Annotated in this window: 99 protein-coding genes and 1 tRNA gene (2 of these 100 cut by a window edge); 43 read left to right on the top strand and 57 right to left on the bottom strand. The window is 61.0% G+C overall.

Annotated features, from left to right (window positions below):
* Positions 1–646, top strand: the 3' portion of a protein-coding gene (locus tag KUA23_RS27930; protein WP_214497236.1) for a substrate-binding periplasmic protein. Its footprint begins 92 nt before the window's first position; the window shows 646 of its 738 coding nt (coding positions 93–738); its start codon lies beyond the left edge, outside the window; its stop codon occupies positions 644–646.
* Between the two features lie 22 nt (positions 647–668).
* Here the strand turns inward: KUA23_RS27930 and yccS are convergent, their stop codons facing one another.
* The 10 genes from yccS to betI all read right to left on the bottom strand — a co-directional run bounded on the left by yccS (position 669) and on the right by betI (position 15,429).
* Entirely contained in the window at positions 669–2,852 is a 2,184-nt protein-coding gene (yccS, locus tag KUA23_RS27925; protein ID WP_252993162.1) for a YccS family putative transporter, read from the bottom strand.
* A 206-nt stretch (positions 2,853–3,058) separates the two neighbouring features.
* Positions 3,059–4,237: a BaiN/RdsA family NAD(P)/FAD-dependent oxidoreductase gene (locus KUA23_RS27920; RefSeq protein ID WP_252993161.1), complete on the bottom strand. Its 1,179-nt coding sequence runs from the start codon at positions 4,235–4,237 to the stop codon at positions 3,059–3,061.
* Between the two features lie 159 nt (positions 4,238–4,396).
* Positions 4,397–5,734, bottom strand: a complete 1,338-nt coding sequence (gene dbpA, locus KUA23_RS27915; protein ID WP_231501119.1) for an ATP-dependent RNA helicase DbpA — start codon at positions 5,732–5,734, stop codon at positions 4,397–4,399.
* A 130-nt stretch (positions 5,735–5,864) separates the two neighbouring features.
* Complete coding sequence (mdtD, locus tag KUA23_RS27910) at positions 5,865–7,292, bottom strand: multidrug transporter subunit MdtD (RefSeq protein WP_252993160.1); 1,428 nt, start codon at positions 7,290–7,292, stop codon at positions 5,865–5,867.
* A gap of 37 nt (positions 7,293–7,329) precedes the next feature.
* Positions 7,330–8,178 (bottom strand): alpha/beta fold hydrolase, encoded by an 849-nt coding sequence (locus KUA23_RS27905; protein WP_028618248.1) that lies wholly within the window; start codon positions 8,176–8,178, stop codon positions 7,330–7,332.
* A gap of 286 nt (positions 8,179–8,464) precedes the next feature.
* Positions 8,465–9,781: a TldD/PmbA family protein gene (locus KUA23_RS27900; RefSeq protein WP_252993159.1), complete on the bottom strand. Its 1,317-nt coding sequence runs from the start codon at positions 9,779–9,781 to the stop codon at positions 8,465–8,467.
* Entirely contained in the window at positions 9,781–11,223 is a 1,443-nt protein-coding gene (locus tag KUA23_RS27895) for a TldD/PmbA family protein (RefSeq protein ID WP_078050505.1), read from the bottom strand. The genes KUA23_RS27900 and KUA23_RS27895 overlap by 1 nt, the downstream gene beginning before the upstream one ends.
* A gap of 189 nt (positions 11,224–11,412) precedes the next feature.
* Entirely contained in the window at positions 11,413–13,107 is a 1,695-nt protein-coding gene (betA, locus tag KUA23_RS27890; RefSeq protein ID WP_078050504.1) for a choline dehydrogenase, read from the bottom strand.
* A gap of 145 nt (positions 13,108–13,252) precedes the next feature.
* The gene (betB, locus tag KUA23_RS27885; RefSeq protein ID WP_078050503.1) at positions 13,253–14,725 is read right to left on the bottom strand and encodes a betaine-aldehyde dehydrogenase; all 1,473 of its coding nucleotides are present in this window, start codon (positions 14,723–14,725) and stop codon (positions 13,253–13,255) included.
* 110 nt (positions 14,726–14,835) lie between these two features.
* Entirely contained in the window at positions 14,836–15,429 is a 594-nt protein-coding gene (betI, locus tag KUA23_RS27880) for a transcriptional regulator BetI (RefSeq protein ID WP_028618243.1), read from the bottom strand.
* Between the two features lie 379 nt (positions 15,430–15,808).
* On the opposite strand from betI, the gene KUA23_RS27875 reads away from it, so the two are divergent.
* Positions 15,809–17,743 carry a BCCT family transporter gene (locus KUA23_RS27875; RefSeq protein ID WP_223204552.1) on the top strand — a complete coding sequence of 645 codons (1,935 nt, stop codon included), beginning with the start codon at positions 15,809–15,811 and terminating at the stop codon, positions 17,741–17,743.
* Between the two features lie 162 nt (positions 17,744–17,905).
* Here KUA23_RS27875 and choV read toward each other — a convergent pair whose 3' ends face one another.
* The 3 genes from choV to KUA23_RS27860 all read right to left on the bottom strand — a co-directional run bounded on the left by choV (position 17,906) and on the right by KUA23_RS27860 (position 20,943).
* Positions 17,906–19,084, bottom strand: coding sequence for a choline ABC transporter ATP-binding protein (gene choV / locus KUA23_RS27870; RefSeq protein WP_252993158.1), 1,179 nt, complete (start codon positions 19,082–19,084; stop codon positions 17,906–17,908).
* Positions 19,081–19,926, bottom strand: coding sequence for a choline ABC transporter permease subunit (gene choW, locus KUA23_RS27865; protein WP_016972877.1), 846 nt, complete (start codon positions 19,924–19,926; stop codon positions 19,081–19,083). Before choW ends, choV begins: the two co-directional genes overlap by 4 nt.
* A 69-nt stretch (positions 19,927–19,995) precedes the next feature.
* Positions 19,996–20,943 carry a choline ABC transporter substrate-binding protein gene (locus KUA23_RS27860; protein ID WP_078050501.1) on the bottom strand — a complete coding sequence of 316 codons (948 nt, stop codon included), beginning with the start codon at positions 20,941–20,943 and terminating at the stop codon, positions 19,996–19,998.
* A 415-nt stretch (positions 20,944–21,358) separates the two neighbouring features.
* On the opposite strand from KUA23_RS27860, the gene KUA23_RS27855 reads away from it, so the two are divergent.
* Positions 21,359–22,735 carry an L-serine ammonia-lyase gene (locus KUA23_RS27855; RefSeq protein WP_078050499.1) on the top strand — a complete coding sequence of 459 codons (1,377 nt, stop codon included), beginning with the start codon at positions 21,359–21,361 and terminating at the stop codon, positions 22,733–22,735.
* A gap of 546 nt (positions 22,736–23,281) precedes the next feature.
* Positions 23,282–24,385 carry a choline metabolism transcriptional regulator GbdR gene (gbdR, locus tag KUA23_RS27850; RefSeq protein ID WP_005792167.1) on the top strand — a complete coding sequence of 368 codons (1,104 nt, stop codon included), beginning with the start codon at positions 23,282–23,284 and terminating at the stop codon, positions 24,383–24,385.
* A 96-nt stretch (positions 24,386–24,481) separates the two neighbouring features.
* Here the strand turns inward: gbdR and KUA23_RS27845 are convergent, their stop codons facing one another.
* From KUA23_RS27845 to KUA23_RS27820, 6 genes are all read right to left on the bottom strand, one after another.
* On the bottom strand, positions 24,482–24,745 hold the full coding sequence (locus tag KUA23_RS27845; RefSeq protein WP_028618238.1) for a hypothetical protein: 264 nt from the start codon (positions 24,743–24,745) through the stop codon (positions 24,482–24,484).
* Between the two features lie 294 nt (positions 24,746–25,039).
* The gene (locus KUA23_RS27840) at positions 25,040–26,200 is read right to left on the bottom strand and encodes a gamma-butyrobetaine dioxygenase (protein WP_099493085.1); all 1,161 of its coding nucleotides are present in this window, start codon (positions 26,198–26,200) and stop codon (positions 25,040–25,042) included.
* Positions 26,201–26,227: 27 nt separating this feature from the next.
* Positions 26,228–26,704, bottom strand: coding sequence for a thioesterase family protein (locus KUA23_RS27835; RefSeq protein ID WP_252993157.1), 477 nt, complete (start codon positions 26,702–26,704; stop codon positions 26,228–26,230).
* A gap of 13 nt (positions 26,705–26,717) precedes the next feature.
* Positions 26,718–27,683 (bottom strand): L-carnitine dehydrogenase, encoded by a 966-nt coding sequence (locus tag KUA23_RS27830; protein ID WP_078050496.1) that lies wholly within the window; start codon positions 27,681–27,683, stop codon positions 26,718–26,720.
* A gap of 125 nt (positions 27,684–27,808) precedes the next feature.
* On the bottom strand, positions 27,809–28,696 hold the full coding sequence (cdhC, locus tag KUA23_RS27825) for a 3-dehydrocarnitine:acetyl-CoA trimethylamine transferase CdhC (protein WP_100491979.1): 888 nt from the start codon (positions 28,694–28,696) through the stop codon (positions 27,809–27,811).
* Between the two features lie 73 nt (positions 28,697–28,769).
* On the bottom strand, positions 28,770–29,714 hold the full coding sequence (locus KUA23_RS27820) for a choline ABC transporter substrate-binding protein (RefSeq protein WP_099493084.1): 945 nt from the start codon (positions 29,712–29,714) through the stop codon (positions 28,770–28,772).
* A 193-nt stretch (positions 29,715–29,907) separates the two neighbouring features.
* Between KUA23_RS27820 and KUA23_RS27815 the strand changes: the two genes are divergently transcribed.
* Positions 29,908–30,852, top strand: coding sequence for a GlxA family transcriptional regulator (locus KUA23_RS27815; RefSeq protein WP_078050495.1), 945 nt, complete (start codon positions 29,908–29,910; stop codon positions 30,850–30,852).
* Between the two features lie 68 nt (positions 30,853–30,920).
* Positions 30,921–32,099: an AAA family ATPase gene (locus tag KUA23_RS27810; protein ID WP_078050494.1), complete on the top strand. Its 1,179-nt coding sequence runs from the start codon at positions 30,921–30,923 to the stop codon at positions 32,097–32,099.
* A 124-nt stretch (positions 32,100–32,223) separates the two neighbouring features.
* Here the strand turns inward: KUA23_RS27810 and KUA23_RS27805 are convergent, their stop codons facing one another.
* Both KUA23_RS27805 and KUA23_RS27800 read right to left on the bottom strand, forming a co-directional pair.
* A complete protein-coding gene (locus tag KUA23_RS27805; RefSeq protein ID WP_078050493.1) occupies positions 32,224–32,640 on the bottom strand; it encodes a DUF3010 family protein in 417 nt (138 codons plus the stop codon).
* 41 nt (positions 32,641–32,681) lie between these two features.
* Entirely contained in the window at positions 32,682–33,083 is a 402-nt protein-coding gene (locus tag KUA23_RS27800; RefSeq protein ID WP_078050492.1) for a lysozyme inhibitor LprI family protein, read from the bottom strand.
* Between the two features lie 219 nt (positions 33,084–33,302).
* On the opposite strand from KUA23_RS27800, the gene KUA23_RS27795 reads away from it, so the two are divergent.
* From KUA23_RS27795 to etfB, 6 genes are all read left to right on the top strand, one after another.
* Positions 33,303–34,280, top strand: a complete 978-nt coding sequence (locus KUA23_RS27795) for a dipeptidase (protein ID WP_078050491.1) — start codon at positions 33,303–33,305, stop codon at positions 34,278–34,280.
* A 69-nt stretch (positions 34,281–34,349) separates the two neighbouring features.
* Positions 34,350–34,880: a DUF5943 domain-containing protein gene (locus KUA23_RS27790; RefSeq protein WP_016977793.1), complete on the top strand. Its 531-nt coding sequence runs from the start codon at positions 34,350–34,352 to the stop codon at positions 34,878–34,880.
* Positions 34,881–34,895: 15 nt separating this feature from the next.
* A complete protein-coding gene (gene dgcA, locus KUA23_RS27785) occupies positions 34,896–36,956 on the top strand; it encodes a dimethylglycine demethylation protein DgcA (RefSeq protein ID WP_252993156.1) in 2,061 nt (686 codons plus the stop codon).
* A 184-nt stretch (positions 36,957–37,140) separates the two neighbouring features.
* Entirely contained in the window at positions 37,141–39,084 is a 1,944-nt protein-coding gene (gene dgcB / locus KUA23_RS27780; RefSeq protein ID WP_078050489.1) for a dimethylglycine demethylation protein DgcB, read from the top strand.
* Positions 39,084–40,304, top strand: a complete 1,221-nt coding sequence (gene etfA / locus KUA23_RS27775; RefSeq protein WP_099493078.1) for an electron transfer flavoprotein subunit alpha — start codon at positions 39,084–39,086, stop codon at positions 40,302–40,304. Before dgcB ends, etfA begins: the two co-directional genes overlap by 1 nt.
* A gap of 10 nt (positions 40,305–40,314) precedes the next feature.
* Positions 40,315–41,085: an electron transfer flavoprotein subunit beta gene (etfB, locus tag KUA23_RS27770; protein ID WP_078050487.1), complete on the top strand. Its 771-nt coding sequence runs from the start codon at positions 40,315–40,317 to the stop codon at positions 41,083–41,085.
* A 685-nt stretch (positions 41,086–41,770) separates the two neighbouring features.
* On the opposite strand, the gene gbcA is transcribed toward etfB, so the two are convergent.
* Positions 41,771–43,066 (bottom strand): glycine-betaine demethylase subunit GbcA, encoded by a 1,296-nt coding sequence (gene gbcA, locus KUA23_RS27765; RefSeq protein ID WP_078050486.1) that lies wholly within the window; start codon positions 43,064–43,066, stop codon positions 41,771–41,773.
* Positions 43,067–43,346: 280 nt separating this feature from the next.
* On the opposite strand from gbcA, the gene gbcB reads away from it, so the two are divergent.
* On the top strand, positions 43,347–44,447 hold the full coding sequence (gene gbcB / locus KUA23_RS27760; protein WP_078050485.1) for a glycine-betaine demethylase subunit GbcB: 1,101 nt from the start codon (positions 43,347–43,349) through the stop codon (positions 44,445–44,447).
* Positions 44,448–44,597: 150 nt separating this feature from the next.
* On the opposite strand, the gene KUA23_RS27755 is transcribed toward gbcB, so the two are convergent.
* Together KUA23_RS27755 and KUA23_RS27750 are read right to left on the bottom strand one after the other, a co-directional pair.
* Entirely contained in the window at positions 44,598–44,798 is a 201-nt protein-coding gene (locus KUA23_RS27755; protein ID WP_252993155.1) for a hypothetical protein, read from the bottom strand.
* Between the two features lie 176 nt (positions 44,799–44,974).
* Entirely contained in the window at positions 44,975–46,015 is a 1,041-nt protein-coding gene (locus KUA23_RS27750; protein WP_078050483.1) for a threonine aldolase family protein, read from the bottom strand.
* Between the two features lie 90 nt (positions 46,016–46,105).
* Here KUA23_RS27750 and KUA23_RS27745 point away from each other — a divergent pair, with 90 nt between their 5' ends.
* From KUA23_RS27745 to fdhA, 8 genes are all read left to right on the top strand, one after another.
* Complete coding sequence (locus KUA23_RS27745) at positions 46,106–46,834, top strand: TraX family protein (RefSeq protein ID WP_252993154.1); 729 nt, start codon at positions 46,106–46,108, stop codon at positions 46,832–46,834.
* Between the two features lie 137 nt (positions 46,835–46,971).
* Complete coding sequence (glyA, locus tag KUA23_RS27740; protein ID WP_078050481.1) at positions 46,972–48,225, top strand: serine hydroxymethyltransferase; 1,254 nt, start codon at positions 46,972–46,974, stop codon at positions 48,223–48,225.
* 22 nt (positions 48,226–48,247) lie between these two features.
* A complete protein-coding gene (locus KUA23_RS27735) occupies positions 48,248–49,498 on the top strand; it encodes a sarcosine oxidase subunit beta (protein WP_010207084.1) in 1,251 nt (416 codons plus the stop codon).
* 15 nt (positions 49,499–49,513) lie between these two features.
* Positions 49,514–49,816 (top strand): sarcosine oxidase subunit delta, encoded by a 303-nt coding sequence (locus KUA23_RS27730; protein WP_010207083.1) that lies wholly within the window; start codon positions 49,514–49,516, stop codon positions 49,814–49,816.
* Positions 49,813–52,830 carry a sarcosine oxidase subunit alpha gene (locus KUA23_RS27725; protein ID WP_078050479.1) on the top strand — a complete coding sequence of 1,006 codons (3,018 nt, stop codon included), beginning with the start codon at positions 49,813–49,815 and terminating at the stop codon, positions 52,828–52,830. The genes KUA23_RS27730 and KUA23_RS27725 overlap by 4 nt, the downstream gene beginning before the upstream one ends.
* A gap of 129 nt (positions 52,831–52,959) precedes the next feature.
* Positions 52,960–53,592 carry a sarcosine oxidase subunit gamma gene (locus tag KUA23_RS27720; RefSeq protein ID WP_078050478.1) on the top strand — a complete coding sequence of 211 codons (633 nt, stop codon included), beginning with the start codon at positions 52,960–52,962 and terminating at the stop codon, positions 53,590–53,592.
* A 10-nt stretch (positions 53,593–53,602) separates the two neighbouring features.
* Positions 53,603–54,460, top strand: a complete 858-nt coding sequence (purU, locus tag KUA23_RS27715) for a formyltetrahydrofolate deformylase (RefSeq protein WP_099493074.1) — start codon at positions 53,603–53,605, stop codon at positions 54,458–54,460.
* Positions 54,461–54,649: 189 nt separating this feature from the next.
* Positions 54,650–55,849: a formaldehyde dehydrogenase, glutathione-independent gene (gene fdhA / locus KUA23_RS27710; RefSeq protein ID WP_078050476.1), complete on the top strand. Its 1,200-nt coding sequence runs from the start codon at positions 54,650–54,652 to the stop codon at positions 55,847–55,849.
* 46 nt (positions 55,850–55,895) lie between these two features.
* Here fdhA and KUA23_RS27705 read toward each other — a convergent pair whose 3' ends face one another.
* The 5 genes from KUA23_RS27705 to KUA23_RS27685 form a co-directional block, all read right to left on the bottom strand.
* A complete protein-coding gene (locus KUA23_RS27705; RefSeq protein ID WP_078050475.1) occupies positions 55,896–56,279 on the bottom strand; it encodes a hypothetical protein in 384 nt (127 codons plus the stop codon).
* A 158-nt stretch (positions 56,280–56,437) separates the two neighbouring features.
* On the bottom strand, positions 56,438–56,842 hold the full coding sequence (locus KUA23_RS27700) for a DUF3757 domain-containing protein (protein WP_078050474.1): 405 nt from the start codon (positions 56,840–56,842) through the stop codon (positions 56,438–56,440).
* 53 nt (positions 56,843–56,895) lie between these two features.
* Complete coding sequence (locus tag KUA23_RS27695; RefSeq protein ID WP_252993153.1) at positions 56,896–57,249, bottom strand: hypothetical protein; 354 nt, start codon at positions 57,247–57,249, stop codon at positions 56,896–56,898.
* Between the two features lie 205 nt (positions 57,250–57,454).
* Complete coding sequence (locus KUA23_RS27690) at positions 57,455–57,610, bottom strand: hypothetical protein (protein ID WP_177409486.1); 156 nt, start codon at positions 57,608–57,610, stop codon at positions 57,455–57,457.
* A 396-nt stretch (positions 57,611–58,006) separates the two neighbouring features.
* Positions 58,007–58,465 (bottom strand): anti-sigma factor domain-containing protein, encoded by a 459-nt coding sequence (locus tag KUA23_RS27685; RefSeq protein ID WP_078050472.1) that lies wholly within the window; start codon positions 58,463–58,465, stop codon positions 58,007–58,009.
* Between the two features lie 136 nt (positions 58,466–58,601).
* On the opposite strand from KUA23_RS27685, the gene KUA23_RS27680 reads away from it, so the two are divergent.
* On the top strand, positions 58,602–59,174 hold the full coding sequence (locus KUA23_RS27680) for a DUF2780 domain-containing protein (protein ID WP_078050471.1): 573 nt from the start codon (positions 58,602–58,604) through the stop codon (positions 59,172–59,174).
* On the opposite strand, the gene yihG is transcribed toward KUA23_RS27680, so the two are convergent.
* Complete coding sequence (yihG, locus tag KUA23_RS27675) at positions 59,171–60,058, bottom strand: 1-acylglycerol-3-phosphate O-acyltransferase, YihG family (protein ID WP_078050470.1); 888 nt, start codon at positions 60,056–60,058, stop codon at positions 59,171–59,173. The genes KUA23_RS27680 and yihG overlap by 4 nt on opposite strands.
* Before the next feature lie 173 nt (positions 60,059–60,231).
* Here yihG and rloA2 point away from each other — a divergent pair, with 173 nt between their 5' ends.
* Genes rloA2 through creD form a run of 4 tightly spaced genes read left to right on the top strand, consistent with a single transcriptional unit; the run spans position 60,232 to position 64,274 of the window.
* The gene (rloA2, locus tag KUA23_RS27670) at positions 60,232–60,732 is read left to right on the top strand and encodes a retropepsin-like aspartic peptidase RloA2 (RefSeq protein ID WP_025858771.1); all 501 of its coding nucleotides are present in this window, start codon (positions 60,232–60,234) and stop codon (positions 60,730–60,732) included.
* A 9-nt stretch (positions 60,733–60,741) separates the two neighbouring features.
* Positions 60,742–61,410, top strand: a complete 669-nt coding sequence (gene creB / locus KUA23_RS27665; RefSeq protein ID WP_252993152.1) for a two-component system response regulator CreB — start codon at positions 60,742–60,744, stop codon at positions 61,408–61,410.
* On the top strand, positions 61,410–62,849 hold the full coding sequence (gene creC / locus KUA23_RS27660) for a two-component system sensor histidine kinase CreC (RefSeq protein ID WP_252993151.1): 1,440 nt from the start codon (positions 61,410–61,412) through the stop codon (positions 62,847–62,849). The genes creB and creC overlap by 1 nt, the downstream gene beginning before the upstream one ends.
* Before the next feature lie 51 nt (positions 62,850–62,900).
* Positions 62,901–64,274 (top strand): cell envelope integrity protein CreD, encoded by a 1,374-nt coding sequence (gene creD / locus KUA23_RS27655; RefSeq protein ID WP_099493067.1) that lies wholly within the window; start codon positions 62,901–62,903, stop codon positions 64,272–64,274.
* 186 nt (positions 64,275–64,460) lie between these two features.
* Here the strand turns inward: creD and KUA23_RS27650 are convergent, their stop codons facing one another.
* The 8 genes from KUA23_RS27650 to KUA23_RS27615 all read right to left on the bottom strand — a co-directional run bounded on the left by KUA23_RS27650 (position 64,461) and on the right by KUA23_RS27615 (position 73,341).
* Positions 64,461–65,090 carry a glutathione S-transferase family protein gene (locus KUA23_RS27650; RefSeq protein WP_078050466.1) on the bottom strand — a complete coding sequence of 210 codons (630 nt, stop codon included), beginning with the start codon at positions 65,088–65,090 and terminating at the stop codon, positions 64,461–64,463.
* A gap of 35 nt (positions 65,091–65,125) precedes the next feature.
* Complete coding sequence (locus KUA23_RS27645) at positions 65,126–65,302, bottom strand: hypothetical protein (RefSeq protein WP_099493066.1); 177 nt, start codon at positions 65,300–65,302, stop codon at positions 65,126–65,128.
* Positions 65,299–66,402, bottom strand: a complete 1,104-nt coding sequence (locus KUA23_RS27640; protein ID WP_078050465.1) for a PepSY-associated TM helix domain-containing protein — start codon at positions 66,400–66,402, stop codon at positions 65,299–65,301. Before KUA23_RS27640 ends, KUA23_RS27645 begins: the two co-directional genes overlap by 4 nt.
* A 62-nt stretch (positions 66,403–66,464) precedes the next feature.
* On the bottom strand, positions 66,465–68,903 hold the full coding sequence (locus KUA23_RS27635) for a TonB-dependent siderophore receptor (RefSeq protein WP_252993150.1): 2,439 nt from the start codon (positions 68,901–68,903) through the stop codon (positions 66,465–66,467).
* A gap of 227 nt (positions 68,904–69,130) precedes the next feature.
* On the bottom strand, positions 69,131–70,093 hold the full coding sequence (locus KUA23_RS27630; protein WP_252993149.1) for a FecR domain-containing protein: 963 nt from the start codon (positions 70,091–70,093) through the stop codon (positions 69,131–69,133).
* Positions 70,090–70,614, bottom strand: coding sequence for an RNA polymerase sigma factor (locus KUA23_RS27625; protein ID WP_252993148.1), 525 nt, complete (start codon positions 70,612–70,614; stop codon positions 70,090–70,092). The genes KUA23_RS27630 and KUA23_RS27625 overlap by 4 nt, the downstream gene beginning before the upstream one ends.
* A gap of 100 nt (positions 70,615–70,714) precedes the next feature.
* Positions 70,715–71,422: a 3'-5' exonuclease gene (locus KUA23_RS27620; RefSeq protein ID WP_099493063.1), complete on the bottom strand. Its 708-nt coding sequence runs from the start codon at positions 71,420–71,422 to the stop codon at positions 70,715–70,717.
* Entirely contained in the window at positions 71,419–73,341 is a 1,923-nt protein-coding gene (locus tag KUA23_RS27615; RefSeq protein ID WP_252993147.1) for a putative nucleotidyltransferase substrate binding domain-containing protein, read from the bottom strand. The genes KUA23_RS27620 and KUA23_RS27615 overlap by 4 nt, the downstream gene beginning before the upstream one ends.
* Before the next feature lie 246 nt (positions 73,342–73,587).
* Between KUA23_RS27615 and KUA23_RS27610 the strand changes: the two genes are divergently transcribed.
* The 3 genes from KUA23_RS27610 (at position 73,588) to KUA23_RS27600 (ending at position 75,562) form a co-directional block, all read left to right on the top strand.
* Positions 73,588–74,034 (top strand): response regulator, encoded by a 447-nt coding sequence (locus KUA23_RS27610; RefSeq protein ID WP_058426679.1) that lies wholly within the window; start codon positions 73,588–73,590, stop codon positions 74,032–74,034.
* Positions 74,035–74,451: 417 nt separating this feature from the next.
* Positions 74,452–74,862: a hypothetical protein gene (locus KUA23_RS27605; RefSeq protein ID WP_252993146.1), complete on the top strand. Its 411-nt coding sequence runs from the start codon at positions 74,452–74,454 to the stop codon at positions 74,860–74,862.
* A gap of 487 nt (positions 74,863–75,349) precedes the next feature.
* Positions 75,350–75,562, top strand: coding sequence for a hypothetical protein (locus KUA23_RS27600; RefSeq protein ID WP_252993145.1), 213 nt, complete (start codon positions 75,350–75,352; stop codon positions 75,560–75,562).
* 384 nt (positions 75,563–75,946) lie between these two features.
* On the opposite strand, the gene KUA23_RS27595 is transcribed toward KUA23_RS27600, so the two are convergent.
* Entirely contained in the window at positions 75,947–78,124 is a 2,178-nt protein-coding gene (locus KUA23_RS27595) for a malate synthase G (protein ID WP_078050459.1), read from the bottom strand.
* Between the two features lie 266 nt (positions 78,125–78,390).
* Between KUA23_RS27595 and KUA23_RS27590 the strand changes: the two genes are divergently transcribed.
* Positions 78,391–78,903, top strand: a complete 513-nt coding sequence (locus KUA23_RS27590) for a glycine cleavage system transcriptional repressor (RefSeq protein ID WP_078050458.1) — start codon at positions 78,391–78,393, stop codon at positions 78,901–78,903.
* A 223-nt stretch (positions 78,904–79,126) separates the two neighbouring features.
* Here the strand turns inward: KUA23_RS27590 and rarD are convergent, their stop codons facing one another.
* From rarD to KUA23_RS27565, 5 genes are all read right to left on the bottom strand, one after another.
* A complete protein-coding gene (rarD, locus tag KUA23_RS27585; protein WP_078050457.1) occupies positions 79,127–80,011 on the bottom strand; it encodes an EamA family transporter RarD in 885 nt (294 codons plus the stop codon).
* Between the two features lie 171 nt (positions 80,012–80,182).
* Complete coding sequence (locus tag KUA23_RS27580) at positions 80,183–81,157, bottom strand: serine/threonine protein kinase (protein ID WP_010207031.1); 975 nt, start codon at positions 81,155–81,157, stop codon at positions 80,183–80,185.
* Between the two features lie 168 nt (positions 81,158–81,325).
* Positions 81,326–83,224, bottom strand: coding sequence for a PhoX family protein (locus tag KUA23_RS27575; RefSeq protein WP_078050456.1), 1,899 nt, complete (start codon positions 83,222–83,224; stop codon positions 81,326–81,328).
* A gap of 79 nt (positions 83,225–83,303) precedes the next feature.
* A complete protein-coding gene (locus KUA23_RS27570) occupies positions 83,304–84,068 on the bottom strand; it encodes a TOBE domain-containing protein (protein WP_214497258.1) in 765 nt (254 codons plus the stop codon).
* A 58-nt stretch (positions 84,069–84,126) separates the two neighbouring features.
* Positions 84,127–84,864, bottom strand: coding sequence for a ComFC family protein (locus tag KUA23_RS27565; RefSeq protein WP_252993144.1), 738 nt, complete (start codon positions 84,862–84,864; stop codon positions 84,127–84,129).
* Between the two features lie 92 nt (positions 84,865–84,956).
* On the opposite strand from KUA23_RS27565, the gene bioB reads away from it, so the two are divergent.
* The 10 genes from bioB to KUA23_RS27515 all read left to right on the top strand — a co-directional run bounded on the left by bioB (position 84,957) and on the right by KUA23_RS27515 (position 97,290).
* Positions 84,957–86,012 carry a biotin synthase BioB gene (gene bioB, locus KUA23_RS27560; protein ID WP_016977842.1) on the top strand — a complete coding sequence of 352 codons (1,056 nt, stop codon included), beginning with the start codon at positions 84,957–84,959 and terminating at the stop codon, positions 86,010–86,012.
* Positions 86,013–86,126: 114 nt separating this feature from the next.
* Positions 86,127–87,308 (top strand): 8-amino-7-oxononanoate synthase, encoded by a 1,182-nt coding sequence (bioF, locus tag KUA23_RS27555; RefSeq protein WP_078050453.1) that lies wholly within the window; start codon positions 86,127–86,129, stop codon positions 87,306–87,308.
* Complete coding sequence (locus KUA23_RS27550; RefSeq protein ID WP_078050452.1) at positions 87,301–88,032, top strand: alpha/beta fold hydrolase; 732 nt, start codon at positions 87,301–87,303, stop codon at positions 88,030–88,032. Before bioF ends, KUA23_RS27550 begins: the two co-directional genes overlap by 8 nt.
* On the top strand, positions 88,025–88,837 hold the full coding sequence (bioC, locus tag KUA23_RS27545) for a malonyl-ACP O-methyltransferase BioC (protein ID WP_214497261.1): 813 nt from the start codon (positions 88,025–88,027) through the stop codon (positions 88,835–88,837). Before KUA23_RS27550 ends, bioC begins: the two co-directional genes overlap by 8 nt.
* On the top strand, positions 88,834–89,514 hold the full coding sequence (gene bioD, locus KUA23_RS27540) for a dethiobiotin synthase (RefSeq protein ID WP_078050450.1): 681 nt from the start codon (positions 88,834–88,836) through the stop codon (positions 89,512–89,514). Before bioC ends, bioD begins: the two co-directional genes overlap by 4 nt.
* Before the next feature lie 106 nt (positions 89,515–89,620).
* On the top strand, positions 89,621–89,902 hold the full coding sequence (locus KUA23_RS27535) for a hypothetical protein (protein WP_025857014.1): 282 nt from the start codon (positions 89,621–89,623) through the stop codon (positions 89,900–89,902).
* A gap of 324 nt (positions 89,903–90,226) precedes the next feature.
* Positions 90,227–92,032: a phenylacyl-CoA dehydrogenase gene (locus tag KUA23_RS27530; RefSeq protein ID WP_078050449.1), complete on the top strand. Its 1,806-nt coding sequence runs from the start codon at positions 90,227–90,229 to the stop codon at positions 92,030–92,032.
* 207 nt (positions 92,033–92,239) lie between these two features.
* Complete coding sequence (locus tag KUA23_RS27525) at positions 92,240–93,529, top strand: GGDEF domain-containing protein (RefSeq protein WP_252993143.1); 1,290 nt, start codon at positions 92,240–92,242, stop codon at positions 93,527–93,529.
* 90 nt (positions 93,530–93,619) lie between these two features.
* Entirely contained in the window at positions 93,620–95,389 is a 1,770-nt protein-coding gene (locus tag KUA23_RS27520; protein WP_100492004.1) for an acyl-CoA dehydrogenase C-terminal domain-containing protein, read from the top strand.
* Positions 95,390–95,511: 122 nt separating this feature from the next.
* On the top strand, positions 95,512–97,290 hold the full coding sequence (locus KUA23_RS27515) for an acyl-CoA dehydrogenase C-terminal domain-containing protein (RefSeq protein ID WP_078050446.1): 1,779 nt from the start codon (positions 95,512–95,514) through the stop codon (positions 97,288–97,290).
* Positions 97,291–97,516: 226 nt separating this feature from the next.
* Here the strand turns inward: KUA23_RS27515 and KUA23_RS27510 are convergent, their stop codons facing one another.
* The gene (locus KUA23_RS27510; protein WP_100492005.1) at positions 97,517–98,416 is read right to left on the bottom strand and encodes a LysR family transcriptional regulator; all 900 of its coding nucleotides are present in this window, start codon (positions 98,414–98,416) and stop codon (positions 97,517–97,519) included.
* A 209-nt stretch (positions 98,417–98,625) separates the two neighbouring features.
* Here KUA23_RS27510 and KUA23_RS27505 point away from each other — a divergent pair, with 209 nt between their 5' ends.
* Both KUA23_RS27505 and KUA23_RS27500 read left to right on the top strand, forming a co-directional pair.
* Positions 98,626–99,894: an aspartate aminotransferase family protein gene (locus KUA23_RS27505; protein ID WP_252993142.1), complete on the top strand. Its 1,269-nt coding sequence runs from the start codon at positions 98,626–98,628 to the stop codon at positions 99,892–99,894.
* Between the two features lie 185 nt (positions 99,895–100,079).
* Entirely contained in the window at positions 100,080–100,238 is a 159-nt protein-coding gene (locus tag KUA23_RS27500) for a YqaE/Pmp3 family membrane protein (RefSeq protein ID WP_003194776.1), read from the top strand.
* A gap of 5 nt (positions 100,239–100,243) precedes the next feature.
* Here KUA23_RS27500 and pqqE read toward each other — a convergent pair whose 3' ends face one another.
* The 10 genes from pqqE to KUA23_RS27450 all read right to left on the bottom strand — a co-directional run bounded on the left by pqqE (position 100,244) and on the right by KUA23_RS27450 (position 110,022).
* Positions 100,244–101,374 carry a pyrroloquinoline quinone biosynthesis protein PqqE gene (gene pqqE / locus KUA23_RS27495; protein ID WP_078050443.1) on the bottom strand — a complete coding sequence of 377 codons (1,131 nt, stop codon included), beginning with the start codon at positions 101,372–101,374 and terminating at the stop codon, positions 100,244–100,246.
* On the bottom strand, positions 101,367–101,642 hold the full coding sequence (pqqD, locus tag KUA23_RS27490; protein ID WP_015886196.1) for a pyrroloquinoline quinone biosynthesis peptide chaperone PqqD: 276 nt from the start codon (positions 101,640–101,642) through the stop codon (positions 101,367–101,369). The genes pqqE and pqqD overlap by 8 nt, the downstream gene beginning before the upstream one ends.
* Positions 101,639–102,391: a pyrroloquinoline-quinone synthase PqqC gene (pqqC, locus tag KUA23_RS27485; protein ID WP_252993141.1), complete on the bottom strand. Its 753-nt coding sequence runs from the start codon at positions 102,389–102,391 to the stop codon at positions 101,639–101,641. Before pqqC ends, pqqD begins: the two co-directional genes overlap by 4 nt.
* Before the next feature lie 11 nt (positions 102,392–102,402).
* Entirely contained in the window at positions 102,403–103,314 is a 912-nt protein-coding gene (gene pqqB, locus KUA23_RS27480) for a pyrroloquinoline quinone biosynthesis protein PqqB (protein WP_032883902.1), read from the bottom strand.
* Between the two features lie 66 nt (positions 103,315–103,380).
* Positions 103,381–103,455, bottom strand: coding sequence for a pyrroloquinoline quinone precursor peptide PqqA (gene pqqA / locus KUA23_RS27475; RefSeq protein WP_003194766.1), 75 nt, complete (start codon positions 103,453–103,455; stop codon positions 103,381–103,383).
* A 159-nt stretch (positions 103,456–103,614) separates the two neighbouring features.
* Complete coding sequence (gene pqqF / locus KUA23_RS27470; RefSeq protein ID WP_252993140.1) at positions 103,615–105,963, bottom strand: pyrroloquinoline quinone biosynthesis protein PqqF; 2,349 nt, start codon at positions 105,961–105,963, stop codon at positions 103,615–103,617.
* 48 nt (positions 105,964–106,011) lie between these two features.
* Positions 106,012–106,806, bottom strand: coding sequence for a carbon-nitrogen hydrolase family protein (locus KUA23_RS27465; protein WP_100492011.1), 795 nt, complete (start codon positions 106,804–106,806; stop codon positions 106,012–106,014).
* 10 nt (positions 106,807–106,816) lie between these two features.
* Positions 106,817–108,499, bottom strand: coding sequence for a flavin monoamine oxidase family protein (locus KUA23_RS27460; RefSeq protein WP_099493332.1), 1,683 nt, complete (start codon positions 108,497–108,499; stop codon positions 106,817–106,819).
* Between the two features lie 167 nt (positions 108,500–108,666).
* Positions 108,667–109,113, bottom strand: a complete 447-nt coding sequence (locus KUA23_RS27455; RefSeq protein ID WP_010206997.1) for an Lrp/AsnC family transcriptional regulator — start codon at positions 109,111–109,113, stop codon at positions 108,667–108,669.
* A 39-nt stretch (positions 109,114–109,152) separates the two neighbouring features.
* Positions 109,153–110,022, bottom strand: coding sequence for a LysR family transcriptional regulator (locus KUA23_RS27450; RefSeq protein WP_099493047.1), 870 nt, complete (start codon positions 110,020–110,022; stop codon positions 109,153–109,155).
* 113 nt (positions 110,023–110,135) lie between these two features.
* On the opposite strand from KUA23_RS27450, the gene KUA23_RS27445 reads away from it, so the two are divergent.
* On the top strand, positions 110,136–110,561 hold the full coding sequence (locus KUA23_RS27445) for a VOC family protein (RefSeq protein ID WP_252993139.1): 426 nt from the start codon (positions 110,136–110,138) through the stop codon (positions 110,559–110,561).
* Between the two features lie 45 nt (positions 110,562–110,606).
* Here the strand turns inward: KUA23_RS27445 and KUA23_RS27440 are convergent.
* Positions 110,607–110,683, bottom strand: a tRNA-Ile gene (locus KUA23_RS27440).
* A gap of 16 nt (positions 110,684–110,699) precedes the next feature.
* A protein-coding gene (locus tag KUA23_RS27435) for a bifunctional diguanylate cyclase/phosphodiesterase (RefSeq protein ID WP_252993138.1) crosses the window boundary here: on the bottom strand, positions 110,700–114,335 show its 3' portion. 108 nt of this gene lie beyond the right edge of the window; 3,636 of the gene's 3,744 nt are visible here — the last part of the coding sequence; its start codon lies beyond the right edge, outside the window — the gene reads right to left on this strand; the stop codon is at positions 110,700–110,702.

Raw genomic sequence — 114,335 nt, 5'->3', positions numbered from 1 at the left:
CTGGCCACCCTTTACCGATGCGACCCTGATCAACGGCGGGCTGGCCACCGACATCGTCAGTACAGCCCTGGCCCGCGCCGGTTACGCCAGTGATTTCGAACAGGTGCCCTGGGCCCGGGCACTGATGGGCGTGGGTGACGGACGTTATGACGTGCTGGTCAACGCCTGGTACGACGATGCCCGCACTCAGTTGGGGCAGTTCTCTGGCGAATACCTGCTCAACCGCGTGCGCTTTCTCAAGCGTCGCGACGATCCCATCGAGTACCAGAACCTCGGGCAACTGCACGACTACCCCATCGCCGTGGTGCGTGGGTATGCCTATTCGGCGGCGTTCGATGGGGATGCGCAGTTGCAGAAGGTGCCGGTGCATAACTTCGCCATGGCCGTGCGCATGCTGGCGGCGCAGCGCGTGCGGCTGACGGTGGAGGATGAGTATGTGGCGCGCTATTACCTGTCGCGCGAGTCGGCACGCGTGCGCAACTCGGTGGAGTTTTTACCCACGCCGTTAAGTGAAAACAGCCTGCATATCCTGGTAAGTCTGAAGAACCCCGAGCACGCGCAGATTGTTGCCAGCTTTGACCGGGAGATTGCGAAGATGAAGGCGGATGGCAGTTATGCGCGGTTGATGAAGCAGCATGGGATGTAGTGCGCTTACCGGCGATAACGGCCTAAGCCGCGCTGGTGTCCTTGATCAAGTGCGCCGCCAGCGTACGCAACGGCCCCAACTGCCGACAAATCAACGCCAACTGTGTCTGCACCAACCGTTGCCCCTCATCGATCTCGTCCGGCATCTGCTCCAGGTCCGCCGCCAGCGCTTCCTCGGCATCGCTCTGAATCGCAACCGGCTGCTTGTTGGCCAACCCCGTGGCGATTTCATCGATGCTCGCCGCTAGGGTATTGCCAGCGCCGTCGATCAGATGTTCGCGCACTTCGGCTGGCAATTGGGTCTCGCGGTGCGCGCCCAGCCCGGACAAATAACTGAGCAAGGTGTGCGACAGCACCAGGAAGCGGAAGCCCACGTCTGCTTCCTTACGGAAGTGCCCCGGCTCCATCAGCATGTTCGCCAGGGTGGTCGACAGCGCCGCATCGGCGTTGTGTGCGTTGCGTCGGGCCAGGCGGTAGGCCAGGTCGTCGCTTTTGCCGGCGGCGTACTGCTGCATGATCTGGCGCAGGTAAATGCTGTTGCAGCTCAGGGTATTGGCCAGCACTTTGTTCAGGCGACGGCCTTGCCAGTCGGGCAGGAACAGGAATACCGCCAGGCCTGCAATCAAGCTGCCGAGTAAGGTATCGAACAAGCGCGGCAGGAACAGCCCGTAGCCATCGCCGACCTGGTTGAAGCAGAACAGCACCATCAAGGTGATGGCGGCGGTGGCCAGGGTGTAGCGGGTGGTGCGGTTGATAAAGAACACCAGGCCGGCGGCGATAGCGAACATCGACTGCACCAAGGGGCTCGGGAACAGGTCGAACAGCGCCCAGGCCACGGTGAGGCCGATGGCGGTGCCGATGATCCGCTGGCCGAGCTTGCGTCGGGTGGCACCGTAGTTCGGTTGGCACACGAACAGCGTGGTGAGGATGATCCAATAGCCCTGGGACGCGTGGATCGCATGCAGCATGCCGTAGCCGACGGTCAACGCCAGGGACAGGCGCAGCGCATGGCGGAACAATAGCGACGTCGGCGTCATCTGCGTGCGCAGGCGCGTCCACATTTCCTTGAGGTTGCGCGGAGCGCGGTCCAGCAGGTTGCTGTCAGTGGCGTCCGCCAGGCTGTCGGGGTTGCTGGCGTCGCCGAGCAGGCGGTCCAGCGTGGACAGGTTGGCCGCCAGCGCGCGCAACGAACGCAGCAGGCCGCGCCAGGCCGGGTTGCTCTGGATGCGCAGGTGTTCCAGGGACGCGTTCAGGTCGCCCAGGGCTTCGGCGAAGCTGTCGTCATAGATGAATGGCTGGCGCATCTGGATCGATTCGGCCAGGGTCTGGCAGGCCTTGCCCTGCTGGCGCAGCAGCCGTTGGCAACGGAACAGCACGTCGCTGTGGAAGAAGGCCTCGGCCAGGGCGTTGTAGGGGTAGTGGGACGAGCTGGCGCGTTCGTGGATGTCCTGGGCCAGGAAGTACAGCTTCAGGTAGCGGCTGACTTTCGAACCGGGACGACCATTGCCTACACGGTGCAGGATGATTTCCTTCGCCGCATTCAGCGCTGCCACCACGCGGCCGTTCTGCTGGGCCAGTTCCAGGCGTCGCGCTTCCACATCCAGTTGGCGGATCGGTTCGAACAGCGACGACTTGAGCTTGAGGTAACGCCCCAGTTCGCGAAACAAGCGTGCCAGGCTCTGTTGCACCGGCTGGTTGGAAAACAGCGCCTGCCACAGCACCGACAGTGCGCCGTACCAGGCGGCACCGGCCACCAGCAGCAGCGGCTCGTGCCAGAAGTCGGAAACGGCGCCGCCACGCTGGTCCACGCCGATCATGGTGTACACCGACAGGATCAGCGTTGCCGATGCGATCGCGCCATAGCGCTCGCCCAAGGCGCCGAGCATGGTCAGGCAGAAGGTGGCGAGGGCCAGGGAGATCGCGAAGATCCACGGGTAAGGGAACAGCAGCTCCACCGACAGCGCGGCGATGCTGAAACACACCAGCGTCACCGCCAGGGCGTTGAGCCGGCCTTGCCAACTGTCATCGGTCTCGGCCAGGGCGCTGGCGATAATCCCCAGGAACAATGGGATCAGCAGCGTCATTTCATCCTGATACAAGCACAGCGCCATGCTGCCGGTGAGGGCGATGAATACCCGAATGCTGTAGCTGAATTTATCCAGCGCCCACAGGCGCCGCATGGACTGCTTGAACGAGGTCGATGACATGAAGTCTGGAGTCTTCCGGGACGATGCCGTTAAATTGAGCCATCAGTGACGTCACGGCAAGCGTGGCAATCACATCTCATTGCATATTTTTGAGTGCCACCCCAAAACGAAAGTGGGAGCTGGCTTGCCTGCGATGGCGGCGATGAATTCACCGCCGCTATCGCAGGCAAGCCAGCTCCCACATTTTGACCAAGTACAGCCTTTTGTCAGGCGTATTGCGCGGCGGCATAGCCGGACGCCCACGCCCACTGGAAGTTGAACCCACCCAGGTGACCGGTCACATCCAGCACTTCCCCAATAAAATACAACCCCGGGCTTTTCAGCGATTCCATGGTCTTGGAGGACACCTCCCGCGTGTCCACCCCACCCAGGGTCACCTCGGCGGTGCGATAGCCCTCGGTGCCCGCCGGCACCCATTGCCAACTGCCGAGTTTCTGCGCGATGTCGGCAATTTCAGCGTGGGTGTACTGCTTCATCGGCTTGGACACGAACCAGCTGTCTGCCAGCAGGTTGGCCATCTTCTTGGTGAAGATCTCGCCCAGCAGGGTTTTCAGCTCGCTGTTGGGGCGCTCGGCCTGTTGCTGTTGCAGCCAGCTGTGGGCGTCGTGGTCGGGCAGCAGGTTGATCTCCACCGTGTCGCCCGGTTCCCAGTACGAGGAAATCTGCAAAATCGCCGGCCCGCTCAGGCCGCGGTGGGTAAACAGGATGTTCTCGCGAAAGCTCTGGCCGTTGCAGCTGACCAGGCAATCCACCGACGTACCGGACAGCTCGCCACACAGGTCCTTGAGCTGGTCGGTGATGGTGAACGGCACCAGCCCGGCGCGGGTCGGCAGCAGTTCATGGCCGAACTGCTTGGCCACCTGGTAACCAAAACCGGTGGCGCCCAGGGTCGGAATCGACAGGCCGCCCGTGGCGATCACCAGGGATTCGCAGCGCAGTTCACCCAAGGTGGTTTGCAGCTGATACCCGGCTTCCAGCTTGGCAATCTCCTGGACTGACGTATCCAGGTGCAGGCTTACACCGACCTGAATGCACTCGTCGAGCAGCATGCCGAGGATGTCGCTGGACTTATTATCGCAGAACAACTGGCCGAGTTTTTTCTCGTGGTAGGGCACCCCGTGCTTGGCTACCAGGCCGATGAAATCCCACTGGGTGTAGCGCGCCAGGGCGGATTTGCAGAAGTGTTCGTTGTGCGAGAGGAAGTTGGCCGGCTCGGTGTACATATTGGTGAAGTTGCAGCGGCCACCGCCGGACATCAGGATCTTCTTGCCGGCCTTGTTGGCATGGTCGATCAACATCACCTTGCGCCCACGCCCGGCGGCGGTCAGTGCACACATCAAGCCTGCGGCGCCGGCGCCAATGATCACAACTTCGGTCGAGCGCAAAACGGTGTCCTCATACAAAATCTGATTTGGAATATAGTCAAATGTGGGAGCGGGCTTGCTCGCGAATGCGGTGTGTCAGCCACCGAATAACTTGACTGGTCCACCGCCTTCGCGAGCAAGCCCGCTCCCACATTTTGATCTCTGTAGAGCTTGAGTGCTTTACAGGATTCGCACGCGCAACGAGCGGCCTTTGATCTTGCCGTCGTTCAAGCGCTGCAATGCCTGCTTGGCGATCCCGCGCTCCACGGCCACGAAGGCCTGGAAATCAAAGATCGCAATCTTGCCGACCTGGGCACCCGGGATGCCCGCTTCACCGGTCAGTGCGCCAAGGATGTCGCCTGGACGAACCTTGTCTTTACGCCCGGCCGCAATGCACAGGGTGCTCATCTGTGGCAGCAACGGACCACCGCTTTGCGGCTTGAGGTTGTCCAGTTGATCCCAGTTCAGCGGCGACTTCTGCAGTTGCTCGATGGCCTGGGCGCGGTGCGCTTCGGACGGGGCGACCAGGCTGATGGCGATGCCGGTCTCACCGGCACGACCGGTACGACCGACGCGGTGGATGTGGATTTCCGAGTCGCGGGCCAATTCGACGTTGATCACCATGTCCAGCGAATCAATGTCCAAACCACGGGCGGCAACGTCGGTAGCGACCAGCACTGAGGTACTGCGGTTGGCGAACATCGCCAGCACCTGGTCACGGTCGCGCTGTTCCAGGTCGCCATGCAGGCCGACGGCGGAGATACCTTTGGACGTCAGGTGATCCACGGTTTCCTGCACTTGCTGCTTGGTAAAGCAGAAGGCCACGCAGGAGGCCGGGCGGAAATGCGCCAGGACCTTGGTCACCGCGTCCATGCGCTCTTCCGGCGAGATCTCGTAGAAACGCTGCTCGATCTGGTCATCGGAGTGGAAGGCTTCAGCCTTCACCTGCTGCGGCGCGCGCATGAATTTGGAAGCAAGCTGCTTGATGCTCACCGGGTAAGTGGCCGAGAACAGCAGGGTCTGGCGGCGTGGCGGGGTCTTGCTGATGATGTCTTCGATGGCGTCGTAGAAGCCCATGTCGAGCATGCGGTCGGCTTCGTCGAGGATCAGCGTGTTGAGGCCGTCCAGCACCAGCGAACCTTTGCGCAGGTGCTGCTGGATACGGCCCGGGGTGCCGACGATGACGTGGGCGCCGTGTTCCAGGGAGGCGATCTGCGGGCCGAGGGACACGCCACCGCACAGGGTCAGTACCTTGATGTTGTCTTCGGCACGGGCCAGGCGACGGATTTCCTTGGCGACCTGGTCGGCCAGCTCACGGGTCGGGCACATCACCAGGGCCTGGCAGCCAAAGTAGCGCGGGTTGATCGGGTTCAACAGGCCGATGCCGAATGCAGCTGTCTTGCCGCTGCCGGTCTTGGCCTGGGCAATCAGGTCCAGCCCTTTGAGGATCACCGGCAAGCTTTGCGCCTGGATCTGCGTCATCTCGACATAACCCAGCGAGTCGAGGTTAGCCAGCATGGCGGCGGACAGGGGCAAAGTATTAAAAGCGGTGGCGATGGTAGTCACGGGACTGGCTCTGCAAAACAAAATGTCGCGCAGTGTACCAGTCTCGTGGGAATTTCCCCGCAAGTTCTAGACGAGAAGCCTGTTAATGCTCGATGTCGTGCTCGCGGCTGACCACCCGTTTGCCGTCGGTTGGCGACAATTGCAAGAAGATCGCCGCCGCCAGCATCGCCATGATGCCAACCGTGAGGAAGGTCAGTTGGAACGCGCCGAGGACGCTTTCCACACCGTCATTGCCGGTTTCGGCGGTAAAACCGCCGAGCAATGCACCGGCACAGGCCACGCCCAGGCTGAGGGACAACTGCGCCACCACCGACAGCAAACTGTTGCCGCTGCTGGCCTGGGCGTCGTCGAGGTCGATCAGGGTGACGGTGTTCATTGCCGTGAATTGCAGGGAGTTGATCGCCCCCAGTACTGCCAGCATGCACAACAGCAGCGGGTAGGGCGTGTGCTCGCTGACCAGGCCCATGCTGGCGAGCATAATGCCCAGCGCCAGGGTGTTGCCGGTGAGCACGACGCGGTAGCCGAGGCGTTCGATCAGCGTGCGGGCGATGGATTTGGCAAACATCGCCGCCGCTGCCAGGGGCAACATGCTCATGCCCGCTTCGGACGGCGAGTAACCCAGCGCTACCTGCAACAGCAGCGGCACCAGGAACGGCAGGGCGCCGCTGCCCAGCCGCGCGAACAGGTTGCCGAGAATGCCCACGGCAAAGGTGCGCGTTTTGAACAGCACCGGCGAGAACAGTGGGTTATCGATATGCCCGGCGCGCAGCCAATATGCCGCCAGGCACGCGAGGCCGCCGAACAGCAGCAACATCACCCGCAGGTGCGGCAAGTGCAGCTCGCCCAGGCCTTCCATGGCGATGGTGATCAACACCATCGCCGCGCCAAACAGCAGGAAGCCGAGGCCATCAAAGCGCGTGCGTTCGCTGCCGCGCAGGTCGGGGATCAGTTTCCACACGGCATAACAACCGACCATGCCCACCGGCAGGTTGATCAGGAAGATCCAGTGCCAGGTCAGGTATTGCACCATCCAGCCGCCCATGGTCGGGCCGAGCAACGGGCCTAGCAGGCCGGGGATGGTGATGAAGCCCATGATGCGCACCAGCTCGGAACGCGGATACGCGCGCAGCACCACCAGTCGTCCCACCGGCAGCATCAGCGCGCCGCCCAGGCCCTGAATGACTCGCGCACCCACCAGCATGGTCAGGCTGCTGGACAAGGCGCACAGCAGCGAACCAATGCTGAACAGCATGATTGCGCCAAAGAAGATTTTCTTGGTACCGAAGCGGTCGGCGATCCAGCCCGAGGCCGGGATCAGCAAGGCGACCGTAAGCATGTAGGCGATCACCACCCCTTGCATGCGCAGCGGGTTTTCCGCGAGGTCCCGGGCCATGGCCGGTAATGCCGTATTGAGGATCGTCCCGTCCAGCGACTGCATGAAGAAGGCAATCGCGACCACCCAGGGGAGCCAGCGGGCGGTCTTGGCATCGAGCGGGACGCGATTCGGCATGGAAACCCTTTTTGGTTAGCAGGCTATGTGTTGGCGATTATGCGCCATTCGTCGCGCGTTTTCCCACTAGGAAATCCAGCAGTTCACGGTGCACCGCCACGGCGGCTTCGTTGGATTCAAGGTCGAGCAAGTGGCCAGTATGTTCGGCCACGGCAAAACTGCTGCGCCCCACGTATTGCTTGAACAACTGGGCCTCGGCGGCGGGGGTGTATTCGTCCAGGGCGCCGTTGAGGAAGTGCACCGGCGTTTCAATCTGCCGCAGTGCCGGCAGGTAGTTGCCATCGCCCAAGGCCAACACTTGGTGGATATGAAAACGCGCCTGGCGGTATTCGGTGGTGGCCATGGTCGACAGGTGCCGGTGGTTGTTGCGCTTGAGCCGGGGCGACAAATACTTGCCCACGGTTTCATTGAGCAAGTGGCCGACGGCGGACTTGTCGTCCGCTTCGATCAATACGCGTACACGTTCCACATAGTCGAGCATGGCTTGGTTGAGGTTGGGCGCGAGGGCCATCACCACTGAGCTTTCGATGGAGGGTGGGTTGTGTGCCAGGGTCAGCAGCGTCGAGATGCCGCCCCAGGACGCCGACACCAGATGGTTGACCTGGAAGCGCTCGACCAAGGCGCGCAGCATTTGCACCTCGTCGTCCTTGGTCACCAAGTCGAGGTCAGTGTTGTGTTCGCGGGAATAGCCGGAGAACGGCAGGTCGAACAGCAACACATTGAAATGCTCGGCCAGGCATTTGCTGGTGCGGGCGAAGGAGCGTGTGGTGGACAGCGCACCGTTGACCATCAGGACGGTCTTTTTTTGCGAATCGTTTCCCAGTTGCTCAACATGAACGTTGTAGTGCTTGAACAGCTTTTCAATGACAAAACTTCCATGGTTCATGTCAACGCTCCAGCTTGCCCTTCCCGGGCAAGGTCGTGCTCTCGTGGGTGGGGGTGGCGGGATGCCACTAACCCTTATAACGAGGTTTTTTAAGCGCGACAACTGAGCACGCTGGAGCAAGCGTGAGATGGGATTTGACGGTAGGAAGGATTGAGTCGAGGTGTCGGAAGTAATCGCAAGACAGTGTGGGAGCGGGCTTGCTCGCGAAGGAGGAGCGCCAGCCACCGGATAAGTTGACTGATACGCCGCCTTCGCGAGCAAGCCCGCTCCCACAAGGATTTTGTATTTACAAGGTTAAAGTCAGGCGTTTGACCAAGGCCCCTGGCAGCAGATTTGAGGCGGTGTTGCGCTGGCTGTAGGTACTGGCCGACAGCAGCAGTTCCCGATCAGCGGTCAGGGCTTCCAACTGCGCGCCGAGCAGGTTGTAGACGCTGTCATCAAAACGCATGGTGCTGACCGGCGCCTTGATCTCGCCGTCTTCCACCCAGAAGGTGGCAAAGCGCGTCATGCCGGTCAGGCGGGCCGCCGGCAGGTCAGAATAGTTCAGGTACCACAGATTGCTGATGTACAACCCGGTGCCCAACTGCTTGAGGATATCGGCCTGGGCCAGGCTACCCGCCGCCATTTGCAAGGCGCTGGGCGATTCATCGCTGCTTGCGCCGTTAGTGCTCAAACCATATTCAGCAGCGCTGCGCGAGTTGATCAATTGGCCATCGGCTTGCCCCGCCTTGATCAGCGTGACGTCGCCGCGCGGGTAACCTTCAGTGGAAAACGCCTGGCTCAGGGAGCCGCTGATCTGTTCCGCAACTGTCACCAGCGGGCTCAGGGACTGTTCACCGGCATACAGCTTTTGCAGCGAACTGCCCTTGCTGGCGATGGCTTGGGCGGAAAACCCGCCCCAGGTGATGATGCTGATGATTTCTTCAATCGCCGCCGGGGCGAGGTAGGCGCGATAGTGTCCGGGGGCCAGCTTGTGCAGTGGACGGCCGAGGAACTCAAGCTGCTCGCGGGCCTGCTGGAAGCGCGCGGCAAACTCGGCGCTGTCCCAAGTGTGCCCGGCGTAGCTGGCCTTTACCGCTTCACCATTGGCGTGGAACAGACTGAAGTCGAAGTTGAAGCTATTGGCCTGGTGCCAGCCGAAGGCGCCCGACGAACTGGCAAAGCCCCGGCTGATGGGGCCGGCCGCATAAAAGCCGACCAGGTCCACACCTTGGGCGGCCCGGCTGACGTCTTCCAGTACCTGGGCCAGTTCCGGCAGCGGGCGGGTTTGTTCGTTGTTGCTTTGCCAGGCGTTGTGGTTCAGCAGCAGGTACGGGTCTTGTGGCAGCAGCGGCAGGGTTTCGCGCAACTGTTGCAGGCCATCGGCCAAACGCTGGCGGTCCAGCTCGGGCTCGCCGGCAAGGGTGATGCCGAGGTCGGCGTGGCGGCCATCGTTGATCAGTTTCAGGTTGAGGCTGGCCTGTTGCACTTGGCCCGCCTGGCGCACCTTGGCGTGATTGAAGCGCACGAATTCGGACGCTTCATCCGCATAGCCGAGGTGGAATTGTTCATTGTCGGTGATGGCATGTTTGAGCCACTCCACCAATGCCTTGAAGTTGTTCATCAGGCGTCTCCCCCAAATACGTCGACATCACTGAATACGCAGGCCGGTGACGCATGGCCGACGCGGATCACCTGATTGGGTTCGCCTTTGCCGCAGTTCGGCGTGCCCAGGACCTTGAAGGTGCTGGCGTCACCGACCGCGCTGAGGTTGCGCCAGAAGTTGGCAGAAATGGCGCGGTAGTTAGGGTTCTTCACCACACCTTTCAGCTCGCCGTTCTCGATCAACTGACCCCATTCGCAGCCGAACTGGAATTTGTTGCGCGCATCGTCGATGGACCATGAGCGGTTGGTCGACATCAGGATGCCGCTTTCAATACCGCCGATCAGTTGTGCCAGGCTCTTGTCGCCCGCTTCGATGTTCAGGTTGGCCATGCGGTCGATGGGCGCACGGTTCCAACTGCTGGCCCGGCTATTGGCCACGCCGCTCATACCCGAACGGAATTGCGACAGCGCACCGCCCAGTGGTTTGAGCAGCAACCCTTCGCGGATCAGGAACTGCTTGCTGGCGGGCGTGCCGTCGTCGTCATGGCTGTAGCTGGCGAGTTGCTCTGGGATGTCCGGGTCGAACGTCACGTTGAGCAACTTGGAGCCATAGTGCAGATGGCCGAAGTCGCTGGCCTTCACAAAACTGGTGCCGGCGTAATTGCGCTCGTCACCCAGGATGCGGTCCAGCTCCAGCGGGTGGCCGATGGATTCGTGGATCTGCAGGATCATCTGGTCAGGCATCAGCAACAGGTCGCGCGGGCCGTTGGGGGTGTTGGGTGCGAGCAGCAGTTGCAGGGCTTCGTCGGCAATGCGTGGCGCTGCGCCGACCAGGCCGAAGCGGCTGATCACATCAAAGCCACCTTGCTGGCCGAAGTTGCTGCCGCCCAGGGTGCGGCTCTGGCTGTCGTTGCCATCGTAGGCCGTGACATTGACGCCTGGGAACACAAAGCGCTGGGCCTGGCGCAGCTCGGCGCCGGCGTTGTTGAGGTAGATCTGCTCGACGTGGGTCAGGCCGAGGCTGACTTCCCAGCTCACCAGGCGCTCGTCCTTGGGCACAGCGGCGGATTCGTCGCCCAGCAATTGGTAGCAGTCGCTCAGGGACGGGAAAGGCTGATTGAGTTCGGGGGACAGGTAGTCCGCCACATCACTGGAGACATGCTGATCACGCAGGTCGAGCAGGGCGTGGGGTTTGATCAACCGGGCTTGCTGTTCGGCACGCTCAAGGGCGGCTTGCAGGCCAGGCAGGGATATATCGTTGGTCGCCGCGTAGGCTTCCACACCGTTGAGACGCACGGTGAGCATGGCGCCTTCGTCGTGGTTCAGGTGCGGTGGTTCAGCGACGTTTTTGCGTACGGCCAGGTAGTGGCCGGATTCGCGTACGTAGCGCAGCGAGAAGAATTCGGCGCGGGTGCGCAGGGCTGTGAAGTGTTTTTTGAGTGTGGCGTGGTGGTCGAACATGGGGCCTTCCTTGTGGGCGGCTCGTCGCGGGCAGGCAAACAGAGTAGCTGATCAAGGAGGGGTTTTGCATTGGCCGGTCGGTCCTCATCGCGGGCAAGCCCGGCTCCCACAGGTGATCACGTTGTTCAGGCGAACTCGATCAACTGTGGGAGCTGGCTTGCCTGCGATACAGGCAACGCGATATTTCAGTTACTGCGCAATTTCACGCATCGGCTTGCCACGCACCGGCGCATCGCCGGCCACGTAGTAGTCGGCGGTGCTGCGCGGCAGCGGCTGGCGGCCACGGATCTTGTCGGCGATTTTCTCGGCGATCATGATCGTCGGCGCGTTCAGGTTACCGGTGGTGATGATCGGCATGATCGACGCATCGACCACACGCAGACCCTGCATGCCATGCACGCGGCCTTCGCCATCGACGACAGCCATTTCGTCGGTGCCCATCTTGCACGAGCAGGACGGGTGGAACGCGGTTTCGGCGTGCTCGCGGATGAACTTGTCAAGCTGCTCATCGGTTTGCACGTCGATGCCTGGGCTGATTTCGCGACCACGGTACTGGTCGAGTGCCGGCTGCTGCATGATTTCACGGGTCAGGCGGATGCCGTCGCGGAATTCCTGCCAGTCCTGCTCGGTGGCCATGTAGTTGAAGAGGATGCTCGGGTAGTCCCGTGGGTTCTTCGACTTCAATTGCACGCGGCCACGGCTTGGCGAACGCATGGAGCCCATGTGCGCCTGGAAGCCGTGCTCTTTCACACCGTTGCTGCCGTTGTAGTTAATCGCGACCGGCAGGAAGTGGTACTGGATGTTCGGCCATTCGAATTCTTCACGGGTACGGATGAAACCGCCCGCTTCGAACTGGTTGCTGGCGCCGATGCCGGTGCCGTTGAACAGCCACTCAGCGCCGATCGCCGGCTGGTTGTACCAGAGCAGCGACGGGTACAGCGACACGGGCTGAGTGCACGCATATTGCAGGTACAGCTCAAGGTGGTCCTGCAGGTTTTCGCCGACGCCTGGCAGGTCGTGGACCACCGGGATGTCGAGGCTTTCCAGCAGCTTGGCCGGGCCGACACCGGAGCGTTGCAGCAGTTGCGGCGACGCGATTGCGCCGCTGCACACCAGCACTTCCTTGCGCGCGCGGGCTTCAACGCGCTCTTCAGCGGCGCCGATCAGGTAACGCACACCAACGGCACGCTTGCCTTCGAACAACACCTTGTCGGTGAGGGCGTGGGTGACGATGGTCAGCGTGGAGCGCTTCTTGGCAGTATCCAGGTAACCGCGCGCGGTGCTGGCGCGACGACCGTTCGGCGTGACGGTACGGTCCATCGGGCCGAAGCCTTCTTGCTGGTAGCCGTTCAAGTCTTCGGTACGCGGGTAACCGGCCTGCACGCCGGCTTCGACCATGGCGTGGAACAGTGGGTTATTGCCGGCTTTCGGCGTGGTCACGCTGACCGGGCCATCGCCGCCGTGCCAGTCGTTCGGGCCGATGTCGCGGGTTTCGGCCTTGCGGAAATAGGGTAGGCAGTCGAGGTAGGTCCAGTTTTCCAGGCCTGGCAATTTCGCCCAGTTGTCGTAATCCATGGCGTTGCCACGGATGTAGCACATGCCGTTGATCAGCGAGGAACCACCCAGGCCCTTGCCGCGACCGCATTCCATCCGGCGGCCGTCCATGTGGGGCTCTGGATCGGTTTCGTAGGCCCAGTTGTAGCGGCGACCCTGCAGCGGGAAGGCCAGGGCGGCGGGCATCTGGGTACGGAAGTCGAGACGGTAGTCCGGGCCGCCGGCTTCCAGCAGCAGGACGGTGACGCCTTCGTCTTCGGTCAGACGGGTCGCCAGGGTGTTACCGGCGGAGCCGGCACCCACAATAATGTAATCGTATTCTTGGGACATTGGATGCACCCTCTTTGATGTGTGGTCAGGTCGGGCCTCATCGGGGGCAAGCCCCCCTCCCACATTTGATCGGGTTTACACAGTCAAAGGTGGGAGGGGGCTTGCCCCCGATGGCGGCCTCAAAGGCACTACAAGGCTCGGGTTCTTAGAACACCGAGGCGTAGTCGCCCAGCTCAACCTGTACCGATTTGATGCGGGTGAAGTTGTTCAGCGAGCTGATGCCGTTCTCACGGCCAACACCGGATTGCTTGTAGCCACCGACCGGCATCTTCGCGTCGGATTCGCCCCAGGCGTTGATCCAGCAGATACCCGCTTCCAGCTGATGAATCACGCGGTGGGCGCGGTTCAGGTCCTTGGTCACCAGGCCAGCGGCCAGGCCGAAGTCGGTGTCGTTGGCGCGACGGATCACTTCTTCTTCGGTTTCGTAGGTGAGGATGCTCATCACTGGGCCGAAGATTTCTTCACGGACGATGGTCATCTCGTCGGTGCAGTCGGTGAACACGGTCGGGGCCACGAAAGCGCCTTTGGCGAATTCGCCGTCGGTCAGGCGGTCGCCGCCGCACAGTACGCGTGCGCCTTCTTCCTTGCCTTTGGCGATGTAGCCCAGCACGCTTTCCATGTGGGCGAAGCTGACCAGCGGGCCGAAGTTGGTGTTGTCGTCTTGCGGGCTGCCCACACGAATGCGCGCCACGCGCTCAACGATCTTGGCTTCGAACGCCGCTTGCAGGTGCTTGGGCACAAACACGCGAGTGCCGTTGGTGCAGACCTGGCCGGAGCTGTAGAAGTTGGCCATCATCGCGATGTCGGCCGCACGATCCAGGTCGGCGTCTTCGAACACGATCAGCGGCGACTTGCCGCCCAGTTCCATGGTCACTTCTTTCAGCGAAGAGCTGGAAGCGCTGGCCATGACTTTCTTGCCGGTGTCGGTGCCGCCGGTGAACGAGACTTTCTCGATGCGCGGGTGCTCGGTCAGCCAGGTGCCGACTTCACGGCCGCTGCCGGTCAGTACGTTGAACACGCCCGCCGGAACGCCGGCTTCGGTGTAGATCTCAGCCAGTTTCAGGGTGGTCAGCGAGGTGACTTCGCTTGGCTTGAAGATCATTGCGTTACCGGCAGCCAGGGCCGGTGCGGATTTCCACAGGGCGATCTGGATCGGGTAGTTCCACGCGCCGATACCGGCAACCACGCCCAGCGGCTCACGGCGGGTGTAGACGAACGAGGTGTCACGCAGCGGGATCTGCTCGCCTTCGATGGCGGGCACCAGGCCGGCGTAGTATTCCAGCACGTCGGCGCCGGTGACGATGTCGACGTATTTGGTTTCGGAGAAGGCTTTGCCGGTGTCCAGGGTTTCCAGGGCGGCCAGCTCGTCGTTGCGCTCGCGCAGGATGTCGACGGCACGACGCAGGATGCGAGAACGCTCCATGGCGGTCATCGCGGCCCAGATTTTCTGGCCCTTTTCGGCGCTGACCACGGCGCGTTCAACGTCTTCTTTCGTCGCGCGTTGCACTTGGGCGAGAACTTCACCGTTAGCCGGGTTGATGGCTTCGAAGGTGGCATCGCTGCCAGCGTCGCTGTAGCCGCCGTCAATGTAGAGTTTTTGCAGTTCGAAACGGGCCATAAAGTCCTCGCAAGTGCATAAGTGGTTGGCGTTAACCGCCGAAAAGTGGGCCATAAGGGTCTGGCAACACTGATCAACAGCAGTTCAGGGGTTGAGCGGTTATGTGTGCTCTAACTCACCTGCTTGGCCAATTGGAAATCCATGTATTCGTAAGCGATCCGTTGCGCCTGCGCCGTGTCGAAAGCGTCTCCCGACAGGGCGCCGCGCAACCACAAACCGTCGATCAGGGCCGCCAGGCCTCGGGCTGCTTTGCGTGCGTGCGGCAGCGGCAGCACTCGGCGGAACTGGCAGCACAGGTTGGAATACAGACGTTGATCGTTGATCCGCTGCAACCTGTGCAATGACGGGTGGTGCATGCTGGTGGCCCAGAAGGCCAGCCAGGTTTTCATTGCCGGGCCGTTGACCTGGCTGGCATCGAAGTTGCCCTCAATGATCACCTGAAGGTGCGCCCGTGGGCTGTCATCCTTCAGCGCAAGCCTGCGTTCGTGGACGTTCTCGATCAGCACGTTCATCAGGTACCGCATCGTTGCGGCGATCAGGCCGTTCTTGTCCTGAAAGTAGTGACTGATGATGCCGTTCGAGACGCCGGCCAAACGGGCGATCAGCGCAATGCTGGCATCTCCCATTCCGACCTGATCGATGGCCGTTAGCGTGGCTTCGATCAACTGCTGGCGGCGTATGGGTTGCATACCGACCTTGGGCATGTAGCACCTCTCCTTAGGCCTGCCGATGGGCGATCAACGTCCGTCGGCTTGATGGCCAGTCTATTTTGTTTTGATTGAACGTTCAATCAACAAAGAATAAGATCTGCGACAAATGGTCGCGTCCTACAGGTATTTCCTACATGTAGGCACGACATCTGGCACCTGGTTAAACCCCTGAAACGTCCCTGGGCACTGCGCTCATGGGGTGCAGGGATTTAAGGGGTGTCTTTATAACACCCGTCCGTCGACTGCCGAAAAATCGATGTCCCGGGATAACCGTTGCCTTGTGTTTCTCTCTCGCACTGCCCGGAGCATCTGCGCCATGAGTTCTGCCTCTCTTATAAAGACCCCGCCGGAAAAGGTACGGGTCAACGGTTGGGTGTTCTACACCTCCACCGCGTTGATTCTGTTGTTGACCGCCATCCTGATCATCGCCCCGCAGGAGGCCGGGCGCATGCTCGGTGTCGCCCAGGCGTGGCTGTCGAAAAGCTTCGGCTGGTACTACATGGTGGTCATCGCCGCCTACCTGGTGTTTGTGGTCGGCCTGGCGTTTTCCTCCTACGGCAAATTGAAACTGGGCAGCAAGGACGACACCCCGGACTTCAGCTACGGCGCCTGGGCCGGCATGTTGTTCTCGTCGGGCATCGGTATTTCGCTGCTGTACTTCGGCGCTTCCGAGCCGCTGGACCACTACTTCAACCCGCCCGAAGGCGCAGCCGCCAGCAATGGCGCCGCACGCCAGGCGCTGCAACTGACCTTCCTGCACTGGGGCCTGCACGGCTGGGCGATCTATGCCTTGGTCGGCCTGGCCGTGGCGTACTTCGCGTATCGCCATAACCAGCCGCTGGCCTTGCGTTCGGCGTTGTACCCGCTGGTGGGCGAGCGCTGGGTGAAAGGCGCGGCCGGCCACGCGGTGGACGGTTTCGGCATGTTCGTGACCCTGCTGGGCCTGGTGACGAACCTGGGGATTGGTTCGATGCAGGTGTCGTCCGGGCTGGAAAACCTGTTCGGCATGCAGCACAGCAACACCAACCTGCTGATTGTGATCATCGTGATGAGCACCGTCGCGACCATCGCCGCCGTGTCGGGCGTGGAGAACGGCATCCGCCGCCTGTCCAACCTCAACATCGTGTTGTTCAGCGGCCTGCTGATCTTCGTGCTGCTGTTCGGCCCGACCTTGCACTTGCTCAACGGCCTGGTGCAGAACACCGGTGACTACCTCAACGGCATCATCCTGAAAACCTTCGACCTCTATGTGTACGAAGGCGACGCCGACAAGACCGAGCGCTGGATGGGCCTGTGGACCCTGTTCTACTGGGCGTGGTGGATTTCCTGGGCGCCATTCGTGGGCATGTTCATCGCGCGTATTTCCCGTGGTCGCACGGTGCGTGAACTGGTGGCCGGCGTGCTGCTGATCCCGCTGGGCTTTACCCTGGCGTGGCTGTCGATCTTCGGTAACTCGGCCCTGGACCTGGTGCTGAACCACGGTGCGGTGGAGTTGGGCAAGACCGCGCTGGAACAGCCTTCGATGGCCATCTATCAACTGCTTGAGCATTACCCGGCGTCGAAAATCGTCATCGGTGTGTCGATTTTCGTGGGCTTCGTGCTGTTCCTGACCCCGGCGGATTCCGGCGCGGTGATGATGGCCAACCTGTCCTGCAAAGGCGGCAACGTGGACGAAGATGCGCCGCATTGGCTGCGGATCTTCTGGTCGGCGGTGATCACCCTGGTGACCATCGGCTTGCTGTTCGCCGGTAACTTCGAAGCCATGCAGACCATGGTGGTGCTGGCCGGGCTGCCGTTCTCGGTGGTGCTGATCTTCTTCATGTTCGGCTTGCACAAGGCCATGCGCCAGGATGTGGCGATCGAACAGGAGCAGGCGCAATTGGCCGAGCGTGGTCGTCGTGGCTTCAGCGAGCGCCTGACCGCACTGGACCTGCAACCGAGCCAGGGCACTGTGCAGCGCTTTATGGACAAGCATGTGACGCCAGCGCTGGAAGAAGCGGCGACTGCGTTGCGTGAACAGGGGTTGGAAGTGCAGACCCTGCTGGGTAAATCCAAGCGTTGCATCGGTGTGCGCATCGAGATGGAAGAGGGCAACCCGTTTGTCTACGAAGTGAGCCTGGATGCTTACTCGTCGGCACCGAGTGACCTGCCCGAGGAAGAGCGCACCCGTTATTACCGTGCCGAGGTTTACCTGCACAACGGGCCTCAGGAATACGACCTGATGGGCTTCGCCCAGGAACAGATCACCCGGGACGTGCTCGATCAGTTTGAAAGCCATCGGCAGCTCCTTGGCCGTGTCTATAGCTGATACGTGAGCTAGGTGGTGTCTTCACTGACACCACTGTTCCAATGTTGGAATGGGATCAACTGTGGGAGCTGGCTTGCCTGCGATAGCGGTAGTGAATTCACCACCGCTATCGCAGGCAAGCCAGCTCCCACATTGTTTCTTCAATTGCTTTTGCGGTATCTGTCAGCCGAGGTTCTTGCCCAGCAGGGCATGGTAAAGCTCGCTGTCGCCCAAGATCCCCACTACCTGGTTGTTGTCATGCAACACCAGCTTGTTCCCGGTGTGATAGCGAATCTGCAACGCATCGCGCATGCCGATGTTCGAGTCCACCAGCGTCGGCACTCGGCCCAAACCTTCCACCGCTTGCCCCGGTGCCCAGTTCTGCAAATTCATCACCGCGCCATTCTGGCGGGCGCCCTTGATGGTGTTGCCTTCGGCCAGCTCCAGCCACGAGTCGCCGCCGGGGTCCAGGCACACTGAACCGTTGACGCGCTTGCAGTTGTCCAGGGTGCGCATCAGGCTACGGCCGCACAGTACGTTCAGCGGGTTGGTATGCGCGACGAAGGTGCGCACATAGTCGTCCGCCGGGTTCAGCACGATCTCTTCCGGCACGCTGTACTGGATGATCTTGCCGTCTTTCATGATCGCGATACGGCTGCCCAGTTTGAGGGCCTCATCAAGGTCGTGGCTCACGAACACGATGGTCTTGCTCAGCTTGCGTTGCAGCTCCAGCAGTTCATCCTGCAGGCCTTGGCGGATCAACGGGTCGAGTGCCGAGAAGGGTTCGTCCATCAGCAGGATATCGGCGTCCATTGCCAACGCGCGGGCCAGGCCGACGCGCTGTTGCATGCCGCCGGAGAGCTCGTCCGGCTTCTTGTTGCGCCATTGGGTCAGGCCCACGAGTTCGAGCTTTTCGTCCACCAGCTTGCGCCGGTCTTTCTCCGGACGGCCCTGCATTTCCAGGCCGAAGCTGATGTTCTCGCGTACCGTCAGCCAAGGCATCAGGGCGAATTTCTGGAACACCATGGCGATGCGTTTGGTGCGCATCATTTTCAGCTCGGCCGGGGTGCAGGAAGCGATGTCGATCTGGCGACCTTCGTGCTCCACGAACAGTTGCCCACGGCTGACGGTGTTGAGGCCATTGATGCAGCGCAGCAAGCTGGATTTGCCGGAGCCCGACAGGCCCATCAGCACGCAGATTTCGCCTTTCTCGATATCCAGGCTGGCTTTTTCCACGCCGACAATCTGCCCGGTCTTTTTCAGGATCTCATTACGGCTCATGCCCTGGTCCAGCAGCTTGAGCGCTTCGCGTGGGTCTTTGGAGAAGATCACGTCGACTTTGTCGAATCGGATAATGCTCATGCATCACCCCCTACTTTAGCGTCGGGTTGTTTGCAGATGCGGTCGAGCATGATGGCCAGCAGCACGATCGCCAGGCCGGCTTCAAAGCCCAGGGCGATGTCGGCGGTGTTCAGCGCGTTGACCACGGGTTTGCCGAGACCATCGGCGCCCACCAGGGCCGCGATCACCACCATCGACAACGACAGCATGATGCATTGGGTAATGCCGGCGGCAATGCTCGGCATGGCGTGGGGCAGTTCAATGCGCGAGAGCAACTGACGGCGCGAGCAGCCAAAGGCCTTGCCGGCGTCCATCAACTCTTGCGGTACATCGCGGATACCCAGGTAGGTCAGACGGATCGGCGCGGCAATCGCGAACACCACCGTGGAAATCAGCCCAGGCACCACACCCAGCCCGAATAGGGTCAGGGTAGGGATGAGGTAGACGAAGGTCGGTACGGTCTGCATCAGATCGAGCACCGGCCGCATCATGGTGTAGAACAACGGTTTGTGCGCGGCAACAATGCCCAGCGGCACACCGATGACCACGCAGACCAGGGTGGCGAACAACACCTGCGCGAGGGTTTCCATGGTTTCCTGCCAGTACCCCAGGTTGAGGATCAGCAGGAAGGAGGCGATGACAAAAACAGTCAGTCCCCATTTGCGTTGGATAAAGTGAGCCAGCAGCGCAATCAGACCGATCAATGCCAGCGGATTGAACCAGGTCAGCGCGAACGTCACGCCGTGGATCATCGTTTCCAGTGTCGATGCGATTGCGTCGAAGTAGTTGGCGCCGTGTTGGGTCAACCATTCGACGAAGGCAGCGATGTACTGGCCTAGTGGGATTTTCTGTTCAGTCAGCATGGTAGTGAATGTCCACATGCGAAGGGGAAAACATCCCAGGCCAGCGCACCGGCCTGGGGTCAGCGGGTGTTATTTGGCGAGATAAGCTTTAACGGCCTCCAAGCCTGGTTTGCCATCAACCGTGGTCACGCCGGCGAGCCAGGTGTCGAGCACTTGCGGGTTGGCTTTGAGCCACGCCTTGGCGGCAGCATCGGGTTTTTGTTTTTCGTCCAGGACTTTACCCATCAGGGTGCTTTCCATGTTCAGGGTGAACACCAGGTTCTTCAGCAACTGGCCCACGTTGCTGCATTCCTGGGTGTAGCCCTTGCGGGTGTTGGTGTAGATGGTGGCCTGGCCGTAGTTGGGGCCGAACGAATCGTCACCCCCGGTCAGGTACTTCATCTTGAAACGGGTGTTCATCGGGTGCGGTTCCCAGCCAAGGAACACGATGGCCTGGTCGCGCTTGGTGGCGCGTTCGACCTGGGAGAGCATGCCGGCTTCGCTGGACTCGACGACTTTGAAACCGGCGGTTTTCAGGCCGAAGGCGTCTTTGTCGATCAGCGTCTGGATGGTGCGGTTGCCGTCATTACCCGGCTCGATGCCGTAGATCTTGCCGCCCAGCTCATCCTTGAATTTGGCGATATCGGCGAAGTCTTTCAGGCCTTTGTTGTACAGCGCTTCCGGGACCGCGAGGGTGTACTTGGCGTTCTCCAGGTTGGCGCGCACGGTTTCCACGGTGCCGGCATCACGGTACTGCTTGATGTCGTTTTCCATGGTCGGCATCCAGTTGCCGAGGAAGATGTCCATGTTCTTGCCGTCGGCCAGGGACTTGTAAGTCACTGGTACCGAAATCATCGTGGTGCGCGGCTTGTAGCCCAGGCCCTTGAGGATCTCGCTGGTGGTCGCGGTGGTGACGGTGATGTCGGTCCAGCCGACATCGGAGAAATTGACGGTCTGACATTGTGCCGGTTCTGCGGCGTGCGCCATGACTGGCAGACTCAGCATGGCGGCCAACAACAACGAGGGTGAACCTTTCATCTGGGTAGACTCCTGTGTTTTTTCTGGCGGCCTTCGCCGCGCTTTATAAGTGTTGCGGTTGGTGCGTGCGACAACAGCTCTGGCACGGTGCCTTGCAAACGAGTCGAGACTGATCATGTACCAGTGAAAATCTGACGCCTACAGGGGGCGTCGTATCCAGTACAGGGATGGTCGTATCCAGTGTCGGTGACGTCGCTTACAGATTTTTCCAGCGGCAAAACTGTAGGTTTTGCCCATCTGCACCGCTAAAAACGGCCAAAACAGGCGATCGCACGGGCGCGACGCTGGTGAGCATGAGTGCGTCGGTGTGAGACGCCGTGACGGCGAGTAAAAGCTTGATGATGCCGCCATCTGGGCGATCTGAGCGTAGCAGCTCCTTGGTGTCCGGCCTGCTCACCTGCGGAGTTCCACGTTAATGGCTATCAGCGTTTTCGACCTGTTCAAGATCGGCATCGGGCCTTCTAGTTCTCACACCGTCGGCCCCATGCGCGCCGCGGCGTTGTTCGTCCAGGCACTGCGTGAACGTGAACTGTTGGAACAAGTCAGGCGCGTCGAAGTTCAGCTCTACGGCTCATTGTCGGCCACCGGCATCGGCCATGGCAGCGACACTGCGACCATCATGGGCCTGATGGGCGAGTGGCCGGATGCGATCGATCCGTCGCAAATCGGTCTGCGCATCCACACCCTGCGCGAGACCGACACACTGCTGCTGGATGGGCGTTTGCCAGTGCCTTTTGTATGGGCACGGGACATGCGCCTGCTCGACGAGAACCTGCCGTTCCACCCCAACGCCATGACGCTGGTGGTGTCTGGTGATGACGGCGAGCTGCACCGCGACACTTACTATTCAGTGGGCGGTGGTTTTGTAGTGGATGAAGCCCAGGCGCAGAGCGGCGTGGCGGACATGGATCGCACCGAGCTGCCTTATGATTTCTCCAGCGCGGTCGAGCTGTTGCAGCTGTGCAAGACCCACAACCTGCGCGTCGCCGAATTGATGCTGGCCAACGAAAAGGTCTGGCGCTCCGAAGAAGAAATCCGCAGCGGCCTGATGAAACTCTGGCGCGCCATGCAGGACTGCGTGGAGCAAGGCCTCAAGCACGAAGGCATCTTGCCCGGTGGCCTGAACGTGCGCCGTCGCGCGGCCAAGTTGCACCGCAGTTTGCAGGAACTGGGCAAGCCGAACGTGATCGGCTCGACCTTGAGCGCCATGGAGTGGGTCAACCTGTTCGCCCTGGCGGTGAACGAGGAAAACGCCGCCGGTGGGCGCATGGTGACCGCGCCTACCAACGGCGCGGCGGGGATCATTCCGGCGGTGCTGCACTACTTCATGAAATTCAGTGAAGAAGTGACGGAAGCCAACGTGGTCGACTACCTGCTCGGCGCTGCGGCGGTGGGCATTCTGTGCAAGAAGAACGCCTCGATCTCCGGTGCCGAAGTCGGCTGCCAGGGGGAGGTGGGCTCGGCTTGCGCCATGGCTGCAGCCGGGTTGGCGGAGATTCTTGGTGCCACGCCGGAGCAACTGTGCAACGCCGCCGAAATCGGCCTGGAACACAACCTCGGCCTGACCTGCGACCCGGTGGGTGGGCTGGTCCAAGTGCCGTGCATCGAGCGCAATGCAATTGCGGCAGTGAAGGCGATCAACGCGGCGCAAATGGCGCTGCGTGGCGATGGCCAGCACTTTATCTCCCTGGATCGGGTGATTCGCACCATGCGCGATACCGGGGCGGATATGCATGACAAATACAAAGAGACATCGCGGGGTGGGTTGGCGGTCAGCGCTGTTGAGTGTTGAGACCGCGTCGCCTGTATTCGCGAGCAAGTCGAATCGTCGCACCGCCGCTCCCACATTTGATCGAGTTCAAACATGAGAACGCGGTCAAGTGTGGGAGCGGGCTTGCTCGCGAATACGGTAGTCCAGACAACATTGCGCATAAAGTGAACACCCGGATGCAAAAGCGCCACCTTTTAGCGCGTCGCAAACAGATAAGTAGCTCCCAAACGATTTCCCGCCCGACCACCTGTCACCTGTGCGTGTGGTGACAGACTTCTCCTACGCCCTCAAAGCGCCTTCCCACAAGTGCTACCGATCTGCTCACACACCTTGAGCAGGCTCGCTCTGACGTCCTTTTCGGGGCATATCCCGTACTTCGCGCGCGGGCTTATTTAGACGGGTCAGCAGGTCGTTTTTAGGAGTTATTGGACGGCCATTCAAGTTTAGGCATGGCATTTGCTCTATCAACACAAAGCGTCTCGCCATAGGAGTTTCCTTAAGGTGCAGAGCGCAATAACAAGAGCCTCGCCTGAGGCCATCACCCGCTTTGTGTGAGGAGATACCGCGATGACGTCGTTCAACTCCGGGGCCCAACCCCAGAACCGTGCGCCTCAATCCATCGGCTTTTTGCTGCTGGACAATTTCACGCTGATTTCCCTGGCCTCCGCAGTCGAACCCCTGCGCATGGCCAACCAGCTCTCCGGTCGCGAGTTGTATCGCTGGACGACCTTGAGCGTTGACGGAAACCAGGTGTGGGCCAGCGACGGTCTGCAAATCACCCCCGATGCGTCCATGCACAAAGCCCCAGCCCTGGACACCGTAATCGTGTGCGGCGGCGTGGGTATCCAACGCACCGTGACCCGTGAACATGTGTCGTGGCTGCAAAGCCAGGCGCGTCAGTCCCGTCGCCTGGGTGCGGTGTGCACCGGCAGTTGGGCCCTGGCCTGCGCCGGTTTGCTCGATGGCTTTGATTGCAGCGTGCACTGGGAATGCCTGGCGTCGATGCAGGAGGCCTTCCCCCGCGTGGCCATGAGCACACGCTTATTCACCCTCGACCGCAACCGCTTCACCAGCTCCGGCGGCACCGCGCCGTTGGACATGATGCTGCACCTGATCAGCCGCGACCACGGCCGTGAACTGTCGGCGGCGATCTCCGAGATGTTCGTGTACGAACGCATCCGCAATGAACAGGACCACCAGCGTGTGCCGCTCAAGCACATGCTCGGCACCAACCAGCCGAAGCTGCAGGAAATCGTCGCGCTGATGGAAGCCAACTTGGAAGAGCCGATCGACCTGGATGAACTGGCGGTGTATGTCGCCGTGTCGCGTCGCCAGCTTGAGCGTTTGTTCCAGAAATACCTGCACTGCTCGCCATCGCGCTACTACCTCAAGCTGCGCCTGATTCGTGCACGGCAGTTGCTCAAGCAAACACCGATGTCGATCATCGAAGTGGCGTCGGTGTGCGGGTTTGTGTCGACGCCGCACTTCTCCAAGTGCTATCGCGAATACTTCGGCATTCCGCCACGGGATGAGCGTGTGGGTTCCAACACCACCCAGCAAGTGGCGATGATGCCAATTCCGCAGGCACTGGTGTTGTCACCGTTGTCGGGGCCGATGTCGGCGTTGAGCCAGGCGCGCAACGAGTCGACGTTTGCCAGTGTAAGGCTCTAGACCGAGGGGGCTTCATCGCAGGCAAGCCAGCTCCCACATTGTGATCTGTGAATACATTCAAAATGTGGGAGCTGGCTTGCCTGCGATGGCGTTTTATCAGGCGCCGGAGTTCTGTTTGAACTGCACCAACGCCGGCAGCAGCTGTTTGTCGATTGCCTGCCGCACGGCCGGCAGAATCGTCGCGCTGCCGGTATACATCTGCTCAACCATGCCCTTGAGGGCCTTGGCCCGCGCCGGGCTCAAACCGCGCACGGCACACTCGCAGGCCTGTTCGGCAGTGGCGCCACTGGACACTTCGAAACCCAGCGAGCGCAGTTGGCCCAGCAGGTCATCCTGGTCAATCAAATCCGCATGCATCATGACGTTTATCCTGGTGAAGGGAGCGGGGTTTGACTTGGATTCTGGTAGCCGCTCAAACGGTCGGCAAGGGCAGATTGCACGAATGCCTCAGATGGCTATGAGCAGGTCGTTTTCGAGCCATTTGCCGACAGAAGTAATAGGCACACTGAATGCCAGGCAAGCAACTTGAAGGTTTGGTCACCCTCGGGATGTCACGCCACACAAAGCACTCTGCCCCGATCCAGTCACGGCTGGACCGGGGCTTTTTTTGCCTGGGATTTGTGCTGATTACACGGACGCCATCGCCGGCACGGTCTAGCGCTGCAATACCAGGATGCGCGAGAGCAATTCATCCCGGTCGATATAGCACCCCTGGAAGTGCCGCGCCCCCGAAGTGGGATCAAAAGCATTGCGTGCATGCAAGGTGCGGCGGTTGTCGAAGCACCACAACTCGCCCGGGTTCAGGCGCTTGACCAGCCGAAAACGGTCCTCCCGCGTCATTGCAATAAACCGCCGGTAGGCCCGATACAGCAAGGGCATCTGTTCCACACTGGCCTCGAACGGCCCGCGCAGAAAGTTGGCCATGCGAATCTCCGCCACCTCCCCCAGGGCATCCAGCGCAATGATCGGCGCCAGGCGGCGATAGTCGCTGTGACGATCTTTGTTGCGAAACTCCACGGGTATTTCACACAGTGCGCGAAACGCTTCGGGATCTTCTGTGCGCAACGCATGGGCGATGGCAAATCCATCGACAAAAATACTCTCGCCGCCGTTGGCATCGTTCACCAGGCAATGCAAAAACTGCAGGCCCGGTTGCAGCTCGCGCGTGGGCAGATCACTGTGCAACGGCAGGTTGAAAGCGGTGTAGGCGTTGCTGTCGGCGTCGGCCTTGGATTGCACGTTGAACAGCACGCCGAAGTTGCTCTCGCGGATGAAGGCAATGCGCTTGGCGACCAGCGCCAGGGAGCCGGGCTCGGTGGGGACGCCTCGGATTTGCGTCAAGCCCGAATCGCGCAGCGCCAGCAGCCACTGCAGCAGTGCGTGCGGGTCCTCCATGACCGCCTTGTATTCGAAAACCGGCAGTTGGAAGCGACTGTCCCACAACTGCGATTTGGGCTTTGCGGCACGGCGTTCGGCACGGGATTCATCGTCGTAGGCATGGGCCCGCAGCCAGCCGGGATCGTATTGGCTGCGGTGCCCGCCGCTCCATTCCAGGCTCAGATTGCCTTGATCAATGCATGCAGAGGCCGCACTGAGATTGGCATCCACGTCGACAATCTCCAGTACCTGCTCACGGGTCACGCTGTACACGCATTCCGTGCACGGGCAGTTGTCCCGCAGCCATTGATGATGAAACGGGCTGACCCGCCCATCCACCCACTGCACAAGGATTTGATCCTCCAGCACCCTGACGTCCGCGATGTCGCAGATCTTCGGGTAAGTACGGAAGTCGGCAACAGCGGCGGCGGTTTGCATGGTGGCTCCTTATGGTTTTTTGGGTGGCTATTTTTTCAGCGGCAGTCCAATCACTCGGCCAAGCAGGGCGGGGCGCGGCAGGTCGGCCTGCGCCGCACTGATAGCCGTGAGTTTTTTTAATGTGGCCTCGGTGAACGGCGCCGAATTCGGGCCCGCCAGATCAACGTGCAGCAGCATCTGCTCGTTGCCCGCCAGCTCCTTTTCATCTCCCACTAAATGCAGGCTGTGATAGAGGTGCAGACGCTTGGCATCAAAGGCGATCAGTTGGGTATGCACCTCCACGTCGGCACCGAGTTTCACTTCGTGCAGGTAGTTGAGGTGCAGCTCCAGGGTGAACAGTGAATGGCCGCTGGCTTCTCGGTTTTCGCTGTCCAGGCCCAGGGCGTCCATCAGCGCGTCGGTGGCGTAGCTGAAGATCAGCAGGTAGAACGCGTCGCGCAGATGGCCGTTGTAGTCCACCCAGTCGGGGTGGACCTGGGTGGTGTAGGTGGTGAGTGCGGGCATGTCAGGGGTTCCGTTATTCGGCGAAGGTCATGCCATGCTTGGCCTTGGTGGTTTTCACCGCCTCCAGCACCGCCAGCAGGCAGTCATCACGATAGCGCTCCAGCGCCGAAATGCTGTGTTTGCCCAGTTGATCGCTGGTGCCGTCGACTACATCGTCGATCAGCTTGTCGGTCAGCTCCGGCGCCGGCAGGTAGGTCCATGGTAATTGCAGTGCCGGGCCGAACTGCGCCATGAAGTGGCGCATGCCGGCGTCGCCGCCGGCCAGGGTGTAGGTCAAGAAGGTACCCATGAACGACCAGCGCAAGCCCGCGCCAAAGCGGATCGCGTCGTCGATTTCTCCAGTGGTGGCCACGCCGTCATTGACCAGATGCAGGGCTTCACGCCACAGCGCTTCGAGCAGACGGTCAGCGATAAAGCCTGGGACCTCCTTGCGCACATGCAGGGGGCGCATGCCGAGGGATTCGTACACCTTGATCGCGGCTTGAACAGCCTCCGGCGCGGTGTTCTTGCCGCCGACCACTTCCACAAGTGGCAGCAGGTAAACCGGGTTGAACGGATGGCCGACCACGCACCGCTCAGGGTGGGTCGAGCCCTCGTAGAACTCGCTCGGCAACAGGCCGGACGTGCTTGAACCAATCAACGCATTCGGCTTGGCCGCCGCGCTGATCTTGCTGTGCAGATCCAGTTTCAGTTCCAGGCGCTCCGGGGCGCTTTCCTGGATGAAGTCGGCGTCTTTCACACACTCTTCAATGGTGGCGACAAAGCGCAGGCGGTCCTGGGAGGCGCCCGGTGCCAGGCCTTGTTTCTCCAAGGCACCCCAGGCGTTGGCGACACGCTTGCGCAGTGCGGCTTCGGCGCCGGGCGCCGGGTCCCAGGCGACCACATCCAGGCCGTGGGCCAGGGCACGGGAGACCCAGCCGCTGCCGATGACACCGCTGCCGAGGGCGGCGAAGGTTTTGATTTCGGTGATAAAGCTCATGGCAAATTCCTAAAGAGGTTGGTAATCCCCTGTGGGAGGGGGCTTGCCCCCGATAGCGGTGTGTCAGTCGATACAGCTGGTGCTGATCCTCCGCCATCGGGGGCAAGCCCCCTCCCACATTTTGATCAGCGGCGTTTGGTGAGGCCCATCTTCACGCGACCTTCGGCCGGGGTCATGACCCGTGCACCCAGGCGGCTGAGGATTTCACTGGCGCGTTCCACCAGTTGGCCGTTGGTGGCGAGCACGCCTTTGTCCAGCCACAGGTTGTCTTCCAGGCCGACCCGCACGTTGCCGCCCAGCAGCACCGCTTGCGCCGCCATCGGCATTTGCATGCGGCCGATGCCGAAGCCGGCCCACACCGCGTCGGCGGGCAGGTTGTCGACCATGGCTTTCATGGTGGTGGTGTCGGCCGGCGCGCCCCATGGGATGCCCAGGCACAGTTGGAACAGCGGGTCGTCGAGCAGGCCTTCCTTAATCATCTGCTTGGCGAACCACAGGTGGCCGGTGTCGAAGATCTCCAGCTCAGCCTTGACGCCCAGCTCCTGGATGCGTTTGGCGCCCGCCCGCAGTTGCGCCGGGGTGGACACGTAAATGGTATCGCCATCGCCGAAGTTCAGGGTGCCGCAGTCGAGGGTGCAGATTTCCGGTAGCAGTTCTTCCACGTGGGCCAGGCGGGTCAGCGGGCCGACCAGGTCAGTGTTGGGACCGAATTCCATCGGGTTCTCGCCGCCGCCGATCTCCAGGTCGCCGCCCATGCCGGCGGTGAGGTTGACGATGATGTCGATGTCGGCCTCACGGATGCGCTCCATTACTTCGCGGTACAGGGCGACGTCGCGGCTGAATTTGCCGGTTTCAGGGTCGCGCACATGGCAGTGCACAACGGTGGCGCCGGCCTTGGCGGCTTCCACGGCCGCAGCGGCGATTTGCTTGGGGGTGACCGGCACGTGTGGGCTGCGGCTGGTCGTGTCGCCAGCACCGGTGAGTGCGCAGGTGATGATGACGTCGTGGTTCATGAGGCGGTTCCTTACAGGCGTGGTGGTGCCGTTCGCAGCCCGTTTGAGCTGCGAAACGGTGGTTCAGAAAAAGTTATTTGCTGGTCAGTTGCAGGTTGGCCGCGGCCGGCTTGCCGTCGAAGGTGGTCACCCCTTCCAGCCAGCGCGCCTGGTCTTGCGGGTGATCCTTGAGCCACTGCTTGGCGGACTCGATAGCGTCCTTGTGATCCAGCAACGGCTGCATCATCCGGCTCTCATCAGCGGCGGTGAAGGTCAGGTTGGTCAGCAGTTTGTGCACATTCGGGCACTGCTCGGCGTAGTTCGGCGCGGTGACGCTCCACACGGTGGCCATGCCTTCGTTCGGGCCCAGGGCATCGTCGCTGCCGGTGAGGTAAGTCATGGCGATGTTGACGTTCATCGGGTGCGGCGCCCAGCCGAAGAACACCACGGCTTCCTTGCGGCGAACCGCACGGTCGACGGCGGCGAGCATGCCGGCTTCACTGGATTCCACCAGTTGGAATTTGCCCAGGCCGAACTGGTTCTTGGCGATCATTGCCTTGATCTGGGTGTTGGCGCCCGAGCCTGGCTCGATGCCGTAGATCTTGCCGCCCAGCTCTTTTTCGAACTTGGCGATGTCGGCGAAGGTTTTCAGGCCTTTGTCTGCCAGGTAAGTCGGCACGGCGAGGGTGGCGCGGGCGTCTTCCAGGCTGGGCTTGTCGAGCACCTTGACTTGCTTGGCGTCGACGAACGGAGTGATGGTCTGGGTCATCAGTGGGTTCCAGTAGCCCAGGAACAAGTCCAGGCGCTGGTCGCGAATGCCGGCGAAGATGATTTGCTGGGAGGCGCTGGTCTGTTTGGTCTTGTAGCCGAGGCCGTCGAGCAACACTTGGGTCATGGCGCTGGTGGCGATTACGTCGGTCCAGTTCACCACGCCCATGCGCACGTTCTGGCAAGATGCCGCGTCGGCAGCCAATACGTTCGTGCTCAAGATGGCGCTGGCGCTGAGTGCAAGCACGCAGCGGCTGATCAGTCGGTTCATGGTGGATCCCTCGGCAGGTCGTTATTGTGGGGTCCGGCGTCTTTGTGCGCCGTGGGATCAAGTTACGCAGCTTGAGGGCCGACAAAACGCACGGCGGCGACCAGCTCTTGCACTGCAGCGACCTGCCCCCTTGAATCCAGCCGAGAACGGGAGTATCACAGTGCCACGCTGCCCGTCCGACGAGAGCGCTACCATGTCCCAGGATTTCTACTTTCTGCTGATGCCGGGCTTCTCGGCCATCGGTTTTATCTCTGCGCTCGAACCGCTGCGGGTGGCCAACCGCTTTCGTGGCGAGCTATACCGCTGGCACGTGCTGAGCGCCGATGGCGGCGCGGTGCTGGCGAGCAATGGCATGTCGGTCAACGCCGACGCCGCGCTGGAACCGTTGAAAAAGGGCGCGACGTTATTGGTGGTGGCGGGCTTCGAACCGCTGCAGTTCGCCACGCCTGCGCTGGAACACTGGCTACGCCGTCTCGACCACGACGGCGTGACCCTCGGCGCCATCGATACGGGCGCTTGCGTACTGGCGCAAGCCGGCCTGCTCGACGGCCACCGCCTGACCCTGCACTGGGAAGCCATCGACGCCTTCAAGGAATCCTATCCGCACCTGAGCGTCACCCAGGAGCTGTTCGAGATCGACCGCCGTCGCATCACCTGCGCCGGTGGTACGGCCTCCATCGACCTGATGCTCGACCTGATCGCCCAGGCCCATGGCCCCGACCTGGCGATCCAAGTCTCCGAGCAATTCGTGCTCGGCCGTATCCGTCCACGCAAAGACCACCAACGCATGCAGATCGCCACGCGCTATGGCATCAACAATAAGAAGCTGGTGCAGGTGATCGGTGAGATGGAACAGCACACCGAGCCGCCGCTGAGCACACTGGCCCTGGCTGAGACGATAAAGGTGACCCGGCGCCAGCTGGAGCGGCTGTTTCGCCTGCATTTGAATGACACCCCGAGCAACTTCTACCTTGGCCTGCGCCTGGAGAAAGCCCGGCAGCTCTTACGGCAAAGCGGTATGAGTGTGCTGGAAGTGAGCATTGCCTGCGGGTTTGAGTCGCCGTCATATTTCACGCGGAGTTATCGGGCACGGTTTGCGAAATGCCCAAGGGAAGATCGGCGACGGGAGGTCGTTTGACGGCTGATTATAGTCAATTATACTCACGACTATAATTTATAGTCCTTTCCATAATTGGGTATAAAAGCATGTCCAAGAACAGCGGCTTCGTGTTCCGCCGCCCCGACCTGGCAAGCAGCATTGCCGATGGCCTGGTGGGCGCCGGTATTCAGGATTTCACCTCTGGCCTGTTTCTCGCGGCGCCGCGTCGCACGGGCAAAAGTACTTTTTTGCGTGAGGACCTTGTTCCGCAATGCCAGGCTCGTGGTTGGCTGGCTGTGTATGTCGATCTATGGGCGGACAAAGAAAAAGACCCCGCCGACCTGATCTCCAGTGCCATCGCCGGTGCCCTGGTGCCCTTTGAAAAGGGCATCCGCAAGCTGGCCAAGAATATCGGCATTGAAAAGCTCAGCTTCCTGCGCACCTTGTCCTGGGATTTCACCAAGCCGCAATTGCCTGCTGGCGCGACACTGACGCAAGCGCTGGAGTTGCTTCACAGCGCTGCCGAGAAAACCGTCGTGCTGGTGATCGACGAAGCGCAACACGCGCTCACCACCGAAGCCGGTGTTAATGCGATGTTTGCCCTCAAGGCCGCACGGGACCAGCTCAACCAAGGCCGTGAAGGCGAGGGCAGCGGGTTGCGCCTGGTGTTCACGGGGTCCAATCGCGACAAGCTTGCCCACCTGGTATTAGGTAAAAGCCAGCCGTTCTTCGGGTCCAGCATCACGCCATTTCCACTGCTGGGCAAAGCATTCACACAGGCCTACACCGTGTACCTCAACGGCCTTCTGGCCAAGACCAACCAGTTCAATGCTGCCGACATCGATGAAGCGTTTGAGCTGGTGGGCCGTCGCCCGGAAATGTTGCGCACCATCATTGGTGAAGTGGCCTTGGAACTGGGGGAGGCGAGCAATCTGGGCCAACTGCTGCACAGTCGCGCCGAACTGCTGCGCGCCGGCGTTTGGACCGAGTTCGAAAGTGCCTGGAACGCCCTCACCATTCCCCAGCGTGCGGTGCTGGAAGTGATGGTGGAGCGCTCACACAACAACGAACCGTTCGCGCCGTTTACCGACAGCACCATCACGGCCGTCAGCAAGGCCTTGGAAGACATGGGCAGCGACGTGGTACCAGGCACGCAGACCATTCAGGCCTGTATCGATGCCCTGCGCGATAAAGAGCTGGTATGGAAGTCGAGCCGGGGGGGTTATGCCCTGGAGGACAAATCCTTCGGGGATTGGCTGCAGCACCGGCGCCGTGCAGCTGCCTGAAGAACACAGAGATCAAATGTGGGAGCGGGCTTGCTCGCGAAGGCGGCGTGTCAGTCAGCACTTCTGATACTGACACACCGCCTTCGCGAGCAAGCCCGCTCCCACACGGGATCTGCAGTGTGGCTTATTTCTTGACCAGCGCTGAACACGCCGCCTTGTACGCCTCATGCTGATACTTGTTCAGCGTCGCGGGCAGATCAAAATTGTGCTTCTTGTTCTGCGCATTAATGGTCTGCGGCGACAGCAAGGTCACCTCAACCCCGTCCAGCAACTGAAACACCCCTTCAATCTTGAACGTCGTCGGGCCACCGGCGAACTCGCCTTTCTTGCTGCGCTTCTTGATCGCGATACGCTCGACGGCGTTTTCCTGCACGAACGCCTTCACCTGGGCCGCGAAGGCTTTGACGTTGGCGGCCTCGTCATCATCGTCGAGGGCGATCTTTTTGGTGGCCAGGGCAACGTGGGTCAGCGCCTGGTTGTCCAGGGAGGCGACAGCGATGATGGCTTCGCTGCCTTTGATTTCGATGCCGCAAGTCTTCATGGGTAGCCTTGGTCCAGAGAGAAAGTGGCGGGGATTGTCGCTTATTCCTGCCCGATCGACTCCAAAAACTCCGACCGCTCATCACTCATCCGCGCCAGGCAATCATTCTGCGCAATGGCATAGGCCTTGGTGCCGTTCACCGCCGGGAAGGTGTCCACGGCGCAGTCGGCGTCGCGCAGTTTTTCCCATTTCTGTTGGGCATCCTTCAGACGAGCGGTAATGTCGGCCAGTTTGGTCTTGTCGCTGCCATAGGTCGAACCCATGCGTTCCAGCAGGCCCTGATAGTTATCCTTGAGCAACTGCTCTGCAGTGGTTTTGTTGTAGGTGGCGCATTCCAGGGTTTGCTTGTCGTTTTCAATGCCGTCGCACGGCGTGCTGTCGGTGTCTTCGGCCGCGTGGGCGCCGGTTGCGATGAGTGCCAAAGCCAGGAAAATCGATTTCATTGCGCCGTCTCATATCAGGTGATGCGGGAATTCTGGCTCAAGCGTAGGACAAAGAACAGCCGCCAGTCAGACCTCTCTTAACAGCCTTTGTCGCGGATTGACGCTTTCGGCAATTCCCCTGTCGTTTTTGCACCCGGCTCTGTCGGCCCCTGGGCATATGCTGGCCCCAAAGCGCCGGCAGACGATTCGGCGCATGAATCGCCAATAAGGGGACGCCTGATGAGCCCAGCCGAATTGCACGCCGACAGCATCGTTATCGACGGGCTGATTATTGCCAAGTGGAACCGCGACCTGTTCGAGGACATGCGCAAAGGTGGCCTCACCGCTGCCAACTGCACGGTGTCGGTGTGGGAAGGGTTCCAGGCCACCATCAACAATATCGTGGCCAGCCAGACCTTGATCCGTGAGAACAGCGATTTGGTGATCCCGGTGAAAACCACCGCTGATATCCGCAAAGCCAAGGAACAAGGCAAGACCGGCATCATCTTCGGCTTCCAGAACGCCCATGCCTTCGAAGACCAGCTTGGCTATGTGGAGATCTTCAAGCAGCTCGGCGTCGGTGTGGTGCAGATGTGCTACAACACCCAGAACCTGGTCGGCACCGGCTGCTACGAGCGCGATGGCGGCCTGTCGGGCTTTGGTCGTGAGGTCGTCGGCGAGATGAACCGCGTCGGCATCATGTGCGACCTGTCCCACGTGGGTTCCAAGACGTCCGAAGAAGTCATCCTCGAATCGAAAAAACCCGTGTGCTACTCCCACTGCCTGCCGTCCGGCCTTAAAGAGCACCCGCGCAACAAGTCCGATGAAGAGCTGAAGTTCATCGCTGACCACGGCGGCTTTGTCGGCGTGACCATGTTCGCGCCGTTCCTGGCCAAGGGCATCGATTCGACCATCGACGACTACGCCGAAGCCATCGAGTACACCATGAACATCGTCGGTGAAGACGCGATCGGCATCGGCACCGACTTCACCCAGGGCCATGGCCAGGATTTCTTCGAAATGCTGACCCATGACAAGGGCTACGCGCGCCGCCTGACCAGCTTCGGCAAGATCATCAACCCGCTGGGCATCCGCACTGTGGGCGAGTTCCCCAACCTCACCGAGACCCTGCTCAAGCGCGGCCATCCTGAGCGCGTGGTGCGCAAGATCATGGGCGAGAACTGGGTCAGCGTCCTGAAAGACGTCTGGGGCGAATAAGCCACCGCATTTCTCCCCCGGCCGTCCGCGTCGGGGGCACTACCAAGAATTTTCTGGAGTTAAGTTTCCATGGCCAAGATCGCCCCGCAATTGCCTATCGAAGTCGACAGCGAAACCGGTGTCTGGACTTCCGACGCCCTGCCGATGCTGTACGTGCCCCGCCATTTCTTCGTCAACAACCACATCGGTATCGAAGAAGTGCTGGGCGCCGACGCCTATGCCGAGATCCTCTACAAGGCCGGCTACAAATCCGCCTGGCACTGGTGTGAAAAAGAAGCCGAATGCCACGGCCTGGAAGGCGTCGCGGTGTTCGAGCACTACATGAAGCGCCTGTCGCAACGCGGCTGGGGCCTGTTCAAGATCCAGGACATCGACCTCGACAAAGGCACCGCCAGCGTCAAGCTCGAACACTCGGCCTTCGTCTACGTGTACGGCAAGGTCGGGCGCAAAGTGGACTACATGTTCACCGGCTGGTTTGCCGGTGCCATGGACCAGATTCTGCAAGCGCGCGGCAGCCAGATCCGCACCGTCGCCGAACAAGTCTACGGAGGCTCCGAAGAGGGCCACGATGACGGCCTGTTCACCGTCAAGCCGTTGTAAGCCGAGGACCGTGCCATGGCTTTCGAAGCAATGTTTGCGCCGATCCAGATCGGCAAACTGACCATCCGCAACCGCGTGCTCAGTACCGCCCACGCCGAGGTGTACGCCACCGACGGCGGCATGACCACCGACCGCTATGTGAAGTATTACGAAGAGAAAGCCAAGGGCGGCATCGGCCTGGCAATCTGCGGCGGTTCCTCGGTGGTGGCCATCGACAGCCCGCAGGAGTGGTGGAGTTCGGTCAACCTGTCGACCGACCGGATTATCCCGCACTTCCAGAACCTGGCTGACGCCATGCACAAGCATGGCGCCAAGATCATGATTCAGATTACCCACATGGGCCGTCGCTCGCGTTGGGACGGCTTCAATTGGCCTACCCTGATGTCGCCGTCCGGCGTGCGTGAGCCGGTGCACCGTGCCACCTGCAAGACCATCGAGCCGGAAGAAATCTGGCGCGTGATCGGCAACTACGCCCAGGCCGCACGGCGCGCCAAGGCCGGTGGCCTGGACGGGGTGGAACTGTCCGCCGTGCACCAGCACATGATCGACCAGTTCTGGAGCCCACGGGTCAACAAACGTACCGACGAATGGGGCGGCACCTTTGAAGGCCGCATGAAGTTCGGCCTGGAAGTATTGAAAGCCGTGCGCGCCGAAGTGGGTGATGACTTCTGCGTGGGCATGCGCCTGTGTGGTGACGAATTCCACCCGGACGGCCTGTCCCATGAGGACATGAAGCAGATTGCCAAGTATTACGACGACACCGGCATGCTCGATTTCATCGGCGTGGTGGGCTCGGGGTGCGATACCCATAACACCCTGGCCAACGTGATCCCCAACATGAGTTACCCACCGGAGCCGTTCCTGCACCTGGCTGCCGGTATCAAGGAAGTGGTCAAGGTCCCGGTGCTGCACGCGCAGAACATCAAGGACCCGAACCAGGCCACGCGCATCCTGGAAGGCGGCTACGTGGACATGGTCGGCATGACCCGTGCACACATCGCCGATCCGCACTTGATCGCCAAGATCAAGATGGGCCAGATCGACCAGATCAAGCAGTGCGTCGGCGCCAACTACTGCATCGACCGCCAGTACCAGGGCCTGGATGTGTTGTGCATCCAGAACGCCGCGACGTCCCGTGAATACATGGGTGTGCCGCACATCATCGAAAAAACCACCGGCGTCAAACGCAAGGTTGTGGTGGTCGGTGCCGGCCCGGCCGGGATGGAGGCTGCGCGCGTGGCAGCCGAACGTGGTCACGACGTGACCCTGTTCGAGAAAAAAGAGTTTCTTGGTGGGCAGATCACCACGGCGTCCAAGGCGCCGCAACGTGACCAGATTGCCGGTATCACCCGCTGGTACCAACTGGAACTGGCACGGTTGAAGGTCGACCTGCGCCTGGGCGTGGCCGCTGATGCCGACACTATCCTGGACGTGCGTCCGGACGTGGTGGTACTGGCGGTCGGCGGGCACCCGAATGTCGAGCAGAACGAACACTGGGGCGCGGCTGAAGGCTTGGTCGTGAGCAGTTGGGACGTGCTCGACGGCAAGGTGGCACCGGGTAAAAACGTGCTGGTGTACGACACCATCTGCGAATTCACCGGCATGTCGGTGGCGGATTTCCTCGCGGACAAAGGCAGCCAGGTCGAGATCGTCACCGACGATATCAAGCCGGGCGTGGCCATCGGCGGTACGTCGTTCCCGACCTACTACCGCAGCATGTACCCCAAGGAAGTGATCATGACCGGCGACATGATGCTGGAAAAGGTCTACCGCGAGGGCGACAAGCTGGTGGCGGTGCTGGAGAACGAATACACCGGCGCCAAAGAGGAGCGGGTGGTTGACCAGGTGGTGGTGGAGAACGGCGTGCGTCCGGATGAAGCCATCTACTACGCGCTCAAGGAAGGCTCGCGCAACAAGGGTCAGATCGACGTCGAAGCCTTGTTCGCGATCAAGCCGCAGCCGTGCCTGAGCGAGGCGGGTGACGGGTACTTGCTGTTCCGCATTGGCGATTGTGTGGCGCAGCGTAATACCCATGCTGCGATCTATGACGCCCTGCGCTTGTGCAAGGATTTCTAGAAAACCACAGAACCACTGTGTACTCGATCTAAATGTGGGAGCTGATCAGTGTGGGAGCCGGGCTTGCCCGCGATGCAGGCGACTCGGTTTTGAGTGATACCGAGGCGATGCCATCGCAGGCAAGCCAGCTCCCACAGTGAGCCGGCTCCCATGCAGGACCTGTGTGGTCTTTGGGAGCTTCACCATGTTGAACACCTTGCTTCCTATCCTCTTGTTCGCGGCCCTGGGGCTTGCCGTCCTTGGCGCCCTGCGCCGGGTGAACATGTGGCGCCGTGGCCGTGCTTCCAAGGTCGACCTGCTGGGGGGCCTGCTGGCCATGCCCAAGCGCTACATGGTCGACCTGCACCACGTGGTCGCCCGCGACAAATACATCGCCAACACCCACGTCGCTACCGCGCTGGGCTTTGTGTTGTCGGCGCTGTTGGCGATCCTGGTGCACGGTTTTGGCCTGCATAACCGCATCCTCGGTTACGCCTTGCTACTGGCCTCGGTGCTGATGTTTGTCGGCGCCACATTCGTTTACCTGCGTCGGCGCAATCCGCCGGCGCGCTTGTCGAAAGGCCCGTGGATGCGCCTGCCGAAAAGCCTGATGGCGTTCTCGGTGAGCTTCTTCCTGGTGACGCTGCCGGTGGCGGGCATCCTGCCGGCTGATTTCGGCGGCTGGCTGCTGGCCGCGTTGCTGGGTGTCGGTGTGCTGTGGGGCGTGTCCGAGATGTTCTTCGGCATGACCTGGGGTGGCCCGATGAAGCACGCCTTCGCGGGTGCCCTGCACCTGGCCTGGCACCGTCGTGCCGAACGTTTTGGCGGTGGCCGTTCAACCGGGTTGAAGCCGCTGGACCTCAGCGATAAAACCGCGCCGTTGGGCGTGGAAAAACCCAAGGATTTCACCTGGAACCAATTGCTCGGTTTCGACGCCTGCGTGCAGTGCGGCAAGTGCGAAGCCGCGTGCCCGGCGTTCGCCGCCGGCCAGCCACTGAACCCGAAAAAACTGATCCAGGACATGGTCGTTGGCCTGGCCGGCGGCACGGATGCCAAGTTCGCCGGCAGCCCCTATCCAGGCAAACCGATCGGCGAACACAGCGGCAACCCGCACCAGCCCATCGTCAACGGCCTGGTGGACGCCGAGACCCTGTGGTCGTGCACCACCTGCCGCGCCTGCGTGGAAGAGTGCCCGATGATGATCGAGCACGTGGACGCCATCGTCGATATGCGTCGCCACCTCACCCTGGAAAAGGGCGCCACGCCGAACAAGGGCGCCGAAGTCCTGGAAAACCTGATCGCCACCGACAACCCTGGCGGTTTCGCGCCGGGTGGGCGCCTTAACTGGGCAGCGGATCTGAACCTGCCACTGCTCAGCGACAAGGGCAGTTGCGAGGTGCTGTTCTGGGTGGGCGATGGCGCCTTCGACATGCGTAACCAACGGACCTTGCGCGCATTCGTCAAAGTGCTGAAAGCAGCCAAGGTCGACTTCGCCGTGCTCGGCCTGGAGGAGCGCGACAGTGGCGACGTGGCCCGTCGCCTGGGCGATGAAGCGACCTTCCAGTTGCTGGCTTCGCGCAATATCCAGACGTTGGCCAAGTACAGCTTCAAGCGCATCGTCACCTGCGACCCGCACAGCTTCCACGTGCTGAAGAACGAGTACGGCGCCTTTAACGGCAACTACCTCGTGCAGCATCACAGCACCTTCATGGCCGAGTTGATCGGCGAGGGCGCGCTGAACCTGGGCCAACACAAAGGCAACAGCGTGACCTATCACGACCCGTGCTACCTGGGGCGCTACAACGGCGAGTACGAGGCGCCGCGCCAAGTGCTGCGGGCGCTGGGCATTGAGGTCAAGGAGATGCAACGCTCGGGCTTCCGTTCACGCTGCTGCGGCGGTGGTGGCGGGGCGCCGATTACCGACATTCCCGGCAAGCAACGGATCCCCGATATGCGCATGGAAGACATCCGCGAAACCGGCGCCGAGCTGGTGGCCGTGGGTTGTCCACAGTGCACGGCGATGCTGGAAGGCGTGGTCGAGCCGCGACCGTTGATCAAGGATATTGCCGAGCTGGTGGCCGACGCATTACTTGAAGAGGCAGCGCCCACCAAAGCTCCCATCAAGCGTGAACCTGCGGAGGTGCATTAATGAGCGACATTATCCGCCGCGACCCACGGGCCGAATGGATCGCCCGCAACCGCCTGCACCCGCTGCACGCGGCGATGCAGCCGGTACAACACAGCTGGATGGGACCCAACGGCGTCATCCGCAAGAATGTACATGGCGTCGGTTTTATCGGCCCCAACGGCATCAAGCGCATCGACCGCAGCGGCGCCCAGCAGGGCGGGGCAGCCAAGCGCACCGCGGCGGTGGAGGTTCAGTTGCCACTGCACCAGGTGCCTGCGCCGGCGTTCTACATCAACGTGGTGCCGGACATGGTGGGTGGCCGCCTGAGCAGCCACGACCGCGACTTGCTGGGCCTGGCGCGGCAGCTCGCCGGCAGCGACGGTGCGGTGCTGGCGGTGGTGTTTGGCGAACACAAGGAGAGCGCGTTCGCTACCGCTGGCGTCGACCGTCTGCTGGTGCTGGAAGGCCATGAGTTCGACGGTTATTCACCAGAACAGCGGGTACAAGGTTTGCGCGCTGTGGATAACCAGTTCAACCCGCGTCATTGGTTGCTGCCAGACAGCCGCAGCGGTGGCGGCGAACTGGGTCGGCGCTTTGCCGCCAGCCTCAAGGAACGCCCGGCCACACGGGTGTGGCAGATCAAGGGCGACGAGTGCATCGGCCGCGCCGGCGCTGGCCAGGAAGACTTGGCGCGGCCGCTGCCGCGCTTGATCCTGGCTGCCGCAGAATGCGCTGAGCCAGTCAGCGAAACCCGTCACGAAGTGCTGCCAGTGGAGTTATCCACAGCTCTGGCGCGCAGCCTGCCACGCATCGAAGACCTCGGCGCGGTGGCGGTGGACCCGGCGGCGATTCCCATGGCCGAGGCAGAGTTTATTTTCTCTGGCGGCAACGGCGTGAAGGACTGGGCGCTGTTCCACCAGACTGCCGCTGCATTGGGCGCCACCGAAGGCGCTTCGCGGGTGGCGGTGGACGATGGCTTCATGGCGCGTGATCGCCAGGTCGGCGCCAGCGGCACGTGGGTCACGGCACGGGTGTACGTGGCCGTGGGCATTTCCGGGGCGATCCAGCACCTGCAGGGCATTGGCGCCTGCGACAAAGTAGTGGCAATCAACCTCGACCCTGGTTGCGACATGATCAAGCGTGCCGACCTGTCGGTGATCGGCGAAAGCGCCGCAATACTGCAAGCCTTGATCGTTGCGGTAGAGGCCTACCGCAACGGCGCCAAGCGCGATGCAGCTTAAGGAGATGGCCATGTCCACGAATGTAATCAGCCTGGTGTCCATCGGCGCCCACCCGACTTCCGGGCGCCCGCGCCGTGCCGAGCAGGATGCGCGAGCCGTGGAGTTGGGCCTGCAAATGGCTGGGGATAAGTTGCAGGTGCTGCACGCCGGTAACATCGCCGAACCGACCCTGCGCAGCTACCTGGGCATGGGCCTGCCGCAATTGCATGTGCTGGAGCAACCGGCGGGCAGCGATGCGTTGCCGGTGCTCAGCGAGTACCTGCGCGATGCGGGTGCCCAGGTGGTGCTCGCCGGCAGCCAGGCCGAAACCGGTGAAGGCTCGGGCATGTTGCCGTTCCTGCTGGCCGAGCAATTGGGCTGGCCGCTGATCGTGGGGCTGGCGCAGGTGGAATCCATCGACGGCGGCGTGGCCCATGTGCTGCAAGCCTTGCCACGCGGCCAGCGGCGGCGCCTGAAGGTACGCTTGCCGTTCCTGGCGACGGTGGATAACGCCGCGCCCAAACCCCGGCAGAGCGCCTATGGCCCGGCGCAACGCGGTGAGTTGGCGGCCCATGAAGTTGAAATCGAACAAGACGAGTTATTCACAGGCGCCGTGCTGCAGCCGGCCAAACCACGGCCCAAGCGCCTCAAGGTGATCAAGGCCAAGAGCGGTGCGGACCGTATGAAGGCCGCCACGGCCAAGGCCAGTGGCGGCGGCGGGCAAGTGCTGAAGGGCCTTAGCCCCCAAGCGGGTGCCGAGGCGATTCTCAAGCTGCTGGTTGAGGAAGGCGTCGTACGCTGATTGAAGGGGCGTGTGGGTGGCTTACCCACAATCCCTGTTGACCCGTCTGTGGATAACCTGTTCGCGGTTGTCCACACCCCCTGCAAATCAAGCCCTGCAGCCCTCTGTACGAAAAATAACCAGGCTAACTGACGGTTTTTACTTGGGTTTTTTGCTGTGCCTGTGCGGTTTACCTGGCGGACTTGCCCCCATACTCTGTTGGCGCTTCTGTGGATAACGTGTTCGCTCTCGGCTGCAGGCCTTATAAATAAAGGCTTTCAAAGGGTTGATTAAAATCTGACCAATTTGGCTTTTTTGCTGATTAAAATTCCTGCAAACCACGATTTATGAAGGTTTGACGTGGTTTTCCACAGCACTGTTTAAGTTGCCCCCAAAGTCTGTTGGTGCTTCTGTGGATAAGGTGTTCGCGTACCGCTACACGCCACGTATTACGGGGCTTTCGATGTGTTGGTTAATAAATGATCAGTGAATGTTCAAACCGGTTCATTTGAATAAGTCACGGATTTTCTTGATTTAATTTCGGGCGGGAGACGTACTTGCCCACAATTGCTGTGGGTGGCTTTGTGGATAAGTTGTTGGGTAAAGGCTGGAGGGCAGGTAAAGACAGGCTTAGCGCGCTATCGATCAATTCTTGAACAACGCACCCCCGTAGGAACCGGCTTGCCGGTTCCTACGGGGGTGGGGGTTATTCGTGAACCGCAACGCCCTTGAGGTACGGCGCGGGGGCGGCACCCAGGTTGCTCAGCATGCGCTCGCTGTACCAGTCCACAAAGTTCACCACGCCAAACTCATAGGTCTTGGAGTACGGGCCAGGCTGGTAGGCGGTGGAGTTGATGCCGCGCTGGTTCTCTTCGGCCAGGCGACGGTCCTGGTCGTTGGTGGCGTCCCACACTTCGCGCATGCGCGCCGGGTCGTAGTCCACGCCTTCCACGGCGTCCTTGTGCACCAGCCACTTGGTGGTGACCATGGTCTCCTGGGCGCTGATCGGCCACACGGTGAACACAATGATGTGGTCGCCCATGCAGTGGTTCCAGGAGTGGGGCAGGTGCAGGATACGCATCGAGCCCAGGTCCGGGTTCTTGATGCGGCCCATGAGTTTGGCGCAGCCCTGCTTGCCGTCCATCGTCATCGACACGGTGCCCTTGAGCAGCGGCATACGCACGATACGGTTACGCAGGCCGAAGCTGGCGTGGGCGTAAGGAATCTTCTCGGCATCCCAGGCGGCGGCGGAGGCGGCGACGTGATCCTTGAAGGCCTGGTCGGCGCGCGGGTCGGTAACGTCGTCCCATTCCAGCAGGGTTTTCAACAATTCCGGGTGCGACGCATTGCAGTGGTAGCACTCGCGGTTGTTTTCCAGCACCAGCTTCCAGTTGGCTTTTTCCATCAAGGTGGTTTGCACCGCCACCTTGGTGTTCTCCATGTCGTACGGTTCCATGTAGTGGTTGAGCGTCGACAGGAAGTCATCGATGGCCGGCGGGTTCTCCGACAGGCTGATGAAGATGTAGCCGCCAGCGGTCTTCACATTCACAGGCTTCAGGCCGTACTGCTTCATGTCGAAGTCGGCGCCCATCTCGGTGCCGGCGAACAGCAGGCGACCGTCCAGCTCGTAGGTCCACTGGTGGTAGTGGCACACGAGTTTGGCGACCTTGCCCTTGTCGCTGGTGCACAAGCGCGAGCCACGGTGGCGGCACACGTTGTGGAAGGCATGCACCACACCTTCGGCGCCACGGATCACGATGATCGGGTTCTTGCCCACTTGCAGGGTCAGGTAGTTGCCCTTGGTGGGGATCTCGCAAGTCATGCCAGCGATCAGCCACTCTTTCTGGAAGATCTCCTGCATGTCGATATCAAACAACCGCTCATCAGAGTAGAACGGCTGTGGCAGCGAAAACGTGCGCTCGCGCTCTTGCAGCATTTGCGCGGTGGCCTTGCGTGCGGGTTCCAGCGGATCGCCCAAGCTTAAGGTTGCGGTGACGTCCATCGTGTGTGTCCTCATGGCCATTCTGTGTGGCCGAGATAAGTGGCTAATCAGGTTTGCAGCAAGGCGTAAAGAAAGCGTCTGTGTTGGGAGCGAGTGTGGGGCCGCTGATGCGCCGAACCTTATCCATGGGCGACATGGCCCAATCTGATCCCGACGCGCAACCCTAGGTCGTTGGGGGCTGGTCGCGATAAGTATGTGAATGTCGCAGATAGGTAAATGGGTGGTTCTTGCGTTACGCAGAATCGCCACCATAAGGCCGATGTCGGCGGTGGAGAACAACATGTCCAGCAATTTCCTGAATCCGGTAACCACCCAGACCTGGGCCAATGGTCGGCACATTGTCCGTTGCGTCAAAGTCATCCAGGAAACCTGGGACGTGCGCACGTTCTGTTTCATGGCCGACCAACCGATCCTGTTCTTTTTCAAGCCGGGGCAGTTCGTCACCCTGGAGCTGGAAATCGACGGCCAGCCGATCATGCGTTCCTACACCATTTCCAGCTCGCCATCGGTGCCCTACAGCTTTTCGGTGACGATCAAGCGCGTGCCGGGTGGCAAAGTCTCGAACTGGCTGCATGACACCCTGCACGAAGGCCAGGAACTGGCGGTGCACGGGCCGGTAGGTCTGTTCAATGCCATCGACTATCCGAGCCCGAAGGTGCTGTACCTCAGCGGCGGCGTCGGCATCACGCCGGTGATGTCCATGGCCCGTTGGTTCTACGACACCAACGCCAACGTCGATATGACGTTTATCCACAGCGCGCGCTCGCCCAAGGACATCATCTACCACCGCGAGCTGGAACACATGGCGTCGCGAATCGACAACTTCAGCCTGCACCTGATTTGCGAGAAACATGGGTTGGGTGAGCCATGGGCCGGCTATCGCGGTTACCTGAACCACAAGATGCTCGAACTGATGGTGCCGGACTTCCTGGAGCGCGAAGTGTTCTGCTGCGGGCCTACGCCGTACATGAACGCGGTGAAGCGCCTGCTCGAAGCGGCCGGTTTCGACATGGCGCGGTATCACGAGGAGTCCTTCGGCGCCACGCCGCCGGAAGCCCGTGCAGACGCGGTGGAGCAGGCCGAACAAGCCGCCGATGCGCCGGAAATCGACTTGGCGGATCTGCATCAGGTGGAATTCATTGCCTCGGGCAAGAGCATTCGCGTGGCACCGGGCGAAACCGTGCATGCCGCTGCTGCGAAGCTTGGACTGCTGATCCCGAAAGCCTGCGGCATGGGCATCTGTGGCACGTGCAAAGTGATGAAGCTGGGCGGGGAGGTCGAGATGGACCACAACGGCGGGATCACCGAGGAAGACGAAGCCGAAGGCTACATCCTGTCGTGCTGCAGTGTGCCGAAGGGTGATGTGCGCATCGAGTTCTGACCAATGATCGTTCCCACGCAGATGAACTGACCCCCAAAGGTTGGACACAACCTTTGGGGGTGTCATGGGTAAGTACACAGAGCGTGGGAACGATCAACAGTCCCGCGTTGCAGGTCATGAGTCTGCGGCGCGGGTCTTAGGCGCTAACGGTTATTGGGCGTAGATATGGACTACAAAGTGATGGCCTGATGCTGTCAATTCATAGGCTTTTTCGTAGATCCTCAATGTCTTTAATGGCTCTCGGATGGTGTCACCGACTTTTGCGTGTTTCCTGAATTCATCCCAATCAATGACGGTGGTGCTGATCGTGCCGTCGCTTTGCAGGGTGTTGCCGTTGTTCTGATATTCCATGATGTAACCCTCTGCTGGATTTCCATTTCCGACCGATCATTCGGCAGGCAGTCAACCCCGAAGTAACGCGTCCGTGTGTTCGGGGTGACGAAATCCTATCCAACGCAGGGGGTAGATAGATACTGTCAGAAATACGTACAAACAGTCTCTGCAACACCGCTGGAAGGCCCGTGGTTTCAGGCCTCCATCACTTTCCGAATATCCGCCGCCAATTCTCTTACACGCTCTTCCTCGGTGTCCCACGCACACATAAAGCGCGCGCCGCCTTTGCCGATGAAGGTGTAGAAGCGCCAGCCCTTGGCGGTCAGCGCCGCAATGGCTGGTTCCGAGAGTTGCAGGAACACACCGTTGGCCTGCACCGGGAACATCAGTTCCACGCCGGGAATATCTGCCACAAGGCTGCTCAGCAGTTGCGCGCAGTGGTTGGCGTGGCGGGCGTGCTTGAGCCAGGCGTCGTTTTCCAGCAGGCCTACCCAAGGGGCAGACAGGAAGCGCATTTTCGAGGCCAGTTGTCCGGCCTGTTTGCAGCGGTAATCGAAGTCTTCGGCGAGCTCGTGATTGAAGAACAGGATCGCTTCGCCCACGGCCATGCCGTTCTTGGTGCCGCCAAAGCACAGCACGTCCACGCCGGCTTTCCAGGTCAGGTCCGCCGGCGAGCAGCCGAGGAATGCACAGGCGTTGGAGAAGCGCGCGCCGTCCATGTGCAGGTTCAGACCCAGCTCTTTGCAGGTCACGCTGATGGCGCGGATTTCTTCCGGGGTGTACACGCTGCCGACTTCGGTGGCTTGGGTGAGCGTGACTACGCGCGGTTTCGGGTAGTGGATGTCCTGGCGCTTGAGGGCGATCTCACGGATCGACTCGGGGGTCAGCTTGCCGTTTTCGGTGCGGGCGGTGAGCAGCTTGGAACCGTTGGAGAAAAACTCCGGCGCGCCGCATTCGTCGGTTTCGACGTGGGCAGTTTCCGAGCAAATCACGCTATGGTAGCTCTGGCACAGCGAAGACAACGCCAGGGAGTTGGCAGCAGTGCCGTTGAAGGCAAAGAACACTTCGCAGTCGGTTTCAAACAGGTTGCGGAAACCGTCGGCGGCGCGGTGGGTCCATTCATCATCGCCATAGGCGCGTTGATGGCCCTGGTTGGCTTGTTCCATGGCGGCCCAGGCTTCCGGGCAGATGCCGGAATAGTTGTCACTGGCGAATTGTTGGCTCTTGTCGGTCATGGCCCATTCCTGTGGTCGATGTTGGTGCGCACTGTAACCAAGATTGTTGCGGGTGCGCACGCACTGTAAATGCAAAGTCACTGGGGAATTATGCACGGTACTCAAACGATTCCTGTCGGACGCGTCCGTGATGGCGCTCTGGATCTGCTCAAGTGGCTGGCGCTGTTGAGCATGGTGTTGGACCACCTGCGGTATGTCGGTTTGAGCCTGGATGGCCTGTATGTGCCGGGGCGCCTGGCGTTTCCGTGGTTTTGCCTGGCGATTGCGGCGAACCTGCATCGGGCGAGAAACTCACCTGTCACCGGCCAGTGGCGGTATCTGGGCTGGCTGTTACTGTTCAGCGTAATCAGCGAAGTGCCGTACCGACTTTTTATCGATGATGCCGATACATTGAACGTATTGCCGACGCTGGCGTTGGGCTTGCTTATTGCCCGAGGATGGCAGCAGAAAGTACTTTTTGATCGCGGATTGGCGCTGATCGCGGCCACGATTGCAGCGGTGTTCTCCACGCAGTTGATGTTCGGTTTTTTCGGTGTATTGCTGCCACTGGCGATGCTGCTGGTGTTCCGTCGTCCCTGGTATTTCAGCGTATTGCCGGGCGTGGTCTGCGTCGCGGCCAATCAATGGCAGGTTCTGCTCGCTAGTGGCTCCCCTGTCGCGTTGGCGGGATTGGCCACTTGTCTGATTGCGCCAACACTCGGCCTGGTCCTGTTGCGACATGTCAAAAATGCCTCCCCGCCGCCTATGCGCCGCTGGGCGTATGCCCTCTATCCCGCGCATTTCCTGCTGCTGCTGGCCTTGCGCCACAGCCTTGCCTGAGTCGCAGAATTCATTCCATGTCGTAAACGCACCTTTGCGTGGCGTCCGTAGGCATTTGACCTGTCTGCGCCAGCCCTACCATCGCATCAAAGGGCCCTGCACGGGCCTCAACAATACGAAAGGCTGGGAGAGACGCGATGTTCAGCAAAAAAGACCAGATCCAGGGATATGACGACGCACTGCTGGCGGCCATGAATGCCGAAGAGCAGCGTCAGGAAGATCATATCGAGCTGATCGCGTCAGAGAACTACACCAGCAAACGCGTGATGGAAGCCCAGGGCAGCGGCCTCACCAACAAATACGCCGAAGGCTACCCGGGCAAGCGCTACTACGGTGGCTGCGAGCACGTGGACAAGGTCGAAGCCCTGGCCATCGAACGCGCCAAGCAATTGTTCGGCGCCGATTACGCCAACGTGCAGCCGCACTCCGGTTCTTCCGCCAACAGCGCGGTGTACCTGGCCCTGTTGAACGCCGGTGACACCATCCTCGGCATGAGCCTGGCCCACGGCGGCCACCTGACCCACGGCGCCAAGGTGTCGTCCTCGGGCAAGCTGTACAACGCCGTGCAGTACGGCATCAACACCGACACCGGCCTGATCGACTACGACGAAGTCGAACGCCTGGCGGTGGAACACAAACCTAAAATGGTCGTGGCCGGTTTTTCCGCCTACTCCAAGACCCTGGATTTCCCACGCTTTCGCGCCATCGCCGACAAGGTCGGTGCGCTGCTGTTCGTCGACATGGCCCACGTCGCCGGCCTGGTCGCCGCCGGCCTGTACCCGAACCCGCTGCCGTACGCCGATGTGGTCACCACCACCACCCACAAGACCCTGCGCGGTCCCCGTGGCGGCCTGATCCTGGCCAAGGCCAACGAAGAAATCGAGAAGAAACTCAACGCTGCTGTATTCCCCGGCGCCCAGGGTGGCCCGTTGATGCACGTGATCGCCGGCAAGGCCGTGTGCTTCAAGGAAGCCCAGGAACCTGGCTTCAAGGTCTACCAGCAACAAGTGATCGACAACGCCCAGGCCATGGCCAGCGTGTTTATCAAACGCGGCTACGATGTTGTGTCCGGCGGCACCGACAACCACCTGTTCCTGGTCAGCCTGATCCGTCAGGGCCTCACCGGCAAAGAGGCGGACGCCGCCCTCGGCCGCGCCCACATCACCGTCAACAAGAACGCCGTGCCGAATGACCCGCAGTCGCCCTTCGTGACCTCGGGCCTGCGCATCGGCACTCCGGCGGTGACCACGCGTGGTTTCAAAGTGCCGCAGTGCATCGAACTGGCCGGCTGGATCTGCGACATCCTCGACAACCTCGGCGACGCCGACGTCGAGGCCAACGTGGCCAAGCACGTGTCTGCCCTGTGCGCTGATTTCCCGGTTTATCGCTGAGCGCGGTTTTGGAGTAATGACTATGCAACGCTACTCGGGCTTCGGCCTCTTCAAGCACTCACTCAGCCACCACGAAAACTGGCAGAAGATGTGGCGCACGCCGACCCCTAAAAAGGTCTACGACGTGGTCATCGTCGGTGGCGGCGGGCATGGTCTGGCGACCGCCTACTACCTGGCCAAGGAACACGGCATCACCAACGTGGCCGTGGTCGAGAAAGGCTGGCTGGGCGGCGGTAACACCGCGCGCAACACCACCATCGTGCGTTCCAACTACCTGTGGGACGAGTCGGCGCACCTGTACGAACACGCGATGAAACTGTGGGAAGGCCTGTCCCAGGACCTGAACTACAACGTGATGTTCTCCCAGCGTGGCGTGTACAACCTGTGCCACACCCTGCAAGACATCCGTGATTCCGAGCGCCGCGTTAGCGCAAACCGCCTCAATGGCGTGGACGGCGAACTGCTCAACGCCAAGCAAGTGGCCGACGAGATCCCGTACCTCGATTGCTCCAAGAACACCCGCTACCCGGTGCTCGGCGCCACCGTGCAACGTCGCGGCGGCGTGGCCCGTCACGATGCCGTGGCCTGGGGCTTTGCGCGTGCCGCCGACGCCCTCGGCGTGGATTTGATCCAGCAGACCGAAGTGATCGGCTTTCGCAAGGAAAACGGTGTGTGCATCGGCGTGGAAACCAACAAGGGCTTTATCGGCGCCAAGCGCGTCGGTGTGGTGACCGCCGGTAACTCCGGGCACATGGCTTCTCTCGCCGGGTTCCGCCTGCCGATCGAATCCCACCCGCTGCAAGCGTTGGTGTCGGAGCCGATCAAGCCGATTATCGACAGCGTGATCATGTCCAACGCCGTGCACGGCTACATCAGCCAGTCCGACAAGGGCGACCTGGTGATCGGCGCGGGTATTGACGGCTACAACGGCTACGGCCAGCGCGGCTCGTACCCGGTGATCGAACACACCATCCAGGCCATCGTCGAGATGTTCCCGGTGCTGTCCCGCGTGCGCATGAACCGCCAGTGGGGCGGTATCGTCGACACCACGCCGGATGCCTGCCCGATCATCTCCAAGACCCCCGTGCCGAACATGTTCTTCAACTGCGGTTGGGGCACCGGTGGCTTCAAGGCCACGCCGGGCTCAGGCAACGTGTTTGCCGCCAGCCTGGCCAAGGGTGAAATGCACCCGTTGGCGGCACCTTTTTCCATCGACCGTTTCCACAACGGTGCGTTGATCGACGAACACGGCGCTGCGGCCGTCGCCCACTAACAGGAGAAATTCCCTATGTTGCATATCTTCTGTCCTCACTGTGGCGAACTGCGCTCCGAAGAGGAATTCCACGCCTCCGGCCAAGCGCACATCCCGCGCCCGCTGGACCCGAATGCCTGCACCGATGAAGAGTGGGGCGACTACATGTTCTTCCGCGACAACCCCCGCGGGCTGCACCACGAACTGTGGATTCACGCCGCCGGTTGCCGCCAGTACTTCAACGCGACCCGCGACACCCTGACCTACGAAATTCTTGAAACCTACAAGATCGGTGAGAAGCCACAATTCACCGCCAAGGCCTCTGGAGAGAAGGTATGAGCCAGACCAATCGCCTGTCCAACGGTGGCCGGATCGACCGTAATAAAGTCCTGACGTTTACCTTCAACGGCCAGAGCTACAAAGGCTTTGAAGGCGACACACTGGCCGCAGCCCTGCTGGCCAACGGCGTCGACATCATCGGCCGCAGCTTCAAGTACTCGCGCCCTCGCGGCATCTTCGCTGCGGGCGCCGAAGAGCCGAACGCGGTGCTGCAGATCGGCGCCACCGAGGCCACCCAGATTCCCAACGTGCGCGCCACGCAACAGGCGCTGTACCAAGGCCTGGTCGCCACCAGCACCAACGGCTGGCCGAACGTCAACACTGACGTGATGGGCATCCTCGGCAAGGTCGGCGGCAAGCTGATGCCGCCGGGGTTCTACTACAAAACCTTCATGTACCCGCAATCGTTCTGGATGACTTACGAGAAGTACATCCGTAAGGCAGCAGGTCTTGGCCGCTCGCCGACCGAGAACGACCCGGACACCTACGACAACTTCAACCGTCACTGTGACGTGCTGGTCGTCGGCGCCGGCCCTGCGGGCTTGGCTGCCGCACTGGCCGCCGCCCGCAGCGGTGCCCGTGTGATCCTCGCTGACGAGCAGGAAGAGTTTGGCGGTTCGCTGCTGGACTCGCGCGAAAGCCTCGACGGCAAGCCAGCCGCTGAATGGGTTGCCAGCGTCATTGCTGAATTGAAAGCCCTGCCGGACGTGGTGCTGCTGCCCCGCGCCACCGTCAACGGCTACCACGACCATAACTTCCTGACCATTCACGAACGCCTCACCGACCACCTCGGTGACCGTGCGCCGATTGGTGTGGTGCGCCAACGTATCCATCGTGTGCGCGCCAAGCGCGTGGTGCTGGCGACCGGTGCGTGTGAGCGCCCGCTGGTGTACGGCAACAACGACGTGCCGGGCAACATGCTGGCCGGTGCGGTTTCTACCTACGTGCGTCGCTATGGCGTGGCGCCGGGCAAGAAATTGGTGCTGTCGACCAACAACGATCACGCCTACCGCGTTGCGCTGGACTGGCTCGACGCCGGCCTGCAAGTGGTGGCCGTGGCTGATGTACGCCACAACCCACGCGGCGCACTGGTTGAAGAAGCCCGCGCCAAAGGTATTCGAATCCTCACCGGCAGCGCTGTGATCGAGGCCCGTGGCAGCAAGCACGTCACCGCCGCACGCGTCGCTGCGATTGATGTGAAAGCGCACAAAGTCACCAGCCCAGGCGAGTGGCTGGATTGCGATCTGGTCGCCAGCTCTGGCGGCTACAGCCCAGTGGTCCACCTGGCTTCGCACTTGGGCGGCAAGCCGACCTGGCGTGAAGACATCCTCGGTTTTGTGCCCGGTGAAGCCCCGCAGAAACGCGTGTGCGTCGGCGGTATCAACGGCGTCTATGGCCTTGGCGATTCCCTGGCGGACGGTTTTGAAGGCGGCGTGCGCGCGGCCAGCGAAGCCGGTTTTGCCCCGGTGGAAGGCACCTTGCCGAAAGCCCTGAGCCGCTTGGAAGAGCCGACGTTGGCGATCTACCAAGTGCCGCACGACAAGCCAACCGCACGGGCACCGAAGCAATTTGTCGACCTGCAAAACGACGTGACCGCCGCCGCCATCGAACTGGCGACCCGCGAAGGTTTCGAGTCGGTCGAGCACGTCAAACGCTACACCGCGTTGGGTTTCGGCACCGACCAGGGCAAGTTGGGCAACGTCAACGGCCTGGCGATTGCCGCTCGTTCGCTGAACGTGACCATCCCGCAGATGGGCACCACCATGTTCCGTCCCAACTACACGCCGGTGACCTTCGGCGCGGTAGCGGGTCGTCACTGTGGGCACATCTTCGAACCGGTGCGCTACACCGCGCTGCACGCCTGGCACGTGAAGAACGGCGCCGAGTTTGAAGACGTCGGCCAGTGGAAACGCCCTTGGTACTTCCCACGCAACGGTGAAGACCTGCACGCCGCCGTCAAACGCGAATGCCTGGCCGTGCGTGACAGCGTCGGCCTGTTGGACGCGTCGACCCTCGGCAAGATCGACATCCAGGGCCCGGACGCGCGCGAATTCCTCAACCGCATCTACACCAACGCCTGGACCAAGCTCGATGTGGGCAAGGCGCGCTACGGCCTGATGTGCAAGGAAGACGGCATGGTCTTCGATGACGGCGTGACCGCCTGTCTCGCCGACAACCACTTCCTAATGACCACCACCACCGGCGGCGCTGCCCGTGTGCTGCAATGGCTGGAAATCTACCAACAGACCGAATGGCCAGACCTCAAGGTGTACTTCACCTCGGTCACCGACCACTGGGCGACCATGACCCTGTCCGGCCCCAACAGCCGCAAGCTGCTGGCGGAAGTCACCGATATCGACCTGGACAAGGACGGCTTCCCGTTCATGACCTGGAAGGAAGGTTTGGTCGGCGGCGTACCGGCCCGTGTGTTCCGTATCTCGTTTACCGGCGAGCTGTCGTACGAAGTCAACGTGCAGGCCGACTACGCCATGGGCGTGCTGGAACAAATCGTCGCGGCCGGCCAAAAGTACAACCTGACCCCGTACGGCACCGAAACCATGCACGTGCTGCGGGCCGAGAAGGGCTTCATCATCGTCGGCCAGGACACCGACGGGTCGATGACCCCGGACGACCTGAACATGGGCTGGTGCGTCGGCCGCACCAAGCCGTTCTCGTGGATCGGCTGGCGCGGCATGAACCGTGAAGACTGCGTGCGCGAAGAGCGCAAGCAACTGGTGGGCCTCAAGCCGGTCGATCCGAAAGTATGGCTGCCGGAAGGCGCGCAGTTGGTGTTCGATCCGAAGCAGTCGATCCCGATGAAGATGGTCGGCCACGTGACATCGAGCTATGCGCATAACTCCCTGGGTTATTCGTTTGCGATGGCGGTGGTGAAGGGTGGCTTGAAGCGCATCGGCGAGCGGGTGTTCTCACCGCAAGCGGATGGCAGCGTGATCGAGGCGGAGATTGTGTCCTCGGTGTTCTTCGACCCCAAAGGCGATCGCCAGAACATCTGACAGACCGAGGTGCCTGCATCGCAGGCAAGCCAGCTCCCACATTTGAATCTATTCACAATTCAAAAATGTGGGAGGGACTTGCCCCCGATGAGGCCAGAACAGACACCACAGCATTCAAACAGGTGCTTTATGACAGCAGCCAATGTTTACCAACAACGCCCCACCACCGGCGCCAAGGCCGAGTCGTCGCTGCACCATGCCGACCTCGCAAGCCTGGTCGGCAAGGGCCGCAAGAACGCCGGCGTGACCGTGCGTGAAAAGAAACTCCTGGGCCACCTGACCATTCGTGGCGATGGCCACGATGCAGCCTTCGCTGCGGGCGTGCACAAGGCCCTGGGCATCGAATTGCCCGGCGCCTTGCAAGTGATCGTCAAGGGTGAAACCAGCCTGCAGTGGCTCGGCCCGGATGAGTGGTTGCTGATCGTGCCAAGCGGTGAAGAATTCGCCGCTGAGCAAAACCTGCGTGCCGCGTTGGGTGAGTTGCATATCCAGGTCGTCAACGTCAGCGGCGGCCAGCAGATCCTTGAGCTCAGCGGCCCGAATGTGCGCGATGTGCTGATGAAATCCACCAGCTACGACGTGCACCCCAACAACTTCCCGGTGGGCAAGGCGGTGGGCACGGTGTTCGCCAAGTCGCAACTGGTGATCCGCCACACGGCTGAAGACACTTGGGAGCTGGTGATTCGTCGCAGCTTCTCGGACTACTGGTGGTTGTGGCTGCAGGATGCATCCGCCGAATTCGGCCTGAGCGTTCAAGCCTGAGGAATACCCCATGAGCCGCGCACCTGATACATGGATTTTGACCGCCGACTGCCCCAGCGTGCTCGGCACGGTGGACGCGGTCACCCGCTACCTGTTCGAGCAGGGCTGCTACGTTACCGAGCACCACTCGTTCGATGACCGGCTTTCGGGCCGGTTTTTCATCCGCGTGGAGTTCCGCCAACCCGAGGGTTTTGACGAGCAGGCCTTCCGCGATGGCCTGGCCACCCGTGGCGAGGCCTTCGGCATGATCTTCGAACTCACCGCGCCAAACTACCGGCCAAAAGTGGTGATCATGGTCTCCAAGGCCGATCACTGCCTGAACGACCTGCTGTATCGCCAGCGTATCGGCCAACTGTCGATGGACGTGGTCGCGGTGGTGTCCAACCACCCCGATTTGAAACCTTTGGCCGACTGGCACCAAATTCCCTACTACCATTTCCCCCTCGACCCCAACGACAAACCGTCCCAGGAGCGTCAGGTGTGGCAAGTGGTGGAAGACACCGGCGCGGAATTGGTGATCCTTGCGCGCTACATGCAAGTGCTGTCGCCGGAGCTGTGCCGCAAGCTGGATGGCAAGGCCATCAACATTCACCACTCGTTGCTGCCGGGGTTCAAGGGCGCCAAGCCGTATCACCAGGCGTACAACAAGGGCGTGAAGTTGGTGGGGGCCACAGCGCATTACATCAACAACGATCTGGATGAAGGCCCGATCATTGCCCAGGGTGTGGAGGTGGTGGATCACAGTCATTACCCCGAGGATTTGATCGCCAAGGGGCGCGATATCGAAGGGCTGACGTTGGCCCGGGCCGTTGGGTATCACATTGAGCGGCGGGTGTTTTTGAACGCCAATCGCACGGTCGTTCTTTAGATCGCTATCGCAGGCAAGCCAGCTCCCACATTTTTGAATGTGTTCATAGATCAAAATGTGGGAGCCGGGCTTGCCCGCGATGAGGCCCTTACAAACAACGCAAAAACAGCATCTGTAACCCGAGCACTTAACGCGCTGCCCACCCAAACGGGCAACGCGGTTCCATAAAAACAACAGCGAGGTGAAAGCATGTCTGGTAATCGTGGTGTCGTGTATCTCGGCAACGGCAAGGTCGAAGTACAGAAAATCGACTATCCCAAAATGCAGGACCCCCGTGGCAGGAAGATTGAGCACGGCGTCATCCTGCGCGTGGTCTCCACCAACATCTGCGGCTCCGACCAACACATGGTGCGTGGCCGCACCACTGCCCAGACCGGCCTGGTGCTCGGTCATGAAATCACCGGTGAAGTGATCGAGAAGGGCAGCGACGTCGAAAACCTGAAGATCGGCGACCTGGTTTCCGTACCCTTCAACGTGGCGTGCGGCCGCTGCCGTTCCTGCAAGGAGCAGCACACCGGCGTATGCCTCACCGTCAACCCGGCCCGTGCCGGTGGCGCCTACGGCTACGTCGACATGGGCGACTGGACCGGTGGTCAGGCCGAGTACGTGCTGGTGCCGTACGCCGACTTCAACCTGCTCAAACTGCCGGACCGCGACAAGGCCATGGAGAAAATCCGCGACCTGACCTGCCTCTCCGACATTCTCCCCACCGGCTACCACGGCGCCGTCACTGCCGGCGTTGGCCCAGGCAGCACGGTTTATATCGCCGGTGCCGGCCCTGTGGGCTTGGCGGCGGCGGCATCGGCGCGCCTGTTGGGTGCGGCAGTGGTGATCATCGGTGACGTCAACCCGATCCGCCTGGCCCACGCCAAGGCCCAGGGCTTCGAGATTGCCGACCTGTCCCAGGACACCCCGCTGCACGAACAGATCGCCGCACTGCTGGGTGAGCCGGAAGTGGACTGCGCCGTCGATGCCGTGGGCTTCGAAGCCCGTGGTCATGGTCATGAAGGCGTCAAGGCGGAAGCCCCGGCCACCGTGCTCAACTCCCTGATGGGCGTGGTGCGCGTGGCGGGCAAGATCGGTATCCCTGGCCTGTACGTCACCGAAGATCCGGGTGCTGTGGACGCTGCGGCAAAAATGGGCAGCCTGAGCATCCGCTTCGGCCTGGGCTGGGCCAAGTCCCACAGCTTCCACACCGGCCAGACCCCGGTGATGAAGTACAACCGCGCGTTGATGCAGGCGATCATGTGGGACCGTATCAACATTGCCGAGATCGTCGGTGTGCAGGTGATCAGCCTGGACGACGCGCCGCGTGGGTATGGCGAGTTCGATGCGGGTGTGCCGAAGAAGTTTGTGATTGATCCGCATAAGTTGTTCAGTGCGGCATAAAGAGCAGGGCAAATAATAAGGGCGACCCCAGGGTCGCCCTTATTATTTATTGTGAGTTGAGCCGCAGGTAGGGAGTGGCTGTTACACCCTCTTCAACGACAGTCTTTCCGCCATAGTCACAACGTAGCCTTCCCTCTGTCTGGGTGATGGTCTCTGCCTTGAGTGCGTACCTGGGGGCTAGATAATCGTCATCTGTTCCGGCTGTCTGGCCCTTCCATGTCCTGCCCCTGGTGTGGGCCGAGTATTCATAGCCTTCGCCGTAGGGCGGTGGCAGGTCAGGGTCCGTGTAGGGTTTGGAGTGGATGTCGCTGACGGCTGGGCATTGGCCGATGTCGATGGCCTGGCCCGATGAGGCCTGGTGTGGCCTGCGAAAATCGAGAAGGTTGAGTGCGGTAGCGGCAGCGAAAATATTGGGTATCAATCCGATCATGTCGTCACAGTTCCTTTGTTTGTGGCTGAACCTTCGCGTCGAAAATCGTGAGAAGGCTGCCTTGGGTGGGCCGTGCCGGGCCCACAGTTCCGCAAGAACGTCGACGGCTGGCTGAGGATTTGTGAACGTGAACGGTCGGAATGATTCGGGTGACGTTTTTACTGATGCGTAAATGAGCACTTGGAAATTGCCAGTGCTTCGCAATACGTGCCTTTCCACTCGCCAATAGGAGGGATAAGGTTCCAGGCAGACACAGGTTTGAGCGCGACCGAAAAGCTCGCGTCGTTATTCATGGGGCCCTTATAGGTGCAGGTGACGGTTTTGTTGTTTGCATCGTACCGGGCATCGTGAAAGGTCGAATCATTCAAGTACGAAGCGGCAGCCAACGGGTTTTCACCTATCCAGGCCCGTCCATCAGGTTGTGACGCCTCATAGCGGTAACCGCCATTGATCATCTCCGTTTGTTTGATGGCTTGGATCGAGGGACAGGTGGAGGTCGCTGCACCGACAGTGTTCACCAGGGCCATCGTGGCCAACATACCTGCAAGTAGTGAGCTTCTCATTACCCGCCTCCTGTGGGTTGCGGGAAGGGCGACCGCAAAGTCGCCCTTATTAATTATTGCGTTGCTGTGAGTCTTAGATAAGGAACTGCAGTTTCACCATTTTCTATCAGCGTTTTGCCGCCGTAGTCACAGCGCAGCTTTCCATTCACTACATTGATCGTCTCTGCTTCGAGTTCATATTTACGTTCCAGGTAATCATGTTTAGTGTTACCTGTTTGGCCCGTCCACTCCCTACCACCGCTCTCGGCGGTGTATTTGAAACCGTCGACCCTATTACCTTGGATGGTTTCTTGGAATGCTTCAGATTTAATGGTGCTAGGTGCCGGGCAGTCCTTGATATCAGCTGCATGAGCGCCCCCGGCCAATACACAAGCAGCCAGCATTCCTACGGCGAATTGATAATTCATATCTGATCCTTAATTGAATTGTGAGGTGACGTCTGAATGCTAAGACGGTTTGCTAGCGTGGGGTACTGTTAGAAATGACAGTAATTTATAATTATTCGATATGAAAAATTCGTTTTATATGGAAGTCGGTATATTTGAAGCTGCCAGAAATTGCATAGGCAGGTACAGAAAGGGCGACAGGGCATCGCCCTTTTTGCGGCAATTTTTAAGCCTGCAATCGCCGGCTGATGACATCGAGCAAATCGCAGCCGTCGCACAGCGCAATGGCGCATAGCAGGTCGAAGTCCTGGGGGACGAGGGTGTCGGTGTGCAGGGATGGGGTGGCGCTGTCGTGGCCGGTGAGCGGCATGTATCGGTTCATGTTTTGAACCCATTCAAGTAGAGGTGGGCTACACACATATTTGTCGCCAAACGAATTGGGTGGCAGCTGTACGCAGGTTGGCGAACCGGGAATGGAACCGGCAGACCCGAAGGTCTCCCGCGCACAGCCACCATGAAAGCGGATATTGCGGACGCAAAAGGGCCTGCAACAAAGCAGAAGCTTTTGCACCATTCACCGGGTCGCCAAACCCGTGTCGCCATGTGGACGACGGCCGAACTATAAAGCGCCATCCCTTGCCACGAGCAAGTCACCCAGGCACTGAATATCAATGTGGGAGGGGGCTCCGATGGCGGTGGCTCAGTCAGTAAAGTTGTGACTGAACTACAGCTATCGGGAGCAAGCCCCCTCCCACATGGGTTTGTGGTGTTTGGGGGATCAGCGTGTGGCCAGTGCGCCTTGGTAGACGGTCGGCCCCGTCGGCTGTTTGCTGATGGAACCACCCTTGGTCTCCGAACTCACCATCAGCTCCACCGGCTTGCTGATGCTTTCCTGCTGGCGGGGGTTGAGTCCGATGATGCCTTTGCCATCCTCCGGCAATAGCCCAAGCGACACCGGTGCGCTGCCGTCGGGCATGGCCCACAGTTCCAGGCTGCGATCCGGCTCAACTGCTGCCGTGGCGATCGGCTCTACTTCGAGGTAATCGTTGTGCGCCATAATCTGCGCCGCGGGTTGCTGGGCGGTGGTCACCAGGGTGGCGGCGGAATTGACGTTGTCCTGGGTGTAGAACGCGCCGCCGAGGCCGGCGACGATGGCCACGCAGACGCCGATGAACACGCGTGGACGGTTCCAGAAAGGCGGTTTTTGTTCAATTACTTGGGGACGGGTGGCGCTCATATGGCTGTTCCTGGCAAGTCTTGAAGTCATTTCATGGACTCTGATATGCCGATTGGGTTCCTCGGCCGACCCGGAACAATGTGCCGGATCCCCAGTCAAACGCCTGCTTTCACCCCTACACCCAGAGGTTGTTTCGATGAAGATTTCACGCGGTTTCGCCCTTTCCTGCCTGATGACCCTGGCGGCCGGCCCGGTGTTCGCCGCAGGGTTCAGCCTTGGCGACGCGGCCAACGCCATTTCCGGTATGCAGGGTGGCAACAACAAGGCCGCTGCAGCCGCACCGTCGTCCGAGACGGCCGGGTTGTTGAGCGCCCTGACCTCGCAACTGAATATCACGCCCGAACAAGCGGTGGGCGGTACGGGCGCCATGCTGGGCCTGGCCAAGAACAAACTGAGCGGCAACGACTATTCGCAGCTGGGCAATAGCGTGCCGGGGCTCGACCAGCTGTCGGGCAACAATGCGTTGGGTAGCCTCGGGGCCTTGAGCGGGATGCTCGGCCAGACCGGCGGCAGCAAGACCAGCGGCCTCGACGGCCTGCTGGGCAATGTGAAGAACACCAACGACCTGAACACCGCGTTCAGCGCCTTGGGCATGGACAGTGGCATGGTCGGCCAGTTTGCCCCGGTGATCCTGCAATACCTGGGCGGCCAGGGTGCCAGCAGCTCGGTGCTGGGCAAGCTGGCCCAGGCCTGGGGCACCGGCAGTTAAGGACGCTCCGCGCGCAGTTGTTCGATGCGCGCGTCCTTCTCCGTCCAGAGCTGGTTGACCCAGTTCTGGACGGTCTGGCGAAATGCCGGATCGTTCTCGTAATCCCCTTGCCACAACGCGGGGTCCAGCTCGCGGGTACGGATATCAATGATCACCGTCGGTACCGATCCGCAGATCAAATCCCAGAACCCCGGAATCCTGTCTTGCGGGTAGACCACCGTCACGTCGAGCACCGCGTCCAGTTGTTCACCCATCGCCGCCAGCACGAATGCCACGCCACCGGCCTTGGGCTTGAGCAGGCGCGTGAACGGTGAGTCCTGCTGCTTGCGTTTACCTTCGGTGAACCGCGTACCCTCCAGGTAATTGACCACCGTCACCGGCTGGCGCTTGAACAGCTCGCAGGCCTCTTTGGTGATCTTCAAATCCTGCCCCGCCAGTTCCGGGTGCTTGGCCAGGAACGCCTTGGTGTAGCGCTTCATGAACGGGTAATCCAGCGCCCACCACGCCAGGCCCAGGAAGGGCACCCAGATCAGCTCTTTTTTCAGGAAGAATTTGAAGAACGGCGTGCGCCGGTTGAGGGCCTGGATCAGCGCCGGGATATCCACCCAGGATTGGTGGTTGCTGATCACCAGGTAGCTGGTGTCACCGCGCAAATCGTCGCCGCCGCGAATATCCCAGCGGGTGGGGATGCACAGCGAGAAAATCAGCTTGTCGATCTCGGCCCAGGTCTCGGCGATCCACATCACCGCCCACGACATGTAGTCACGCAAGCGACCGGGGGCAACCAGCTTGAGCAGGGCAAACACCATCAACGGGCCGAACAGCACCAGGGTGTTGAGCAATAGCAGCAGTGTGACGAAACAGCCGGTGAGCAGGCGGCGCATAAGTAACTCTTGGAGTCCTGTGGGCGGGCCATGATAAGAGAGGTGAGTCTAGAGGCCAAATCCGAATTCGCCGGACGAATGTTTCACAATGTGCCGGTTATGCTGGAGCGAGCTAACTAAGTGCTGCCTTTGCGGTCTAGAATCCGCCTACTTCTTTCCGAGGAAATCACTTCGTGAAACTGCTCCTTGCCTCCCTCGCCCTGGCTGCCTTGCCTGTCATGGCCGCCGAGCCGACCCTATACGGTCGCTACGAATACATCCAACTGCCGGAGATCGGCGAAACCTTCAAGGCCAAGATGGACACCGGCGCGCTGACTGCCTCGCTGTCGGCCCGCGACATCGAGACCTTCACCCGTGATGGCGACGATTGGGTGCGCTTCCGCCTCGGCGGCAAGGACGCGTCCAATAAAGTCTATGAACACAAAGTGTCGCGCATCAGCAAGATCAAGAGCCGCGCCGACGAAGACGACGACAAGGACGAGCCGTCCGTGGCCAAACGTCCGGTGGTCGACCTGGAAATGTGCCTGGGCAACGTCAAGCGCACTGTCGAGGTCAACCTCACCGACCGCAGCAGCTTCAACTACCCCTTGTTGATCGGCGCCAAGGCCCTGCGTGAATTTGGCGCGGCGGTGAACCCGGCGCGTCGTTACACTGCCGACAAACCGGACTGCTGACGGACCACCATGGCGCATATCCTGATTGTCGAAGACGAAGCGGCAATAGCCGACACACTGATATTCGCCCTGCAAGGCGAGGGCTTCACCACCACCTGGCTGAGCCTCGGCCAGGAGGCGCTGGCCCATCAGCGCCAGACGCCTGCCGACCTGATCATCCTCGACATCGGCCTGCCAGATATCACCGGGTTTGAAACCTGCAAGCAACTGCGCCGGTTCAGCGAAGTGCCGGTGATGTTCCTCAGTGCCCGGGATGGTGAGATCGACCGCGTGGTGGGGCTGGAGATCGGCGCCGATGATTATGTGGTCAAGCCCTTCAGCCCACGGGAAGTGACGGCGCGGGTCAGGGCGATCCTCAAGCGGATTGGCCCTGGTGCTGCGCCGGCGCTGTTCCAGGTTGACCTGGAGCGCATGCAGATCAGCTATCGCGGCCAGCCTTTGAGCCTCACGCGCCATGAATTCCGTTTACTGCAAAGCCTGTTGGAACAGCCCGAGCGCGTGTTCAGCCGCGAGCAACTTCTGGACGCGGTAGGCGTGGCGGCGGATGCCGGCTACGAGCGCAATATCGACAGCCACATCAAAAGCCTGCGCAGCAAATTACGCAGCGTGGCCGCCGAGGCCGAGCCGATCCAGACTCACCGCGGCCTCGGCTACAGCTACAGCCCGAGCAATAGCTGATGCGCCTGGGGCTGCGGATCTTCCTGGTGTACGCGCTGTTTATCGGCCTGACCGGCTACTTTGTGCTCAGCACCGTGATGAAGGAAATCCGCCCCGGCGTGCGCCAGTCCACCGAAGAAACCCTGGTGGACACCGCCAACCTGCTGGCCGAGATCCTGCGCGACGACGTAAAGAACGGCACCCTCGGCCAAAGCCACTGGCCGGAGTTGCTCAAGGCCTACGGCAATCGCCAGCCGGGCGCGACCATCTGGGGGCTGCCGAAAAACCAGGTCAACCATCGCATCTACGTGACCGACGCCAAGGGCACCGTGTTGCTCGATTCCACGGGCAAAGCGGTGGGGCAGGACTATTCGAAGTGGAACGACGTGTACCTGACCTTGCGTGGCGAGTACGGTGCGCGTTCCACCCGCAGCGAACTGGACGACCCTGCCTCATCGGTAATGCACGTGGGCGCGCCGATCCGTGACAACGGCCATATCATTGGCGTGGTCACCGTGGCCAAGCCAAATAGCTCGTTGCAGCCGTATGTCGACCGCACTGAGCGGCGCTTGCTGTGGTACGGCGCTGGCTTGGTGATCCTTGGCCTGTTGCTTGGCGCGGTATTGTCGTGGTGGCTGAGCGTTGCCCTTAGGCGGCTGACGGCCTATGCCGAAGCGGTGAGCGAAGGCCGGCGTGCCGAGTTGCCCCATTACCGTGGCGGCGAACTCAAGCAGCTCTCTACTGCCGTCGAGCACATGCGCACGCAGTTGGAAGGCAAGGCTTACGTCGAGCGCTACGTGCACACCCTGACCCATGAATTGAAGAGCCCGCTGGCGGCGATACGCGGTGCGGCCGAGCTGTTGCAGGGCGATATGACCCGTGAGCAGCAGCAGCGCTTCGTCGGCAATATCGACAGCGAAAGTGCGCGCCTGCAGCAGTTGATCGAGCGCCTGCTGAACCTGGCGCAGGTCGAACAACGCCAGGGCCTGGAAGAGCAGGCCAGTATTGCACTGGCGGCCATGGTCGATGAGGTAATCAAGGCCCAGTGTGCCCGTATCGAAGGCGCCGGGTTGCGCGTCGAGCAGACGATTGCGGCGGATGTAAACGTGTATGGCGAACCCTTTCTGCTGCGTCAGGCACTGGGCAACCTGCTGGACAATGCACTGGACTTCACGCCGCCCGGCGGCCTGCTGAGGTTCAGCGCGCAGACGCGACACAACGACGTGCAGGTGAGCCTGTTCAACCAGGCCACGCCGATTCCCGACTACGCCCTGCCACGCCTGAGCGAGCGTTTCTACTCGCTGCCACGCCCGGCCAGTGGGCGCAAAAGCACCGGCCTGGGCCTCAACTTTGTCGAGGAAGTGATGAAGCTGCACGGCGGCGCATTGCAGATCGGCAATGTCGACGGCGGCGTGCAGGCGGTGCTGCATCTCCACACAGTCTCCACATTGCCCACATAAATCCCCCACATAGTCTGCCCAGACTCTCCCCATCAAAACAGGGAGAGACCCATGAACCGCAGCCTGCTTTTCAAACTTGGCGCGATTGCGCTGCTGATCCTGCTGTTGCTGATTCCGTTGCTGATGATCAACGGCATTATCAGCGACCGCCAGCAACTGCGCGATGGCGTATTGATGGACATCGCCCGCAGCTCCAGCTACGCCCAGCGCCTCACCGGCCCGGTGATGGTAGTGCCGTATCGCAAGACCGTCCGCGAGTGGAAGCTCAATGAAAAGCTCAACAAACGCTACGAAGTCACCCGTGAAGAGCGCGGTCGTCTGTATTTCCTGCCGGACCGATTTGAACTCGACGGCAAGGTGCAGACCGAATTGCGCGCACGGGGCATCTACCAGGCGCGGCTGTTCCATGCCGACAACCGCATCAGCGGGCATTTCGAATTGCCTGCGCAGTTGGGTATCACCGAAGACTTCGCCGATTACCGCTTTGAGCCGGCATTTCTCGCGGTGGGCATCAGCGATATTCGCGGCATCGAAAACGCGCTGAAGCTGGAGCTGGGCAGCCAGCAATTGGAGTTCGAACCCGGCTCCCAGGTGGACTGGCTGGGCGAAGGCGTGCACGTGACACTGCCGGAGCACGACAGCAAAAAGCCCAACGTCGTGAACTTTGCTTTCGACCTGCGCCTGCAAGGCACCGAGCAACTGCAAGTGGTGCCGGTGGGCAAGACCAGCCAGGTGTCACTCGCTTCCAACTGGCCACATCCCAGCTTCATCGGCAATTTCCTGCCGGCACAACGCGAGATTACCGACAAGGGCTTCAGCGCCAACTGGCAGACCTCGTTCTTCTCCACCAACCTTGAGCAAGCGCTGCAAACCTGCCTGGACAAGCAGGGCTGTGAAGACTTCAACAACCGCAGCTTCGGCGTGAACTTCATCGATCCGGTGGACCAGTACCTCAAGAGCGACCGTGCGATCAAATACGCGCTGCTCTTCATCGCCCTGACCTTCGCCGGCTTCTTCCTGTTCGAAGTACTCAAGAGCCTGGCAGTGCATCCGGTGCAGTACGCGTTGGTGGGGTTTGCGCTGGCGTTTTTCTACCTGCTGTTGCTGTCGTTGTCCGAGCACATTGGGTTCGCGCTGGCTTATCTCATCTCTGCCAGCGCCTGCGTGTTGTTGATTGGCTTCTACGTGTGCCATGTGCTGCGCAGCGTCGCTCACGGCCTGGGGTTTTCAGCGGGGTTGGCGGCGCTGTATGGCTTGTTGTACGGCCTGCTGAGTGCCGAGGATTACGCGTTGCTGATGGGCTCGCTGCTGCTGTTTGGCCTGCTGGGCACGGTGATGGTGCTGACGCGTAAGTTGGATTGGTATGGCGTGGGCAAGCGCAAGGCGGCTGAGCCGATGTCGTTTGACCTGGAGGCGGTGCAATGATCGGGTTGCGGGAGGACCAGCAAGTGGGGGCGCATTTAGCCTCAAGGATCGTTACGTTCCTCAATACCACCACCGTCCAATGTGGGAGTGGGCTTGCCCGCGATAGCGGTGGTTCAGAAACAGATGTGCTGAATGACATACCGCGATCGCGGGCAAGCCCGCTCCCACATTGGGTCGGTGTGAACGTCACACGGGCGGCTGGGTTTCCAGCATCGAAGGCCGCTGGCTGACCTCGGCATACCAGGCGGCAAGCTTCGGGTTAGCCAGGCGCCATTGCATATCCGGATGACGGAAGTCCAGGTAACCCAAGGCGCAGGCCACGCTGATGGCGGCGATGTCGAAGTGGCTGGTCAGTTCGGCAATCGCGTCCGCTTCCAATTCGGCGAGGCTGCGGCGGATCTTGTTGCGCTGCTCGTCCAGCCATTGGTCCCATTGCTTTTCCGCCGGGCGCAGGGCGGTCTCGTAGCGCACCAGCACGGCGGCATCCATGATGCCGTCGGCCATCGAGGCCAAGGTCAGGCGGCGCCAGCGGGCCGAGCCGTCGCGCGGGATCAGCGGGTTGCCGACGTGCTGGTGGTCGAAGTAATCGAGGATCACCCGGCTGTCGTGCAGCACCGTGCCGTCGGCCAGGCGCAGGGCCGGGATCTTGCCCACGGGGTTGCCTTGCACCACCTGCGCATCCGGGTTGACCGGGGTCGGCATGCAGCCGTGCAAGGCGACGCGGTCCTGCTGGCCGGTTTCAGCCAGCAACACGCGAACCTTACGAACGAACGGTGAAGCGGGGTTGTGGAACAAGGTCATGCTGGGAGCGGACATGGGCATTCCTCAAGAAAGGGCTGGGCTAATCTATCTCACCGTTTGAGCAAGGCCCAAGTGCCAATTGCAGCGGGAATGCCTAACCCGAGCCAACTGAGCGAATCCCACAGCCCATCGCCGAGCAATGCCGCAAACAACCCGGCGGCGCTGAGCAGGCCAATCACCAGCGGCACACCAAACACCTTCCAGAAATTCGATTGCCTGGGCTTCATGCCTTGCCCGCCTTGCGCCGCACGATCCACAAGTAAATCCCACTGACCAGCACGATGATGGTCAGCACATCCAGCGCCGCCCACAGGATCTTCATCGGCATGCCGCCGTAGTCGCCAAAATGCAGCGGTTGGGACATGCCCATGGCGTCCATGTACCACGGCCGTTCGGCGATGGCGGTGACGGCCAGGGTGCTGGCGTCGATCAGCACCGGCGTGAGCAGGTGCGAGGTCAGGTGGGTGCTGCCCTTCATGAACACGGCGTAATGGTGCTCGCTGGAAAAGCGCGTGCCGGGGAAGGCGATGAAGTCCGGCGCCATGCCGGGTGCGGCCTTGGCGGCAATCGCCAACAGCTCGGTGGCTGGCGCACGTTGGGTCAGTGGCGGGGCGTTTTTGTAAGGTTCGATCATCGCGCTGAGGCTGTCCTGGCGCCAGGCGGCGATGATCAGGTCGGCGCAGGCGCTGATCACGCCGGTCACGCCCACCACCAGCGCCCACGTCAGTGTGACCACGCCGATGAGGTTATGCAGGTCGAGCCAGCGCAGGCGGGTGGATTTGTCCTGGCGCACAGTGGCGAACGTCAAGCGCCGCATGAACGGCAGGTACAACACCGTGCCCGAGATGATCGCCAGCACAAACAAAATGCCCATGAACGCCAGCAACAGCTTGCCCGGCAGGCCGGCGAACATGTCCACATGCAGGCGCAGCAGGAACAGGGTCAAGCCGCCGTTCGCCGCCGGGGTCTCCACGGCTTCACCCGTGCGCGCGTCGAGCATGAAGGTGTGGGACGAGTTGGGTTCGGTGCCGGCGGTGGCGGCCATGATCGCGATCACGCCGTTCTTGTCATCTTCATCCCACGCCAGGTACTGCATGGCTTCGCCAGGACGATGGGCCTGAGCCTTGGCCACCAGTTGTTCCAGGTTGAGCTGTGGCGTGTCGGCAGGCATCTGCGCCAACTCCGGCTCGTTGCCCAGCAGGTGGTCGATCTCGTGGTGAAACACCAGTGGCAGGCCAGTGAGGGCGAGCAGCAGCAGGAATACCGTGCAGATCAGGCTGGTCCAGGTGTGGATGAAGGACCAGCGGCGGATGGTTTTGCTTTTCATCACGGCTCCAAAGTTAAAAGGGCCGCGGTTCAGGCGGCCCTTCATTGGCGGTTTTTACCGTCTTAGAATTTGTAGTTAACGCTAGCGACCACGTTACGCTGGTCGCCGTAGTAGCAGTAAAAACCATCGCAGGTGGACAGGTAGTCCTTGTTGAAGATGTTCTTCGCGTCGACCGCTACCGTCACGCCTTTCATGGTGCTGTTCAAGCGTCCGAGGTCGTAGTGTACCGAGGCGTCATACACGGTGTAGGAGCCGACGTGGCCCAAGTCTGTATTGGTAGCGTTGCCGTAGGTGTCACCGACGTAGCGCACTCCTGCGCCGACACCAAAACCGTCCAGCAACCCGCTGCGCCATGTGTAGTCAGCCCAACCAGTGGCTTGGTTGCGAGGTAGCTGGTTCAGGCGGTTACCTTTTTCAGTGGCAACACCTTCGGTGATTTCGCTGTCGTTATAAGTGTAGGACCCCACCAGTTTAAGGCTTTCGGTCACGTCGGCACTGGCTTCCAATTCCAATCCACGTATCCGCACTTCACCCACCTGGCGAGTGATACTGCCCTCGGTGACTGATGTATTTTGCTGGGTCAGGTCGAATACGGCAGCGGTAAACAACGCTTTGGTACCTGGGGGCTGATACTTGATACCGGCTTCGTACTGTTTTCCTTCGGTTGGCTTGAATGCCCCGGTGCTGCCTACTTGGGTGCCTGAGCCAGCCTGGAACGATTCGGCGTATGACAAATAAGGAGTAAGGCCGTTGTCAAACACGTAGCTCAACGCTGCGTTGCCGCTGAAGTGCTTATCACGCTGAGTGTTGGTGGCGTCGTTCAGGTTATGGAAGGTAGTGCCCGTGTGCACCCAGTCTTCACGGCCACCGAGGGTCAGGCGCCAGTTGTCGAGGGCCATTTGGTCCTGTACATACAAGCCGGTCTGTTGGGTCTTTTGCGTGTAGTCGTACATCGTGAAGTACTGGACGTTGGAGAAGTCCTGCCCGTACACCGGACGATTAAAATTGATAGTAGGCACACCTGCAGACCCCCACAGCCAGCGCGCATCGCTGTTGGAGCGCTGATGGTCCAGCCCCAGCAACAGCGTGTGGCTTACCGTACCGGTCTGGAAGTCGGCCTGGAAATTATTGTCGACGGCGAACTGGCCGATGTTCTCATCAACCTTGCCGGCTGAGCGGCTCACGTTACCATCAGCGTCGACCGCCACTTCAGGGCCATTCGGAAAGAACGCGCCGCCAGCGGTGATACCTTGGAACGACAGCTCGTTCTTGGTGTAGCGCAGGTTCTGGTGAAACTGCCATGTATCGTTCAAGCGAGTTTCGAAGGCATACCCAAGCGCGTAGTAGGTGCGGTCGTAGAATTCCCAATCCGGATCACCCAGATTCTTGTGGTGGGAGATCTTGCCGGCCGGCGAGCTCAACTTGGTGCCTTGCAGCGGCAGAAACTGCCCTGTGATACCTGTATCGTCGCGCGTGAACTGAGTGATCAACGTCAGCTTGGTATCTTCATTGATATTCCAGGTAAGGCTTGGAGCGATGTTGTAGCGCTTGTCCGGGATATGGTCTACAGCGGTGTTGCTGTCGCGTACTACGCCGCTGACACGATAAAGAAACTGGCCCTCGTCATCGATTTTGCCGGTGCTGTCGAAGTTGATCTGCTTGTGATTGTTGCTGCCGGCCTGCACCTTGATTTCATTCGAGTTTTCAGCCTGCGGGCGGCGGCTGACCATATCCAGCAAACCGCCTGGTGGGGTTTGCCCGTAAACCGATGATGCCGGGCCGCGTAGTACGGCAATGCGTTCCAAGTTCCAAGTGTCGATTTTCGGCGTCGCGTAGTTGCCTTTGGGCAATGGCAGGCCGTCGAGGAATTGAGTCGGAACAAAACCGCGTACGAGCAACCAATCACTGCGGGAGTCCGAGCCGTAACCGGAACTCTGCACGCCAGCGGTGTAGCGCAAAGCGTCATTGAGGTTGAGTACGGAGCGGTCTTCCATCTGCTTGCGAGTGATTACGGTCACCGAACGGGGTAGTTCGGCAATCGGTGTGTCAGTTTTGGTACCCGCAGCGGTGCGTGTTGCGACATAACCGTCCACCGGGCCCCACGCGTTTTCATAGCTCTCCTGGCCCGTGATATTGGTCTCCGGCAGTGCCATCACGCCATCGGGCACCGCCACCAAGGTATAAGTCCCCGCACTGCTCTGCTCCAACTGCAACCCGGTACCACGCAACGCCTCACGCAGCGCACCCGGCGCATCGAACTGGCCTTGGACCGGCGCCGAGGTCTTGCCCGCGGCGAGCGCCGGGGTGAGGGTCAGCGCCAGGCCGCCCTGGCTGGCGATCTGGTTGAGGGTCGTGGCCAACGGTGCCGCCGACAGGTTGTAGGCGCGCACGCTGGAGGCCTGTTCGGCGGCGATCAGCGAGGTGCTGGCCAGCGGGGCGCTGAGGGCAATGGCCATGGCTAACAGGCTGGGGCGCAACAGGGTGTCTAGCGTGCGGGACATAAGGCGGCTCCTGAATGGAAATATTTCGCAATTGCCTAGGTGCCGAACGAGAATCGAAAAGTGATAGGGCAGGATGAAAATATTTTTCCCTGGGCGTTAAGGTGTGCTTGCGGGCCTCTTCGCGGGCAAGCCCGGCTCCCACATTCGACCGAGTTTTTTCAGGTGGAACGCGGTCAAATGTGGGAGCTGGCTTGCCTGCGAAAGCGATAGCCAAGGCACCGCCAAACCTAAGGCTTGCCCTTAACCGTCACCCACCACGGCGTGTGCTGCTCAATCTGTACCGGCAAGGTCGGCAGCAGCGCATTGAGTGCCAAGGTGGTGTCGTGCAGTGGGAAGCTGCCGGTAATGCGCAGGTCGGCCACGTTTTTATCCACGCCCAGGTAGCCGGTGCGGTAGCGGCTCAGCTCCTCGACCACATCGCCCAGGCGGGCGTTGTCCACCACCAGCATGCCGCGGGTCCAGGCGTCAGTGGCCGGGGTAACGGCCAGCAGCGGGCCGAGGCCGCCGCTGCGCATCAGCACTTGCTGGCCTTCCTTGAAGACCTGTTCCTGTTGCAGCGCCTCGGGCCGGGCGGCCACCGCCGATTGCAGCACGCTCAAGCGCGTCGCGTCGTCTTCACGCTTGACGATAAACCGCGTGCCCAATGCGCGCAGGCTGCCGTCGCGGGTCTGTACATAAAAGGGGCGTGCGTCGTTGTGGCCGGTCTCGACCAGAATCTCGCCTTCCTGCAACACGATCAGCCGGCGTTTTTCGTCAAAACGCACGTCGATGGCGCTGTGGGTGTTGAGGTTGATCAGCGTGCCATCCGCCAGCTTCAGCGTGCGCTGTTCGCCGGTGGCGGTGCGTTGGTCGGCCAGCCAATAGTGGATCGGCACAAAGCGCTCACCGGCAAACAACGCCAGGCCGACGACCAGTGCAATGCTCGCCAGGCCGCTGCCCAGCTTGCGCACGCGCTGGCGAATGCCTTCGCGCGATTGCAACAGTGCCGCCCGTGCGGGGCCCGAGGCCACGCTGAAACGCTGGTCGAGCATGCCCAACTGGCGCCATGCGCGGGCGTGCTCTTCATCGCTGGCCAGCCATTTGTCGAACTCTTCGCGCTCCACCAGGCTGCCGTCGCCCGAGTCGAGGGACAATTGCCAGGCAATCGCGGCATCAAGCACGCGGGCCGAGACCGGTTTGGAACTGATCACCGTAACTGCGGCTCGCCATACAGGGCGATATAGCACTGGCGAATGCCCTGGGCCAGGTACTGGCGCACACGGGGCACCGACACGCCAAGGCGTTGCGCGATTTCTGCATGGCCCAGGCCGTCGAGCCGGCTGTAGAGGAAGGCAGCGCGGGCCTTGCTCGACAGCTTGCCGAGCAGGCGGTCGATGGCCTTGAGGTCTTCGAGGATCAGTTGCTGTTCTTCCGGCGAAGGGTGTTCGCTTTCCGGGATCAGCATCAGCTCGGTGAGGTACGCCTGTTCCAGGGCGGCGCGGCGGAAGTAGTCGAACAACAAGCCCTTGGCGATGGCTACCAGGAAGGCCCGTGGCTCGCGGGGTTCACGCAACTCGTCACGGCCCAGCAGGCGCATGAAGGTGTCCTGGCTCAGGTCTTCGGCGCGGCTCGGGCAGGCGACGTTGCGTCGAAGCCAGGCCAGCAGCCAGCCACGATGGTCGCGATACAACGCGCCAACAAGCTCACTGTGTGGGTTCTGGATCGACGACAAGGCATCACCTAGTAAACGGGATGTTTAAACTAACGAGAATTATTCGCGATTGTGTCAGAGCCGTGGAGTGGGCGCAATTGGCGTCTGTCGGGAGATGACATTAAAACGATGGCGCGTGTTGACGCCGTTTCCATTGGCTCAAACGCTCTTGCAACGCCTGTGGCGTGTCGATGTGTTGCTGGCGCGCGCGGCTGAACAGGATCAGCATCAGCTCCGCCGTGGCCAGGGCATCGGCGCTGGCGTGATGGCGCTCGCCTACGTGCAGATGGAAGTGGTTGATCCAATCGTCCAACCCGGCTTCACGGATATGCGCATCCGGGCACAGCAGAGGGGCGATGTCTGCAACGTCAAGAAACGGATGGGCCAGGCGGTAACCCAGGCTGTCCTTGAGCGCCCGACACAGCATGTGTTGATCGAATGGCGCATGGAAGGCGAGCAATGGGCTGTCACCTACAAAGTCCATGAAGTCCAGTAACGCGTCGACCGGGTCGCTGCCGGCGGCGATCGCACTGGGGCCGAGGCCGTGGATCAACACGCTGGGGCTGAGTTTTGTTTCGACCCGTTGCAGGGTGCGCTCGAACATCTGCGAAAAGTCCACTGCGCCGTCCTCGATCACCACCGCACCGATGGACAGCACTTGGTCTCGGTTGAGGTTGAGGCCGCTGGTTTCCAGGTCCAGCACGACCCAGCGTTGGCTGCGTAACGGTTGGTCGCCCAATGGCGAGGGTTGGCGCAGTTGCTCCAGGCGCTGTTGCTGACTGCTGTCGAGCCCGGGCTTCTTCGTACGCAGCCAGCCGAACAAACTCACAGCTGATACCGCAATGTCAGGCTGCTTTGCAGGCGCTGAGCCTGGCGCAGGGATTCACGCAGGATGCGCCGGTCCAAGTGGTTGAGGCTCTCCGGGTCGACACGGTTGGAATAGGGCTGGTTCTCACGGGTCTGCAACTGATGCTGTTGCATGCGGGTTTGCTGGATAAAGTGGTAGGCCTCTTCGTAGGCCGCGCCGTCCAGGGGCTCGATCACTTCCTTGACCACCAGCTGACGCAGGCGCTCCAGGGTGTTGTTGGCGTGGATGCCATTGGCCAGGGCCAGCAGGCGTGCGCCGTCGACAAAGGGCGTAAGGCCCTGCACCTTGAGGTCGAGGGTGGCTTTCTCACCACCGTTGCGGGTCAGCACAAACTCGCGAAAACGCCCTACGGGCGGTCGCTGACGCAGCGCGTTTTCGGCCAGCATGCGTTGGAACAATCGGTTATCGGCCACTTGGTCGAGAATGCCTTGGCGCAATTGCTCGCAACCGCGCTCATCGCCCCACACCACACGCAAATCGAAATAGATGCTGGAGCCCAGCAGGTTTTCCGGCGTCGCCTCGCGGATAAACGCCGCGAACCGCCGCGCCCATTCGGCCCGCGACAAGCACAACTCCGGGTTGCCGGCCATGATGTTGCCCTTGCACAGGCTGAACCCGCACAGCGCCAGGCTCTGGTTGATCTGCTGCGCGAGTGGCAACAGGCGGCCACGGATTTCGGCCGCTTCGGCGGCGTCCCTGGCATCGAACAGGATGCCGTTGTCCTGATCGGTGTACAGCGTCTGCTCGCGGCGGCCTTCGCTGCCAAAGCACAGCCAACTGAACGGCACGCCGGGGTCGCCTTTTTCGGCGAGGGTCAGTTCGATCACCCGGCACACGGTGTGATCGTTGAGCAGCGTAATAATGTGGGTGATCTGGGTGGACGACGCGCCGTGGGCCAGCATGCGTTCGACCAACTGGCCGATCTCGCCGCGAATCGCCACCAGGTTGTCGACCCGCGGTGCATTGCGGATGGTACGCGCCAGGTGCACCAGGTCCACCCGTTGCAAGGAAAACAGGTCGCGCTCGGACACCACGCCGCATAGGCGCTGGTCCTTGACCAGGCACACATGGGCGATATGCCGTTCGGTCATGGCGATCGCAGCGTCGAAGGCGCTGTGGTCCGGGGTGAGGAAGAAGGGCGCCTGGGTCATATGGGCTTCGATACCCTGGTTGAAATCGCTGGTGCCGTCAGCCACAACCTGACGCAGATCGCGCAGGGTGAAAATCCCCAGGGGCGCCTTGTGCTCGTCGACGATCACAATGCTGCCCACCTGTTGCTCATGCATCAGCGTGACGGCTTCGCGTAGCGGTGTGGTTGGGCTGCACGTCACCGGGTGACGCATGGCCAACTCGCCGAGGCGAGTGTTCAGGGAGTATTGAGTGCCAAGGGTTTCCACTGCCTTTTGCTGGACTTGCTGGTTGACCTGGTCCAACAGGCTGCTGACGCCGCGCAAGGCAAAGTCGCGAAACGGGCTGGAAAGCGCGAACAGCTTGATAAAGGCGGGCTTGTTCAGTTGCAGGCAGAAGGTGTCTTCGGCGGCCTTGTGTTCGGTGCGGGTCGCCCGCTCGCCTAGCAGGGCTGCCAGGGGAAAGCATTCGCCGGTGGCGATTTCAAAGGTGGTTTCGGCGCTGTCCGGCCGCTCTCCCACCACGCGGCCCTGCTTGACGATGTAGAAGTGTTCAACCGGCCCGCCCGACGGTTTGAGGATGCTGTCGCCGGGGCCATAAAAGCGTAATTGGCACTGTTCCACCAGAAACGCCAGGTGGGCATTTTCCATCTGGTTGAACGGCGGGAAGCGTTGCAGGAATTGCAGGGTGCCGTGGATATTTTGCAACACAGCAGTTTTCCCCGCCTGGGCGAAGGCATCAGCTTTACTCATAACAGTGACCGCAGTTTTTTTGTCGTTATCGTCCCTCATGGTCGACTCCTGGGCAGCGGGTGCCCATTGGACGTAAGTCTAGGTCGATACAAACGGCACACACCTAGGGAAAAACCTTACATGACTATCGTCCAAAACCCGTAGAACGCCCACTAGGCAAACTTTCCGACGAAGTGCACATTGATCGCCCTTCCGCAGATGTCTGACGAGTGTGCTGGGAGATTGATGAGAATTGCTGAGAACCGTATGTCCGACCACGATATTTTGAGTGATGCCGAGCGCGAGGCGCTGAGCGCCGTGATGCTGGAGCCTGATTTACCGCCACAACGTGTGTTGATTGTTGACGATGACAAGGACGCACGTGAACTGCTGGCGGAAATCCTGGGGCTGGACGGTATTCGCTGCATGACCGCCGACAGTGGTGAGGCGGCGTGGGATTTGTTGAAGTCCAGCAGTTCCATCGGTTTACTGATCACCGACCTGCGCATGGCCCCCAGCAATGGCCTGGAGTTGATCCGCCAGGTACGCGAATCCACCCGGGCAGCGCTGCCGATCATCATCATGTCGGGGGACGCGGAAGCACCCGACGTGATCGATGCGATGCATTTAAGTGTGGTGGACTTTTTGCTGAAGCCGATCGATAGCGTGAAGTTGGCGAAGATGGTGAAGCGGGAGTTAGGGATGGCGTCCTGAATTTCACGTTACTGGTCGGGCGCTATTGCTGCCAAGCCAGTGCCTACAATGGAATGTATTTATCCCGTAGGAGCTGGCTTGCCAGCGATGCGGCCACGTCGGTCTCCCTGAACCCTTGAAAAAGCCCTGATCTCGCGATCAGGGCTTTTTGTCTACAGGCCTTTCTTGGCCTTGAACTCCCGTCACCATCGGTACGCTATCGGCTGGCATTTGGGCGTGGTGGCCTTCCCACTCAAGCCGATTGATAGCATGAAATTGGCGAAGAGGGGTGACGCGGAATTTGGGGGGATGGCGCAGTTTCTACCGTTTGTCGGGACTGTCAATTCTGACAGTAGTCGTCGATTTCTAATTCTTATTCACTAGTTGAGAGCGCGGAATTAGATTCGCGTATCACTAAATGAAGAATGGGAGTCTATTATGAAAAGTAATTCAAGCTGTGGCGCGGGTGGAAATGGGCGTTCATATATCGGGAGCATGAACGCAACGTTTTACTTGAATGGGGAGGTAACTCATACGTTCGAAGCAACATCCATCTACTTTAATAATCGTGCCTTTTCAGGGTATAAAGGTGGCGAAACTATTTATATGACCTATCCAAAGCCCGTGACTAACGGGGAGTACGAGTTCGATTATGTTGATGGCGATAGTGGGGAAGCGTACCTGCAATATTCTACAGGCAGTAAAGCATACGCCTTAAGCGGAAAAGTTCGCATCGTTGCATCAAACAATGGTGATGTTCAAGAGGGGACAATTTCCGCTACCTTTGAAAGCGATGGGCGAGTAATCTCGGTCGACGTAAAACAAAAGGGTGTCTACTCATTCCCTTAAACAGTTGTCATGAACAAGCTCTAATTCTGCAATTAGAGCTTGTTTGGTTTTAGATTACTTAAATGCCTTTTGAGTCTTGAACTTCTCAGCCGACGGTGCGACAGCGGCTCGGTGTACCCATTAGGCCACTTAGTCTCTTCAATCACTCGCTCCACGGCAGCCGGAAAATGCGACGTTGCTGTCGAAATCCGGCGCCAGTTGGCGATGTGCTGGCTGGAGATACGCAGGGTGGAGCAGTCCAGGGTAAGCGGAGGCGCCAGACCTGATCAGCACGATGCATTTGGGCGTGGCGGATTTCCCTCCCAACCGATTGATAGCATGAAATTGGCGAGGAGGGTGAAGCGGGAGCTGGGGATATCGCAGTACCGTCCGTCAGTAGGTGGCTAAAACTGTTAACTCTAACAGTAGGCAATCCTCAGAGCTGCTCCTTTACTGTGCGAAGGCCTGACAAGCTTGTCGTTCCCTAACGCTAAAAGAGGTGCAGAGAATGAATACTGATAACCACTTTACCGATGATGTCGAGTTTAAAGAAGTGCGTGCAAAAGTTGTGGAATCTGTGGGGCATGTATTAGTGTTGGCCGACGGAGCAGCCCGTTTTTTTCGTACAACAATTATCTCCGGTGAGAGATCCGGTATATCGATCCGTAGTGATGATTTTTTTCTCGTGAGAGCCTGTTTTGGGTATATGGGAAGGAGCTAGATGCGGGGAATTATCACTTTGATGTTAAGAGCTTGTTTCGAAATGGGTATCATGATCCGTACGGTCAAGAGGTTTACTACGCCAAGAGCGGTGACGTTTACGTTGATGTAACGGATAATCAGAATGGCACCTTTACCCACGAGGGTTGGTTTTTGAATATCAGCTATGAGGACGAGAAGCTCAAGGTTTCTTTAAGCGGAAGTTTCACAGTGACATTTTATTCGTCTCGTAGGTAGATAATTAAAATAGGTTCTGAACCGGTCTATTGAATCCCAGCTTTAAGTTGGGGGCTTTTCATCAACTCTTCACCGGTTGCAAAATCTAGTTGCGGTAAATAAAAAGCCCTAATCGTTTGATCAGGGCTTTTTAAGTTTCGGTCACTCGTTATAGGCCGTTTTTAGCCTTGAACTCCCGACGCTTGCGATGCAACACCGGCTCGGTATACCCGTTAGGCTGCTTGGTCCCTTCAATCACCAACTCCACCGCTGCCTGGAACGCGATGTTGCTGTCGAAGTCGGGTGCCAGTGGACGGTACAGCTTATCCCCGGCGTTTTGACGGTCCACCACCGGCGCCATGCGCTTGAGGCTTTCCATGACCTGGGCTTCATTGACGATGCCGTGACGCAGCCAGTTGGCGATGTGCTGGCTGGAGATACGCAGGGTGGCGCGGTCTTCCATCAAGCCCACATCGTTGATGTCCGGCACTTTCGAGCAGCCGACGCCCTGGTCGATCCAGCGCACCACATAGCCGAGGATGCCCTGGGCATTGTTGTCCAGCTCGTTGCGGATCTCTTCTTCGGACCAATCGGTGTTGCTGGCCAGGGGAATGGTCAGGATATCGTCCACCGACGCGCGCTCGCGCTTGGCCAGTTCGGCCTGGCGGGCGAATACGTCGACCTTGTGATAATGCAACACGTGCAGGGCTGCCGCTGTAGGCGACGGTACCCAGGCGGTGTTGGCGCCGGCCAGTGGGTGGGCGATCTTCTGCTCGAGCATCGCCGCCATCAGGTCGGGCATCGCCCACATGCCTTTACCGATCTGTGCACGGCCTTGCAGGCCGGTGCTCAAGCCGATATCGACGTTCCAGTTTTCATAGGCGCCGATCCATTTTTCCGCCTTCATCGCGGCCTTGCGCACCATCGCGCCGGCTTCCATGGAGGTGTGGATCTCGTCGCCGGTACGGTCGAGGAAGCCGGTGTTGATGAACACCACGCGTTCGCTGGCCGCCTTGATGCAGGCCTTGAGGTTGACCGTGGTGCGGCGCTCCTCGTCCATGATCCCGACTTTCAGCGTGTTGCGCGGCAGGTTCAGTACGTCTTCGATGCGCCCGAACAGCTCGTTGGTGAACGCAGCTTCTTCCGGGCCGTGCATTTTCGGTTTAACGATGTACACGGAACCGGTGCGGCTGTTCTTGCGCGTGCTGTTGCCGTTGAGGCTGTGGATCGCCGCGAGGCTGGTGATCAGCCCGTCGAGAATGCCTTCCGGCACTTCGTTGCCGTCTTTGTCGAGGATCGCGTCGATGGTCATCAAGTGGCCAACATTGCGCACGAACAGCAGCGAACGGCCATGCAGGGTCACGTCCTGGCCATTCACGCCGGTGTAGACGCGGTCGGCGTTCATGGTGCGGGTGAAGGTCTTGCCGCCCTTGGCCACTTCTTCGGCCAGGTCGCCCTTCATCAGGCCGAGCCAGTTGCGGTAGATCACCACTTTGTCATCGGCATCGACGGCGGCGACGGAGTCTTCGCAGTCCATGATGGTGGTCAGCGCGGCTTCCACCAGCACGTCTTTGACGCCGGCGGCGTCGGTCTGGCCGACTGGGGTGCTGGCGTCGATCTGGATTTCGAAGTGCAGGCCGTTGTGTTTCAACAGGATCGCGATCGGTTGGGCGCTGTCGCCCTGGAAGCCGATCAACTGCGCGTCGTCACGCAGGCCGCTGTTGCTGCCGCCCTTGAGGCTGACGATCAGCGTGCCATCGACGATCTTGTAGCCGGTCGAATCCACATGGCTGCCGGCGCTGAGCGGTGCGGCTTCATCGAGAAAGGCACGGGCAAAGGCAATCACCTTGTCGCCACGCACCTTGTTGTAGCCCTGGCCCTTCTCGGCGCCGTCGGCCTCGCTGATGGCGTCGGTGCCATACAACGCGTCGTACAGCGAGCCCCAACGCGCGTTCGAGGCGTTGAGGGCGAAGCGGGCGTTCATCACCGGCACCACCAACTGCGGGCCGGCCATGCGGGCGATTTCGTCATCGACGTTTTGGGTCGTGGCCTGGAAGTCTGCGGCTTCTGGCAGCAGGTATCCGATGTCTTGCAGGAAGGCCTTGTAGGCCACCGGGTCGTGCGCCTGGCCGGCGTGGGTCTGGTGCCAGGTATCGATCCGCGCTTGGAAATCGTCGCGTTTGGCGAGTAGGGCTTTGTTCTTCGGTGCCAGGTCGTGGATGACCTTGTCGGCACCGGCCCAGAACTGGTCGGCAGTGATGCCGGTGCCGGGAATGGCTTCGTTGTTCACGAAGTCGAACAGGACTTTGGCGACCTGCAGGCCACCGACTTGAACGTGTTCAGTCATTGCTTGCCTCACTCTGCACAGCTTAAGCGCTTTTTAGATTTTCATTATGTAGTGCCAAGTTGCGCATACTACATGATGACTTGCGGTTGTGAAAATTAGACTAAATACGTCGTTTAGCGACCCACTTTGGTCGTACGGTCACAGCGAAGAACTGGATGTTCTCAAAAAACTATTGGATTGTTCCAGATAAATCTAAAAATGGTACACGATTTGTTATCGAGGCCCTTCGGGTCCACCTTGTAGATTGAATTCCAGAGGGCGTTGCCATGGACCATCTTGTACTCACAATTATCGCTGCCGACAAACCCGGCCTGGTTGAACGCATCGCGCAGAATATCGCTGCCCACGGTGGCAACTGGCTGGAAAGCCGCATGGCGCACATGGCCGGGCAGTTTGCCGGGATCCTGCGGGTCAGCGTGCCTACAGAGCAACGTCAGGCATTGGTCGGGGCGTTGGAGGATTTATCCACCCATGGCATTCGCGTGCTGGTGGGCGAGGGCAGCAGCGGGCAGGCCTCGGCCTCCAAATCGATCATGATGACGCTGGTGGGCAATGACCGTGCAGGCATTGTGCGCGAGATCACCGCGCTGCTGAGCAAACAGGGCGTAAACCTGGAGAGCCTGAGTACCGATGTACGTCCGGCACCCATGAGCGGTGATCCGTTGTTTACCGCCGAGGCACTGTTGCAGGTGCCGGCTGCGTTATCCCTGGATACCTTGCAGTTGTCCCTGGAAAACCTGGCCGATGACTTGATGGTGGAACTGCACCACGAGGAATGATCTGCCCACAGGGTTATGCATGTAAATCTTGCATGGGCCTGTGGATAACCTGTAGAGACCCGGCGCCAGGCCACGCCGGCCGGGCTTCTCTGGCATCTGAGCAAAAAACGAGCAATTTCAAAAGCTTGTGCACAAATGGCGGGGATCAGGTTGTGGATAACCTTGGGGTGGATGCCTGCAAGCCACGCCGGGTGTGGCTTGCAGAGGTTTGTACGTTATTTGATCAGCGTTTGCGCACGCTGAGCCAGATATCCACGCTGTACACCACCAGGCCCGCCCAGATGAAGGCGAAGGCGGTCAGGGTGCTGGGTGCCAGGTGTTCGCCGAACAGCAGCACGGCTTCCAGCAACACCAGGGTCGGTGCGACGTACTGCAAAAAGCCCAATGCGGTGTAGGGCAAATGCCGTGCGGCGGCGTTGAAACACACCAGCGGGATCAGCGTCACCGGGCCGGCCGCCACCAGCCACCAGGCTTCGGACGTACTCCAGAACGCCATTTGCGCGCTATGGGCGGTTGGGTTGAACAGCAGCCAGGCAATTGCAATCGGCACCAGCATCCAGGTTTCCACCACCAGCCCCGGCAGCGCCTTGACCGGCGCCTGCTTGCGGATCAGCCCGTAGAAACCAAAGGTCAGCGCCAGCACCAGCGACACCCATGGCAGGCTGCCCACCTGCCAGACCTGTTGCGCCACACCCACGGCCGCCAGCCCGACGGCGACCCACTGCAAGCGGCGCAGGCGCTCCCCCAGAATCAGCATGCCCAGCACCACGTTCACCAACGGGTTGATGTAGTAACCCAGGCTCGCCTCCAGCATGCGCCCGGTGTTCACCGACCATACGTAGGTCAGCCAGTTGCCCGCGATCAGCGACCCGCTGAGGGCCAGGATCGCCAGGCGCTTGGGGTTGTCACGCAGTTCACGAAACCAGCCGGGGTGTTTCCAGACCATCAACAGCAAACCGCCGAACAGCGCCGACCACAACACGCGGTGCACGATGATTTCGGCGGCAGGTACGCTGGCGATGGCTTTGAAGTAAAGCGGGAACAGACCCCAGATGACGTAGGCGCTCAGGCCCAGGATGTACCCCTTCCGGGGGTTGGCGGCGTGCATTGCAGAATCCTTGCTTAGGCAGCTAACAAAGCGCGATTGTAAGGATATTTCTCAGGCAATGGGATCTGCTTTCTGTGGGAGCCGGGCTTGCCCGCGATAGCATCACCTCGGTACGCCTGCAAAACCGAGGCGTCTGCATCGCGGGCAAGCCCGGCTCCCACAAAGAAGCTGTCAGAAGAGTTTCAGAGGCTCTTCGTTCAGGGCCGAGAGTTGCTCACGCAGCGCCAACACCTGATCACCCCAATAACGCTCGCTGCCAAACCACGGGAAACTATGGGGAAACGCCGGGTCGTCCCAACGCCGTGCCAGCCAGGCGCTGTAGTGCATCAGGCGCAGGGCGCGCAGGGGTTCGATCAACGCCAATTCGCGCGGATCGAAGTCATGGAATTCCTGATAGCCGTCCATCAATTCCGACAATTGGCCGAGGCATTCCTGGCGATCGCCGGCGAGCATCATCCACAGGTCCTGCACCGCCGGGCCCATGCGGCAGTCATCCAGGTCGACGATATGGAACATCTCGTCGCGGCACATCATGTTGCCGGGGTGGCAGTCGCCGTGCATGCGGATGTTCTTGTGCGGCGTGGCCTTGTACACCTCTTCCACCCGCTTGAGCAGGTCGCGGGCCACGGACTCGTAGGCCGGCAGCAGGCTCTTGGGGATGAAATTGCCTTCCAGCAACGTGGTGAGGGAGTCGTGGCCGAAGTTCTTCACGCCCAAGGCTTCGCGGTGTTCGAACGGGCGGGTGGAGCCCACCGCATGCAAACGGCCGAGCAATTGCCCAAGGCGATACAGTTGATCGAGATTGCCCGGCTCCGGCGCACGGCCGCCACGGCGGGGGAACAAGGTGAAGCGGAACCCGGCATGTTCGAACAGGCTTTCGCCGTTGTGGATCAGGGGCGCGACCACCGGCACTTCGCATTCGGCCAGTTCGAAGGTGAAGCGGTGTTCTTCGAGGATCGCCTCGTTGGTCCAGCGCTGCGGGCGGTAGAACTTGGCAATCAGTGGCTCGGAGTCTTCGATGCCCACTTGGTAGACGCGGTTTTCGTAGCTGTTGAGCGCCAGAACGCGAGCATCGCTGAGGAAACCGATGCTTTCGACAGCGTCGAGCACCAGGTCGGGAGTGAGTGTTTCAAACGGGTGGGCCATGCGAACTCCTGCGCGCAGCAGGGCGCCGCGTCCGGCCGGGTATGGTAACAGTGATAGGTGGTGACTGTGCGGACGCCTTCGCGAGCAAGCCCGCTCCCACATTCGACCGCATTCTCATGCTGGAACTCGGTCAAGTGTAGGAGCGGGCTTGCTCGCGAAGAGTGCTTATCAGGCGCCGACGATGCCGCCATCATCCCGCCGAATCGCCATCACCGACGAACGCGGCTTGCCGTTCGGCAGGTGCTCCGGCCAGGTCGACCCACCGGTTTCGCCTGGGTGCTGGATCCCCACAAACAGCGTCTTCTGATCCGGCGAGAAGCTGATACCCGTCACTTCACAGGCCACCGGACCGACCATGAAGCGGCGGATTTCCCCAGTGGACGGGTCGGCGCAGAGCATCTGGTTATTGCCCATCCCCGCGAAGTCGCCGGCATTGCTGTAGTCGCCATCGGTAAGGATCCACAAGCGCCCGGCCTTGTCGAACCCCAGGCCATCAGGGCTGTTGAACATGTTCTGCGGGTTGATATTCGACGAGCCGCCTTTCGGTGTGCCAGCGTGCACGCCCGGGTTGCCGGCCACCACAAACAGGTCCCAGCTGAATGCCGTTGAGCCGTGGTTATCCGCATCGGCCTTCCAGCGCAAGATCTGACCATAGACGTTTTTTTCACGCGGGTTGGGGCCACCCACCGGCTGGCCGTCTTCACCGCGCTTGGCGTTGTTGGTGAGGGTGCAATAGACCTGGCCATCGGTGGGGCTGACGACGATCCATTCCGGGCGGTCCATGCGCGTGGCTTTCACCACACTGGCGGCGAGGCGTGCGTGGATCAGCACTTCGGCCTGGCTGGCGAAGCCGGTGCTGGCGTCGATGCCGTTCTTGCCGTGCGTCAACTCGACCCACTGGCCCTTGCCCTTGGGATGATCGGCGTTGCCGTCGCCCGCGTCGAAGATCGCCACGTACAAGGTGCCGTGGTCGAGCAGGTCTTTGTTGGCCTTGGGGTTCTTGTGGTTGATCTTGTCGCGGCTGACGAACTTGTAGATGAACTCGCCGCGCTCGTCGTCGCCCATGTACACCACGGCCCGGCCGTCACGGGTTTCGGCCAGGGCGGCGTTCTCGTGCTTGAAGCGGCCCAGGGCGGTGCGTTTGACCGGCGTGGACTGCGGGTCGAACGGGTCGATTTCCACCACCCAGCCATGGCGATTGAGTTCGTTGGGGTTCTTGGCGAGGTCGAAGCGCGGGTCGTGCGGGTGCCAGTTGATCTCTTTACTGGCCGCCACCACGCCATAGCGTTTCTGCCCGGCGTCGAAGGTTTGTTGTGGGTCGGTGCTGCCGAAGCAGTCAGTGAAGTTCTCTTCGCAGGTCAGGTAAGTGCCCCACGGTGTCTTGCCGTTGGCGCAGTTCTGGAAGGTGCCGAGGGCCTTCTTGCCGGTTTTGTCGGCGCTGGTCTTCAGCCAGGCGTGGCCAGCGGCAGGGCCACTGAGGCGGATCGGCGAGTTGCCGTGGATGCGCCGGTTGTAGCGCGAGTCCTGGACGAACTGCCAGGTGTCGCCCTTGCGCCGCACTTCGATCACCGACACGCCTTCGCTGGCCTGGGCCTTGTGCACATCTTCGGCCGATTGCGGCGCGCCGCCGTGGGCAAAAAGGTAGCGGTAGTTAGTGTATTCGTTGTTGATTGCCATCAACGCGCGGTTGTCGTCGCCGGGAAAGGCGAACAGGCTCATGCCGTCGTTGTTGTCACCGAACTGCTGTTCTTGGGCCTTGGCCGTGCCGTTGCCGGACGGGTCGAAGGCCGGCGCGCTCTTGCTCAGTGGCTGGCCCCAACTGATCAGCACCGAGGCGCTGTAGCCCGGCGGCAAGGTGATGGCGTCGCTGGTGGCGGCGGCGATGCTGGTAAAGCCCAGCAGCGGGCTGGCGCTGGCGGCGTTGACGGCCAGGGCGCTGCGGGTCAGCAGGTTGCCACCCAGGAACATCGCGGCACCGCACAAGGCGCCGGCGCCGATGAAGCGGCGGCGGGTGAGGCCGACCATCTGTTCAAGGTCGGTGGCTTGGTTTTCTTCTAATAGGCTCATCTCAGGCTCCCTGCGGTTTTTGCAGACACCATAAGGAGCGGGCGTGACGAAATTGTTGCAGTTTGAATACGGGCGGCGGCTACACCGGCGTTCCGAGCAGCACATTGCTCGGTGCGAATTGCACCTGGATCGCCTGGCCTTCGGCGGCGCCCAGGGCCTTGAGTGCGTCGGGCTGCGCCAGGGCGCACAAAACCTGGCCGCTGGGCAGGGCGATGCGGACTTCGCTGGGGCCGTCGTCGGCGTCGAGAATGGCGTCGACGGTGCCGCTCATGCAATTGTGTCCAGTTGTTGCAGGGCACCCGGCCGCCAGCAGTTCCAACCAGCCGGCCTTGATCAGTGCGACCACTTCAACACCGGTTTCCAGTTCCAGCCGCTGCGTGCTGTCACGGGTGATCTGCGCATCCAGGCTCAGCCCACCCGCCAGTTGCAGGCGGATCAGGTCATTCCGGCCATGCGGCTCGATGGCGATGACCTGGCCGTGCAATTGGTTACGTGCACTGGTGCGCAGCATCAAGCGGCCAAGTAGGTTGAAGTCACTGGCGGCTTCATCCGAGCCCAGCACTTCGGCCTGCACCGCTTGCAGGCGTTGGTAAAGACGCAGCACGCGCTCGCCCTCGGCCGTCAGCTTGGCGCCACCGCCGCCTTTGCCGCCAACGCTGCGTTCTACCAGCGGTTTTTGCGCCAGGTTGTTCAACTCGTCGATGGCATCCCACGCCGCCTTGTAACTCAAACCGGCGCTTTTCGCGGCCCGGGTGATGGAGCCCTGCTCGGCGATATGCGCCAGCAGGGCAATGCGCTGGGGGCGACGGATGATGTGTTGGCTGAGGGATGCAGGCAGAGACATAGGGATACGCTTCGATGTGATGGGCTGAACGTTGCGGGCAAGGTGGGCGGGAGTCAAGTCAGCTGCCGGGTTTGGGCGTGCGCGCCAGGCAGTACACATCGACCTGCCGCGCGCCGGCCTGCATCAACAACCGCGCCAGGCTGTGGGCGGTGGCGCCGGTGGTGAGTACGTCGTCGACCAGGGCCAGGTGGCGGCCTTGCACCTGGGCGTCGGGCGCCAGTGCGAAAGCGCCGAGCAAGTTGCGTTTGCGGGTCTTGGCATCGAGGGCTTGCTGGGCGACAGTTTCATGGGGGCGTAACAACAGCTGTGCATCGTAGGGGATGTTCAGGTCGGTGCTGAGCCAACGCGCCAGCATCAGCGCCTGGTTATAGCCGCGTTCGCGCAGGCGCTGGCGTGCCATGGGCACCGGCAGCAAGCATTCGGGCCGTGTGAGTTCGCTATTGTCGAGGCGGTGTTGCAGGTGCTGCGCCAAAAGCCGCGCGAGCATCTGCCCAAGGGGCCAGCGCGCCTGGTGCTTGAAGCGGCTGATCAGGCTGTCGATGGGAAAGCTGTAGGTCCAAGGTGCGATCACCTGTTTAAAGGCAGGAGGGTGTTTCTGGCATTGACCGCAGATCAGGCCCTCCATTGGCAGGGGCAGGGCGCACACCTCGCAGTGTTCCAGCAGCCAGGGAAGCTCGGTTTCGCAGACGTTGCATACACAATTGGCGGAGTCGGTCGCTTCATCGCAGATTAAACAGGGTTGAGCGTTTTTTAACCAGATGTAAACCTCGTGTTTGTAGTCGGGTTGACAGTGCATGAATCTTCCTTAAATATGCCGAGCATCCGTGTCGTGCCTGTGGGTATTGCCCTTCCCGCAGCGCTTGCCAAAGCATAATCAAGGAATCGCCCATGAGCGCCAGCACCACCGCCACTTTGCGTCACGATTGGTCCCTCGCCGAAGTCAAAGCGCTGTTCGTGCAGCCCTTCAATGACCTGCTGTTCCAGGCGCAGACCGTGCACCGCGCGCATTTCGACGCCAATCGTGTGCAAGTGTCGACGCTGCTCTCGATCAAAACCGGCGCCTGCCCGGAAGATTGCAAATATTGTCCGCAGTCGGGCCACTACAACACCGGCCTGGAAAAAGAGAAGCTGATGGAAGTGCAGAAGGTCCTCGAAGAGGCCGCTCGCGCCAAAGCCATCGGGTCGACCCGCTTCTGCATGGGCGCAGCCTGGAAGCACCCGTCGGCCAAAGACATGCCCTACGTGCTACAAATGGTCAAAGGCGTAAAGGCCATGGGCCTGGAAACCTGCATGACCCTTGGCCGCCTCGACCAGGACCAGACCGAGGCCTTGGCCCAGGCCGGCCTCGACTACTACAACCACAACCTCGACACTTCGCCGGAGTTCTACGGCAGCATCATCACCACCCGCACCTACAGCGAGCGTCTGCAAACCCTCGCCTATGTGCGTGATTCAGGGATGAAGATCTGCTCCGGTGGCATCCTCGGCATGGGCGAGTCCCTCGACGACCGCGCCAACCTGCTGATCCAGTTGGCCAACCTGCCGGAGCATCCGGAATCGGTGCCGATCAACATGCTGGTGAAAGTCGCCGGCACGCCGCTGGAAAACGCCGAGGACATCGACCCCTTCGACTTCATCCGCATGCTCGCCGTGGCGCGCATCCTGATGCCGCAGTCCCATGTGCGCCTGTCGGCCGGCCGTGAAGCGATGAACGAGCAGATGCAGGCCCTGGCGTTCTTTGCCGGTGCCAACTCGATCTTCTACGGCGACAAGTTGCTGACCACCGCCAACCCGCAGGCCGACAAGGACATGCAACTGTTCTCGCGCCTGGGCATCCTGCCGGAAGCGCGCGAAGAGCACGCGGACGAGGTGCATCAAGCGGCGATCGAGCAGGCGTTGGTGGAGCAGAAGAGCAGCGAGCAGTTTTATAACGCCGTTGTTTGACTCGGACCCTGTAGGAGCCGGCTTGCTGTGGTGAGCAGGCTTGTCCTGCGCAGGGCTGCGAAGCAGCCCCTCCGACATTCTCGACTGAGTTAATCCTGTTAAATCGAGGCCAGCATGTCTTTCGATCTCGCCGCGCGCCTCGCTGCCCGCCGTGCCGAACACCTTTATCGCCAACGCCCGCTGCTGGACAGCCCCCAAGGCCCGGACGTGGTGGTGGACGGCCAGCCGCTGCTGGCGTTCTGCAACAACGATTACCTGGGCCTGGCCAATCACCCGCAGGTGATCGAAGCCTGGCGCGCCGGAGCCTCCCGCTGGGGCGTGGGCGGTGGCGCTTCGCACCTGGTGGTTGGGCATGCCACGCCGCACCATGAGCTGGAAGAAGCCCTGGCGGACCTCACCGGTCGCCCGCGTGCGCTGCTGTTTACCACGGGCTACATGGCCAACCTCGGCGCAGTCACGGCGTTGGTGGGGCAGGGCGATACGGTGCTGGAAGACCGCCTCAACCATGCCTCGCTGTTGGATGCAGGCTTGCTCTCCGGTGCGCGCTTCAACCGCTACCTGCACAACGACGCTGACAGCCTGGCCAAGCGCCTGGAGAAAGCCACCGGCAATACCCTGGTGGTCACCGACGGCGTGTTCAGCATGGACGGCGACCTGGCAGACCTGCCCGCGCTGGCCCGTGAAACCAAGGCCAAAGGCGCCTGGTTGATGGTGGACGATGCCCATGGCTTCGGCCCATTGGGCGCCAATGGCGGTGGGATCGTCGAGCATTTCGGCCTGAGCCAGGACGACGTGCCGGTATTGGTCGGCACCCTGGGCAAAGCATTCGGCACCGCCGGCGCTTTTGTGGCCGGCAGTGAAGACCTGATCGAAAGCCTGATCCAGTTCGCCCGCCCGTACATCTACACCACCAGCCAACCGCCTGCGCTGGCGTGCGCCACCCTCAAAAGCGTGGAGCTGTTGCGCACAGAACATTGGCGACGCGAGCACCTCAGTGGTTTGATCCGCCAGTTCCGCCAGGGGGCCGAGCAGCTGGGCCTGGACCTGATGGACAGCTTCACGCCGATCCAGCCGATCCTGATCGGCGACAGCGCCAAGGCCGTGCGCCTGTCGCAGATGCTGCGCGAGCGCGGCTTGATGGTCACCGCGATCCGTCCACCTACCGTGCCGGCGGGCAGCGCGCGTTTACGCGTGACGCTGACGGCAGCCCACAGCGCGGCGCAGGTGCAGCTATTGTTAAACGCATTGGAGGCGTGTTTCCGCTTGTTAGGCAGTTCGGAGCGAAGCCATGCGTGATCGACTGATATTGCTCCCCGGCTGGGGCCTGGGCGTATCGCCGCTGGAACCGTTGGCCGCTGCGTTGCAGGGGTTGGACGAGCACCTGCAGGTGCAGATCGAGCCGTTGCCTGCGCTGGATTCCAGCGACCTGGCTGAATGGCTCGACGAACTCGACGCCACGCTGCCGGACAACGCCTGGCTGGGCGGCTGGTCCCTGGGAGGCATGCTGGCGTCGGAGTTGGCGGCGCGGCGCGGCGAACGCTGTTGCGGCCTGCTGACCCTGGCGAGCAACCCGTGTTTTGTCGCCCACGACGATTGGCCGAGCGCGATGCCCGCCGAGACCTTCGACGCCTTTCTCGCCGGCTGCCATGCCGACTCCCAGGTCACCCTCAAGCGTTTCGGCCTGTTGTGCGCCAAGGGGGCCGAAGACCCGCGCGGGTTGTCGCGCCTGCTGGTCAGCGGCGCACCGAATACGCCGTCGAGCGTGTTGATGCCCGGGCTTGAACTGCTCGCCCAACTCGACACACGCGAGGCCTTGTTGGCGTATCGCGGGCCACAGTTGCACCTGTTCGCCGGACTGGACGGGCTGGTGCCCGCCGAAGCCGCCAGCGACCTGCTGGCCTTGCTCCCCGATGTTGAAATCGGCCTGATTGAACAGGCCGGCCACGCGTTTCTTCTGGAGGACCCCCACGGTGTTGCGGGGGCGATCCAGGCTTTTTTGCATGAGTGCGTCGATGACTGATTTATCCCACGCCCCGCTGCCGGGGGCCTTGCCGGACAAGCGCCAGGTGGCGGCTTCCTTTTCCCGCGCGGCTGCCAGTTACGACAGCGTCGCCGAGTTGCAGCGGGCGGTGGGCAGCCAATTGCTGGCGCGCTTGCCGGCGAGCACTGCGCCACAACGCTGGCTGGACATGGGCTGCGGCACCGGGTATTTCAGCCGCGTGCTGGCCGAACGGTTGCCGGCAAGCCAAGGCATTGCGCTGGATATCGCCGAGGGCATGCTCAACCACGCACGCCCCTTGGGGGGCGCACATCACTTCGTCGCGGGTGATGCGGAGCGCTTGCCGCTCAAGGATGAAAGCCTGGGATTGGTCTTCTCCAGCCTTGCCGTGCAATGGTGCGCCAACTTCGAGGCGGTTCTCAGTGAGGCCTATCGCGTGTTGCAACCGGGCGGTGTGCTGGCTTTCGCCAGTCTCTGCGTGGGCACCCTGCAAGAGCTGCGCGAAAGCTGGCGCGCGGCGGATGGACTGGTGCACGTCAATCGCTTCCGTACGTTCGAGGCTTATCAACAACTGTGCGCGGGCAGCGGGCTGCGAGTGGTCAGCCTGGAACGGCGCCCCCATGTGCTGCATTACCCGGACGTGCGCAGCCTGACCCACGAATTGAAGGCCTTGGGCGCCCATAACCTCAATCCGGGGCGGCCAGGAGGGTTGACGGGCCGCGCGCGGATTGTTGCACTGGTGCAAGCCTATGAGCAGTTCCGCCAGGCCCCGGGCCTGCCGGCGACTTACCAAGTGGTGTATGCCGTACTGGAGAAACCTCTATGAGCGCCGCTTACTTTATCACCGGGACCGACACCGACGTCGGCAAGACCACTGTCGCCGCCGGCCTGTTGCACGCTGCGCGGCAAGCCGGCAGAAGCACGGCGGCCGGTAAGCCCGTGGCATCCGGCTGCCAGGTCACGCCCAAGGGCCTGCGCAACGCCGATGCCCTGGCGTTGTTGGCCGAATGTTCCTTGCCCTTGAGTTATGCCGAGGTCAACCCGGTGGCGTTTGAACCGGCCATCGCGCCGCATTTGGCGGCGCGTGAGGCGGGTGTATCACTGACAGTGCAATCCTTGCTTAAACCCATGCAACAGATTCTGGCGCGGCAGGCAGATTTCACCTTGATCGAAGGCGCAGGCGGTTGGCGCGTGCCACTGGCGGATCAGGCGAACCTGTCGGATTTGGCCATGGCGCTCAAGCTGCCAGTGATCCTGGTGGTAGGCGTGCGCCTGGGTTGCATCAGCCATGCCTTGCTTACCGCCGAAGCCATCGCCCGGGACGGTTTGCAGTTGGCCGGTTGGGTGGCAAATATCATCGACCCGAAGACCTCTCGTCTGGAAGAGAACCTCGCCACCCTCGCCGAGCGGCTGCCTGCACCCTGCCTGGGGCGCGTGCCCAAACTCAAGCACGCCGGGGCCGAAGCCGTTGCTGAATACTTGCAATTGGACCTGCTTGACTGATTTTGGCTATCAGCAAGGCATTATGCCATTAGTGTTTTTGACGGGCTGTTTGCCGGGATATCTGCTTCAATTCAACTTCACGATTCTCTAAAGGCAGGCTTACGCCATGGAAATCTCTGGAAGCAGCGCGTTTTACTCGGGGCTGAGCACTATTCAGGCCGGGCAGAACCGTGTCGACCAGGCCGCCGGCAAAATTGCCAGCGCCGCGACCACCCAGCCATCGGATGCGCAAAGCGACCGTCTGCAAGCCAACGATCGGGCCCAACCGTCCAACTCGGCAAGCAATATGGTGGAAATGGCCCAAGGTAAATTCCAAGTGGAGCTGGGTGCAAAAGTCGCCAAGGCTTCGGATGAAATGCTCGGTACCTTGATCGACACCTACGCTTAACCCCCCCTCTACATGCCAGTCGGCTCTCGCTTTAAGTGGGAGCTGGCTTGCCTGCGATAGCATCTAATCGTTTTCACTGATTTAACGCGGCGCCTGTATCGCAGGCAAGCCAACTCCAACAGTCCTGTTTCTCTCCTGATCGTTCGTGTGGCATCTCGCCGCAGGCGTTGCCCTTGCGCGATTGATTCACGTCATGACAAACGGCGCCCGGACGACGCTTGACATCCCCAGGTGGTAAACGTATGTTTCAAACACCTGTTTGACCGCCACAGCACAATTCCACGCGGTTGTTCATTCCAGATACATCAGCAGAGGTTTATCGCTATGCCTGACTACAAGGCCCCCTTGCGTGATATTCGCTTCGTTCGTGACGAACTGCTTGGCTATGAAGCGCACTATCAGAGCCTGCCGGCTTGCCAGGACGCTACCCCGGACATGGTTGACGCCATCCTTGAGGAAGGCGCCAAGTTCTGTGAGCAAGTACTGGCACCGTTGAACCGCGTGGGCGACATCGAAGGGTGCACCTGGAGTGAGTCAGGCGTTAAGACCCCTACGGGTTTCAAAGAAGCCTACAAACAATTCGTCGAGGGCGGCTGGCCAAGCCTGGCCCACGACGTGGAGCACGGTGGCCAAGGCCTGCCGGAATCCCTGGGCCTGGCGGTAAGCGAAATGGTTGGCGCCGCCAACTGGTCGTGGGGCATGTACCCAGGCCTGTCCCATGGTGCGATGAACACCATCTCCGAGCACGGCACCCCCGAGCAGCAAGAGGCTTACCTGACCAAGCTGGTGTCGGGCGAATGGACCGGCACCATGTGCCTGACCGAGCCACATTGCGGCACCGACCTGGGCATGCTGCGCACCAAGGCCGAGCCTCAGGCTGATGGTTCCTACAAAGTCTCCGGCACCAAGATCTTCATCTCGGCCGGTGAACACGACATGGCCGATAACATCGTCCACATCGTATTGGCCCGCCTGCCGGATGCACCGGCCGGCACCAAAGGCATCTCGCTGTTTATCGTGCCGAAGTTCCTGCCGAACGCCGATGGCTCCATCGGTGAGCGCAACGCCGTGTCCTGCGGTTCCCTGGAACACAAGATGGGCATCCACGGCAACGCCACCTGCGTGATGAACTTCGACGCAGCCACCGGTTTCCTGATCGGCCCGGCGAACAAAGGCCTGAACTGCATGTTCACCTTTATGAACACCGCTCGCCTGGGCACCGCGCTGCAGGGCCTGTCCCACGCCGAGATCGGCTTCCAGGGCGGCTTGAAATACGCGCGTGATCGCCTGCAAATGCGCTCCCTGACCGGCCCGAAATCTCCGGACAAAGCCGCTGACCCGATCATCGTGCACCCCGATGTGCGCCGCATGCTGCTGACCATGAAAGCCTTCGCCGAAGGCAACCGTGCGATGGTGTACTTCACCGCCAAGCAAGTGGACATCGTCAAATACGGCACCGACGACGAGGCCAAGAAGCAGGCCGACGGCCTGCTGGCCTTCATGACTCCGATCGCCAAGGCGTTCATGACCGAAGTTGGTTTTGAATCGGCCAACCACGGCGTGCAGATCTACGGCGGCCACGGTTTCATCGCCGAGTGGGGCATGGAGCAGAACGTTCGCGACAGCCGCATTTCGATGCTGTACGAAGGCACCACTGGCATCCAGGCCTTGGACCTGCTGGGCCGTAAAGTGCTGATGACCCAGGGCGAAGCGCTCAAGGGCTTCACCAAGATCGTGCACAAGTTCTGCCAGGCCAACGAAGGCAACGAAGCCGTCAAAGAATTCGTTGCACCGCTGGCTGCACTGAACAAAGAGTGGGGCGAGTTGACCATGAAGGTCGGCATGGCCGCGATGAAAGACCGCGAAGAAGTGGGTGCCGCCTCGGTGGACTACCTGATGTACTCCGGTTATGCGTGCCTGGCTTACTTCTGGGCCGACATGGCGCGCCTGGCTGCCGAAAAACTGGCGGCCGGCACTACCGAAGAGGCGTTCTACACCGCCAAGCTGCAGACCGCGCGCTTTTACTTCCAGCGCATCCTGCCGCGTACCCGCACTCACGTGGCCACCATGCTGTCGGGCGCCAACAACCTGATGGACATGAAAGAAGAAGACTTCGGCCTGGCTTACTAAGCCTCACCGGGTTCACTTCCAGAGCCGCCGCTCCTTTACGGGAGCGGCGGCTTTTTTGTGGGCGATAAAAAACCGCAGTACAGCGCTCAGGGATTGTCGCCGGCTGCCGTTACAGTGATGGCAATGTGATACATGTGCGGCAGGGTGTGCTTAACTGTTCGCATAAAGGCACAGTGCCATCATTTTTTGCGGGTCGGAGTTTTACCCTTGTCACGCGTGTCCGTTGTACGGTTCAGTCACTTTCTTCCTTCGTTGCTGCTCTTGCTGGCGGGGCTCTCGGCTGCGTACGTCAAGGACCTCAACGTCTTCTTCACCTCGCTGTTCAATGTGTTGCCGACCCTGGTGCTGTTGCTCGGCGGTTCGTACTGCGCGGTGTACCGCCGTCAGCGTGAACTGTTCTTGATGATCACCGTGTACATCGCCTACTTCCTGCTGGATACCCAGACCGACTTCTACCGCGACAACGGACGTGTGCGCGAAGACGCGGCCGTGGTGTTCCACTTGTGCTGCCTGTTGCTGCCGTTGCTGTTCAGCATCTACGCGCTGTGGCAGGAGAAGACCCACCTGTTTCGTGACTTCGTCGCGCGTGGTGCGGTGTTGCTGGCGATCGGCAGCGTGGCCTTGGCGCTGGAGCAGAGTTATCCCCAGGCGGTGCTGAATTGGCTGGCGGAGATTCGCTGGCCGGCGCTGCACGGCAGTTGGATGAGCCTGATCCAACTGTCTTACCCGATGTTCCTGATCGGCTTCCTGACCCTGGCGGCGCAATACTGGTACCAACCGCGCCCGCTGCATGCGGCGCAACTGGTGGGCCTGCTGGGCCTATTCTGGATGTTGCCGCAGACCTTCATCTTGCCGTTCACCCTAAACATCATGTGCAGCCAGGTGATGTTGATGATCGCCGCCGGCGTGGCCCATGAGGCTTATCAAATGGCCTTCCGCGATGAGCTGACCGGCCTGCCGGGGCGTCGCGCGTTGAACGAGCGCATGCAGCGCCTGGGGCGCAATTATGTGCTGGCGATGAGCGACGTCGACCACTTCAAGCGCTTCAACGACACCCATGGCCATGATGTCGGTGACCAAGTACTGCGGCTGGTGGCGAGTAAGCTGTCCAAGGTCAACGGCGGCGGGCGCGCCTACCGCTACGGCGGTGAAGAGTTCGCCGTGGTGTTCGCCGGCAAGACGGTGGAGGAATGCTTGCCGCACCTGGAAGAGATCCGCGAGATCATTGCCGACTACGACATCAAGCTGCGTAATTCGGACCGTCCCCAGGACGATCAACAGGGGCGTCAGCGTCGTTCGGGCAGCGGCGCTTCCAGTGTGTCGGTGACCATCAGTATCGGTGTGGCCGAACGCCAGGCCGAGCAGCGCACGCCGGAGGAAGTACTCAAGTCCGCCGACCAGGCGCTGTACGCCGCCAAGGGCGCGGGGCGCAACTGCGTGGTGGCGGCCGGGCAAACCCGGCGCGGCGCAGTGCGCATGGAGAGCGCTGCCGGTTGAGTGATGGTGGTGTATTCAGCGGTTCTACAGTGATTGTTCGCGGCAGTGGCTGGCAGTAGGTTGAAACCATCTGCTGACGGAGACATTGCCATGCCTGAGTACAAAGCTCCCCTTCGCGACATGCGCTTTCTGATCGACAACGTGTTTGATTTCCACGGCCACTACGCCGCATTGGGCGCGACCGATGCCAGCCCGGACATGGTCGGCGCGATCCTCGAAGAAGGTGCGAAATTCTGCGAGAACGTGCTCGCACCGCTCAACCGCAGTGGCGATGAAGAAGGCTGCCATTTCGACAATGGCGTCGTCACCACACCCAAAGGCTTCAAGGAAGCCTTCGCCCAGTACGTGGAAGGCGGCTGGCACGGCGTGGCGGCGGACCCGGCCTACGGTGGCCAGGGCTTGCCGCAGTCATTGGGCCTGGTACTCAGCGAGATGATCGGCTCCAGCAACACCTCTTGGGGCATGTACCCAGGGCTGACCCACGGGGCGATGTCGGCGATCCATGCCCATGGCACCGCCGAGCAGAAAGACACGTTCCTCACCAAACTCACCGCCGGCGAATGGACCGGCACCATGTGCCTCACCGAAGCCCACTGCGGCACCGACCTGGGCCTGATCAAGACCCGCGCCGTGCCCCAGGCGGACGGCAGCTACGCGGTCACCGGCAGCAAGATCTTCATCTCCGCCGGCGAACACGACATGAGCGCCAATATCATCCACCTGGTACTGGCCAAGCTGCCGGATGCGCCGGCGGGCACCAAGGGGATCTCACTGTTTATCGTGCCCAAGTTCCATGCCGATACCGGCGCGCGCAACGCGGTGCACTGCGGTTCTATCGAACACAAGATGGGCATCAAGGGGTCGGCGACCTGCGTGCTCAACTTTGATGGCGCCAAGGGCTTCCTGATCGGCGAGGCGAACAAGGGCCTCAACTGCATGTTCACCATGATGAACCATGCCCGCCTGGGCACTGGCATGCAGGGCTTGTGCAATGGCGAGGCGAGCTTCCAGGGGGCGATCAAATACGCCAACGACCGCCTGCAGATGCGCTCGCTGACCGGCGCCAAGGCCCCGGAAAAAGCCGCCGACCCGATCATTGTGCACCCTGATGTGCGCCGCATGCTGCTGACCATGAAGGCCTTTAACGAAGGCAACCGCGCACTGACCTACTTCACCGCACAATTGCTCGACACGGCGCACCTGAGCAGCGACGCCACCCAGCGCCAGGACGCCGAGGACCTGTTGGCGTTTCTCACACCTATTTGCAAAGCCTTCATGACCGACACCGGGCTGGAGGTGACCAACCACGGCATGCAGGTTTTCGGCGGCCACGGTTACATCCGTGAATGGGGCATGGAACAACTGGCACGCGATGCGCGGATTGCGCCGATCTACGAGGGCACCAATGGCATCCAGGCCCTCGACCTGCTGGGGCGCAAGGTGCTGGGCAGCCAGGGCAAGCTGCTGCGTGGTTTTACCAAGATTGTGCATAAGTTCTGTGGGGCGAATGCCGAGCACCCGCAGCTCAAGGGCTATGTGGCGCAACTCAACCAACTGAACGGGGAGTGGGGCGAACTGACCACCAAAGTCGGCATGGCCGCGATGAAGAACCCTGATGAAGTGGGCGCGGCGGCCGTGGATTACCTGATGTACAGCGGCTACGTCATTCTCGCCTACCTGTGGTTGCGCATGGCTATTGCGGCCTTGGCCCACGATGACACCGACTTTGCCAAGGCCAAGCTGGCCACGTGCGACTTCTACTTCAAGCGGCTGCTGCCGCGCACCGCCACCCACCGCGCGGCTGTGGAAGCGGGCAGCGAATGCCTGATGAGTCTGCCTGCGGAGGCATTTGCGCTGTGATGACTTAAAAATACCTATCAGTCACAAGTAGACCCTATGTGTCTGAAAAGTTGTTCGGGTACACTCGGGGCCTGTAAAACCGATCCTACCGAATCACTTTTCATGTTCTCACGAGGTTTGCCATGGCTGATTACAAAGCGCCGCTGCGTGATATGCGCTTCGTCCTCAACGAAGTCTTTGAGGTCGCCACCACTTGGGCCCAATTGCCGGCATTGGCAGACACCGTTGACGCCGAAACCGTAGAGGCCATCCTCGAAGAAGCCGGCAAGGTCACCGCCAAGTCCATCGCCCCGCTCAGCCGCGGCGGCGATGAACAAGGTTGCCGCTGGGACAACACGGCGGTGTTCACCCCGGACGGTTTTCCACAGGCCTACAAAACCTATGCCGAAGGCGGCTGGGTTGGGGTAGGTGGTGACCCGATGTTCGGCGGCATGGGTATGCCCAAGGCGGTGTCGGCCCAGGTTGAAGAGATGATCAACTCGTCGAGCCTGGCGTTCGGTTTGTACCCGATGCTGACCTCCGGCGCCTGCGTATCGATCAACACCCACGCCAGCGAAGAACTGAAAGCCGCTTATTTGCCGAAGATGTATTCCGGTGAATGGGCCGGCTCCATGTGCCTGACCGAAGCCCACGCCGGTACTGACTTGGGGATTATCCGCACCAAGGCCGAGCCGCAGGCGGACGGTTCCTACAAAGTCAGCGGTACCAAAATCTTTATCACCGGGGGTGAACACGACCTCACCGACAACATTATCCACCTGGTGCTGGCCAAGCTGCCGGACGCACCGGCCGGTCCAAAGGGTATCTCGCTGTTCCTGGTGCCGAAATTCATGGTCAATGCCGACGGTAGCCTGGGCGCACGCAACACCGTGAGCTGCGGTTCCATTGAGCACAAGATGGGGATCCAGGCGTCGGCGACCTGCGTGATGAACTTCGATGAAGCCGTGGGCTACCTGGTGGGTGAGCCGAACCGTGGCTTGGCGGCGATGTTCACCATGATGAACTACGAGCGTCTGGGTGTGGGCATTCAGGGCCTGGCGTCCGGCGAGCGTTCCTACCAGAACGCCATTGAATATGCGCGCGACCGCGTGCAAAGCCGTGCACCGACCGGCGCACAGCATAAAGACAAAGTGGCCGACCCGATCATCGTGCACCCGGACGTGCGCCGCATGTTGCTGACCATGAAGGCCGCGAACGAAGGTGGCCGTGCGTTCTCCACCTATGTGGCGACGCAACTGGACATCGCCAAGTTCAGCGATGATGCCGCAGCCCGTGAGCGCGCCGATAACCTGGTTGCGTTATTGACCCCGGTGGCCAAGGCGTTCTTGAGCGACCTGGGCCTGGAAACCACCGTGCTCGGTCAACAAGTGTTTGGTGGCCACGGTTACATTCGCGAGTGGGGCCAGGAGCAACTGGTGCGGGATGTGCGCATCACCCAGATCTACGAAGGCACCAACGGTATCCAGGCCTTGGACCTGATGGGCCGCAAGATCGTCGGCAGCGGCGGGGCGTTCTACACCTTGTTCGCCGATGAGATCCGCGCGTTCATTGCCTCGGCGGGTACCGAGCTGGGTGAATTCACTAAGCCGTTGAGCGCGGCCGTGGATAACCTGGATGAGTTGACCGCCTGGGTGCTGGATCGCGCCAAGACCAACCCGAACGAAATCGGCGCAGCGTCGGTGGAGTACTTGCACGCCTTTGGCTATATGGCCTACGCCTACATGTGGGCACGCATGGCCAAGGCCGCGCTGGGCAAGGAATCGGAAGAAGATTTCTACGCCAGCAAGCTGGGCACCGCGCGCTTCTACTTTGCGCGCTTGTTGCCACGCATTCACTCGCTGAGTGCGTCGGTAAAATCCGGTAGCGAATCGCTGTTCTTGCTGGATGAAGCCCTGTTTTAAGGGATTGGAGGGCGTGTAAGCATTCTCTTACATGACGTGCTGCTATTCGTCCTCTATCGCCAGATTGGATCCACGGATAATCTACTTCACATGGACGTCGCGCAGGAAGCGCAAAGCAACAACACGGACACGTAGGATTCTGCCAGGAAGGCGGAGTGAAATGGATGTCAGGGAAACAGTCTGCAAAGCCCCGCTTCGGCGGGGTTTTCTTTTGCCCGCGAAAAAGTCAGGCAGGCGCCTGCGGGGCATTCATCACGTCTTCCAGCAAAGTGCGCAGCAGCGCCACCGTCGCCTGCTGGCGCTGCACATCGCGGCACACCAACCCCACTTTCAACGGCACCCTGGGTTCACTCAAGGGTTTCCACAGCAGCAACTGGCTGTTGTGCTCGTCTTGGGAGCGCCCCGGAAGCACGGTCGCCAGTTTTGTGTGCGGCAAGCTGTCGAGAATCCCCACCATGGTATTGAGCTCCGCCTGCACTTGCGGGCGCCGTCCGAGGTTGGACAGTTGGCCCTGCCAGATCTGTCGCACCTGGAACTCTTCCCCGAGCAGCAACATGGGCAACTCGGCCGCCTGCTTCAGCGAGACTTTCTTGAATTCGCGCAACGGGTGGTCCTCGGGGATGACCACTTTCAGCTCATCTTCATACAGCAACACGCCATGCAGCCCCGGCTGGCGTGGCGGCAAATAGCTGATGCCGATATCCAGCGAACCGTTCAGCAACCGCCGTTCGATCTCAAGCCCGGTCAATTCGTAGATCTGCACCACCAAGTGCGGCTGAGCCTTGCGCACGCGTTCGAGCATCTGCGGGACCAGGCTGGTGTGCACGGTTTGCAGTACGCCAATGGCCAACGTGCGCATCGCCTGGCCCTTGAAGTTACGCAGCGCTTCAACCGCCTGCTGCAGACCATCGATCAGCGGCAGGGCATGGTTGTATAGCGTGTGCGCCGCCAGTGTCGGGAGCAGGCGCTTGCTGCTGCGTTCGAACAGGCTCACGTCCAGGTTCTGTTCCAACTGGCGAATCTGCTGAGACAGCGCCGGCTGGGAGATCGACAGACGCTCCGCGGCACGGCCTACGTGGCCTTCCTCATACACCGCGACGAAATAACGCAGTTGCTTGAAATCCATAAGACTTACTTATCGAAAAAGCTGGAAAAACGAAATGGCTGTTGGCCCCCGAGACGCCTAGTCTAGCGCCTATTCGCAGGGCTTACAGGGCCGGATCGGGCAATGAACAGCGTTTATGTTGATAGCGTTTACATAGGCAAGGCAAACAATTTCCGGCCAGGGCACAGGGTGTCTACCGACCAAGGTCCGGTTGCCAGCGGGGGTGAGGTGTGAACCTGTTCAATATGCGCCGTCCCGCGCCGAGCCTCGACGACCTGATCCTCGATACACCAGGCGACAGTCCTTCCAGCGAATCGCTGATGCCCACAGTGGCGCGGCCGGCTCAAGTGTTTGTGCGCGGCCAGGGCTCCTGGCTGTGGGACAGCGATGACCGCGCTTACCTGGACTTCAGCCAGGGCGGCGCAGCCAACAGCCTCGGCCACAGCCCACAGGTGTTGATCAAGGCCCTGGCCGATCAGACCCAGGCGCTGATCAATCCGGGTAGCGGCCTGCATAACCGCACCCAACTCAACCTCGTTGATCGCCTGTGCCACCGCACCGGCTGCGACCAGGCGTACCTGCTCAACAGCGGCGCGGAAGCCTGCGAAGCGGCGATCAAGCTGGCGCGCAAATGGGGGCAACTGCATCGCGGTGGCGCCTACCGCATCATCAGCGCGAGCAGTGGTTGCCACGGCCGCAGCTTTGCGGCGATGTCGGCGTCGGCGAGTGAGCGTGGCAATCGTTTTGAACCACACCTGCCGGGCTTCAGCCATGTGCCCTTCAATGACCTGCCAGCGCTGCATGCGGCAGTCGATGCGCAAACCGTTGCGATCATGCTTGAGCCGATCCAGGGTGAGGCCGGCGTGGTCCCCGCGACGGAGCACTATCTCAAAGGGGTCGAGCGCCTGTGTCGCGAATTGGGCATCCTGCTGATCCTCGACGAAGTGCACACTGGTATTGGCCGCTGCGGCACTCTGCTCGCCGAGCAGCAATACGGCGTACGGGCTGACATCATCACCCTGGGCAAAGGCCTGGGCGGCGGCGTGCCCCTGGCGGCGCTGCTGGCACGCGGCAAGGCCTGCTGTTTCGAAGTGGGCGAACTGGATGGCACCCATCATGGCAATGCGCTGATGGCGTCAGCCGGGGTTGCCGTGCTCGATACCGTGCTGGAGCACGGCTTCCTGGAGCAAGTGCGTGAGTCCGGCCTTTACCTTGGCGAAGGCCTGGCCCGCTTGGCCTACCGCTACGACCACGGTCAATTGCGCGGTCACGGCCTGATGTGGGGCCTGACGCTGTCGGATGATTCGGCGCAAGCCGTCGTAAAAGCTGCCCTGCACGAAGGCCTGATCATCAATGCCCCGCAACCTGACTGCCTGCGCTTCACCCCGGCCCTGACCGTGAGCAAAAGCAACATCGACGAAATGCTCCTGCGCCTGGCCCGCGCCTTCTCCCGCGTACGCACTGCACAGCTGCAGTGCCGCAAGGGCATCGCCGTTTAACGCCCTATTCCTGAACCGTCTCGCGGACTACGCGGCGCCTCCGGCCTGATTCTTTTGGCTGGGGGCGTTTTTTTGTCTGCGCAACAACGATGGATGGCCCAACGCCAGATCCCACTGAACCCTCACGAACGCCCAAGGTCGATTAGCTACACGGCTCACACGAGCCGATTTTTTGGAGCTTACCCATGGACATCATTCGTATCATCATCGCCATTCTGCTGCCGCCACTGGGTGTGTTCCTGCAAGTGGGTTTCGGCGGTGCGTTCTGGCTGAATATTCTGCTGACCCTGTGCGGTTACTTCCCAGGCATCATCCACGCCGTGTACATCATCGCCAAGCGCTGAGGCGTTCAGCCTTTTGCGATGAGCCGTGAGTTGCGCTCATTGCGAAAGGCCAGTTGCTCGATGGTCTGGGTGGCATGTTCGGCCTCTTCCCGCGCTTGCAGGATGATGCCGTGCTGCTCGGACTTGCTGCACACCGGGTCGGCATTGCTCGCATCCCCCGTGAGCATGAAGGCCTGGCAACGGCAGCCGCCGAAGTCCTTCTCTTTTTCATCGCATGAACGGCACGGCTCGGGCATCCAGTCGTAGCCACGAAAGCGGTTGAAGCCAAACGAGTCGTACCAGATGTGCTGCATGCTGTGCTCGCGCACGTTGGGAAATTGCACCGGCATCTGACGGGCGCCGTGACAGGGCAGGGCGGTGCCGTCCGGTGTTACTGTCAGAAAGATACTGCCCCAGCCGTTCATGCAGGCTTTCGGGCGCTCTTCGTAGTAATCCGGTGTAACGAAGATCAGCTTGCACGGGTGGCCTTCAGCTTCGAGCTTGGCGCGGTATTCGTTGGTGATGCGTTCGGCGCGCACCAGTTGTTCCTGGGTTGGCAACAAGCCCACACGATTGAGCTGCGCCCAGCCGTAGAACTGGCAGGTGGCGAGTTCGACAAAGTCCGCCTCAAGCGCAATGCACAGCTCGATGATGCGGTCGATCTTGTCGATATTGTGCCGATGGGTGACGAAGTTCAGCACCATCGGGTAGCCGTGCGCCTTCACCGCGCGGGCCATTTCCAGCTTTTGCGCGAAGGCTTTTTTCGAGCCGGCCAGCAGGTTGTTCACCTGTTCGTCGCTGGCCTGGAAGCTGATCTGGATATGGTCGAGCCCGGCCTTCTTGAAGTCGCTGATCTTCTGCTCGGTCAGGCCGATGCCGGAGGTGATCAGGTTGGTGTAGAACCCCAGCTTGCGGGCCTCGGCGATCAACTCGGCAAGGTCCTGGCGCACCAGTGGTTCACCGCCAGAAAAACCCAGCTGCGCGGCACCCATCTCGCGGGCTTCGCGAAACACCTTGAACCACTGCTCGGTGGTCAGTTCCTTGCCCTGTTCGGCAAAGTCCAACGGGTTGGAGCAGTACGGGCACTGCAACGGGCAGCGGTAGGTCAGCTCGGCCAGCAACCACAGCGGCAGGCCGATGGCTGGTTTCTCAGGCAAGGGTGATCCAGTGCTCAGCACGGGCGACCTCCATGAATTGCTCGATGTCTTCGCCGAGCTCCGGCACGCCAGGGAATTGTTTATCCAGCTCGGCGATGATCGCCGCCACGTCGCGCTCGCCGTCGATCAAACCACCGATCAGCGCGGCGCTGTCATTGAGCTTGATCATGCCCTCGGGGTAGAGCAGCACATGGCCCTTTTGCGCGGGCTCGTACTGGTAGCGATAGCCCTGGCGCCAGGTCGGTATTCTGCTGCGATCAAAGCTCATAGGATGATCCCTTTATGCCACACCCGCTGCTCGGTCACGCTGTGATACGGCGGGCGTTTGAGTTCGTAGGCCATGCTCATGGCATCCAGCATGCTCCAGAGGATGTCGAGTTTGAACTGGAGAATTTCCAGCATGCGTTCCTGGCCTTCGCGGGTGGTGTAGTGCTGCAGGGTGATCGCCAGACCGTGTTCCACATCGCGGCGGGCCTGGCCGAGGCGGGTACGGAAATATGCGTAGCCGGCCGGGTCGATCCACGGGTAATGCTGCGGCCAACTGTCGAGGCGCGACTGGTGGATCTGCGGCGCGAATAGCTCTGTCAGTGAGCTGCTGGCGGCTTCCTGCCAGCTGGCGCGGCGGGCGAAGTTGACGTAGGCATCCACGGCAAAACGCACACCGGGCAATACCAGTTCCTGGGAGCGCAGTTGGTCTGGGTCGAGGCCCACCGCTTGGCCCAGGCGCAGCCAGGCTTCGATACCGCCGTCCTCACCGGGGGCGCCATCGTGATCGAGCAAGCGCTGGATCCACTCGCGGCGGATCTCGCGGTCCGGGCAGTTGGCCAGGATCGCGGCGTCCTTGAGCGGGATGTTCACCTGATAATAGAAACGGTTGGCGACCCAGCCCTGGATCTGTTCGCGGGTCGCGCGGCCTTCGTACATCGCCACGTGGTACGGGTGATGGATATGGTAGAAGGCGCCCTTGGCCCGCAGGGCTGCTTCGAATTCGGCGGTGGTCAATGGCGTGTCAGTCATGTCGGTCGCTCCTACAATTCAATGCTCATGCCGTCGTAAGCCACTTCGACGTTGCGCCGCACCAGTTCCGCTCGCTCGGGGGAGTCTTCATCGAGGATCGGGTTGGTGTTGTTGATGTGGATGAGTACTTTGCGCTGCTCGGGCAACTGTTCCAGCACTTCCAGCATGCCGCCGGGGCCGTTTTGCGCCAGGTGGCCCATCTCGCGGCCGGTGCGGGTGCCGACGCCACGGCGCTGCATTTCATCGTCATCCCACATCGTGCCGTCCACCAGCAGGCAGTCGCTGCCGGCCATGATCTCCAGCAGCGGCGCGTCGACCTTGCCCAGGCCTGGGGCGTAGAACAGTTTGCCGCCAGTGCGCAGGTCTTCGACGATCAGGCCGATGTTGTCGCCGGGGTGCGGATCGAAGCGGTGCGGCGAGTAGGGAGGTGCGGCGCTGCGCAGTGGCAGCGGGGTGAAGCGCAGGTTCGGGCAGGCCGGGATGGTGAAGCTGGCGTCCAGCTCGATGCGGTTCCAGGCCAGGCCGCCGTTCCAGTGGGTGAGCATGGTGAACAGCGGGAAGCCGGTGCTCAAGTCTTCATGGACCATGTCGGTGCACCACACCTGGTGCGGGCAGCCTTCGCGCAGGCTCAGCAGGCCGGTGGTGTGGTCGATCTGGCTGTCCATCAGGATGATCGCGCTGATGCCGGTATCCCGCAGGGCGCGCCCGGGTTGCATCGGTGCGAAACCCTGAAGCTGCGCGCGGATATCCGGCGAGGCATTGCACAGCACCCAGTTCACGCCATCGTCGGAGATCGCGATGGACGACTGGGTACGCGCCTGGGCCCGCAGGCTGCCATCACGAAAACCCGCGCAGTTCACGCAGTTGCAGTTCCACTGCGGGAAACCACCGCCGGCGGCGGAACCTAGAATCTGGACAAACATGGCAGCTCCATCAAGCTCAAAACAAAAACGCCCCGGGCGAACCGAGGCGTTGTATTACCCAGCGGATTAACGGCTGGCGAAGTACATGGTGACTTCGAAACCGATGCGCAGATCAGTGTAAGCAGGTTTGGACCAGGTCATATTCTTACTCCTACGAAGTGATGGGACGTTTACTACCAAGTAATACATATAGTCCACCTCCAGTCGGAGATGTTCAGATGTGTGCGTAGGAATGTTACTCAATTCTTTTCAAGTTAGCGCTGTCTTGGTGGAAAAAGCCTTTTGCAGGGGCGGCAATGATCAGCCTGCCGTTTGCCAGATGGTCGAAAGGCGCGGGCCGTTGGCCACGCAACGCCAACCGCCCGCGGCGTCGTTCAATTGCTTGGCGGCGAGCTGCAAGGCTTCCCGTGTACAGGTTTGGATATGAGTGCGCAGGTGCGCCAAATACCCCGACGGATGGCCCGCCAGGTGGGCGTGCCACAGCAGTTCGGCGGCTTGGGCGTTGGGCAGTGTTTGCGCCGAGAACTGCTGCGCCAAGGCCTGGTTGCCCAAGTCATCGAGGCTGTCGATCAGTGCCGGCAATTGCTGGAGGAAGGTGTGCAGGTGATCAGCGATGCCTTCGAGGGACACGCTGGGGGACTGCACACCCAATAGCAGTCCGGTCTGGCCGTTTATCTGTCGGACGCCGCTGAATACGGCGTAGCCGATTTGCAGCTCCACGCGCAGGCGCTGGTAGAACGGCCCCTGGAGCAGATGGCCGAGCAGTCGCCATGCGGCCTCGTCCGCCAGGGACTGGCTGGGTGCCGGGCAAAACAGCAGTAAGGCGGCTTCGGTTGAGTCGGTATGCACCTCATGCCAGATACGTTGGCCGCTGAGGGGCGGCGCGACCGGAGTGAGGCTCGCGGGTTGCCCCGGTAGACGAGCCGCTGCGGTTTTGATCGCGGCTTCATGCGCGGCAGAGAAGCCCAGCCCCAGGCCTTGCCAGCGCGCGGTGGCCCAGGATGCCGGTTCGGGCATGGTCGAGGTGCAGCAAGCGGGCAGCGCCTTGAGCAAGGTTCGGATGGCAATCATGGGCGGCGAGACGGCTGGGGCGGCGTGCGGTTCGCTCAGGCTCCGCGCCAATACCTCCAGCACGGCTGGAATGGGTTCCTGTAGCCCGACCATCTTCACCAGCTCGTGGCTACCCAGGCATTCGAACGACACATCAACGCCCGCTTGACGAGCATTTTCGCGCAGCGACTGCACGGCGCTTTCCAGCCCGGACGGCGCAGACTGCCATTGCAGATACAGCGCACCTTCATCGCTGTCGGCCGCCACTGCCTGGCTGAACGCCAGCGCCGATACCTCACGACGCCCGCGGGAGCGATCCTGGGCGAAGGTGCGCAACCCTCGGTGGGCGCTGGTCTGTCCGCGAATCAGGCCGGCGCGCTCTTCCTGCACCGGTGGGCGCAGGAATGGATTGTTCGGCGGCAGTTGCCATGTGTGCCCGGAGGGCGGCAGGTGCAGTGTGTCGAGCAGACTCTTGAGGGCGATGACCGCCTGTTCCGACAGTGCCTCGCTGTCGTGCCGAGCCAGTGCCAAGGCGCCTAGGGTCTGTTGTTGGCGAGCGGCCAGCAGGGCAAATTCTTCGCGCAAGGCAGCCCAGTCGCTGTGTGCGAAAAAACTCAACCAGTCGTGCAGCATCGACTCGACCTGCGGCGCCGATCCAGCGGGATTATTGAGTGTAAAGTCGATATCCAACACCGCCTGCCCGGCGAAGTGATACAGCACCGAAGCCTGCAGTGCACTGCCCAGTTGCCGAGTTTTCAGTTCAGCCAGCAGCCCGCCGGGTGCCGGGGCGTTGAGCCAAGTGCAGAGGAATTCCAGGGCTTCACGCGGGGTGTTACAGGTGATGACGTGGTGCAGGTGATTATCGGCGATGTGCTGATAGCGCTGCGCTTGCCCCTGCATCAATGCCGGTGGCGCGGATTGTTGGCGTAGAGGCCCTGAGGTCAGTTGTTCACTGAAGCGCTGTGCCAAGGCTTCCAGCTCCTCCAGCGGCAATGGGCCGGCGAGGCTCAAGGTCATCTGCCCGCTCTGATAAAACTGCGCGTGGAATTCCCGCAAGGCCTGCTGAAAGGTCTCACGCTCCACCGGCAGGCTGTCGCGGTTGCCCGCATGAAAACCCCGCAGCGGGTGGTCCGCCGCCAGCCCTTCCAGCAACGCGACCTGCTGTTGTGCCTTGGCATCCTGGGCCCAGGCCACATACTCAGCGTGCAGCACTTCGCGCTCGCGCAGTTGATCCTCCAGGGTCAGGCGTGGGTGGGTGAGCATGTCCACCAACCGCTCCAGTCCACCGGCAAACGTTGCGACCGGCAGTTCAAAGAAGAAATCCGTGGTGCGCTCACGGGTGCTGGCATTGACCTGGCCCCCATGACGTTGCACGTAGGCCATCAACCCTTCGTCTGTGGGAAAACGTTCGGTGCCGAGGAACAACAGATGCTCGAGGAAATGCGCCAGCCCCGGCCACTCCGGCGGCACGTCATGGCTGCCAGCTGCCACCCTTAGCACGGCTGCGCACCGCTTCAAACGCGGCGCGTGCTGCAAGGAAACCCGCAAGCCGTTGGCCAGGGTGAGGTGAAGAGGATGAGGGTGGGCCGGCGCAGGCATGGGCACTTCCGAAACGTAGAATGTGCCTATGCTAACAAACCGGCTGGATCAGGGCTTGTGCAGCGCGCCGTATAACTCAGGGCGACGGTCTTGCAGGTAGTGATTGGCAGCGCGGGCGTCGAGGATCGACTGGCGATCAAGCTCTCCGACGATCAGCGCTTCATCCAGGCCCGCCTGGGCAATGCGCTGGCCATTCGGCGCGGCGATGCTGCTTTGCCCGCAGTACTGGATATCGCCTTCGTGCCCGCAGTAATTGGCGTAGGCCACATAACATTGGTTTTCAAAGGCCCGCGCCCGCACGGTTACATCGGCGACAAAGTCGAACGGCACCATATTGGCCGTGGGCACCAGGATCAATTCGGCACCTGCGAGGGCCAGGCGCCGGGTGTTTTCCGGGAACTCCAGGTCGTAGCAGATCAGGAAACCCAGCTTCCAGCCGTTGAGCTCCACCAGCGGGAAATCATCGTCGCCGGCGCTGAACATCGAATGGTCCAGATCACCAAACAGGTGCGTCTTGCGGTAGTTGCACACGCGCTGGCCGTGGGCGTCGATCAACTGCACGGCGTTGTAGATCTGGCCATCTTCGGCCCGTTCCGGGTAGCCGTACAGAATTGCCAGCCCGGCGCTTTTGGCCAGTTCGCCAATTGCCTGCGCCGACGGCCCGTCCTGTGCCTCGGCCAAGGCGCCAACGGCTTCGGCGCCGATGTTGTAGCCGCTTAGGAACATCTCCGGCAGCACCAGCACATCGGCGCCGGACGCCTCATGCGCCAGTTGATGCAGGCGCTTGAGGTTGCCGGCCACATCTAAAGGCAGCGGTGGGCATTGGTACAGGGCGACACGCATGTTCAACTCCTTAATCCGCCAGGGCGATCGGCCCGATTTCATCGAATACATCCCCCGGCCCCGGGTTCTCCGGGTGAGTGCTGCCGCCGAAGTGAGTCATGATGCCCCATACCGCGTTCAGCGAGGTTTGCACCGCACCCTCCACCCACGCAGGGGTCCAGGACACATCATCACCGGCGATAAAGATTCCGCGTTGCTCGGCGGGCATGTCCTTTTGCATGAAGTGCGCATACATGCGCTGGTTGTAGCGATAGTGGCCCGGCAGCGCGCCCTTGAAGGCGCCGAGGAAATGCGGGTCCGCTTCCCAGGACACGGTGATCGGGTCACCGATGATGCGCGCCTTGATATCGACTTTCGGGTAGATCTTTTTCAGTGCGTCGAGGGCCAGTTTCACGCGCTTGTCGATGGGCTGCGGCAGCATTTTCAGGGCGTCGCTCATCCACGAGTAAGACAGGCAGATCACCCCTGGCTTGTCGTCACCGTTATCGAACAGGTAGGTGCCACGGGTCAGGCGATCGGTGAGGGTCATGCTCATCAAGTCGCGCCCGGTTTCCGGGTCTTTGTCTTTCCAGAACGGGCGGTCGACCATCACGAAGGTTTTAGATGACTGCATGTAACGCGTGCGGTCCAGGGCCATCCACATTTTTTGCGAGAACAGGGTCTCGTCGCATTCGATCTGGGTGGTCAGCAGCCAACTCTGGCAGGTGGTCAGCACTGCGGCGTATTCGCGGGTGTCGCCGTAGTTATCGGTGACCGCAAAGCGGCCATCGGCGGCGTGGGCAATGCGTTTCACGCCGGCGCGCGGCGCGCCGCGGTGCAGCGAACTCAGGCTGGTGCCGGCCGGCCAGTGGGCGCATCGCTCCGGGACATGGCGCCAGATGCCCATTGGCACTTGTGCCACGCCACCGACCACCAGGTGTTGGTGGTCGTCGCAGTTGGTCATCACCACGCGGAAGATTTCCAGCATCGAGTTGGGGAAGTCCGAGTCCCAGCCACCCGTACCGAAGCCCACTTGGCCGAACACTTCGCGGTGCAGAAACGACAGCTTGGCGAACGCCTTGGAGGTGGCGACGAAGTCGTAGAAGGTGCGGTCGTCCCACAGCGGTACCAGCTTGTTCCACAGCGCTTTGAGGCGTGGCACGTCGCGGTCACGGATGGCTTGCTGGATATCCCCGAACTGCGAACCGGCTTCCAGGGCATCCGCCCAGGCGTCAGCCACTTCCTGGAACAGTGCTGGCAAGTCGGAGAGTTTTTCGGCGTAGTGGGTCTGGCCTTCGAGGTCGATCACCGTGCTGCCGGACGCTGGCGTCAGCGGGTTGGGGAAGGGTTTGGTTTCCAGGCCGAGCTTGTCCACATAGTGGTAGAAGGCGGTTGATGACACCGGGAAGCGCATGCCACCCAGCTCTGCGATGATGCCTTCGGCGCCTTCGAAAGTTTGCGAGCGCAGGCGGCCGCCCATTTTAGAGGCTTCGTACACCACCGGCTTGAGGCCCAGTTTCATCAGTTCGTAAGCGGCCACCAGGCCCGCAATCCCGGCGCCGACGATCGCCACTTCGGCGCCGTGGTTGGCGGCGGGGATGCTGCCCAGGCCGGCCGGGTGTTCGATCCAGTCATCAAAGGCAAACGGAAAGTCCGGGCCAAAGATGGTGATGGGTTTCTTGCCGTCGGCGGGGTGGCGATTGGTCTTGCTGATGGTGCTGGACGGAATGCTCATGGCTGACCCTTACTGGCGACCTGGCGGGCGTGACCCGCTGAGTATAGGAAAAGATGGCAGCCAGTTTAGGGAGCGTAGCGTTCGTTAATAAGACGCAATGTGTCGTCGAATTGAACTGTTTTTAGTCGAAATGACGAACATGTTGATCAGATTGGCTGACCGCGATCCAATTTGTTACTCAGGATGATCGATGTAGTGGTTTTCTCTACCCCGTCCACACTGCCGATTTGGTCCAGCAACTGGTCCAACTGTTCGGGCGAATCCGTGCGCAGCCAAGCGACGTAATCGAACTCGCCACTCACCGCGCACAACTGCTGCACCTGTGCCATCGCACTCAACCTTCGCAACACTTCCTTGCCCGAGCGCGCTTGCACGGTGATCCCGACGTAAGCCTGCAGACCACCATCGACCACGCGTTGCCCAAGGCGCACGCCATAACCGGTGATCACCTGGGTTTTCTCCAGGCGTGCCAGGCGTGACGTCACCGTGGTGCGCGCGATGCCCAACTGCCGGGCGAGCATGGCCACGCTTTCGCGGGCGTTGATCTGCAGGGCGGCGATCAGTTGGCGATCAATTTCGTCTAGGGCGGGCAAGGCGAGGGCTCCGATAAGGGGGGGCAGTGTGCGTGCATCTTACAGGCTGGCATCGGCGAGCAGGCAGCGGGTAAACAGTTGCGGTACGGGGAGGTGGTGTTGGCTGTAGCGACTGAGCAGGATGATTTCGCGGTGAAAAGTCAGGCTGCCCAAGGGGATGATTCGCACGTTGGGCGAGCGCTCCAACCACAACCCAGCCTGAGGAATCAGCGACACGCCCAGGCCGCACTCGACCATCTTGACGATGGCTTCCAGCTCATCCAGCTCCAGCGCCATCTGTACATCCAGCTTCTGTTCACGCAGGAAACGGCTGACCAACCGACCGCCGAACGACGCACGGTCGTAACGCACATGGGGCTGTGTCGCGAGCAAGTGCAAAGGGTCATCGCCGGTCAGTGCATGAGGCACGACCAGCGCAAATGGCTCCTTGCGCAGTACCTGTACGTGCAACTCCTTGGGCAAATCAAAGGGCGGTCGAATGATGATGGCCGAGTCCAATTCGCCAGCGTCCACCCGGCTCAACAGCTCCAGGGAAACGCCCGGTATCAACTTGCACTCCACCGTCGGCGCCGCCTGACGCAAACGCACCAGCGCCTGGGGCAGCAGGCCGGTCTGCGCGGTGGTGATGGCGCCCACTTTCAGTTCGCCCCGGTACTCGTTGGCATCCACGGGCACGGCCATGCGATTGAAGGTTTCCAGGATCTCCCTGGCCAACGGCAAGGCGCGCAAACCGGCTGCATTCAACGTGGCCTGGCGCCCGGTACGGTCGAACAACTGCACGCCAAGCGCCTGCTCCAATTGACGAATCTGCGCACTGACCGCCGACTGCGTCAGCCCGATATGCATGCCCGCCGACGCAAACGTGCCGTGACGGGTTACCGCAATAAAGGTTTTCAATTCGCGCAGCATGGGCGTCTCGATTGATCGAAATAATTTGAGCTCGGCGCAAAAACTATCGTCTTTTCATCGCCAGGAGCAAGGCTAAACTCGGGGGGACTTAATGCCCACAGAGGTTTGACCTGATGACACTCGCACCTTTTCACCTGGCAATTCCGGTATACGACCTCGCCGCTGCGCGGCATTTCTACGGTGAAGTCTTTGGCCTTGAAGAGGGGCGTTCCAGCGAACACTGGGTAGATTTCAACTTCTTCGGGCATCAGTTGGTCATTCACGAACACCCGAAAACCGCCTCCCAGGAGTCAGCCCACACCAACGCGGTAGACGGCCATAACGTGCCCGTGCCGCATTTTGGCGTGGTGCTGGGCTGGGAAGATTGGCAGGCCTTGGCAGAACGTCTGCGGGCCAGGGAAACCCGTTTTGTGCTGGAGCCGCATATTCGGTTCAAGGGGCAGGTGGGGGAGCAGGCGACGTTGTTTCTGTTGGATCCATGCGGGAACGCGCTGGAGTTCAAGGCATTCCGGGATATTGGGCAGTTGTTTGCGAAGTGAGACTGCCAGACACACGAAAGCCGCGCAATGCGCGGCTTTCTTGTTTGGTGGGCCCACACGGACTTGAACCGTGGACCAAAGGATTATGAGTCCTCTGCTCTGACCAACTGAGCTATAGGCCCTGTAACAGGTCGCGGATTATAACGATGGTTTCCCCGCTGTGCCATCCGAAAAATCCTCAATGCTTATACGAAGAAACGTAGCAGCAAAAAGCTCCGGTGGTAACGGCAGGCTGACGATGTAGCCTTGCATCTGTTCACAGCCTTCGGCGGCCAGGAAGGCTTGCTGTGCGGGGTTCTCCACGCCTTCGGCAATGATGGTGAATTGCATGCTGTGGCCCAGTGCGATGATGGCGCGGACGATGGCAGCATCGTGGGGGTCATCAGGCAGGCCGCGGACGAAGGATTGGTCGATCTTGAGGAAGTCCAGCGGCAAGCGCTTGAGGTAGCTGAGGGAGGAGTAGCCGGTGCCGAAATCGTCGATGGCCAGTTGCACGCCCAGGTCCTTGAGTTGGTGCAGGACTTCCAGCGCTTCTTCGGCCTGGCTCATGATGAAGTTTTCGGTGATCTCCAGTTGCAGGCAGCCAGGGTCTAGCCGGTAGTCGCGCAGTAGCTGTTCGATGCGACCGAGCAGGCCGGGGTGGCGCAGTTGGGCGCCAGCCAGGTTCACCGACAGCGGGCCGAAATCGTCGAACGTGCCTTGCCAGGCGTGCAGTTGTTGGCAGGCCTGTTCCAGTACCCAGTCGCCGATTTGCAGGATCATGCCGTTCTCTTCGGCCAGGGCAATGAAGTGTTCGGGCGGCACGTCGCCAAAAGTGGGATGGCGCCAGCGGATCAGCGCTTCGGCACCGATCAGTGCCTGGGTCTCCAGGCTCAGTTTCGGCTGGTAGTACAGGCTCAGTTCGTCGCGCTCGATGGCGCGACGCAGTTCATGTTCGAGTGCTACGCGTTCGTTGGCTTGGGCGGTGAGGTCGCGTGTATAGCTTTCGACGCGGTTGCGCCCTTTGGCCTTGGAGCGGTACATCGCGGCGTCGGCGTTCTTGACCAGGGTGGCGACGTCGGTGCCGTCCTGGGGGTACAGGCTGGTGCCGATGCTGGCGCTGATAAAGAACTCATGCTCACCGGCCTGGAACGGCGGCGTGAAGCAGGCCAGCAGTTTATTGGCCAGGTACTGGGCGTCGCTGGCGTGTTGCAGGCCGGGGAGCAGGATGATGAACTCGTCGCCGCCCAAGCGAGCGACGGTGTCGATGTCGCGCAGTTGTTCCTTGAGGCGTACGGCGATGTCTTTAAGCAGCAGGTCACCGATCGGGTGGCCGAGGCTGTCATTGATGTGTTTGAAGCGATCCAGGTCCAGAAACAGCACGGCGCCTTGCTTGCCGGTTTCTTGTTGCCCGTTGAGAGCCGCCTGCAGCCGGCTTTCAAACAGCGTGCGGTTGGGCAGGCCGGTCAAGGGGTCGTGGTGTGCCTGGTAGTCCAGGCGCGCCTGGGCGAGCTTGAGGCTGGAGATGTCGGCAAACACCGCGACAAAGTGGGTGACCAGGTGTTCTCGGTTGCGCACGGCACTGATCGTCAACCAGCTTGGGTACAGCTCGCCGTTCTTGCGGCGGTTGGAAATCTCGCCCTGCCAGTGACCCTGCGCGGTCAACTGGTGCCACATGGCGGCGTAGAAGGCGCTGTCATGCAGGCCGGAGGCTAGCAGGCGAGGGGTCTGGCCGAGGGCTTCGGTTTCGCTGTAGCCGGTGATCTCGCTGAAGGCACGGTTGACGGCGCTGATGTTCTGCTGGGTATCGGTGATCAATACGCCTTCTGCCGTGCTCTCGAACACGGTGGCGGCTTGTTGCAGTTTTTCCTGCATCAGTTGGCGCTCGGTGATGTCCCGCGCGATGGTCAGCATGCAATCGTCGTCGCCGATCGGCAGTGGGCGGCTGGACAGCTCACAGAGGCGAATCTGGCCATCGCTGCGGCGTATATGGCAGACGAAGTCGCGCACAAAACCATCGCGCTGCATCAGCTCGAGCATGTGTTTGCGTTCATTGAGATCGACCCAGATGCCCAGGTCCAGCGTCGATTGGTCGAGGGAGGCCGCGCTATTGATGCCGGTAATCCGACTGAAGCCATCGTTCACTTCAATCAACAGGCCATCGCGCTGTCGGCTCAGCAGCAAGCCGTCGGGGGAGGCGTGGAATGCCTTGGCGAACTTCTCTTCGGAGGTCTGCAGCTGTTGCTGGGTTTCCTTGAGCTGAGTGATGTCGCGAACCACCACCACAATGGCTTCAACGGTATCGAGTTGAAACGGCTCGGCGGAAATCAACCCGGTGAAGGCTTGGCCATTGCTGCGCAGAAAGGGCATTTCCAGGTTGCGGATGCTGGTGGTCTGCACCCGTTGCAGCAGGTCCGGCCCCACGCCCTGGATACCCCAGATATTCAATTCGGTAGCGGTTTTGCCCACCACTTGTTCGGCCTTGAGACCTATCTGGTCCTCGAATGCCTTGTTGACCTCCAGCAGGCAGCCATCGGACAGGCGTGCAATCACTAACATGTCCGGGCATTGCTGGAATACCGAGGCGAATTTCTGCTCGGACAGCTGCAGGGCTTCCTCGGTGCGCTTGGCTTCGCTGATATCGATCATCAAGCCGCGCAGTACCGGCTCATGGCCGTGTTCGATCAGGCTGACGATGTCGCGCACCCACAGGCAGCGGCCGTCGGCGGTGATTACGCGGTAATCGATGCTGTGGTCGCGGTTGGCGCGGGTCTCGCGGTAGCAATAGGCTTCGGTGCGCGTCAGGTCGGCCGGGTGAATGATGTTGCGCCAGAAGCCCGGAATCAGCCAGTGCGCACGGGGATAGCCGAGTAACTCCTCGGCATGCGGCGACACGTAGCTGTAGGTGAAGTCGGTGACACTGGCTTCCCAGGCGATAGCGGACAGGCTCTCCACCAATCCGCGATAGTGGTATTCGCTGCTGCGCAACTCCTGTTCTAGGGCGACGCGGCGGGAAATTTCCGAACTGAGCCGGCGATTGATCCGAATCACTATGGCCAATACGGTGCTCAACAGCAGCACGGCGGGCAGGCCGTATATCAGCAGGTCCGCCCAGAACGTGCGATGGTCGGTAAAGCTGCCGACCCAATGTTGCTGGATCGCGTCGGTTTCCTCTGGGCTGAGGTCGGCCAGCACCTTGTCGAGGATGCCCACGAGCATCTTGTTGTCGCGCGGTACTCCCATCGCCAATTGGTAGCGGTAGGGCGTTTCGCCGCTGACGTACAAGCCGTCGAGCTTGAGTTGGCGCAGGCTCCACACACTTGAGGCGAGGTCGCCGACCACCGCATCCACTTCATCGGTGGCCAGGGCCTGCAGCGTCGAGCTGACGTTGGGCATGGCCACCAGGTTGAGATCGGGATGATGGGTGCGCAGCAGTTCATGGGGGGCGTAGTTTTCCACCACGGCAATCTTCAAGCCGTAGAGGTCCTTCAGGGTGCGCGGTTTGGCGCCGCCTTCATGGGCCAGGATGACGATGGGAAAGTCCAGGTACGGGCGAGTGAACGCCATGTAGCCCTGGCGCTCGGGCGTAGACATGATGCCGGGCAACAGGTCGAGCTGGTTGTTGCGGGCTTGCTCCAGCACGGCGCTCCAGTTAACTGGCTCGATCAACTTGACCCGCACACCCAGGCGATCCTGGATCAGGCGCACGTAATCGGCCGCCAAGCCTTGGTAGCGACCCTCTTCGTCACGGTATTCAAAGGGTGGCCAAGAGGCGTCCACCCCCAGGCGCAACTC

The organism is Pseudomonas pergaminensis (assembly GCF_024112395.2).
Classification (GTDB): Bacteria; Pseudomonadota; Gammaproteobacteria; order Pseudomonadales; family Pseudomonadaceae; genus Aquipseudomonas; species Aquipseudomonas pergaminensis.
The sequence above is the reverse complement of the archived record's forward strand: the minus strand, read 5'-3'. Positions and strand labels throughout refer to the sequence as shown.

Excerpts from the sequence above, each read along its gene's own strand:
- dgcB (WP_078050489.1), top strand. The coding sequence starts at position 37,141 with ATGTTGAACACCTTGCTTCCTATCCTCTTGTTCGCGGCCCTGGGGCTT.
- bioF (WP_078050453.1), top strand. The coding sequence starts at position 86,127 with ATGTCTTTCGATCTCGCCGCGCGCCTCGCTGCCCGCCGTGCCGAACAC.
- KUA23_RS27605 (WP_252993146.1), top strand. The coding sequence starts at position 74,452 with ATGAAAAGTAATTCAAGCTGTGGCGCGGGTGGAAATGGGCGTTCATAT.
- KUA23_RS27735 (WP_010207084.1), top strand. The coding sequence starts at position 48,248 with ATGCAACGCTACTCGGGCTTCGGCCTCTTCAAGCACTCACTCAGCCAC.
- KUA23_RS27700 (WP_078050474.1), bottom strand. The coding sequence starts at position 56,842 with ATGAGAAGCTCACTACTTGCAGGTATGTTGGCCACGATGGCCCTGGTG.
- purU (WP_099493074.1), top strand. The coding sequence starts at position 53,603 with ATGAGCCGCGCACCTGATACATGGATTTTGACCGCCGACTGCCCCAGC.
- KUA23_RS27570 (WP_214497258.1), bottom strand. The coding sequence starts at position 84,068 with ATGTCTCTGCCTGCATCCCTCAGCCAACACATCATCCGTCGCCCCCAG.
- pqqB (WP_032883902.1), bottom strand. The coding sequence starts at position 103,314 with ATGTTTGTCCAGATTCTAGGTTCCGCCGCCGGCGGTGGTTTCCCGCAG.
- KUA23_RS27800 (WP_078050492.1), bottom strand. The coding sequence starts at position 33,083 with ATGAAATCGATTTTCCTGGCTTTGGCACTCATCGCAACCGGCGCCCAC.
- KUA23_RS27900 (WP_252993159.1), bottom strand. The coding sequence starts at position 9,781 with ATGAACAACTTCAAGGCATTGGTGGAGTGGCTCAAACATGCCATCACC.
- fdhA (WP_078050476.1), top strand. The coding sequence starts at position 54,650 with ATGTCTGGTAATCGTGGTGTCGTGTATCTCGGCAACGGCAAGGTCGAA.
- choW (WP_016972877.1), bottom strand. The coding sequence starts at position 19,926 with ATGCTGACTGAACAGAAAATCCCACTAGGCCAGTACATCGCTGCCTTC.
- KUA23_RS27635 (WP_252993150.1), bottom strand. The coding sequence starts at position 68,903 with ATGTCCCGCACGCTAGACACCCTGTTGCGCCCCAGCCTGTTAGCCATG.
- KUA23_RS27685 (WP_078050472.1), bottom strand. The coding sequence starts at position 58,465 with ATGAGCGCCACCCGTCCCCAAGTAATTGAACAAAAACCGCCTTTCTGG.
- choV (WP_252993158.1), bottom strand. The coding sequence starts at position 19,084 with ATGAGCATTATCCGATTCGACAAAGTCGACGTGATCTTCTCCAAAGAC.
- gbcA (WP_078050486.1), bottom strand. The coding sequence starts at position 43,066 with ATGGACGTCACCGCAACCTTAAGCTTGGGCGATCCGCTGGAACCCGCA.
- KUA23_RS27755 (WP_252993155.1), bottom strand. The coding sequence starts at position 44,798 with ATGGAATATCAGAACAACGGCAACACCCTGCAAAGCGACGGCACGATC.
- KUA23_RS27695 (WP_252993153.1), bottom strand. The coding sequence starts at position 57,249 with ATGAATTATCAATTCGCCGTAGGAATGCTGGCTGCTTGTGTATTGGCC.
- KUA23_RS27860 (WP_078050501.1), bottom strand. The coding sequence starts at position 20,943 with ATGAAAGGTTCACCCTCGTTGTTGTTGGCCGCCATGCTGAGTCTGCCA.
- KUA23_RS27835 (WP_252993157.1), bottom strand. The coding sequence starts at position 26,704 with ATGCCCGCACTCACCACCTACACCACCCAGGTCCACCCCGACTGGGTG.
- cdhC (WP_100491979.1), bottom strand. The coding sequence starts at position 28,696 with ATGAACCACGACGTCATCATCACCTGCGCACTCACCGGTGCTGGCGAC.
- KUA23_RS27820 (WP_099493084.1), bottom strand. The coding sequence starts at position 29,714 with ATGAACCGACTGATCAGCCGCTGCGTGCTTGCACTCAGCGCCAGCGCC.
- KUA23_RS27840 (WP_099493085.1), bottom strand. The coding sequence starts at position 26,200 with ATGCAAACCGCCGCCGCTGTTGCCGACTTCCGTACTTACCCGAAGATC.
- KUA23_RS27705 (WP_078050475.1), bottom strand. The coding sequence starts at position 56,279 with ATGATCGGATTGATACCCAATATTTTCGCTGCCGCTACCGCACTCAAC.
- KUA23_RS27640 (WP_078050465.1), bottom strand. The coding sequence starts at position 66,402 with ATGAAAAGCAAAACCATCCGCCGCTGGTCCTTCATCCACACCTGGACC.
- betI (WP_028618243.1), bottom strand. The coding sequence starts at position 15,429 with ATGCCCAAGGTCGGTATGCAACCCATACGCCGCCAGCAGTTGATCGAA.
- KUA23_RS27595 (WP_078050459.1), bottom strand. The coding sequence starts at position 78,124 with ATGACTGAACACGTTCAAGTCGGTGGCCTGCAGGTCGCCAAAGTCCTG.
- KUA23_RS27645 (WP_099493066.1), bottom strand. The coding sequence starts at position 65,302 with ATGAAGCCCAGGCAATCGAATTTCTGGAAGGTGTTTGGTGTGCCGCTG.
- creB (WP_252993152.1), top strand. The coding sequence starts at position 60,742 with ATGGCGCATATCCTGATTGTCGAAGACGAAGCGGCAATAGCCGACACA.
- KUA23_RS27535 (WP_025857014.1), top strand. The coding sequence starts at position 89,621 with ATGGAAATCTCTGGAAGCAGCGCGTTTTACTCGGGGCTGAGCACTATT.
- KUA23_RS27805 (WP_078050493.1), bottom strand. The coding sequence starts at position 32,640 with ATGAAGACTTGCGGCATCGAAATCAAAGGCAGCGAAGCCATCATCGCT.
- KUA23_RS27515 (WP_078050446.1), top strand. The coding sequence starts at position 95,512 with ATGGCTGATTACAAAGCGCCGCTGCGTGATATGCGCTTCGTCCTCAAC.
- KUA23_RS27580 (WP_010207031.1), bottom strand. The coding sequence starts at position 81,157 with ATGGCCCACCCGTTTGAAACACTCACTCCCGACCTGGTGCTCGACGCT.
- KUA23_RS27575 (WP_078050456.1), bottom strand. The coding sequence starts at position 83,224 with ATGAGCCTATTAGAAGAAAACCAAGCCACCGACCTTGAACAGATGGTC.
- creD (WP_099493067.1), top strand. The coding sequence starts at position 62,901 with ATGAACCGCAGCCTGCTTTTCAAACTTGGCGCGATTGCGCTGCTGATC.
- bioC (WP_214497261.1), top strand. The coding sequence starts at position 88,025 with ATGACTGATTTATCCCACGCCCCGCTGCCGGGGGCCTTGCCGGACAAG.
- KUA23_RS27730 (WP_010207083.1), top strand. The coding sequence starts at position 49,514 with ATGTTGCATATCTTCTGTCCTCACTGTGGCGAACTGCGCTCCGAAGAG.
- KUA23_RS27830 (WP_078050496.1), bottom strand. The coding sequence starts at position 27,683 with ATGAGCTTTATCACCGAAATCAAAACCTTCGCCGCCCTCGGCAGCGGT.
- yihG (WP_078050470.1), bottom strand. The coding sequence starts at position 60,058 with ATGCGCCGCCTGCTCACCGGCTGTTTCGTCACACTGCTGCTATTGCTC.
- KUA23_RS27815 (WP_078050495.1), top strand. The coding sequence starts at position 29,908 with ATGTCCCAGGATTTCTACTTTCTGCTGATGCCGGGCTTCTCGGCCATC.
- creC (WP_252993151.1), top strand. The coding sequence starts at position 61,410 with ATGCGCCTGGGGCTGCGGATCTTCCTGGTGTACGCGCTGTTTATCGGC.
- KUA23_RS27550 (WP_078050452.1), top strand. The coding sequence starts at position 87,301 with ATGCGTGATCGACTGATATTGCTCCCCGGCTGGGGCCTGGGCGTATCG.
- rarD (WP_078050457.1), bottom strand. The coding sequence starts at position 80,011 with ATGCACGCCGCCAACCCCCGGAAGGGGTACATCCTGGGCCTGAGCGCC.
- pqqF (WP_252993140.1), bottom strand. The coding sequence starts at position 105,963 with ATGCCTGCGCCGGCCCACCCTCATCCTCTTCACCTCACCCTGGCCAAC.
- KUA23_RS27750 (WP_078050483.1), bottom strand. The coding sequence starts at position 46,015 with ATGACCGACAAGAGCCAACAATTCGCCAGTGACAACTATTCCGGCATC.
- KUA23_RS27650 (WP_078050466.1), bottom strand. The coding sequence starts at position 65,090 with ATGTCCGCTCCCAGCATGACCTTGTTCCACAACCCCGCTTCACCGTTC.
- KUA23_RS27445 (WP_252993139.1), top strand. The coding sequence starts at position 110,136 with ATGACACTCGCACCTTTTCACCTGGCAATTCCGGTATACGACCTCGCC.
- KUA23_RS27590 (WP_078050458.1), top strand. The coding sequence starts at position 78,391 with ATGGACCATCTTGTACTCACAATTATCGCTGCCGACAAACCCGGCCTG.
- KUA23_RS27725 (WP_078050479.1), top strand. The coding sequence starts at position 49,813 with ATGAGCCAGACCAATCGCCTGTCCAACGGTGGCCGGATCGACCGTAAT.
- KUA23_RS27690 (WP_177409486.1), bottom strand. The coding sequence starts at position 57,610 with ATGAACCGATACATGCCGCTCACCGGCCACGACAGCGCCACCCCATCC.
- KUA23_RS27810 (WP_078050494.1), top strand. The coding sequence starts at position 30,921 with ATGTCCAAGAACAGCGGCTTCGTGTTCCGCCGCCCCGACCTGGCAAGC.
- KUA23_RS27680 (WP_078050471.1), top strand. The coding sequence starts at position 58,602 with ATGAAGATTTCACGCGGTTTCGCCCTTTCCTGCCTGATGACCCTGGCG.
- bioB (WP_016977842.1), top strand. The coding sequence starts at position 84,957 with ATGAGCGCCAGCACCACCGCCACTTTGCGTCACGATTGGTCCCTCGCC.
- KUA23_RS27720 (WP_078050478.1), top strand. The coding sequence starts at position 52,960 with ATGACAGCAGCCAATGTTTACCAACAACGCCCCACCACCGGCGCCAAG.
- KUA23_RS27530 (WP_078050449.1), top strand. The coding sequence starts at position 90,227 with ATGCCTGACTACAAGGCCCCCTTGCGTGATATTCGCTTCGTTCGTGAC.
- pqqD (WP_015886196.1), bottom strand. The coding sequence starts at position 101,642 with ATGAGCTTTGATCGCAGCAGAATACCGACCTGGCGCCAGGGCTATCGC.
- KUA23_RS27465 (WP_100492011.1), bottom strand. The coding sequence starts at position 106,806 with ATGCGTGTCGCCCTGTACCAATGCCCACCGCTGCCTTTAGATGTGGCC.
- KUA23_RS27565 (WP_252993144.1), bottom strand. The coding sequence starts at position 84,864 with ATGCACTGTCAACCCGACTACAAACACGAGGTTTACATCTGGTTAAAA.
- bioD (WP_078050450.1), top strand. The coding sequence starts at position 88,834 with ATGAGCGCCGCTTACTTTATCACCGGGACCGACACCGACGTCGGCAAG.
- etfA (WP_099493078.1), top strand. The coding sequence starts at position 39,084 with ATGAGCGACATTATCCGCCGCGACCCACGGGCCGAATGGATCGCCCGC.
- KUA23_RS27610 (WP_058426679.1), top strand. The coding sequence starts at position 73,588 with ATGTCCGACCACGATATTTTGAGTGATGCCGAGCGCGAGGCGCTGAGC.
- KUA23_RS27745 (WP_252993154.1), top strand. The coding sequence starts at position 46,106 with ATGCACGGTACTCAAACGATTCCTGTCGGACGCGTCCGTGATGGCGCT.
- dbpA (WP_231501119.1), bottom strand. The coding sequence starts at position 5,734 with ATGCTGGCTAACCTCGACTCGCTGGGTTATGTCGAGATGACGCAGATC.
- KUA23_RS27600 (WP_252993145.1), top strand. The coding sequence starts at position 75,350 with ATGAATACTGATAACCACTTTACCGATGATGTCGAGTTTAAAGAAGTG.
- betA (WP_078050504.1), bottom strand. The coding sequence starts at position 13,107 with ATGTCCCAAGAATACGATTACATTATTGTGGGTGCCGGCTCCGCCGGT.
- KUA23_RS27795 (WP_078050491.1), top strand. The coding sequence starts at position 33,303 with ATGAGCCCAGCCGAATTGCACGCCGACAGCATCGTTATCGACGGGCTG.
- pqqC (WP_252993141.1), bottom strand. The coding sequence starts at position 102,391 with ATGACTGACACGCCATTGACCACCGCCGAATTCGAAGCAGCCCTGCGG.
- dgcA (WP_252993156.1), top strand. The coding sequence starts at position 34,896 with ATGGCTTTCGAAGCAATGTTTGCGCCGATCCAGATCGGCAAACTGACC.
- KUA23_RS27520 (WP_100492004.1), top strand. The coding sequence starts at position 93,620 with ATGCCTGAGTACAAAGCTCCCCTTCGCGACATGCGCTTTCTGATCGAC.
- mdtD (WP_252993160.1), bottom strand. The coding sequence starts at position 7,292 with ATGCCGAATCGCGTCCCGCTCGATGCCAAGACCGCCCGCTGGCTCCCC.
- KUA23_RS27845 (WP_028618238.1), bottom strand. The coding sequence starts at position 24,745 with ATGATGCATGCGGATTTGATTGACCAGGATGACCTGCTGGGCCAACTG.
- gbcB (WP_078050485.1), top strand. The coding sequence starts at position 43,347 with ATGTCCAGCAATTTCCTGAATCCGGTAACCACCCAGACCTGGGCCAAT.
- KUA23_RS27450 (WP_099493047.1), bottom strand. The coding sequence starts at position 110,022 with ATGCTGCGCGAATTGAAAACCTTTATTGCGGTAACCCGTCACGGCACG.
- KUA23_RS27510 (WP_100492005.1), bottom strand. The coding sequence starts at position 98,416 with ATGGATTTCAAGCAACTGCGTTATTTCGTCGCGGTGTATGAGGAAGGC.
- KUA23_RS27895 (WP_078050505.1), bottom strand. The coding sequence starts at position 11,223 with ATGTTCGACCACCACGCCACACTCAAAAAACACTTCACAGCCCTGCGC.
- gbdR (WP_005792167.1), top strand. The coding sequence starts at position 23,282 with ATGACGTCGTTCAACTCCGGGGCCCAACCCCAGAACCGTGCGCCTCAA.
- betB (WP_078050503.1), bottom strand. The coding sequence starts at position 14,725 with ATGGCCCGTTTCGAACTGCAAAAACTCTACATTGACGGCGGCTACAGC.
- KUA23_RS27790 (WP_016977793.1), top strand. The coding sequence starts at position 34,350 with ATGGCCAAGATCGCCCCGCAATTGCCTATCGAAGTCGACAGCGAAACC.
- etfB (WP_078050487.1), top strand. The coding sequence starts at position 40,315 with ATGTCCACGAATGTAATCAGCCTGGTGTCCATCGGCGCCCACCCGACT.
- glyA (WP_078050481.1), top strand. The coding sequence starts at position 46,972 with ATGTTCAGCAAAAAAGACCAGATCCAGGGATATGACGACGCACTGCTG.
- KUA23_RS27855 (WP_078050499.1), top strand. The coding sequence starts at position 21,359 with ATGGCTATCAGCGTTTTCGACCTGTTCAAGATCGGCATCGGGCCTTCT.
- KUA23_RS27615 (WP_252993147.1), bottom strand. The coding sequence starts at position 73,341 with ATGAGTAAAGCTGATGCCTTCGCCCAGGCGGGGAAAACTGCTGTGTTG.
- KUA23_RS27905 (WP_028618248.1), bottom strand. The coding sequence starts at position 8,178 with ATGAACCATGGAAGTTTTGTCATTGAAAAGCTGTTCAAGCACTACAAC.
- KUA23_RS27500 (WP_003194776.1), top strand. The coding sequence starts at position 100,080 with ATGGACATCATTCGTATCATCATCGCCATTCTGCTGCCGCCACTGGGT.
- yccS (WP_252993162.1), bottom strand. The coding sequence starts at position 2,852 with ATGTCATCGACCTCGTTCAAGCAGTCCATGCGGCGCCTGTGGGCGCTG.